Raw genomic sequence first — 110,452 nt, forward strand, 5'->3', positions numbered from 1 at the left:
CTGCTTGCCTGGCGCAAGGAACACCCCGGCAGGCGGCGGCGGAAGGTCGACACCAACCCGGAGCCCACCGAAGGCAGCCAGCCCAACACCTGACCCGCTCACCGGTCACCTGCCGCCAACTCGGCAGCCCACCCCGCCAGCACCCCGGCCCGCTCCGCCAACCTGCCCACACACGGCGGACACCACGACAACCCGGCCGGCGGACTCGCGGGCATCGGATCCAAAATCACCGGCTCCGAATTGCGGACACCCCACCCGGCGACACCGCACAGCGCGGACCTACCGGGAAATTTGCCGTCCTCCCGCATGATGTGCAGCCGGGTAACGCGCGGCGACGGATAGCTGCGGTAGAAGGCGCGTGCTTTCACCGGGCACCGCCGACACAGATCGGGGCCACCCTCACGGCAGCCCCAACCACTCGCGCTACGTCAGCCACGGCCACCGTCCCGAGGTCGGGGCACCCGAGCCCGACCAGCCGCATACACCCGCTGCGGCCCATCACACGGATGCCACCGGCCCTGCGGCACCCGGAACGCCGCCCGCACCGGACCCTGCACGGCCACATCACGACGCCAACGACGCTGCCGGCGCACACGCACCACCAGCAGCACCGTCAACCCGACCGCAACCGCCATCAACAGCGCGCCGACCAGGTAGCCCCTCACCGCAGAGCCCGCAAATCCATGGACACTGTCTTGTCGTGCGCCGCCTCATGCCGGTAGCCGGGGGCACACACCGTGCCCGTCGACCGCGCCAACACCTTCCGGTGAGGTGACAGGTCTACGGTCTTCTCCGGATCCGACCCGTCGCCGGGCATGGGGGTCTGCTCGTTGTCCTCATCCTCGAATCCGTCACGAGCCGGCTGACGCACCCACATGCCGAGCAGGACAGCCACCACCACCACCCCGACGTAGATGCCGAACGTCAACAGCAGGTGGCTTGGCGTCGGAAACACCACCAAGATCGGCTTGACGGACGGGGACGGGTCAGACGACAGCAGCATCAGGCGACTCCTCGCGGGCAGGCTGGGTAGGCAGGTGGGGGGACAGCAGGGCACGCAACTCGACGGCCTTGACCGGATCCAGGCAGCGCGCCCAATCGCGGGCTTCACGAGCCCGGTGCATCAGCACGTTGCCGCGCGCCTTCTCCCGCTCCACCTCAGAGCGCAGGCCGGCGGCAGCATCGACGGCGGCGTTGAGGCCGGTTTCGAGTTGCTGGTTTTCGCGCAGTAGTTCCAGTCGGCTTTCCCGCAGCGCGGTGACTTCGGCGTTCCAGAGGGCGCGGTCGGCTCGGTGTGCCGCTTTCAGACGGACGATTTCGGCTTCCAGCTCACGCACCCGCCCGGCGAGCCACGACCGGCTGCGCCACCAGATGACGGCCCGGTTCCACCACCTCATGCGGCACCCCGCCGCGAGGTGACAGGCGGCAGCAAGCCGGTGCGGTCCGGATCGTTGAGCCGTGCCCGCAGTTCCTCGTTCTTGCCGGTGATGTAGTCGGCGAACGACGGCGCCGGCGGGGGAGAGGGCGGGGTGTCGTTCCAGCCGATCACCGACACCCGCTGTGTCGGCTCGACCAGCGGCTCCCGCCGGTCAGCGAACCGGTCCCGGAACATCGCATCCACGGCAGTCATGTCGGCCGGATCCGGAACCGGCCCCACTGTCACCGGCCGTGTCTCACCCTCCGGCGGCACACGGCGGGCCACGGCATGCCGACCCGAACCTGTCGGCTTCGGCGGCAGGTAAGAGGGATGCACACCGGCTGCGCCAGCCTGCCAGCGGCGCGTCGCCTCCAACACACCCGACTCGTTCGCCGACTGCGGGCCGACCGGCACAGGACCGCGAGCGATCCGACCGACACGGAAGCAAAGGAAGGCGACAGCGCCCAGCACCGCGCATCCGATCAGGATGAACAGGCCCAAGAATTGGTTGGTTGTCATCGGAAACTCCTCACAGTTGGGGTTAGGCGGCGATGCGGTGGCGGGCGAAAGCAGCGGGCATGCGGTTCAGGTCGGCGGGCCGGCGGCGCGGCTGATAGCGGGCCGCATTGGTGGCGGCACCCGGCCGGGGCAGCCAAACCGTGTCGCCGTCGCACTCGCCGAGACGGACCAGATTGGCGGGCGGGACAGGGGCGACACCTACCGCAATGTCACGGACAGCAGGCGGCGTGTTACGGGTTGCGAAATGCAACATGCTTCGCAGACGAGAGCGCAGAGACACAGGGATGTCTCCCTTCGAGGGGTGGCTAGGCGGTGGAGAACGGACGCACAGGTGAGGTGGCGCCCGCAGAAGTGGGGGCGGGCTTGCAGTCCACGGCAGGCCAATCAGGGCGGTCATCCGGCAGAAACCGGTACGCATGCGCAGCCACCCACCGCGAATCCAGCTCGTCACGCAGCCTGTCGGCCTCAGCTACGGCAGCAGCCAGCGCAGCGTCGGCAGCCTCACGGGCACGGCGCCGCTCCCACCGCCCGGCCACGAAAGCAGGCACCATCTGCAACGCGACCGCCAGCAGCCACCAGCCGAACGCGGCCAGCGTGACCGACACCGCGAGCGCAAACCCGCCAACAGCCAAACCAACCCGGGCGCTCACGACACGATCCCGTCACGCACACGCTCGACGTCGATCAAATTGGACAGGTTGTCCACCTGCCACCGCCGGTCCTCCACCTGCGACGCCGGCCACACATGCCACACCGGCGGCTCAGGACGGTCGCCCGACGCGCAGGCGCCAGCCACCAGCAGCAGCACACCGAACACCACCAGCAGCACAGCCCGCCACCAGCCGACACACACCGCCAGCCCGGTCACCGCCGCACCCCCGCCCGGCGCAGGTTGGTGGCGAGGATGCGCTGATTGAGGCGGGCCGGTTCCTCACGCGGGGCAGCAGTGGCACCGGTCAGTTCACGGGTCAGCGCGTCACGGCATTCGGTGCGCCCGTCGGTGTGCAGCCACTCGGCAGGCTTGAGCGGGTTGGGGCGGGTGATCGGCTCCCAGCAGCCGCAGGTGGCAACCTTGACAACAGTCGTCACGCCGCATCACCTGCCACGGCCACGATCTCCACCGTCCGGCGGCCGGACTGCACCGACGGCAGACGGGACAGCCGGTCACGCAACCGCACCGCATCCGGCAGCTCACCCGGCCCGATCGACACCTCAACCACGCGGCGCCCCTCCACTGCCGGGGCCAGACGCAACACGCGGGCAGTCACCAGCCACCGCCGATCCACGGCAGGCGCCCGTGCGACATCAGCCACACACCGGCAGCCACCGTCAGCGCACCCAGCAGGCCGAAGCCGACCACCGGCCACCACGTGTGCCGGGACTCGATACGCGCCCACTCCGCCTCGGAGGCACGCCACTCCGACTCAGGGCCAGACGGGACACTCTTCGGACCGAACGCCGTCTTCACGCCGCCACCCCCGCCAGGTCGCGGGACAGCGACACCGGACGAAAAACGCCAGCAGCCACACCCAAAACAGCAGCCGCCAACCCAGGCGGGACAGCGTTGCCCACCTGCAAAAACTGGCTCGTCCGGTTGCCGAACCATGGATAGTCGGCTGGGAAGGATTGAAGGACCGCCGCCTCAGCGACAGTCACCCGCAGCGAGCCTTCTTCGGACTGCGATTCACCGGCGACCCACTTCGGGCTGTCGCGCCGGTTCACCAACTTTGTGCGCCCCGCCTTGCTGGTCACCGTCGCGGACGGCTGACCAGCAAGACGAACACCCCGATTCGCCGCATCGCCACCGGTGCCGTAGTTGCTGACCGCCGCGACATCCGCATCCCAGCCGAGCGCCTGCCCCATCGACACCCACGGCAGCCGGGCGCCGAACAGGGCGTTGTCCGGCGGGTTCTGCTCGTGGGTGGTCTCCGGCTGGTAGACGGGCCGGACGCGGGAGGCGATGAGGATGGCCCGCTTGCGGGTCTGCGGCACCCCGTAGTCGGCGGCGTTCAGCACACCAATCCAGACGGAGTAGCCCCAGCCGCGCAGCACGTCGCCGACGTGCTGCCACAGGTCGATGACGGGCGGCACCTGCTCCAGGGCCACCCATTCGGGGCGGAGGTCGCGGATCCAGCGGACGGGCTGGGCGGCGTGGTGTGACCGCTCGTCGGCCCATCCGTGTCCGGGCTGGGTCGCGCCAGCCGCGTACTCGTTGACGAGCTGGTGGACGCGGGCCTTGTCCTGTTCGCCAGCCCGCTTCCCGGCCATCGACCATGCCTGGCAGGGTGGGGAGGCGATGAGACCGGTAATGCGGGCGGCGAATGGTGCGGTGGGGTAGGTGGCGACGTCGCAGCGGATGCGGGGGTGTCCGGCGCGGACGGCGGTGACGCAGGCGTCGTGCCAAAGCTCCAAGCCGACGATGCCGCGTAGACCGATCTGGTAGGCCCCTTGCTCCCAGCCGCCCGCCCCGGCGTACAGGTCCACGATCATGCGGCCACCTCACGGCGGGCGTCGGCGTGACGGCGGGCGGCATCGATGTGCACGTCAAGCGCACCCAACGCGGCCAGGGCGTCCGCATCCGAGGTGCCGTACATGTCGGCCAGATCGGCAGGCGTCGGCTCCGGGTTGACGTGGTCACCGGACGGCACCCAGCCGCCATCCCACACCTCACCGGCGAGGATGGCCGGCACCGTGGCGGGGTCAGACCAGGCGGCCTCATCCGACCACGACGGCAGCGGGCGAGGGCTGGTGCGGAAGTCGTCCAGGGTGCGCAGCGTCATACCGGGCCGCGTGTCGGCCGTTCGGCTGGTGTGCTGTACTTGGATAGTCACGTGGCTTGCTCCAATCGGTTGGTCACGTGGGGCTTGTCGGACGCCTGCCGGATGCGACCCGGTGGGCGTCCAGCCCGTCAGGGGTCGATCTGCTGCCGAACCCGCAGCGCGTACTCACGCTCATCCAGCAGCCGAACCACCTGCGCCTCGCTGTCGGCGATTACCGGCATCCAGTCGCCAACCCGGTCGACCGTGAAGTGGCCCGGCATCGTGCGGAGCCGCTTCGCGACACCGCCGGGACGGGTGATCAGGTCAGGCTTCATGCGGCCCGCCGCTGCGGTGCGCGTCGGGTGCGGCGCTTCGGCTGCTCAGCCGCAACCGCCTTGGGTGCGAACACCAGCCGCAGGGTGTCGACCTGGGCGGTGGTGAGAGCGGGGGCGGCGGCGGTGAGCGCCTGCACCATCTGCTGTTCGGTGTCGGTCACGGGTCGCACCGCTCGAACACGCGGGTGATGGGCCAGCCGATTTCGTCGGCGAACGCGGCGGCCTGGTTGAGGCTGATGGGGTAGGTGCCGGCGAGCAGGCGGAAAAAGCTGCTGCGGCTGATGCCTAGGTGTGTGGCGAGGCTGTCGAGTCGGCGGAGGCCGAGTTTGCGGCGGGCGCGTTCGGCGGCTGCCCGGGTAAGCCTGTAGCGGGGAGTGTGGGTGTCGGTGGTGACACCGCTGTCAGCACTCAGGGTGTCTGGCATGACACCATCATGCGGGTGTCATCGCTGACATGCAAGTGTCACCGATGTGTTGATCTTTTCTAAGTGAGGTTGCTCGATGTAGCCTGACCGTGTTCCGTAACCGGCATCTCGCTCTATGTGGCGAGATGGGGAACATCAGGCTGGGGGGCCAACAGTGCGAGTGTCACCAATGACACCTGATCTCGGCGTCTACCTGCACTATCGTGACGCCATGCAGCCCGACGAAGCTGGGGTCAAGCGACTCGGCGCACTCATCCGCCGAACCCGCGAAGAACGCGGATGGACGCAAAAAGACCTAGCGGAAGAATCCGGCGTCAGCGTCGAAAGCATCAAACGCTACGAAAACGGCAAAATCCCGGAACCCAAGCGCGGCAACGTCCGCGCCGTCATCGCCGCACTCAAAATCCACCCCAGCAGAGTGCCCATCGCCCTCGGGCTCACCACCTCAGACGAACTCGACCTACCACCCCAGCCCACGCGAAGGCCCATCGTGCAACGCATCATCGACGCCGTCGAAGACCCCAACATCACCGACCGGGAACTAGACGCCATCGCCGCACTCCTCGAAGCACGACGCCAACCACCAGCCCGCCGCGCCCGACGCAAAACCGGCTAACCAAGCCCCTTCGCACGCCACACATCACCCCACGTGCGGTCATCACCATGCCAGCGGGACTCCGCCAACCGCCACCACGACCACGCCCCCGGCCCAGACTTGGTGGCAGGCGACAACACCACCTCCGCCAACGAGGAGATCACCAGCCGGCGCTCACCTACCGGATACTCCGACCACCGCCGCACCAAATCGGCACGGTCATAGCCGCGCAACACCGGAGGCGTCCGCAGACGACGAACCCGCGCCGACGCCTCATCAATCTGCGGCCGAAGCCTGCGCTCCGCCGCAGCCAAAAACGCCGCCGACGGGCCATCCGGCTTGCCCGCCGCCTCCACCAACTCCCGCAGTCGGCGCTCCAACCCCTCCAACTCGGCCTCAGCCTCCGACAGTTCGGCCGACTTCTCGGCCGGCGTGAACGCCGCATCCGCGCCCGGATCCAACAGCCGCGCCTTGACGATCGCGTCAACTGCCGCATCCACATCCGACCGGAACGCCGACGTGCCCAGGCAGCCGCGCCACGTGCACTGGTAGCGCGGCACGCCGCGAGAATTCTTCGCCCGAACCGTCCGGCGACACTTGCCGCACAGCATCGCCCCACTGAGTTGGTGAACCAGCGTCGGATCAGCATGGTTGCGGCGCCCAGGCTGTTCCAGCATCGCCCGCAACTGCCCGGCAGTCGCCGGGTCCAGGATCGCCGGCCACGCATTCTCAGTCACCACCAAGCCGCCGAGCACCCGATGACCCTGATAGCCGGCATTCAACAGCAGGTTCCGGATGGTCCCGCCCTTCCACAAACCCCGACCGGACGCAGTCGGCACCCCGGCGTCGTTGAGCAGGTTCGCTTGCCGTTGCAGCGGCACCCCGGCGAGCGTGTCTTTGGCTAGCTTGAGGATCACCTTCGCCTTTTCGGCGTCGATGACCTGCTGCACCTCCCGCCGCTTATGACCGGACGGGGTGACGCTGTCTTCCAGCGGCGCCCCGTAAACGCGCCGGTAGCCGAACAGCAACGGGCCGGGCGGGCGACCCAGGTGGGCGGTGTCCAAGATTCCGTTCCTCACTCGCGCCCGCAGCTTCTCCACCTCAGCTTCGGCGGCGATGCCTTCCTTGAGGAGCTGTTCGCGGTCACGCTGGCGGCGCGGATCGTAGGTGACCGGGTCGTCGTCGCCGAACACACGGATCAACACGCCCATGTCGCGGCACAGGTCCAGGAAGTAAACCCACGACCCCATCTGCCGGTCGGTGCGGGTCACTTCCCAAACGGAAACCATCTCGCTGTTGCGGCCCCGAATCCACTCCAGCAGCGCCTCGTAGTCGGGTCTGGCCTTTTTCGCATACCGGGATGCGGAGAAGTGTGGGTCTACGAACGTGCGCCCCGGCGTGACGCCCAGGGCGGCGCAGTCGGCACGCCAAAACCGCTCTTGCCGGTCCACGCTGCGCGCCTGGTCTTTGTTCGACTTGCGGGCGTACAGGTCGGAGCGCATGCCGCACACCATAGCCCGTACGCCTCAACTGCGCATCAACCAAGGCGGCCGTGCACATGATGACCCGGAACCTGGCCCACCAGCTGGCCGGTGAGCGGATCACGGTAAACGCGATCGCACCCGGTCCGTTCGAGAGCAAAATGATGGCCTTCGCGCTTGACGATCCGGGCACCCGGGCGGCCATCGAGTCCCAGATTCCGCTGGGCCGGATTGGCCGGCCGGAGGATATGGCAGGTACCGCGATCTACCTGGCCTCCCGGGCCGGCGCCTACCTCACCGGTGCGGTGATCCCGGTAGACGGCGGCCTGACCACCCACGGCTAACCCACCCTCCCCGCCCTCCCCGCCCGCCCTAACCCCCGCGATCTTGCACTTTGTGTCCCCGCAATTGGGGCGTAAGCCGCGTATCGCAGACCGAAAGTGCATGATCGGCGTCGAGTCTTGGTTGGGGCTGGGCCGCGCGGAGCGGAGAGCTTCGCGCGGCCTTGGTCCGTCGCGGTCAACGGCCGGCGAGCAGCCGGTTCACCGCCGTGTCGACGTCCAGGTGCTCGGCCTCCCGGCCGCGCGGGACGACGACGTAGGTCCGCCGCAGGAAGCGCACCAGCACGCTGCGTGGCACCTCGAACAGGGCGTTGCCGTCGGGCGACGACAGCGCCAGGGCGACGAAGTCCCCGCGCGGCGTTGCCCAGGGCCAGACCCGCACGTCTCCGATGCCGGCCGGTTCGTCAAGCCCGGTGACCAGCAACTCGCGGGCGAAGGACCAACTCACCGCCTCGCCACCGGCCGATTCGGCATGGAACAGGACATGGACCGCATACGGATCAGCAGGGTCGTATCGCAGACTGGCGCGCACCGGCAAGGCGGTTGCGTCAGGTGCGACGAGCCTTAGTGACGTCTCGACCTCTACGGTCGTCGGTCGGATGACACTCATGTACGTTCTCCCCCCGGCACCGCTGCGGAACGCGCCGTCCCGCTTTTCCCATACTCAGCCGCTAGTCCTGGCTACGCTCCGCCATACGCTGACTTCACCCAGTGGTGGGAAGGGGGTCGGAAAGGCCGTGTGAATGTGAAGATTCATGTAGGATTTCCGGTTCTGCCCAGTGCGTAGATCCCGCCCGGCATCGGGTGGCTCAGTCGTCGACTTACTCCGGTAACGTCCAGTCGGCCGTTGCAGTGACGGGCTCGCGTCACACTGGGGATGAAATGGCTCGGTAAGCGATCCTCAGTGGACCTCTCGGCGACGCGAAATTCGTCGAACGTCGCGGTCCGCGCAGCCGAACAGCGGGGGTACGGGGTGCCAGAGGAGCAGGGGGACCGGCATGGTCGGTCCGTGGCCGAACGCGGTCCGTCCGGCGGTGGCCGGCCGGGCCGGGCCGGACGTGGCGACGCCAGGGGGAATGGTCCCGCCGGACGGGGTAAAACCTCAGTACGGCGAACGGGTCCGGTCGAGGCGAACGACGGTGGGTCGGTCAAGGTGAATGACAGCGCGGAACGCGAGCGCGAGGGCAGTGGTGGCACCATGTCCGAGCGCCGCGCCCCGGCGCGCTGGCGGCAGCGGATGTCCACCACCCTGGCCCTGGTCCGGGCCAACCCCACCGGCCGGGTCGCCCTCAAGATCATGATCGGGGTGCTGGGTGCCCTCGTGGTCTGCGTCGGCATCGTGCTCATCCCGCTACCGGGCCCCGGCTGGCTGATCGTGATCGCCGGCCTCGGCATCTGGGCGGTGGAGTTCCACTGGGCCAAGCGGCTGCTCGGATTCACCCGCCGCCACGTCCACGGCTGGGCCAACTGGGTGAAGAAGCAATCACTCGCTGTGCGCTTCCTGATCGGCCTGCTCGGCATCGTCTTCGTCAGCGCGGTGGCCCTGTTTTCGATCAAGCAAAGCCTCGGCATCGACGTGATCGCCAGCGTCCTGCACTACCTCGCGACGCACTGACCCCGGGTTCGCGGTCCGGACGCTCGATCGGGTAGAGTCATCCGCGCTGAGGGCGATTAGCTCAGCGGGAGAGCGCTTCGTTCACACCGAAGAGGTCACTGGTTCGATCCCAGTATCGCCCACGCACGTCAAAGGCCACCTTCCATCGATGAAGGTGGCCTTTCTGCTGCCCGTACAGCAGCTAAATACAGCAGTTCGTCATTGCGTCAGGGATTCGCCGAGGCGCTTGAGCGCGTCTCTCGTTGCCTTCGAGGACACCTGCGTGTAGATCTCCATGGTCACGGAGAAGCGGGCGTGCCGGAGGATCTGCATGGCTACTCGCGGGTGGACGTCGAGGTCGGCCAGGAGGGTGGCGCAGGTCCGCCGCGCGTCGTGGACGGTGATCGGCTTGACCGCCGCCTTGTCGCAGCGGGTCTGCCAGGAGCGCTGGAAGTTGCGCGGCTCGATGGGCGTGCCGTAGCGGGTGGTGAAGACCAGGTCGTTGTCGTGCCACGCCTTACCGGCCGTCGCGCGGGCCTCGTCGCGTTGGTGTTTGCGCAGTCGCAGTGCGGCCAGGCAGATGTCGGGCAGCGGCAGGGTGGCGTCGGACGCCTGGGTCTTGGTGTCGCGGTGCAGGAGCTTTCCGCGTACGCGTTGCAGTTGCCGGCCGATGGTCAGCTCCCCGGCGTCGAGGTCGGCGTCGGCCCAGGTGAGGCCGAGGGCTTCGCCTTTGCGCAAGCCGGTGACGAGGACCAGGGCGTACGCGGCGTAGAGCGGATCGCTGGCGGCACGCGCGGATTCGAGGAACCTCCGTGCTTCGTCACTGGACCAGGACTTGCCGCGTCGACGGCGGACGGTGGCGAGGGTGACCGGCACGGCCGGGTTGCGGGTGATGAGGTCTTCGGCCTGGGCGTGGGTGAGGGCGGCCCGCAGTGCGGCCCGGATGTCGCTGACCGTGCGCGTCGACGGGACCGCCTGGCAGCACCGGCCGACCGCGCAGCAGCGCCGCTTCTCCTGACGGCGGGTGGCGTCCTTGCCCTGGGCGCAGCACTGGCAGGTGCGGGCCACCTGGTTCAGCCAGGTCTGCACGTCCCGCGCCTGGAGCCGATCGAGCCGCTTTCCCCCGAGGCCGGGGGAGAGGTAACGCCGGACGAACGTCTCGTAGGTGGCGTAGGTCAGCGGTGCCCGGTTCGGCTCGATGATCTCGGTCAGCCAGTAGGCGAGGAAGCTGCCCACAGTTGGCACACTGGTCGCCACCGGTCCGGCCTTGGCCTGCTGGTGCAGCTTGATCCACTTGTCGTGGACGGCGTCCCGGGTCTTGCCGTAGACGTACTTGCGGGTCCGCTTCCCGTCGGGCTTGGTGACCCAGACGTACGCGGCGAAGCCGTGGCGGTACGGGAAGATCGACCCTTCCCCGTTGGCGCGGGCACGGGCGGGCATCAGGCGGCCTCCTGCCGGTCGACCTGGTCGCGGATGTAGTCGTCGACCCATTCGGGGAGGATGCGGCGGTACTTGCCGTCCTTGATGGAGCGCAGCTCACCGGTGGCGATCTTCATCTTGACCTTGGAGATGCCGAAGCCGAGCAGCACGGCGACCTCGGCGGGCGAGTACCAGCGGGGGCGGAGTTCGTGGTTCATGCGGCGGCTCCGCTGAGCCAGGATTCGTGGGCGAGTTCTTCCCGGCCGACGCGTCTGCTTTCCCGTCGCTGTCGGGCGGCGGTGTTGGCGAGCAGCGCGTCACCGTCGGTGCGCCAGCCGGCCCCGAGGTAGGTGAGCGTCCCGACCGTCAGGGTGTCGGCGGGTTCGTCATCTTCGGCGCGGCGGTAGGTGGCGCGGGTGTCGCGGAGCAGGCCGAAGGTGACCGAGTAACGGCGGGCTTTGGTCAGGAAGTGGCCGCCGAAGCCGAGCATGTGTGCCCAGCGGCGCAGTCCGGCGTAGGGATTCGGTGTGGTGTCAACGCGGCCTTGACGGTCGCCGTCCTGTGCATCGCTGCGGGTAGTGCGGGTGGCCGTGGGGCGTCCGAGTCGCCAGCAGGCGTCGATGAGGCGGGCGACGTGGTCGCCGTCGGGGTTGGCGTAGGCGTCGATGGTCTCGGAGGTGAGGCGGGTCGAGGTGTGGCCGGTGACCTCGGTGGCTTTGGTGGCGTACTTGGCGAGGTAGGCGGCCACCTTGGCGTCGGTCACGTCATCGTCGCCGCTGCCGATGCGGCGTACGTCGGTCTGCTCTCCCCAGGCCACCGGCCAGCCGTCCGGACGGTCGGGGTGTGGCGGGGTGGTGACGGTGATCTGCCGGGCGGCGGCGTGCACGGCGGCGTCCAGGTCGTCGGCGGTGATGCCGGCCGGCGGCGGCACCAGAGCGCCGGAGTCGCCGGAGTCGACGCCGTCGAGGCGCAGCAGGACGTGGAAGTGGACAGCTCCCCGGCGTTGCATCTCGGCGACCTTGCCGTGAGACACCCGAACCGGCGGCACCCGACGTACCCGGCCCGAGTCGGCGACGACCTGGACGTGGCCGATGCCGCGTCGGCGGCATAGGGCGGCAAGCTGACGTTCGATCGCCTGCTTGGTGCGTCGCCACAGCTCACCGGCAAAGCCGTTCCACACAGCCTGGTGGTCATGGTCGTAGCAGTCCAGACAGAGTGGCCGCCCGAGCCGCGGATCGTCGGCGTCGTGACGGGCGAAGCAGGCCGCGGGCTGCCCGTGCGCGCAGGTGTCGGCGTCACGGCGGGCGCGGCACGGTGCGGGTCGGCAGTCGCACCGCTGGCGGGTGGCGCAGGTGTGGCGGGGGATGTGCCGGTGGTGGACCGCGCCGAAGGAGGGTGCGGTGAAGGTGGCGAACACGACCGGATGCCGCGCGACGGTGGCGGGGACGGTCTTGCCACCGGTCAGGCCGGTGCGGACGACCTGGAAGGCGTCACCCGCGTAGACCCAGGCGCAGTCCGGGCACTGCGACGCACGGCGGTTGCCGCACGCCTTATAGATCGCCCGGTCGGGCAGCTCATCGGTGTGCAGCTCCCGGACGATCCGGCCGGTGTCAGCGTCCACGGCGGTGAGGGTGCCGGTGAGGCGGATCGGGCGGGTACAGCCGCCAGCGGAGGCGGTGTGCTCCAGCCAGCCGAAGTAGTCCGGCGTGGCGACACGGTGCAGGGCTTGGGCGAACCGGCCGGCGGCGAGGCCGGGCCGGGACAGGGTGAGCGGGGCGGACATCGTTTTCTCCTCACGGGGGTGGCAGGGACGGAAGACGAATCACTACCAGCCGTGGACGCCTGTCCGCTGGTGGTGTTCGTCGTGTCTCCTGGCACCGCCGAAAGGGCGGCTCACGCCGGAGGGCGGAATCGTGGTGGTGCCACACTCCGCCGATCGATGATGTCCTCTCGTGCTCGTGGAGGTTATGGGGCCGGCACGGGTGAGGAGCCTGGGATACCGGCATCCGGCGGGGATTTCCGCAGGCTGCCCCACCCGTGAAAGGTGAGCGAATCCGAGCCATCGTGGACGGCGGAAGACCGTGCTGGGCCGCTCGGCGGATTCAGAGAGCCGGCGTTGTGGCCGGGGTGGTGGAGAGGCGGCGGGACGTGGCCCGCATCAGCGGCAGGAAGGCCGCTCGGGGTCTCAGTGGTCGAGTCCAGCGTTGCGGCGGGAAGGCCGCGCTGGCGTGCTCAACGAGGGCCAGAGTAGCACCGGGTACCGACACGTCAACCCGCCGTGACCCCGCTGGCCCGAGGCGGGGCGACCGGCTGCCGGCCGGTGTGGGAGGACTTTCTGTACGTCTATCAAGGCGGCCCTGAACGGGCCGCACGCGCCGCCGCCTGGGCGCGCGTCCGTCGCTCCGCTGGCGCTCCGACTCCGGCCACGCAACACGCCCGGCGGCTGGCGCGGAGGGCGGGTAGCCCGGTGGGCCGCCGCAGCACGACAGCCGCGTTGACCGAGTGGGTAGGCCGGCAGCCGGCCGGGCCGCGCGGCCACGAGCCCACGCGGCGTAGGGCAGGGGACGCCGGCTGCGTCGGCGAGCTGGCGGCGGTCGCGGGGTTGCGGCTACTGCGCCTCCGGCGGGGGCGCTCCGGCTCCAGGATGGCCGGGGCTCCGTCGGCGGGTCGCGGTTCGTGGGTGGTGGCGGTGGAAGCCATCCCGCCCACCGTCGACCCGGGCGAGCCGAGCAGACCACCGCCCGACCCGCCAGCGCCCGACCGTGCGTCAAGGTCCGCTTGACGTGGCGGGCCGGGCGGCGGCCCGCTCTCCAGGAGGACGGGTCGATGGCAGACGGGATGGTAGCCACAACGTGGCTTGCCTACGAGATCTGTGTAGGTGATGGTGTTTTGAGAGACAGAATCTCTCCAAGCAGAACATATGTTTCGAGGAATAAAAACCTCGCTTCTGAAAGCGTCACGTCATTGTGAATACCAGTGGAGACTCGGTCATATATTCCTCGCATCGCCTGTCGGAGGCGACCTTGGCGACTCTTGCTGCTGGTGCATTGCCGGACAAAGGCGTCAATCCGATTCAGTACGTTTGACTTGCGTACGTCGACCTTCTGCTCTCCATGCTGAATCGGCTCTTCCTGTGGAGGAAATACAGCATCAGCGAAGCTGTCAATGAGGCGTCGGCATGTGCTCATGGCTTGGCTGATGGCTTCAGGGTCGCCAGCATCCAGTCGCTCGATGATCGACTCGACCTTCGTGAGCGCTGTCCCGCTTAGCGGGGCGAGCATCGAGTCGACATGCTGCCGAGTCGACTCGAACAACTCTCCTTGTGACTCGCTGAAGAGCAGTTCATGATACGTGCGGGTCGCGACTTCGTAAAGGTTTGCGATTACGGCAGAGCGAATGGCGGACAGTTCGGCAATGCTGTTCGTAACCTGGCCCACGTTTCGGTAGTGGGCATTCAATGCGAGACTCAAATGTTCGCCACTAAGGCTGGGTGTGTGGAGAGTACTTAGCATTCCCTCTAGGGATTTGATGTTCGAAGCAATCGCCCCAAAGCTCCTTACTTTCGCCCGCTCTTCGCCCTTTTCGTTCTTGTATATTCGACCCGAACGCTTCAAGTGTGGGCGCGTTGATTGGTTGAAGGTGTAGCCATTTAGTTCTAGCTGCAACCATTGCAAGCTATCCTCGTCGCCGATCAATCGGGCGAGCCGAGAAGCTTTGAGTAGCAAATTTTCAGCGTCAACTCGGCTAAGCTCGATGTCCGCAAGAAGATCTTCAGCTAGTTTCAGCGCTTCAGTCTGCTTTTTCAGCACAATCTTGACCTTCCTTGCCAAGTGAAGGTGCTAGGGCGGGCAAGCCTGCTCACCCGGGACTCGTCCGACGTCCGGCTCATCGTCCGGCGGGGCGTGAGCACCCTGAGGCCGCACGAGGCTGTCAGCCCATGCCGTGCGCGACGAGGGCTGTCGGGCATAGTAGCTAGCCGGCGGCGGCCGAGGCTACTGAGATGCTGCATCGCGTGCGCCAGTGAGGCAAGCCGACGAGGAGCAGGGCCAGGCCGTCGACAGCGACGGGCACGGACAGGAACATAGCAAGATCAGCATTGCGGGCACAGAGGCCCAGCAGAGCGTGGCGAGGCCCGAGCGTGGGACCACAGCCTGACGGGCGCTGTCGACAGCCACGGTGACAGCAACAAGCCGCGACATGGACAGCCGGCAGCGGCCGGGCATGGACGGTTGCCCGAGGTCGCAGACGTGGATGGACCCCGCCGGACGACGCGCCCAGAACTTACAAGCGAGGGATCGGCCTGAGTCGTCTCTGGGGCGTCGCCGGCCGCCAAAGATGACTAAAGACGACTACAACACCCAAGGAACTTGCACGTCAGCCACCATTCGATAGCGGCTAACCTGATGGGCGACGGACGAGTCGACCTGCACGGCGACTTTGTCTCGGGGCCTACTGCCTTCCGCTTGTCGAGGTGTCGGCCGCTCGCTCCGCGTCCTTCACGAAGAATGCCCGTGACCTCCTGGCTCTGCGATGGCCGAGCCTCAAGGCGATCTCGGATGGTGGGTCTGCGATTCGATGGATCTCGTTAATCCTCATCGTTAGCTCGCGCACGCGGTCACGGGCATCCTGCGGAGACATGCCTTCCAAGTCCAGCCTGAGTAGCTGTCGAGCGTCGTTGCGTACCTCGGTTGCGGCGTTTGCGCAATTCTGTGCGGTAAGCTCCTTGCGTGCTGGGTTTAGCGCAGCTTGTACACCAGCAAGGGCAGAGGCCACAAGCGCTAAGACTCCTGCCAAGTTCCCTGACGAGGGATCGGACAACGAGATGCCTCCAGCTAGCGCCGCAAGCGCCGCCGCAGGAACCACAAGGCAATTGCTTATGAGTCGCCATAGACGAGCCTGGGCGAACTGGGTGCTCGCCCCGTAGTGGGCGTTGTTCTGGAGCAGGATCAGTTCTTGCGCAACTGCCGCCTGGCCGCCTGAGCGCTTGGCTTCGTTGTGGGGGAGCGGCTCCTCTGTGGCCATCCGGTGATGGTATGGCGAGCGCTCAGTCTGGTACAGGGCAGCTGAGTTCGACAGCAGCAGTGAGGCGAGTCGCCAGTCGTCGGCCGCGGATAGTCACCCGAGGTCATCCACGCGAACGGACCCCGCCGGACGACGCGCCCAGATTTTCCAAGCGAGGGGCCAAAATGCCCCTGGCTTCAGGCCGTCGCCAGGCCGTAGAACGTCAACCAGTAGTGACCAAAATGACACTCGATGCCGAGTGTTTGTGCAGCCCAGGCTAAGGGACGTCTCGTAACTCTGGCATCTGTCCCTTAAGGATGATCGGGCAGGATGCCCAGGTGCAGGTGATCACGGCAGCCCGCCCGGAGTGGATCTTTCCGTTCACCGGGTTGCAGCCCGCCCAGTTCCGCACGCTGGTCCGACTGGTCGCCGAGCGTGGCGGTGACGGCATCGCCGACGGCCGGCCGGGCCGGCAGTGGGCCCTGGGCCTCGCCGACCGGGTGCTGCTGGTCGCGGCGTACTGGCGGACGAATCTGACGATGCGGCAGATCGGCCCGCTGTTCGGGGTGTCGCACTCCGCCGCGCACCGGGTCATCGACACCCTCGCGCCGCTGCTGGCCCTGGCGCCGGTGCGCAAACGGCCGGTCGAGCAGATCGCGATCGTCGACGGGACGCTCATCCCCACCCGCGATCACCGCCTGGCCGCCCGGAGCAAGAACTACCGGTACTCGACGAACCTGCAGGTCGCCATCGACGCCAGCACCCGACTGGTCATCGCCGTCGGCGACCCGCAGCCCGGCAACCGCAATGACACCATCGTCTACCGCACCTCGGGCATCGACCAGAAACTCGCAGGCAGGCCGGTGATGGCCGACGGCGGCTACCGCGGCAACCCGGAGGTGATCATGCCGTACCGCAAGCCCACTGACGGCGGCTTGCTGCCGGAGTGGAAGGAGGCCTTGAACGTCGAGCACCGCACCGTTCGGGCTGGGGTCGAACATGCCCTGGCCAGGATGAAGTGCTTCAAGATCCTGCGCGACTACCGCCGCGCCGCCCACACATTGACCGATGCCGCTTCTGGCATCGCCAACCTCCACAACATCATCCTCGCCGGCTGACCACCGGTCCGGTGCCGGGCAACGCCTTCACCCAGTTACGAGACGTCCCTTAGTGATGGGCGACCTATGTCCGGTTCGCCTGGCACCCGGTTCCAGTTCAACGCCAAGTGACGTGCGGCGGTGCGAGTCGGGTGCCGGACAGACGATGGTAACCCTAGGCATGCGTTCCGATACGTTCGATCACCATGAAGGGTCTGGAACGGTACTGGGGCTATCTGGCGTTCATCATCCTCGTCACGGCTTGGTGGACTCGTTCCGTGGGGCCGGTGGCGCTGCTCGTGCTGTCGATACTGGTGACCGGATTCTTCCTGCTCCAAGCCCCGGTGTGGTGCTGCGCCGTCAATCGGGATGGCACCCTATGCCGGAACAACTCAGCTGGCCTCCTGCTCGGGTGCAGCAAGCGGCAGCACAAGTGGCAGAAGCTAAGGATGACCATCGTTCCGCATGCTTGGCGTCAAATGAACCGTGGGCTTTGGGCGTCACCTCGGGAAGGGCTGACGACCCTGGGCGCGATCGCGGGGCTCCTTTCGACGATTGCGGCGACGGCGATCACCGTTGCTGGGCAGTTTGCTGGCACAGCCTGACCACCTGCCGTGGGAGAAGGCGCAGGGGAGGCCCTTCCATCCGACACTGGTGCGGTCAGCGGCGTAGAGCTTGCTGCCGGGACGCATCGGCGCCGCAGCGCGCGGTGAGGCCGGCGCGGATACTGGCGGGGTGGTGGAGAAGCAGGCGACGGAGTTGACCCGGTGGACCATCCACGGCGAGCGGGTGGTTGATGACTCCCGGCGAGCGCGGCTCAGCATCGCCGAGGTGGAGTTGCCGGACGGGGTGCGCTTCGAGCAGTACGTGATCCGGGCTCCCCGGTCGGCCATGGTCGCCGTGCTCGATGATCGGGAGCGGCTGCTGTTGATGCGGCGGCACCGGTTCGTGTTCGACCGGTGGGTGTGGGAACTGCCTGGCGGCTACGTCGATGACGAGGAGCAGCCGGCGCAGTGCGCGGCGCGGGAGGTCGAGGAGGAGACCGGCTGGCGGCCCCACGCGGTGGAGCCGTTGCTCTCCTTCCAGCCGTGGGTCGGGACTGCCGACGCCGAGAATCTGCTGTTCCTGGCGCGGCAGGCCGAGCACATCGGCGCACCCGTGGACGTGAACGAGGCTGAGCAGGTCGCGTGGATTCCGCTCGACGAGGCGTACGGGTTGGTGTCTCGGGGTGAGATCGTCGGTGCCGGCACGGTGATTGCGGTGCTGGAGTTGGTGGCGCGTAAGGCCCGGGGAGAGCTGTAGAAGGTCAGCGTCGTGGGCCGAGGCTGGCGTCGATGCGGCCGGTGAAGTGCCGGACGGCGGGTAGTCGCCGGTGTGGGGCGAGTTGGGTTTGCAGGTCGCGGAGGTAGCGGACGGCCCTGGCGGAGCGGAGTTGGGTGGTCAGGGTGAGGGCTTCTGCGCCGATGGTGCAGGCGCGGTCGGGGTTGCCCTGTTGGGCGTGGATGCTGGCGAGTAGTGCGAGGTTGAAGGCTCTGCCGCGTACGTAGCGGTTGTCCATGTGTAGGGATCGGACGGCGAAGCGTTCGGCGTGGGTGTTGCGGCCGAGGGCGTGGAAGCAGTGGCCGAACTTGGCGGACAGGTATGCCTCGTCGAAGTAGCTGAGCCATTGCGGGTCGGTGCTGCGGTCGGCCCGGTCGAGGGCTTGTTCTGCCTGGTGCAGGGCGGCGGCGCAGGCCCGTTCGTCGTGGGCTTTGGCCAGGGCGTGGGCTTCCATGACGTGGGCTTCGGCGGACAGGACGGGGACCCCGGCGCGGCGGGCGGTCCGGCCGGCGGCGCGGGCGAGGTCGAGTCCGGTGGCGGTGTGGCCGAGGTAGGTGGCCTGGTGGCTCATGGCGGCGAGGATTTCCGCGCCGAGGCCGTCGTCTGCGGCGGCGTGGGCGAAGTCCAGGGCGAGGGTGAGGTGCCGCTGGGCGATGCCGTGCTCGGCGGTGTCGTACGCCTGCCATCCGGCGAGCTGGGCCAGTTCGGCGGCGGCGCTGAGCAGCCGTTGGCCGGTGGGGTGGTCGTAGCGGCCGTCGGTGAGCAGCGGGGTCACCTCCTGGTGGAGGTAGCGGGCGACGGTGTCGCGGGCGTGCCCGCCGCCGTACTGGTTGTCTAACTGGCGATAGGTCGCGGTCATCGCGCGGATGGTGTCAATCTGCGGTTGACCGACGGCGTCCCGGCCGGGTTGGGTCACCGGGGCTGGATCGGGGGCGGTGAACCAGCGCAACGCCGGCAGGGTGTAGCCGGCGGAACTGAAGGCCACCTGCCGGAGTACCTCTCGACGGTTCACGTCACCTCGCCAAAGCTCTGCGGCACTGCGTACGTCCTCTTGCCAGGTCCGGGTGGTTGGCGGCTCGCTGGGTCGACCGGGGGTGAGCCGGCCGGGTTCGGCCGGCGGCGCGGCCTGCTTGGGTGCCAGGCCCATCGCGATTCGCGCCTGGTCGGGCATCCGGCATCCGTCGGCGATCCGCTCCAGGACGTCGATTGAGGTGACCTTGCGTCCGGCCATGATTCGGCTGACGTAGCCCTGCTCCAGCCCGACGGCGGCCCCGATCCGGCTCTGACTCGCGCCGGTGAGGCTGGTGATCCAGCGGAACAGCCCGGCGATGTCGCGGGCGGCCAGGGCGGCGAGCACCTCGCCGTGCGACCACGCGTCGTCTGGTATTCGAAGCGGATCGAGCAGCACGGCGGCTCCTAGCGTCGCGTTTCGACTACTCATGGTGTTCAAGGCAAGAGCGTATGGCGACCGCTCGCGCCGGTCGAGCCGCTTCATGTCACGGTGACATGACCGCTGGTCATGGGCCCGTCTCTTAGCCTTTCGTAGCTTCTCCGTCACTTGATGTGGCGCGGGAGGCAAGAGATGCCGGGTAAGGGCGACGAGCCGGCGGTGAGCCGGGGTGAGCAGATTCAGGAGGCTGAGCGGGAGGCGGCCAGGCGGCGGCTTCTCGCCCAGGCGGAGGCGGACCGCATTTCGGTAGAGGAGACGACCCGAGCCGTACCGGATCGGCGGTGGCGTCGTGGGCAGCGTTGAGTTGTTGCCGGTTGGCCGGCGGGTGGCGTATTGGCGGGGTCGGCGGAAGTTGTCGCAGCAGGTGTTCGCTGATCGGCTCGGCAAGTCGAAGAGCTGGGTCGACAAGGTCGAACGTGGAGTCCGGCGGCTGGACAAGCTGTCGACGCTTCAGGAGATTGCCCGCGTACTCCGCATCGACGCCGCCGTTCTTGTGGGCCAGGATGCCGCGCCGGTCCGAGCAACGGGTCGCGGCGACGGCGTCGACCGGATCAGGGCGGCGCTGTCCCGCTACGAGATCCCGTTGGGCAAGCCGGCGGGTCGCCGTCCGGTGGTGTCGGTGGATCGGATGCTGCGGGATGTGGGGTACGCGTGGACGACGTTTCAGCACGCCCGCTACCCACAAATGGTCGATTTAGTGCCGGACCTACTTACCGATGCCCAGCGCACCGATGCCGCGGCTCCGGTAGCGGGCCGGGTGCCGCTGGTCGAGGCGTACCGGGTCACCGCCGCTCTGCTGGTCAAGCTCGGTGACGCTGAGCTTGCGTGGCTGGCCGTGGACCGGGCGATGCTCGCCGCCACCGGCGATCGGGAGCTGGTGGCTGCCGCAGCCGTCCAGCTCGGCCAGGTGTTGCGCGCGCTCGGGCGGGCGCGGGAGGCGAAGTCGGTGATGCTCGCCGCCGCGTACCGGATAGCCCCGCCGGTGATCGACCACGGCCTGCCAGCGGAATTGTCCCTGTGCGGGACCCTGCTTATCCAGGCCGGCCTGGCGGCGGCGCAGGACGGGAACGAGTCCGCCGCCGGGGATCTGATCGCTGAGGCCGCCGGTATGGCGGAGCGGGTCGGCGACAGGTACGACCATCACCGCACCGCTTTCGGGCCCACCGCCGTGGACCTGGCCCGCGCCGCCGCAGCCGTCGAAGTCGGCGACACCGAGGAGGCGATCGTTTGGCACGAGAAGGCCACCGCGCGGTCCGGCTGGCTGTGGCTACCCGCTGAACACCGCGCCGCGCACCTGCTCGACATCGCCCGCGCCCACCTGCATGCCGGGGACGTGGGCAACGCGGCTCGCATGCTGACCGAAACCGAGCGCATTGCACCGGCCGAGACCACGCACCGGCCTGTCGCCCGGGACATCCTTGCCGAGGTTGCCCGCGACCCGCGCGCCCCGACCACGATCGCCAAGCTCGCTGCCACGCTCGGGGTCGGCTGAGCAGCGCTACACGCGGATGAGAAGTACAGCAGTGAAGTACAGCAACCGCGCCAGCCGAACCTGGCCGAGAAGCGCCTCAGCAGGCCGTCTGACCTCGCGTCGAGCCCGATCCGACCCGCTTGCCGAGAGTTCACACCGAAGAGGTCACTGGTTCGATCCAGTATCGCCCACCATCGAAACAACGAAGGAGAGGCACCCTCAAGCGAGGGTGCCTCTTGCTGATTGCATCGCTAGTCGCCGTTGGAAGTCAGCGGATCATCAGCAAACGCGTCGCGGATGCGCCGATCCCGCCCGTCCGACCGGTGGGTGTAGAGGTTGAGCGTGGTCGACGGCTTCTCGTGGCCCATCACAGCCTGGACGTCGTTGACCGGAACGCCGCGCGACACCAGCTTGGCCGCGTACGAGTGCCGCAGGTCATGGAACCGCAGCCCGTCCGGAGCCATCTTCGCCACGTGCGCGACCGCTCCCCGCTCGGTGGTGAACTCCGCATTCCACGGGACGCCTTCCGCGTCGAACCAGCGACGGCCGCCAGACGCGAGCCCAGCCGTCAGCCGGCGACGAGGTCTCGCCGACGGTAGACCACCGTGGACCCGATGGTGAGGACCACGGCGAACACGGCCAGGGTGAGAGCGGCCGGCCGATCCCACGCAGCCCGGGGAACGGCCCCGACCCAGTGCAGGGGCGAGAGCTGGCGGGCCCATGACGGCAGTTCCAGGAGGTCGGCCCGCAGGCAGACCACGAGGGCCCAGCCGACGGGCAGCCACACGATGGAGACCCACCGGGGGCTGAGCGAATGGACGGCCAGGGCGAGCCCGATCAGCAGAACGACGGCCGGCAGGTAGGCGGCAGTGGCGGTCATCCCCCGGCCGATGTAATGGGCTTCACCGAAACCGGCCGCGAGGCCCAGGCCGGTGGAGAGGCCACCCGTGAGCAGGACGAGCACCGACCACGCCGTGACCAGCAGGGCAACCGATGCCCACCAGCGTGGACGGCTGACCGCGGCAGACAGGCTGTATCCCACCCGGCCGGAGGTCTCCTCGGTCGCCAGCCACTGCGTGATGTGGATCCCCGCTGCTGCGGCGAGCAACGCGGTGAGCTGGACGAAGATGGTCAAGCTGGCGTTGACCGGGTCGTCGTGGTCGGCTCGGGCGACGGCGTTGAGGGCGTTCATCTGGCGGGTCAGGTATCCGAACGCGAAGGCGAACAGTGCCGTGGCGGCGATCCACCCGACACCGACGCCGGCGGTGAGCCGGGCGAGGAGGGTCAGGGGTGAGCGTATCCAGGTCGGCGCGGCGGCCGGCCCGGGTCGGGGGGTGATGATGCCTGCCCCCAGGTCACGCCGGGCGGCCACGGCGGCGGCGGTGGCGAGCGACGCGACGGCCAGCGCGCCGAAGGCGGCCCACGGCCACGACGGCGGTTCCGCGCTGAACGGCCGGATTTCGGCCAGCCAGGACTGCGGGTTGATCCAGACGGCATCCCACTGACGCGCATCCACCACAGCCCGGGCCAGGTAGCCGACGAGCCAGCATCCGGTGGCGAGGATGTACGCGGTCCGGGCCGTCCGGCAGCATTGCGCGATCAAGGCGCCGAGAGCGGTGAATGCGAGCATGAGCATCGCCAGACCACCGGCGTAACGCCAGGATCCCGCGATGGGGTAACCCAGAGCCGTGAGTGCGACCCCGTTGAGTACGGCGGTCAGCGCCGCCGTGGCCGCGGCGGCGCTGGCTCCGGCGGCAGCCGGCGCCAGCCGGTGGACCGGGTAGGAGGTCAGGATGTCCAGGCGTCCGGTGTCTTCGAGGCCGCGGGTGAACCGGATCGCCAGATGCAACCCGATCAGGGGGATCATGATCAGCGTCAGGTAGCCCATCTCGTTGGCCAGGATGCCGCCGAGGGTGTCCAGGGCGTACCCGCGGCCCTGGAGCGCCGCACTGCCACTCATCACCTGGTACGCGTCGGCGTAGTGGTCGCGGGCGGCCTGCTCGGAGTACGTACCGTTGATGGTGGCCGCACTCGTGGCCACCAGCGCGGCGACCACGATCGGCCAGCCGATCACCTGCGGCAGGCCGGTACGCAAGCTCAACGACAGAAAGCGCCAGTAGCCGGTCATCGCGCCGCGCCCTCGGCCACGGCGTAGGGGACGTCACTGCGGTAGTTGGTGAGGAACAGTTCGTCGAGGCTGGGTGGCTGGACGTTGAGGCTGCTCGGACCGGCGGTGAGGACGCAACCGACTGCTGCGGCAAGGGTTGCCGGGCCGGCCCGGAAGGTGACGTGCGTGCCGTCCGGCCGCGTCACCACGGACAGGTCGACGAGGCCGTCGAGCCGATCCAGTCCGGACACCGCACACCTTGTCACCGCGTCCACCCGGGTGAGGGTGTGATCACGCAGGTCGGCCAACGTGCCGGTCCGGATCACCGTACCGCGCCTGATGATGCTCACCCGGTCACACAGAGCTTCCGCCTCGGACAGGATGTGGCTGCTCAACAACACCGTGCGGCCGTCGTTCCGCAGCTCTCGCACGCACTGTTGGAACACCTCCTCCATCAGCGGGTCCAGTCCCGAGGTCGGTTCGTCGAGCAGGAACAGGTCGGCGTTCGTGCCGAGCGCCGCGATCAGTGCCACCTTCTGCCGGTTGCCCTTCGAGTAGGTCCGCGTGCGTTTCGTCGGGTCCAGTTCGAACCGGTCGATCAACTCGCGCCGGCGACGCGGGTCGGTGCCGCCGTGGAGCCGGCCGAGGATGTCGATGCACGCTCCGCCGGTCAGTCCCGGCCACAGCGCCACGTCGCCCGGGACGTACGCCAGGCGCCGGTGGGCCTGCACCGACTGGGCCCAGCAGTCCAGGCCGAAGACCTTTGCCTCGCCGTCGTCCACCCGAAGCTGGCCGAGCAGGGCCCGGATGGTGGTGCTCTTGCCGGCGCCGTTGGGGCCGAGGAAGCCGTGCACCTCGCCCTTGGCGACCGTGAGGTCCAGGCCGTTGAGCGCCATCGTCCGGCCGAACGCCTTGCGCACTCCTCGCACGGTGATCGCATCCATCCTGGCATCCTGACACAGGAAGACAGTAGCTGTCATGTTGGCAGCCACTACCGATAGCGGCCGCCCGCCGGTCGATAGGATGACGGGCGTGCCACTTAACCTGCGTCAACGCAACCGGATGGCCGCAATCCGGGCCGTCCAGGACACGGCCATGAACCTTTTCGACGCCCAGGGTTACCACAACGTCACCATCGAGGACATCTGCCGGGAAGCGGGCGTTTCGCCGTCCACCTTCTACCGCTATTTCGTGACCAAAGAGGGACTGTTCACGGTCGATCCTTTTGCCGCCGTCGGTGCCGACGGTTTCCGCGAAGTCCTCGACCTCGACGACCTACCCGGCACGATGGAACGCCTCGCGGCCAGCGCCGGGCCCGGCGGCCCGTGGCGCGGAATGCGCTACGTACTGGAAGAGCCGACCGTGCGGGCCGCCGTCTACGCCACCATGGATGCCATGGCCGGCCGCCTCGCCGCGGCTCTCGCCGACCGTGGACACGACGCCATCCAAGCCCGGGTGCTGGCCCGCACCTACCTGTTCGGCGTCTACTTCGGCGCCCTCGAACAATGGCACAGTGACGGCCGGACCCGGCCCATCGGCGAATACGCCCGCGCGGCTCTGGACGCGATCGAGACCCGCGCGGGCGCCGCCGGACGGCAGCCGGGTGCGGCAGACTGACGCCACGCCGGCGCGCCCGCGCGGCGTTCCGCTCGGGCCGGCAAGTGGCAGGCACGGTTTTCGCGGGTGATTCGCACAGCTGGCGGATTTCGTCGCCCGACTGCGGCAAACCTTGACAGCACGGCGTCTGGATCTGCCGCCGACCGAACGGCCGGTTATCACCCGGTCGAGACGTCTCCGCCGATGCCGATCTCGCGCCGGTCTACCAGGCCAACCGATCCAGCAGTGAGGTGCGGACCGATCCGCCGCCCAGCGTAACGCTCGGCGACTGGTACGCGGTGTTGCCCGTGGTCTCCAGGTCGCCACCTGTCCGCGTGGCCGCTTCAAGCGCTGACAACCGGACAGAGGGATCAACTGCGTCAGGCTGTCATCGGTGCGGGGCGGTGTACCGTCCGAAGTGGCAGCCTGCCGGGGATGGTCGGCAGGGATCTCATGTGACCTGGGAGTGCCGCTGATGCCTCGTCGGCCTATACCTGCTGATCCGTCGATTGGTGATCGCATCCGGGCTCGTCGGGAGTTGCGTGGTTGGAGTGTGCGGTACGCGGCCAGTCGGGGATCTCTCATACGTCGTGGTCGCGGATTGAGCGTGGTCAGCAGCGCACGGACCGGTACATGGTGGTGGATCTGGCGGCGGCTCTTGAATGTTCGGTGGTTGACCTGACTGGGCAGGCGTACATGCCGGCTGATCGACAGCTTGATGCGGCTCGCATCGATGCGGAGCGGGTGTGGCGGATCATGATGGATACGCCGATGGCTAGACGTTCCAGTGCGGTGGCGACTGTTGAGCAGGTGCGTCGGGAGGCGGCGCTCGTGCGTGAACTGTACGGGCGGTGCGACTACGCGGGTGCGCTGCGGCGGCTCGTTGATCTGGTGCCGGCGATGCACAGTCTGGCTGATCGACGGGTGGCGTTGATGGTGATGGTGCCGGTGTACGGCGTGGTGATGGGGTCGTTGCTGAATGTGAGTTTTCCGGCGCACGCATGGCTGGCTGCGGAGCGGTGTGCCGAGGCGGCGGGGTTGCTCGATGACCCGGTGGCGGTCGGGGTCGCGGCGGCCAATCGAGCGCGGGTGTTGGCCTATTCGGGGGCGTACGGTCCGGCGCGGACGCTGTGTGATGCCGCCGCATCTGATCTTGCCGGTAGCGGGACGGAAGGGGCGTTGGACGTGCTGGGGTTCCTGCACCTGGCGCGGGCGCTTCACCTCGGCGGGCTGCATGACGAGGCCGGTGCGGAGGAGCATCTTGCCGAGGCCGGGCGGATCGCGGCGCACACCGGGGAAACCGAGAGCTGGGATCTCGCCTGGGGGCCACGGAACGTGACGCTGTGGTTGATGGCGTTCCTGCTCGACACGGGCCGTCCGGAGGCGGCGATGAAGACAGCGGCGGGTGTGGAGTTGGCGGGTCTGCCAGCGGTGCGACAGATTTACTTCTGGCTCGATATGGGCCGTGCCGCCGAGGCGGTCGGTCGGGACCGCGATGCCGTACGGATGCTCCTCGCGGCGGAGCGGATCGGGCCGCAGCATGCCCGCTCGTCGGTGGCGGCGCGGGAGACGGCCCGGTCGTTGCTGCGCAAGGGGTCGATGTCACCGGAGTTGCGAGGACTGTGCGAGCGGCTGAGCCTGGCCGCGTAGTTAGGGCGGCTCCGGTGCTCGCCGACTTGTGGCGAGGAATGACAAGCTTGATATGGCTGCTTCCGCAACAAGGGATCTCGGTTCAGATCCAGCCCTCAGTGAGGTGAGTTCCAGTGCCGGAACAGTTGCTGTACCTCCGCATGCCAGCGGACGGCCCCGTCGGTCCAGCCGGCACCTGGCTGTCCTGTTGTGGCATTGACAACCAGTGCGGGCAATGATGGTTCACCGGCTGCGATGCACTCATCGGCGACCTGGGCGAGCACGTGGCGCATCTGATTTCGGAGATCTATGCCGGCCATGCCGATGGCCCGCCCCAGTTCGCCGTAGGTGAGCAGTGACCTTCGCATTGCGGCGATGATCAGGGCTGCACGAGCCATCCGGACCCACTGTTCCCGTTGCTCACTTGCCATGCCTGCAAGCGTGACACCTGCTCATCTCTTGATCGACCCTTCGAACAGCCCACTCGCCACGGGCCGTACGGATGGCGTCGAAACTGCCCTGGCGTACTGGCCTGAAGTTGTTGGTTCAAGGTCGGGATGCTGCCAGGACCAGGGGTCGCCGGCGTGTGAGGGTTATGGGACGGTCTGTCGATCGGTAGCGTTGGGCGTGATCGCGGCCGATCAATCGGTTCCGCGTCCCGCGCTATGCGAGGAGGTTCCGGGTGGATTCCTTGCCGGAGTTGACGTTCGGGCAGCGGTTGAAGGTCTACCGGGAGCGGTCCGGGAAGACTCGGGCGGTGCTCGGTGGGTTGGTGGGGCGCAGCGCCGAGTGGGTCAAGGCGGTGGAGACCGATCGGATTCTGCCGCCGCGCATTCACATGCTGGATCGGATCGCGCGTGCCCTCAAGATCGACGTGTCGGTGTTGGCCGTGGAGCTTGGTGACCGCTCTGCTGTGGTCAACGGGCCGGAGCATCCGGCGCTGGGATCGGTCCGGGACGCCGTTAACCGCGTCGCGTTCTCCGGCGACGACCCGGCCGAATCGCTGTCCAGTCTGAGGGAGCGGCTTGCGGTGGCGTGGCGGGCACGTCATCAGGCGTCGGATCACCGTACGGTGCTGGGTGGGTTGTTGCCGGGGCTGCTGCGGGACGGGCAGCGTGCCGTGTTGGCGTACGAAGGTGACGAGCGTCGGCAGGCACAAGCGCTGTTGGCAGAGACGCTCGGGTTGGCGCAGATTTTCATTGCGTACCAGCCTGCCGCCGAGTTGCTCTGGCGGGTGGCGGACCGGGCGATGGTGGCGGCACAGGAGTCCGGCGACCCGGAGGCGATCGCGCGGGCGGGGTGGTTCCTGGGTCAGGTGCATCGGGACGCGGGGGACTGGGACACGGCGATGGCGGTGACCCTGGACGTGCTCTCGGCTCTGGAGCCGCAGGTGGTCGATGGGAGCACGAATCTGCTGGCGCTGTGGGGTGCACTGAACTTCGAGGCCGCGTACACAGCTGCTCGTGCAGGTGAGGAAGGACGGGCGTGGCGGTACTGGGATCGTGCGGACCAGGTGGCGCAGCGCCTGCCGCAGGGTTTCTACCAGCCGCAGACGTCGTTTTCCCGGGTCATCATGGGCGCTCACGCGGTGACGGTGGCGGTGGAGTTGCAGAAGTCGGGTGAGGCGGTGCGGCAGGCCCGTCGTCATGATGCGGCGGCGATTCCGTCGAGGCCGCGTCGGGCACGCCATCTCATCGAGGTCGCGCGGGCGCACTACGGCAAGGACGACAAGGAGTCGACTGTGGCGACGCTGCGGCGGGCGTACGAGTCGGCTCCTGAGACGATCCGCTTCAATGGGTACGCCCGTCAGATCACCTTGGATTTGCTCGACGGGCCACGCTCCACCCGCAACGATGCTCGTGATCTGGCGATAAAGGTTGGCCTCGCCTCTTGAATCGCGGGTAGGAACCTTACCCATTCCGCCTCGCGACTGACCGTAGTTTTTCGCTCACGGGATGCGGTGGGCGATGTTGGTCCTTCAGGAGCATGACGCCGCGCCCCTACCAGCGGAGGTGGGGATGAGCGAGAACTCTTCGTCCAAGAGTCGGGGCGAGCAGATCCAGGAGGCGGAGCGGGAGGCGGCGAGGCAGCGGATTCTTGCTCAGGCTGAGGCGGAACGGATACCGGTCGAGGAGACGACTCGGGCGGTGCCGGATCGGCCGTGGCGTCGTCGTGACCGGTGACCGGGTGCCGATCGGTCGGCGGGTGGCGTATCTGCGGGCGCGGCGGCGGTTGTCGCAGCAGACCCTTGCTGATCGGTTGGGCAAGTCGAAGAGTTGGGTGGACAAGGTCGAGCGTGGGGTCCGCCGCCTGGAGCGGGTGTCGACGATCCGGGAGGTCGCCTCGGTGTTGCGGGTCGACGCGGCGACGCTGCTCGGTCGGGACGCCCAGCCCGCCGGTATGGTCGAGCGGGACGAGGACGTGGCGCGGGTTCGGGCAGCCTTGTCGGCGTACGAGATAGGGCGTGACCGGCCGGCGCCGGTGCTGCCGGACGACCAGGTTGCCCGGCACGTCGGGTACGCCTGGACGGCATATCAGCATGCTCGATATCCGCAGGTGGTGGAGCTGATACCGAGTCTGCTCAGCGATGTGCGGCGCGCGTATGCCCGGGATCCGTCGGCTGGGCGTCTGGTGGTGGAGGCGTATCGGGTGACGGCTGCCCTGTTGGTGAAGCTGGGTCAGGCGGATCTGGCGTGGCTGGCGGCGGATCGGGCGATGGCTGCCGCTGCGGGTGATCCCGTGTTGGTGGGGTGTGCGGCGGTGCAGCTTGGGCAGGTGTTGCGGTCCTCGGGTCGGGCGCGGTCGGTGTTGCTGGCGGCGGCGTACCGGATTGCTCCTTCGGATTTTGATTCCGGTGGGGTGGGGGAGGTGTCGTTGTGTGGGGCGTTGGTGGTGCAGGCGGGGTTGGTGGCGGCTCGGTGTGGTGAGGAGCGGGTCAGCGGCGAGTTGTTGGACGAGGCTGCTGAGATGGCGGTGCGGGTGGGGGAGGGGTTCGACCTGCATCGGACGGGGTTCGGGCCGACGGCGGTGGAGCTGGCTCGGGTAACCGCTGCGGTGGAGTTGGGTGACGGGTCGGCGGCGGTCGCCCGGCACCGGCAGGCGATCCGCCGGGCTGGGTGGGGGGTGTTGCCGGTTGAGCATCGGGCCGCGTACCTGATTGATGCTGCCCGCGCGTATCTCCAGGTCGATGATCCGGCCAACGCGGCGCGGGTGCTGCTGAATGCAGAGCGGCTGGCGCCGTACGAGGTACGCCGCCGCCCGGTGGGCCGGGACGTGCTGGCGGAGATCGCCCGTGCTCCGAAGGCTCCGGCGATGGTCGGTGAGTTGGCGCTGAGCCTCGGGCTGGTGTGACCGGTGACCGCGCCGTTCCTGTCGCTCGCGCAGATCCGTAACCGGCTGACCCTCGCGGCCCGGCGCACCCTTCGCGACCGGAGGTGGCAGGGGAGCCGGTGCCCGGTGTGCGGCGCGGCGGATGCCCTCCGGGCGCTGGCGAAAATACAGCAGCGAAGTACAGCAACCGTGCCAACCGAACCCGACGAGCACGAGCGCCACCAGGCCGGACGACCTCGCACGGCACCCGATCCGGCCAGCCTGCCGTGAGTTCACACCGAAGAGGTCACTGGTTCGATCCCAGTATCGCCCACCGTAAATATTCGCAGGTTGGAAGCCCGTGACCGGAAGCGCCGGTAACGGGCTTCTGGCCGTTGACCCCTTGAATTGGGAGCAGGATGGGAGCAGGCCGCTCCCTGATCAACCACCCATCATGCTCGTACCTGACGTGAGGATGAAGGAGCATCCGCCCGGCTGTCCGACTCCTGCTCTGACCGACGATTGCTGTCTTCAAACGGATTCGTCGACTGTCCGGGTGGCCCCTACGTGAGGCGACGAAAGCCCGGGATCGCCGCTGGCCACCCACCGCCCCCGCATGGCAGCGGATCGCCGGGTCGCGGACCGGGCGCGGGCGGTGGAGATCCTGGACCGCGCGCACGACTCGGCCGAACTGGCCCGAGCGGAGCTTCGCAGTGTCGTACGCGGGATGCTGCCCCCGGTGCTCGACGACCGTGGGCTCGCCGCCGCGCTCGACGACCGTGGGCTCGCCGCCGCGCTCGACGGCCTGGCGACCGCGCCGACCGGCGGGTGACGGCGGTCCTGCGTCACCTCGAAGACGCCCAGCGGCGCGGCTAGTACAGCCTGCGCTACCCCGGTCGGCCAGTACGCTGGATCGTCCGATAGCCCGTCTGACCATAGCTTTTTCCATGTCATCGTCCTCTGACGACATGGAGAGGTTGGTCCAGATGTCCGTCCGCGTTGGACGCCCCGCCGACCCGGCGGTCCGCGTGATACAGCTCGCCCGTACGTATGGTTCCGGACCGCAGGCGGTCACCGCGCTCGCCGGCGTCGACGCGGAGTTCCACCGCGGCACGTTCACTGCGGTGATGGGGCCGTCCGGTTCCGGCAAGAGCACCCTGTTGCAGACCGCGGCCGGCCTGGACCGGCCCTCCTCCGGGCAGGTGTGGATCGGTGACCAGGAGCTGTCGCGACTGTCGGAGACGAGGCTGACCAAGCTGCGGCGCAGCCGGATCGGCTTCGTCTTCCAGGCATTCAACCTGATCGGCGCGCTGAACGTCGAGGAGAACATCCACCTGCCGCTGCGGCTGTCCGGGGCACGCCCCAACGCGACGTGGCTGCGCCAGGTGGTGGACCGGGTCGGGCTCGGCGACCGGCTGCACCACCGCCCCGCCGAGTTGTCCGGCGGGCAGCAGCAGCGGGTGGCGATCGCCCGGGCACTGGCGATGCGCCCCGAGGTGATCTTCTGTGACGAGCCGACCGGCGCGCTGGACACCCAGACCGCCGCTGACGTGCTGGCCCTGCTGCGGTCGGTGGTGGACGAGTCGCAGCAGACGGTGATCATGGTGACCCACGATCCGGTGGCGGCCTCGTACGCCGACCGGGTGATGGTCCTGGCCGACGGCCGGATCGTGCGGGACATGCCCCAGCCGGGTGCGGAGCAGATCGCCGAGCAGTTGGCGTGGCTCGGCCGCCGCCAGCTCACCACTGTGGAGAGCTGAGCGATGCTGATGCTCGCCCTCCGGATGCTGCGCCACCGCATCGGCAGCGCGGTCGCCACCCTCGTCGCGCTCACCTGCGGCGTCATGATCCTCATGTCGATGGGCGTGCTGGTCGAGTCCGGGATGCGGTTCACACCCGCACCGCAGCGGTACCCGGCCGCCGACATCCTGGTCGCGGATCGCGACATGACCATCGAGCACACCGAGTTCGGTCAGACCACCACGGTCACCGTGGACCTGCCCACCGGCGGAAGCGTGCCGGTCGACCTGGCCGACCGCATCGGGCGGCTGCCCGGCGTGGCGGTCGCCGCCGCCGACCGCTCGATCCAGGCGGTCGTACCGATCCAGGACACGGCACAGGAGGCGGTCGCGCACGGTTGGAGCAGCGCCGCGCTCACCCCGTACCGGATCGTCGACGGCAACCGGCCGGACACCACCGACGAGGTCGCCATCGACACCCGGCTCGCCACGGCGGCCGGTGCCCAGCTTCGGCCCGGTGATCAGATCCCGGTCCGCGCCGCCGGATCGGAGCGCCAGTACCGGGTCAGCGGCATCGTGGACCGTACCGCCACCGGTGACACCCCGGCCGCGATCTTCTTCACCGACGACCACGCCGCGGCGCTCAGTGGCAGCCCGGACCGGGCCGGACTGATCGGGATCGTCCTGGCCCAGGGCGCGGACTCCGCCGCCGTCACGAGCGAGGTCGGCCGGCTGGCCGCCGAATCCGGCGCGACCGTCCACACCGGCGACGATCGCGGAAAGCTCGAACAGTCCGAGGCACTCGCGGCGGCCACCATGCTGATCCAGCTCGGTGCCGTCTTCGGCGGCTACGTCGCCGGGCTCGTGATGTTCGTCGTCGCCGGAACGATCGGCCTGGCGGTCCGCCACCGCCGCCGCGACCTGGCCCTGTTGCGTGCCGTCGCGGCGACCCCGGGACAGGTACGCCTGATGATCGTCGCCGAGGTCGCGCAGTTGAGCATCGTCTCAGCCGTGCTCGGCGTCCCTGCCGGGCTGTGGGTGACCGACTGGGTGCACGGACAGCTCATGACCAGAGGCTTCATCCCCGACGGCTTCCCGATCGCCGGCGGGGTGCTCTCCGCGGTGGCGGTCAGCGCGGCGACGGTGCTGGTGGCGGTGACGGCAGGGCTGATCGCGGCCCGCCGTACGGTGAAGATCCGCCCGACCGAGGCGCTCGGCGAGGTCGCCGTGGAGCCGGCCCGCAGCAGCCGCGTCCGGCTCGTCGCCGGTCTGATCGCGCTCGGCGGCGGGGTCACGCTGACCATGTTCGGTACGGCCCTCCGTGGCGAAGCAGCGCTCGGCGCGGCGCTGGGCATGCTGTTCGTCTTCGTGCTCGCCGCCGCGCTGCTCGCGCCGTGGATCAACCGGTACGCCGCGCAGGTACTCGGCCCGGTGCTGCGTGCCGTGTGGGGCGACAGTGGATACCTGGCGGCGGCCAACCTGCGGGCGAACGCTCGGGGCATGGCGACCGTACTGACCGCGCTGGTGCTGTCGGTCGGCTTCGGTGGTTCGATCTGGTTCTTGCAGGACAACCTGGAGCGGGAAAGCATCGCCCAGACCCGCGACGGAATGCTGGCCCAGCACGCGCTGGTGTCGGCGGTCGGGCTGCCGGCTACCGCCGTGGCGGACGCCCGCCAGGTGCCCGGCGTCGTCGCCGCCACCGGAATCCGGCGTACCTCGGTGATCGTCCCGGTGATGGGGGGCGTCGAACCCGTCGCCGCCCAGGTGATCGACCCCGACGGGGCCGACCGGGCCCTGGACCTGTCGGTCACCGAGGGCAGCCTCGCTGACCTGCGTGGCGACGCCGTGGCAATGTCGACCTTGCAGGCGTCCACACAGGGGGCGGATCTCGGCGACCAGGTCGAGTTCTGGCTCGGTGACGGCACCCCGGTGTCGTTGCGGCTGGTCGCCGTCTACGAACGCGGGCTCGCCTTCGGGGACGTGACTCTCCACCGGGAGACGGGCGACGGCCACACCCCGACCAACCTCGACGACCAGGTCCTGATCAGCACCGTACCGGGCGACGCCGAGGCCGTCGCCGGGCTCGCCGGCCTGGTCGAGCGGTACCCGGGCAGCGGCCTGATCGACACCGGGGTCATCGGCGCCCAGCTCGCCACCGACCTGGCGCTCAGCGCCTGGCTGAACAAGCTGCTCATCGGCGTCATGGTCGGCTACGCCGCCCTCGCCGCCGCCAACACCATGATCATGGCGGCGCTGGCCCGGGGCCGCGAGCTGGCCCTGCTGCGCCTGGTCGGCGTCACGACCCGTCAGGTCAAGCGGATGGTGCACGCCGAACAGGCCGGCCTGCTCGGCACGTCGCTGCTCATCGGTGGCGTCATCGCCGCCGTCACGCTGGTCTCAGTGGTCCGGACGATGACCGGGCAACTGATCCCGTACGTCCCGCCGCTCGGCTGGATCTCGATCATCGGCGGTACCGCGCTGCTCGCGCTGGTCACCACCGTCGCCCCCATCAGCGTGCTCCTTCGTACGCCGCCGGTGCACAGCATCGGCGTCAAGGAGTGACCGCCAGTCAGTCCACCGCAGGCTCCGACGAATCGTCGTCGGCTCCGTGGATCGGCGCACAGGGTGCCCGGTCCGAACACTCACCAGGAGGTTCCATGTCAACGCTACACACCGAGAGGTATGGCAAGGCGAACACCAACGACGACGGCACCGCGACGCCGCGCAAGCGGTTCGGCGCCGGACGCCGCACCGCCGCCGCACTGGCGCTCGTCGCGCTGACCGGCACCGCCGGCATCGGACTTCAGCACGCCGACGCCGCGCAGGCCCACCGCCCGAAGAAGGACACCATCCAGAGCAGCCTGGACGCCCTGGTCAAGGCCGGCGTCGCGCCCGGGGCGCTGGCCTCGGTACGGGACAGCACGGGCCGCGTCACCAACTACACCGCCGGCGTCAACGACCCGCGTACCCGGGCGAAGGTGCCCACCGACGGGTACGTACGGATGGCGAGCAACACCAAGATGTACACCGCCGTCGCCGTCCTACAGCTCGTCGACGAGGGCAAGGTGCAGCTGGACGAGCCGATCGAGACGTACCTGCCGGGGCTGGTCCGTGGCAAGGGATTCGACGGACACACCATCACGGTCCGGCACCTGCTGGGTATGACCAGCGGCCTGCCCGAGTATGACCTGCCGGATGTCTCCGTGTGGAGCAAGAGGTACTACGAGCCGCGCGACATGCTCGACTCGGCGTTCGCCCACGAGGCGCACGCCCCGGCCCCCGGCGGGCAGGTGCAGTACCGCAACGCCAACTACATCGTGGCCGGTCTGCTGGTGCAGAAGGTCACCGGTCGCCCGCTGGCCGAAGTGATCACCAACAAGATCCTGAAGCCGGTCGGGCTGCACGAGACGTACTGGCCGAGTGTCGGTGACAAGACCATCCGCCGGCCGTACGCCAAGGGCTACCTGCCGGACCCGGAGACGATGAAGTGGGTCGACACCACCCAGGTGGATCCCTCCATCGCCTGGGCGGCCGGCCAGATGATCTCCACCCCGAGTGACCTCAACAAGTTCCTGGTGGCGCTGCAGAACGGGAAGCTGATCTCGCCTGCGACCCTGGCCGAGATGCGCGACAGCAAGGTCTTCCTCCCCGGTGGCGAGGCTTTCCCGGACCTGGTGTGGCACTACGGCCTCGGCACCACCGGGTACGACCTCTCCTGCGGCGGTCGCGCCTGGGGGCACGGCGGTGACATCGACGGCTACTCCAGCCGGACCGCCATCACCGCCGACGGTCGGGCCGTGACCATCGTGGTGACCGCCGAATCGAGCCCGGTCCCCGACGGCATCTTCCAGGTCCTGGACGCCTTCGACGCCGCCCTGTGCGCCGGCAGTTAGCTGTCGCGAGTCAACTTGCCCCGGTCCCTTCGCCCGAACAGCCACTGGCGGAGCGATCCGCCGCCGGTGCCGGAACGCCTGGCGTACCCGCACCGGCGGCGGCCCGGCCGCCATCCGTACCCAGTCAAGGAGCAGCCTGCCATGCCCACTCACCTCACTCGACTCCGCCGGCCCACCCGGTCGCGTCGCCGGGTCGTCGCGATGGCGACGACCGCGGTGATCGCGGCGGGTGGTCTCACGACCGCCGGCCCGGTCGGTGCCGCCTGGGCCGAGACCCGCCCCGACGCCATCGGGCAACGCATCGACGCCCTCGTCGGCGCCGACCGGCACCCGGGGGCGCTGGCCGCCGTCCGGGACCGCCGCGGCCGGACCCACTACTACACGGCCGGGGTCGGCGACCTGCGCACCGGCGCGAAGGTGCCGAAAAACGGCCAGGTACGCATCGGCAGCGCCAGCAAGATGTTCGCCGCCGTCGTCGTGCTGCAACTCGTCGACGAAGGCGCAGTCGACCTCGACGAGTCGGTCGAGACGTACCTGCCGGGTCTGGTGCGCAGCCCCGGGGTGGACGCCGACGCGATCACGGTCCGTCAACTGCTGCAACACACCAGCGGGTTGCCCGACTACACCGACACGATGTTCCCGGAAATGATCGACATTCCGCGGTACCAGCACATCTACTTCGAGCCCCGGGAGCTGCTGGACATGGCCAACGCCAGGGCAGGCAGGCCGGCCGGCGACTGGGCCTACAGCAACACCAACTACCTGCTGACCGGCCTGATCGCCCAACGGGTCACCGGCCGGCCGTTCAACGAGTTGGTCACCACCCGGGTCATCGAGCGGATAGGTCTGCGTGACACCTATGCGCCCGGGATCGGTGAGGAAGGTATCCGCGGCAGGCATCCCAAGGGTTACCAGCTCGACGAAGCCACCGGCGAACTGCTCGACTTCACCCGGATGGACCCGAGCTGGGGTTGGGCCGCCGGCCAACTGGTCTCCACTCCGGCCGATCTCAACACGTTCCTGCTGGCCCTTCTGGCTGGCAAACTGCTCAAACCTGCGCAGCTGGCCGAGATGCGCACCGCCGTCGCGCTGCATCCGCAATCAGGTGTGGGGTACGGGCTCGGCCTCTTCCGCACCCCGTTGAGTTGCGGCGGGGTGGCGTGGGGCCACGGCGGTGACATCCCCGGTTACTCGACCGTCAACGGCGCCACCGACGACGGTCGCGCGGCGACCGTGGTGGTCACCTCGCTCAACGGGTCGGTCACGGACGGCTCTGTCGCCGCCGAACGGGCCGACCTCGTCGACGCCGCGCTCTGCGCGAAGTGACCGGCATGGCAGGAGTTCCGCTCTCAGCATCGCGTCTGACCTGCGGAAAAGTGCGGGTCAAACACCTTCGTGTTTGTGTCCCTTGTGGTCGGCTGGGTGCTCGGTGGGCGCATCGCGGCGGGCTGTTGCCGGGGTTGCCGCGGGACGGGCAGCGGGCCGTGTTGGTGTACGAGGGTGGCGAGCGGCGGCAGGCACAGGTGCTGTTGGCGGAGGCGCTCGGGTTGGCGCAGATGTTCATTGCGTACCAGCCGGCTGCCGAGTTGTTGTGGCGGGTGGCGGATCGGGCGATGGTGGCGGCGCAGGAGTCCGGTGATCCGGAGGCGATCGCGTGTGCGGGGTGGTTTCTGCGTCAGGTGCATCGGGACGCCGGGGATTGGGATACCGCGATGGCGGTGACGCTTGACGTGTTGTCGGCTCTGGAGCGGCAGGTGGCCGATGGGGGCACGAATCTGCTGGCGTTGTGGGGTGCGTTGAACTTCGAGGCCGCGTATACGGCTGCTCGTGCGGGTGAGGAAGGGCGGGCCTGGCGGTACTGGGATCGTGCGGACCAGGTGGCGCAGCGCCTGCCGCAGGGTTTCTACCAGCCGCAGACGTCGTTTTCCCGGGTCATCATGGGCGCGCACGCGGTGACGGTGGCGGTGGAGTTGCAGAAGTCGGGTGAGGCGGTGCGGCAGGCTCGTCGTCATGATGCGGCGGCGATTCCGTCGAGGCCGCGTCGGGCACGCCATCTCCTTGGATTTGCTCGACGGGCCACGCTCCACCCGCACCGATGCTCGTGATCTGGCGATAAAGGTTGGCCTCGCTTCATAGGGCCAGCCTGTCGTCCTGGCTGCCGGCGAAGAGTGGATCAGCGATGGTCATCGTGCGACGAGGCTGAATCGCTGGTTGGTGCCGCCGTGGCAGTCGTAGAGCTGGACCCCAGCCGGGGATCGGGCCGCGTTCACCATTGCGACAATGACCGGTGGGGCGCCCGCGACGCGGCGCGCCCCACCGATCACAGCGGTGTCGTGTTGCGGTTGTCGGGGTTGGACCCTGCGGCTACCAGGTGAGCAGGGCGGATCGGATCTCGGCGCGGAACAGCTCGGCGTTGATCGTCGCCACGGCGTTGTCCAGCGACACCGTCGAGCAGGTGGTGCAGAGGTACTGATTGTCCACGAATGTGCCGTACACAAAGACCCGCTCGCTCACGACGCCGCCCGACTTGACCGGCAGGGCCATCCTGCCCGCGTTGGTGCGGACGTAGACCCAGCCGTTCGAGCAACCGACCTGGGCACACGGCACGTTGTAGCTGCCGCCCTTGAAGTGGTTGCGCATGAGGGCGATGAACTGGGCGGCCACGGCGCCCTTGCCCTGCGCGTTGGCCTCCGCCGTCACGATCGCCGCCAGCGGGCTACCGCCACCCACGCCGGTGTTCATCGGCTGGTAGAACTCGGTGCGGAACTGCCCGGTGCCGAGCAGGGTGCCGTCCTCCACTCCTTCGTAGAGCCGGCCCATGTCGACGAGGGTGGTGAAGTTGCGCTTCCCGCCGAGGTACGCGCAACCGGCCTGGTCCTGATCGATGGTGGTCGAGGTCATCCCGGCGGCGTTCGCCGCGTTCTGGACCGCGGCCAACCCGTATCGCAGGACGACGCCCCTGGTCGTGCGGTTGTCCGAGATGGACATCATGTTGTCCTTGCCGAAGTCGAGGGTGCTGGTGACCCGGTTGGCCACCACCTCGTCGGCCGGGATCGGGCAGGCGTCCTTCGTGTTCGCGTTGAACGGGCTGTTCGGGTAGTTGTAGTAGGTGAACGACGAGTTGAGCGATTCGCCGTTGCGCACGCTGCGCATGACGGTGAGGTTGTGCACCGCCTTGATGGAGCTGGCCGGCTCGTACTGCAAGGTGGTTCGCAGGCCGGTGCTCTGGCTGCCGCCCACCCGCTTGAGGTAGAAGCCGAAGTCGGCGGTGGGTAGCCCATCGGCGTCGGTGTACGCGGGTGCGATGAGGTCGGAAAGCCGTCGGGTCTCCGCGTTCACATTGTCGATCATGAGAGCGTCGTAGCGGCGTACGCCGCCGACCAGGTACGTGTCCACGTCGAACACTCGTGCCCCGTGCTGTGCCGCGACGTTGAGCGCCTGGCTCAGCGAGGTGAGGCCGAAATGCACCCAGGATGCCTTGGCGTCGCTGCCCGAGTTGTGCACCTGGATGAAGTTGTACGTGCCGTCGGCCTGACGTTCCAGGTTGGTGATCCGTCCGCCGAAGTCGTTCATCTTCTGCCGGACCGAGGCAGCGCTCTGGTTGAGCCACCACTGCCAGGACTTGGCATCGGTCCCGGTGTTGGCGACGTAGATGGCGGAGTACACCTTGGTGCCCCCGACGGTGTGTGTCTCCAGGTCGATCAGACGCTTCACCGGGTCGCCCGCGTTGGGCTTGTTCGCCGCCAGGAAATCACCGACCGCCGCCGAGGTGACGCCGCTCGACCACCACCAGGTGCGCGCGGCGGAGCCGGTGTTGGAGACCATCACCACGGCATACCGGACCTGGCCGTTGATCACGTACGGATCGATGTCGATCAGCCGGGCGGTGTGCTGGTTGATCTTCTGGCCCACCTCGGCGAAGGTGAGGCTCGGGTACCACCACCAGCCGGGCACCGCGTACGCGCCCGAGTCACGGACCATGACGACGGTGTAGGTGCCGGCAGCGGCGTCGTACACCTCGATGTCGGTCAACCTGGCGTCGTGCTCGTTGATTCGGTCCGTCACGAACTGCTCGGTGACGTTGGTGTAGGACCACCATCCGGTGACCACGGACACCGACTTGTCATCGGTGAGCGCGTCGGCATCGGCGTGTGCCGGTCGCTGGCCGCTCCAGACGGCGGCGACGGCGGCGACGACGAGCGCCAACAGCAGCGCGCCGAGCCGCTGATGGCTGATGAGAACCGACGAGTTGGTGCGGCTGACGCTCAGCAGCCGATCGGTTTCTGTCATGGGGCCTCCCCTTCGGTCGCGCGGTAACGTCGCCGGCCCTCGCGCTGTCACGTGCCGGAAGTTCATGTCGTGTTCCTTCCTCGATCTGCTGGGCGGGGACGATCCCGCCCATGGACGGTGGCACGCGTTTCCGCCGGGCGCGGGGCATCCTGGACGCCACTGGACGCCGCTGGACACGGGCAATTGGGACCGAAATCCCGGGTGGACCCTGGTGACGGCCGGCACCGTCGAACCGACCTGCCGGGTACCGGCCATGACCCTCGACCCGGGTTCCGAGCCCCGGCGACGATCGCCCACCACGATGGACGGACGAGGCGAAGGCAAGCGCCTTCCCGAAGTCTGGGTGCATTGACGGATATCGGTCGGTTTGCTGCCGGTGCCCAACCGGGATGATTACGCTCCCGGACATCAGCGCCCACCGCCGGGCGGCCAGCACGCGGAGGCCGCATGTCCGACCAACGGGTACGTCCCGACGCCCGACCGGCGATCGACCGAGTGTCTGAGGCATCCCGTTCCACGCTCGCGATCGTGCGCGAGTCCGCCGACGTGCGGACGGTGCACGATCTGGCCGGGCTGCTGCGCCAGCTCCGGCGCCGACACGCCCGGCAGCAGGGCGACACCCCATTGACGTACCGGCAGTTGGCGGCGAAGACCGGCTGGTCGCGCGGCATCATCGGGGAGTACTTCGCGGGAAACGTGCTGCCCTCGACCGAGCGCTTCGACATCCTGACCGGCCTGCTCGGCGCCACCGGAGTCGAGCAGGGGGCGCTGGCCACCGCGCGCGACCGGGTCGAGGAAGGTCGGCGGCAGCCGAACCCGGCCGACGGGCAGGAGGAAGCCGAAGTCCCGGTGGCCCAGGCGAGCGCCCCGGCAGCAGGTGCCGCCCGGAGATCGACCGTCGTGCCGCACCAGCTACCACCGGCCCTGGCCAGCTTCGTCGGCCGTACCGCGCAACTCGCCCAACTCGACGTCGCGTGCGGCGTCGACAACGGGTCTGCCGTCCCCGGGGCAGGTGGCCCCGGTGAACCCGCCGCGACGAGCGTGGTGTTGTCCGGCACCGCCGGGGTCGGCAAGACGACCCTGGCGGTGTACTGGGCGCACCGGGTCGCCGAGCGCTACCCGGACGGACAGCTCTACGTCAACCTCCGGGGATTCGACCCCGCCGGCCCGATGACGACGCCCGCCGAAGCGGTTCGGGGGTTCCTTGAGGCCCTCGACGTGCCGCCCGAACGCATCCCCGCTCACCTGCCTGCACAGGTGGGGCTGTACCGAAGCCTTCTCGCCGGCCGGCGGATGCTGGTGGTGCTGGACAACGCCCACGACGCCGACCAGGTTCGCCCCCTGCTGCCCGGCAGCCCAGGCTGCCTGGCGTTGGTGACCAGCCGCAACCGTCTCGCCGGCCTGGTCGCCGCCGAGGGAGCCCGACCGATCACCGTGGACCTGCTCACCGTCGAGGAGGCCCGGCAGATGCTGGCCCGACGCCTCGGTGCCGACCGGTTGACGGTCGAACCACGGGCCGTCGACGAGATGATCGAGCGGTGCGCGCGGTTGCCGCTCGCGCTGGCCGTGGTCGCCGCCCGAGGACTGGCGCACCCGGGGTTTCCCCTGGCCACCCTCGCCGCCGAACTGCGGCAGACGCGGCGCCTACGCGACGCGTTCGACGGTGGTGACGTCGGTACCGATGTGCAGGCGGTCTTCTCCTGGTCGTACCAGAGCCTCACTCCGCCCGCCGCGCGCCTGTTCCGGCTGCTCGGCTGCCACTGCGGGCCGGAGATCGGGATACCCGCCGCCGCCAGCCTGGCTGGACTGCCCCGCGATCAGGTGCACCGGCTGCTGGCAGAGCTGGCCAACGCCCACCTCGTCACCGAACACGCGCCGGGCAGGTTCGGCACCCACGACCTGTTACGCGGGTACGCGGCCGAACTGATCGAGAGCACCGAGACACCCGGGACCCACCGCGCGGCAATCCAACGCGGCCTCGACCACTACCTGCACTCGGCACACAGCGCCGCGCTGCGGTTGCAGCCCAGCTGGGATCCGATCCCGCTGGCCGCTGCCCCACCCGGGGTGGTGCCCGAGGCGATCAGCGACCACCGCCACGCGCTGGCCTGGTTCACCGCCGAGCATCGCGTCCTCCTCGCGGCGGTCGCCCACGCGGCGCGTATCGGGTTCGAGGGGCACGCGTGGCGGCTGGCACGCACCCTGGTGGACTTCCTGCAACGCCGGGGCCACTGGTTCGACCTGGTCGACGCGCAGCAGACCGCCCTGGCCGCGGCGCGGCGGGCGAACGACCCGTCCGGGCAGGCCAGCGCCCACCGCGACCTCGCCCGGGTGCTGGCCCGGACAGGCGAGCGGGAGAGGGCGGAGAGTCACTACCGCGCGGCGCTGAAGCTCTTCGGTGAGCTCGACGACTGCACCGGCCAGGCGCGTACCCATCGGGCGTTCGGCGCGATGCTGGATCGACTCGGTCGGCACACCGAGGTCCTGTACCACGCGCAACGGGCCGCGGATCTGTATCGGGCCGTCGGTCACCTGTCCGGGGAGGCCAGCGCGCAGAACGGGATCGGTTGGGCGTACGCGCAACTCGGCCAGTACGGGCCGGCGCTCGAACACTGCCGGCGGGCATTGGTACTGCTGCGTCGAACCGACGACCGGCACGGCGAGGCGAACACCTGGGACAGTCTCGGCTTCATCTACGACCGTCTCGGCCGCCATCGTCGAGCGGTCCGGTGTTACCACCGGGCGCTGCGCCTGTTCGTGCAGATCGGTGACCGGTACGACGAGGCGGAGAGCCTGATCCGGCTCGGTGCCAGCCGACGCTCGTCGGGCGACCGGGCGGGTGCCGCGCGCACCTGGCAGCGGGCCCTGCGCATCCTTGACGATCTCGGTCATCCCGACGCGGAGTGCGTCCGCGAGCAGCTCGTCCGCACCCGGGGCGGGCGACAGGAGCGCGCGACGAGCAGAAGACAAGCCCGATGGCTGTCGGTGCGGCGCCGAAAGATGGTGCCGAGAGATCGGCTTTCCCACCGACAGGGTTCTTGTTCGCGTACGCCCGACCGGCCTCACTGAGGTCCGGCGCCGCTGCCTAGGAAAGCGCGCCTCAGTTGAACCGGCGGACCTGATCGCGGCGGTGACCCCAGACGGTGAGCCCGGCGAAGATCGTGATCCATACTGCGAGCATCACCAGTGACAGCGGCCCGACGGGCTCCCCGGTGAGCGCGACCAGCACCAGGTCGGTCGCGCCCCGGGTGGGTACGAAGGGTGCGATCTGCTCGATGATTCGCGGCGTGTCCGCCTCGTCGAAGAACATCCCGCCGGCCACCGCCAGTGGCAGGAAGCCGATGCTGTTGGCGATGGCCGCCACCCGCATCGTCATCAGGTAGCCCATCGCCAGCCCCAGTAGGGTGAAGGTCACCACCGTGATCAGCAGCGCCCCCGCTGCCAGCAGCACCCGTGACGGCGGAGCCGAGGCGGCGGTGAACACTCCGGCCACCAGCAGGATCGGGATGATCGCTGCGGCGACGACCGCGAGCCCGACCAGCAGGTAGCCGAACATCTGCGGCGCGATCCCGCCGGGCAGGGTGCGCAGATAATGCCCCCAGACCGATTCCCGTTGCGCGGCGATCGCAACGCTGAAGTGGGCGACGCAGGCCATGAGCACCCCGAACACCACAAGGGTCGCGGTGGCCGAGGTGATCGCCGCCGCATCCTGCCCGATGAACGGTACGACGAAGAACACCATGACTCCGACCGGGACCAGTGCCACGGTCAGGAACATCGTGGGCGTACGGATGGTCTCGGCGAGGTTTCGCCGGGTGTAGGTCATGGTCAATGAGGACATGGAACGGCCTTTCGGGTCAGGTGGTCCGCCGGTCGCCGGTGATCGCCAGGAAGGCGTCCTCCAGCGATGCGGCTTCGATCTCGATGTCGGTAAAGGACGCGCCGGAGGCCACCAGTTCCCGGACCAGCGCGGTGGCGTCGTTGGTGAGCAGATGGGTGCGGTCGGCGTCTCGCTCGATCGAGGCGACCGCGCGTAGCGCGGGCAGCACCGGGTCGGTCAGGGTGACCCGTTTGAGCCGGACCTGGCTGCGGATCTCGGCGACACTGCCGTCGGCGATGATCCGGCCGTGGTTCATCACCACGACCCGGTCGGCCAGCGCCTCTACCTCCTCGATGTAGTGGCTGGTCAGCAGGACGGCTCCGCCGTCGGCGTGGAAGGAACGGATGCCGTCCCACAGCGCCCGCCGGGCGTCCACGTCGAGACCGGTGGTGGGCTCGTCCAGGAACACCAGTCGGGGCCGCCCGACGAAGGCCAGCGCGACCGCGACCCGCCGCTGCTGTCCGCCGGAAAGGCCGCCGGCCTGCCGGTCGGCCAGCGGGGTGAGGTCGAAGCGGTCAAGTAGTTCGGCCCGGTCCACCGGATCGGGGAAGTGCGCCGCGACGAAGTCCACAAGTTCGGCGACCCGCCAGGTTTCCGGGAGCCCGGTCTCCTGCGGCGTCACACCGATGACACGGCGGGTCGACTCGCTGCGCGGGTCGCCGCCGCACAGTTCGACACGGCCGGAACTGGGCCGCAGCAGGCCCGTCATGACGTTGATCAGTGTGGACTTTCCGGCACCGTTGGGGCCAAGCAATCCGAGTACCTGCCCGGCAGGGATATCCAGGGACACGCCGTCAAGCGCGGTCGTGTCGTTGTACCGGCGGGTGAGGTCGATTGCGCGGGCGAGGACGGTCATGAGGCGGCCTCCGGGACCTGTCGGTTCGGGGCGGACATGATCGACGGGATGTCGGGGAAGGCGAACGGGCCCGGCTCGCCGTGCGGCACGACCGGCCACGCCTGTCCGGTCCCGCCGCGTGTCAGCACCAGTTCGGCGACCTCGGCGACCCGTTCGGGCGACAGGACCGCCACGCCCAGGTCGCTGATGAACGGGATCGCCTCCCCCAGGATCGGGGTGTCGATGAAGGTGGGGCAGAGCGCGTTGACGGTGACGCCCCGGTCGGCCACGACCGGCGCGACGGAGCGGACCAGCCCGATCACGGCGTGTTTGGTGGCCGCGTAGAGCGGGTTCATCGGGCTCTCGCTCAAGCCGGCGAGGCTGGAGGTGGCCAGGATCGCGCCGGAACCCTGGGCGGTGAATACCTCCAGGGCGGCGTGCAGCCCGTAGACCACCCCGTCGAGATTGACCGAGACCAGGTCGCGGTAGTGCTCGGGCCGGAAATCCTCGATGAAGCTGCCCTGTTCACCGATTCCGGCGTTCAGCACGGCGATGTCGAGGCTGCCGAAGTGCGTGGTCGCGGTTCGGACGGCGGCGAAGTTGTCGCTCGGCCGGGTGACGTCGGTACGGACAAAGGCGCCGGCAACCTCCCGGGCGACCGTCTCGCCGGCCGGATCGACGTCGGCGATGACGACGCGGGCGCCGCCAGATGCGAAGCGGCGGGCGATGGCCGCGCCGATTCCGCTGGCTCCGCCGGTGACGAGTGCGACTCTGCCGTCGAGGGGGTTCATGTCTGCTCCGTGGTGGACGGGACCGGCCGGGTGGCGTGGTCGATAGCGGTGGTGATCTCCCGCAGGTAACGGTCGATGTCGAGGTCGGGATCCCGGGACAGCGCGGTGGGTACGGCGTCGATCACGCCGCGCACGATCCGGGCCATGACGGTGACGTCGAAGTCCCGGAATTCGCCGCATTCCTGCCCCGCCGCGAACAGTTGCTCCAGCGGCAGCAGCATTTGCCGGTCGAATGCGGCTGGGTCGGTGTCGGGCAGGTCAGCCAGGCCACCGCTGGTGAGAATCTCAACGAGCGCGATCATCCGGGCCGGATGGGCGCGCATGTATTCCAGGTTCGAGCTGAGGTAGGCGCGCAGCTGGCCGGCCGGCGTGGTCTCGGCGTCGATCATCGGGGCCATGAACGCTGCCGCATCGGTGTAGACGGTGGTGACGACCTGGGCGATCAGCTCGGACTTGCCCGCGAAGTGGTACGAGATCAGTCCGCGGCTGATCCCGGCACGGGTGCCGATCTTGCCCATCGACGCGCGGTGGTAACCGACCTCGGCGATGGTCTCAACGGCGGCGTTCACAATCTGGGCCCGCCGTGCCTCTTCGATGAAGGAGCGTGACTGGCCGTCGTGATCAGAATTTGGCACCATGGCCAAAAATTTAGCATCACCGCCAAGTGGGCCGCCATGCGCCCAGATCCGGACGCATGGTCATGCTGGCTAGATACTCATGTTGCTTGTGTATTCGACACCATGCGATCGACCTCGCGCCCCGCGCTGCGGGAACCGTCGTACTTCGTCCTTGCTGCCCTGCTCGGTGGCCCGCTCCACGGTTATGCCGTGATCAAGCGGGTGACCGAGTTGTCCGATGGGCGGGTGACGCTCGCTGCCGGCTCGCTGTACTCGGTGATCGACCGGCTGCTCGGCGAGGGGCTCATCACCGCCGACGGTGAAGAGATCGTCAACGGGCGTGCCCGTCGCTACTACCGGCTCACCGACGAGGGTTACCGCGTACTCGCCGAGGAAGCCGACCGGCTCGCCCGGGCCGCCCGGGTGGTCATGGACCGCCTGTCGCACCGGAGCTTCCCGCAGGGAAGCACGTCTCAACCTTCTATCGCGAGGATCAGACCAGCATGAGTTCTGACGTTCTGGAGAAGCGCTACCGCATGCTGCTGCGGGCCTATCCGGCCGGCTACCGCCGCGAACGTGCCGACGAACTGATCGACACGTTGATCGGCGACGAACCGACCACCCGCCGCTGGCCCAGCGTCCGGCAGGCGGCCTCGCTGATCCGGGGCGCCCTACGGGTGCACGGTGGCAGCACCGCGGCTCGACCCACCGCCGTGCTGCTCTGGCAGGGCATCCACCTGGGCGCCATGGCGGTGCTGGCGCTGGGTGTGCTCATCGGCCTGGACGACCTCGTCGAGGCGTTCCAGTTCGGCGGATTCTTGGACCCCCTGGCCGTCCTGCGGGATCAGGGCATCCAGCCGGTCATGGTGAGCGCGGCGCTGGTGGCGCTCGTCGCGGGCCGCGCCCGCGCCGCTGCCGTCCTGGTGGTGGCTGCGGCGGTGGTGCCGACCGTAATCTCTCCGTACCTGTTCCTCAACGGCCTGCCGCAGTGGTGGGCACCGGTCGTCGCCACGCCCTTGATCGTGGTGGGCCTGCGGCGTCCGGCGGACGTGCCGCCGGCACCCCGGGCCAACGCCGTTCTGGTCACCGCCGGCATACTCGCCCTGCATCTGATCCCTGCGGACGGCTTCCGCCACGCCGACATCAGCTCGCAGATCGTTGCCGCCACCATGGTGATCGCCGCGGCAGCCGCCTTCCTGTGGGTGGCCACGGCCGACCAGCGACTGCTGATCGCCGTCGCTCCCACCTTCCTGCTGGGCACGCTCTACCAACTGGGCAACGCCGGGCCGACGGGGGAACTGCTGTACCGGCCCGACGCCCTGCCGTCCCTGGTCGTCGCGATCCTCATGGCCGCCACCGCGGTCGTCTCGACCCGGCTGCGGCAGCGCACCCGCGCCTGACCAACCGGTGGGCGGTCCGGCCACGGCCGGACCGCCCCGGCAGGACTCGGTGCCAGCCTGTCGCCGGGTCTGCCGCGCACCCCGGGTCGCCGTCGTCGGGTCGTACGACGAGGGTCTTTCGTCTGGCTACGCCGCTAGGACGAGCAGCGTGCGCGCATGATGGGCACGCCGGGACCGGTCAGCTCGTCGTGGTAGACGTGGCGGCCCGCCATGGCCATGGTGAGCGCGAGCGTTGTGCCGCTTACCAGCGGGCCCGTGCCGGTCGCGAAGGGCCCGTCGGTGGCTTCCAGGCGTAGTCCCTTGGTGGCGCTGCGGCTGGCGACGGTGAAGTCCCGGCTGGCGTAGAAGCGGGCGACCTCGGTGACGGCTGGCACCGGCGGTGTGTGCGGCAGTCCGAGCGGCCGGCGGATGTCCTGTCCGTGCACGATGACCTCGCCCAGCCAGGCGGCGGTATGCCCGGTCGCTGCCGTGGTGCTGGTGATGACGCGACGGAATCGTTCGAGGGTTTCGGCGGGTGTCGCACCACGCTGCTCGGCCAGCCGGCGCTGGTTGTGCAGATCGGAGTCGAAGCGTGCGCCCAGGATGCTGGTCAGCCAGCGCACTGTTCCGGTGCTCGCCGCCGCGGTCAGGTGGGCGACGACCTCTTCAATTGTCCAGTTTCCACACAGTGAGGGCTGCGCCCAGTTGGCGTCGCGGAGTTCGGCGAGGTCGTCGGCGAGGGCGGCGCGCTCGGCGTGAGTGGCGGACCACAGGGCATCCCGTGCGGTGGTCTCGGCCAAGGGAACTCCAGTAGCTGGGTGGCTTTGTGGGGGAGGGCCTGACGCATGCGCCAGTGTCATCGGTGGAAGCGTACTCGTCTTCGGATCACGCCGAGAGCCTCGCCGCCGCTACGTCCCAACCCAGGGTTGACATTGTCGCATGCTATGACTCATTGTTTTGATACAAAGCTTGCGACATTTGGAGGTGGGGCATGCGACAGGCAGATCACCCGGAGGTCAGGCGGTGGCTGGCCCGGCACGGCCTGGCCGACATCGAGCCGACCTCGTTGCTCGCGACGCGGCTGGCGGTGCGGCGGCGCGCCAGGCTCGCCGACAGCCTCCTGCTGGCCGGGTTCCTGATCGGCGCGGCACTCACGCACGCGTTGCGACTCACCTACGCCAGGTCCTCCTGGCTGCCACTGCTGGCGCTGACCGGGCTGGTGGTCGGGTTGCTGGTGGCGCAGTGGCTGCTCGGCTGGTGGGTGCGGCGCGTCGACAAGCGGGCCGGCGCGCACCTGTCCCGACGGGTCGCCCATCCGGTCAAGCTCGGCTGGCCGGCGGTGCTGGGTCGGCCGTACGCGATCTTCACCGCCGCCGCCTTCACCAGCGCCGTGCTGCTCGCCGTGAGCGTGCTGCCGGTTTCGGATTCCGGCTTGCGGTACGGGGCGATCGTCGTGCTGATCGGCCTCGCCGGCACCGGTGCCGGCACCATCATGCAGCTGCGCCAGGTGCTGGCGAGCCCGGCCGTGGCGGAGGACGAAGCGTCGCTCACCGCCGATGTCATCATGCGGGTCGAGGACGCCCGCGCCCTCGTCACACCCAGCCTGGTGTGGTCGCTGCCGGCGATTTTCCTGTACGGGGAGTCGCTCGGCTGGTGGAACGCGGTCTCGCTGGTGCTCGTGGTGGCGGGCGCGCTCGCGCTCAGCCTGATCCAGATCCGGGGCGCCGGTGCCGGGACGGCCGCCCGGCGAGCGATGGCGACCCGATGATCGTCATCGACGGGGCCTCGCCAACGCCGCCGTACGAGCAGCTCCGGGCCCAGCTCGCGAGGCAGATCCAGGACCGCTCGCTCGCCGTAGGCACCAGACTGCCGACGATCCGCCGGCTCGCGGCCGACCTCGGCCTCGCCGTGAACACCGTCGGTCGGGCGTACCGGGAACTGGAGGAGGCCGGGCTGATCGAGACCCGCGGGCGGGCCGGCTCGTTCGTCTCGGCCGCCGGCGAGCAGGCCCTCGAACAGGCCCGCCGGGCCGCCCGCGACTACGCAGCCGTCATCACCAGCATCGGCATCGAACCGGCCGAGGCGATTCGGATCGTCGAGGCGGCACTGGCAAATGCTTCGACACCATGACCGGGTTCGGCGCCTGGCCCGACGGCCAACGTCTGGTCCGGTCGTCGCCGCCGGGATAGCCCCGAAGCTCCTCGTGTAGTTCGGACAGCCGCGGGTCGTTGGTTGTCGCGGCCTGTTGGCGCAGCCGGTGCAGCAGGTGGGCGCGCCACTCGGGCAGGTTGAGGATTCGCGGCGCCATGCCGTCGGGGTGCAGGCTGAGCCGCAGCACGTTGACCGGCGGGGTGAGCAGGCGGGGCGCGGCACCGGCGGTGAGCAGGGCGACGGCAGGGTTGGCCTCGACGAGACGCCAGTGCTTGTCGATCAGCACTGCGGGATACGGGCGGTGTCCGTCGAGGATCTGCCGTACGGCGGCACGTACCGGAGCCAGTTCCGGGTCGCTCAGCTCGTGGCTGGGGTAGGCGGGCGCGTAGCCGGCGGCGAGCAGCATCGTGTTGCGCTCCACCAGCGGAATGTCGAGCTGTTCCGCCAGTCGCAGGATCAGTTCCGGGCTCGGCCGAGATCGGCCGGTCTCCACGAAGCTCAGATGCCGGGCCGACACCCCCGCCTCGATCGACAGGTCGAGCTGACTGATTCCGCGAGTTCGGCGCCAGTCGCGCAGCAGCTCTCCGACCGGTCGCGCCGCCCTGGTCATAGTCGTCACGCCGCCGACCCTAATTGCCGCGTTGGCGTACCGATCATTACCTGCGAGGTAATCGACAGCCCGTCAAGGCGGCGGAGATCATCTCTGTCAGCTGCGGCGACAGCCCTCGCCCTGGCAATGACGAGATCCCCGGGTGGCTGACGAACGGAGAAACCCATGACTGCGTACGCGCTTGCGCACCTGCGCCGGGCACCCATCCACGCCGACGTGCTTGAGTACCTGGAGCGCATCGAGGGCACCCTTGCTCCGTTCGGTGGGCGGTTCATCGTCCACGGTGGCACCCTCGACGTACTTGAAGGCGACTGGCCGGGCGACTTGGTGATCATCGAGTTTCCGGACCTGGCCAAGGCCCGCTCCTGGTACGACTCCAGCACCTACCAGGAGATCAAGCCCCTGCGGACCAGGCACCTCGCCGGTGAGGTGATTCTTGTCGAAGGTGTTGCGCCCGACCACGACTCAGCGCAGATGGCTGCCGAACTCCGTCGGGCCAGTGATTCGGTGGCGTCGTGAAGTAGCACGTTGCCGGCGGGGGCCGCGCGGCACCGCCGCTTCTGGCAGGATCCGTCGGATGCGCAGATTGATGGCGTGCTTTCTCGTGCTGGCCGTTGCTGGCTGCGGTGGCGGTGCGGTGACCGAGACGGGGGCCACCGAACAGTTCACCCAGGGCGGCGTCAGCATGGAGCCGACGGTCAGGGCCGGCCAGGTTGTCACCGCACGGACAGTCAGCGGCAGCTATCAGCCCCGGCGCGGTGATGTCGTCCTGTTCCGTGCCCCGGGCGGTCTCTGGGGTGAGCGTAAGGTGCCGTTGCTCAGCCGCGTGGTCGCGGTCGGCGGCGAAACCATCGCCTGCTGCGATGCCTCGGGCAAGGTGACCGTCGACGGTGAGCCGCTGGCCGAACCGTACGTGGCTGAGGATGCCTCGCTTGACGAGCCGCCGAATCCGAACTACTGCGGGCCGCGCCGGTTCGCTGCGGTCACCGTGCCGGCCGACTCCGTCTTCGTCATGGGCGACAGCCGCGCTCGGTCGAACGACTCCCGGTGTGCCGGGCCGGTGCCGGTGTCGTCGGTCTTCGCCGTGATGGTCGACTGACCAGAGGCGCATGCGATGTGGTCGAGCCGGTGGGCCAGCGCGCTGGTCGGCACGGTTTTCCGGCGCTGCGGTTGCCGCTGCGAATCGGCGAGGATGGCGACGGCCGCCTCGACCGCGTCCAGGGTTTCCCGGTCGCGCTGCAACATGGGCATGGCTGTGGTCGATCGTGCGCAGTGCCGCGTCGATCTCTCCCCGGTTGATGGCTCGCATGATGTCGCCGCTTGCCGCGTAGCCGTGACCCGCGATCAGCGCGAGGTAGGCGCTCAGCGCCCTGGCGTGCCGCGGTGAACCGGCGGTAGCCGGTCCGGACTGAGCCCGGCGACCAGCGCCACAGCGGACGTACGCGCGTCCTGACCACCGTCGTCGGGACGCCCGTTCAGTGCGCTCGCACTTCGGCGAGCCGCTTGACCGCGTAGTCGTCGCCCCAGCAGACGGCGGCCTCCCACGCGGCCGACGCCTGCGCGGCGAGGTCGTACGCGCCGTCGTCGAGACCGGCGGCGTTGTCCGGCAGCACCAGGTCGAGGTCGGGGACGTCGACGTGCGACTCGTCCCAGTCGATAAGCGCGACCTGGTGCGCCGTCATGCGGATGTTGCCCGGATTCGGGTCGCCGTGCACGACACAGGTCTCGCGTCCGGCCAGTCGCGCCCACGCTGCCCGGCATCGCGCGACGCCCTCCGGGGGCATCGCGCCCAGGTCGATCTTCGTCCCGGTCTCGGCGTGCAGGAGGTCGGTCGACGATCGCCACCCCGGGCGCTGCGGCCAGCCCCGCGTCAACCGATGCAGCTCGCGGAGCGTGGCGGCCACCCGACGCCAGTCGGCGGGCGTCTCGGGCGGTCCGCCGTCCAGATAGGTCATCACCACCAGACCATCGGCGAAGAGCCGGCCGTCCACGGTAGGGATCGGCACCGGCACGGTCAGACCTGCACGGTCGAGGTAGCCCAGAAGATCGGTCTCCCAGGCGAGATCAGCGTCGCTCCGGACACCGAGACGACCGACGGCACGCTGCCCGTTGACCCGTACGCTCCACACGTCGTTTGCGACGCCGCCAGCGAGCCGTTCGACGCGAGCGGCGTCGTCTCCCCAATACCGAAGTGCCTCCCACCCCATTGACCAGATCTTACGGAGCTCCGGGGCACGATGCCGGCGATGCTCGCGGCAGTCTGGCCATCGAGATCAGTCGTACTGATCTCGGGCATGAGCAGCGCGGTTCTGCTCCCCGGTGACGGCATAGGATCAGCGACGTGCCCTCCTCCCTCGACACCCTGCCGAAGATCGGTGCGCCAGCGACGCGAGCGCTGCACAACGCCGGCTATTCGACGCTGCGCGACCTGGTGGGGGTACCCCGCGCCGAGTTGGCCAAGCTGCACGGCATGGGCCCGAAAGCGCTGGGCATCATTCAGAGTGCGCTGGAGCAGCACGATCTGAGCCTGGGATAGGGCTTCCGCCTGGAGCATCGGGCAGGTGGGCGGTCCGGGCGAAGCGGCGGGCCAGGTGGCCGAAGGCGTCGGTGAGCTCGGCGGGACCGACGACGTCGATCTCGGTGTCGAAGCGGGCGAAGGCGGCGGCGAGGCTGGGCCAGGACCAGGAGCCGAGCGTGAGCCGGCAGCGGTACGGGCCGAGGTCCTCGACGATCCCGTCGCGGGTGTAGCGGGCGACGGTGGCGGCCGGCAGGTCGAGGATCGCGGTGCCCTGGCAGGGCCAGCCGGTGGTGCCGTCGTCGGCACCACGGAACCTGCCGGTGACGAAGGTGGCCACCTCGCCGCCGGGTAGCTGCCTGGGCGTGAAGCGGGGTCCGTTGGGGACGCGCAGGTTGATTCGGTCGACGCGGAAGGTGCGCCAGTCCGCCCGGTCGAGGTCCCACGCGACGAGGTACCAGCGTCCGTCCCAGGTGATGACGTGGTGCGGCTCGACGCGGCGCGGAGGTTTGTCGACGGTCTCGGCACCGTAGTCGAAGCGTACGATCTCGTGGGCTTGCACGGCGGAGCCGAGCGCCAGGAGCGTGTCGTTGTCGATCGGGGCGGCCGGTCGGATGGCGGGCCGTTCGACGGCCGTGATCTGGAGGGCGTTGACGCGGTGCCGGAGTCGGGACGGCATGACCTGTCGGATGGTGGTCAACGCCCGGGCCGCCGCTTCGCCGGTGCTGTCGCCAAGTGTGGTGGTGGCGATCTGGAGCGCGATGGTGAGTGCGACGGCCTGCTCGTCGTCGAAGAGCAGGGGCGGTAGTTCGGTGCCGGCGCGGAGCCGGTAGCCGCCGTAGGGGCCCTTGCCGGCGGCGATGGGGTAGCCCAGCTCGCGGAGCCGGTCGACGTCGCGGCGCACGGTCCGCAGGCTGATGTCGAGCCGCTCGGCCAGCAGCGTGCCCGGCCAGTCGCGGCGCGTCTGGAGCAGCGACAACAGCGCCAGCAGTCGAGCAGAGGTCTTCGGCACGGGTTCGAACCTAAGCGTAGTAGGTGCCACAACCTGTCACCTACGTCGTCGAATCTTGGGGACGACGCCGGTCGGACGCTCCGACCGCGATTCTCACCAGGAGTCTCATGAGCATCACCACTACCGCCCACCTGAACTTCCGGGGCAACGCCCGGGAGGCGCTGGAGTTCTACCACTCGGTGTTCGGCGGCGAGGTCACGGTCATCACCTACGGCGATTTCGGCATGCCGAAGGAACTGCCCGACGCCAACAAGGTCGTGTGGGGCCAGGTCGCGGCCGACGACGGCTTCCGCGTCATGGCCTACGACGTGCCCAGCCAGGCCGGCGCCGGCAGCGCGCCGGTGCCCGCCACCCGGCGCGAGCACGGCATGACACTGACCGGCGAGCCGTTCTTCCTGTCCGTACGCGGCGAGAGCGTCGAAGAGGTCGGCGCGCTGTGGGAGAAGCTGGCCGTCGGTGCCACCGTCGTCGAGGCGTACGGCCCGGCGCAGTGGGCGCCGGCGTTCGGCATGCTTACCGACCGCTTCGGCATCACCTGGATCCTCGACGTCGCCACCCGGTACGCCGACGCCTGATCCGCAAAAAGGAGTCGCGGGGTGGTGAACCGTGGCCGGTGGCGGGCCGTGGTACCCGCAACCAGCCACGGATGCCGAGGAGCACGTTCATGACCCCACGTACTACGAGCCGCCGCCGGCTCGTGCGCGTCATCGCGACGCTGACCGGTAGCGCGATCATGGTCGGCCTGGCCGCGGCACCGGCGGCGGTGGCCGACGTCAGCACCCAGATCGTCGGCGTGGCCGGGAAGTGTGTCGACGTCCAGTGGTCCGGAACTGCGAACGGCACGACCGTCTGGCTGTGGGACTGCAACGGCACCAACGCGCAGAACTGGGCCGGGGTCGGGCAGCGGGGCACCCTGCGTGCCTTCGGCAAGTGCCTCGACGTGGCTGGCGGCTCGCACCAGGACGGTACCCGGGTGCAGCTGTGGGAGTGCAACGGCACCGACGCGCAGAGCTGGATCGCCGAGAACGGGCAGCTGATCAATACCGGGTCCGGCAAGTGCCTGGACGCGGCCGGTGGGGCGGCGACCGGGACGCCACTACGGATCCGCACCTGCTCCGGTGCCGCCACCCAGACCTGGGCACCGCGCGGCGGTTCGCCAGCTGCCGGCCAGGTGACGAAGAAGGGCGTGGCCACCTGGCAGTTCGCACCCACCGGCGACGGCATCCGTGACGTGGGTGCGACCTGGTACCACGACTGGTCCACCGCCAACAGCGACGTACCGGCGGCGGCCGAGTTCGTGCCGATGATCTGGGGTGCCGCGTTCGTCACCGACGCCGAGTTGGCCACCGCCAAACGGTCCGGGCGTACGCTGCTCGGCTTCAACGAGCCGGACCTGCCGTCGCAGGCGAACATGTCGGTCGACCACGCGCTGGACCTGTGGCCCCGACTCCAGGGCACCGGCATGCGGCTGGGTAGCCCGGCTGTCGCCTTCGGCGCCGACACTCCGGGCGGCTGGCTGGACCGGTTCATGGCCGGCGCCCGGGAGCGCGGGCTGCGGGTCGACTTCATCGCCCTGCACTGGTACGGCTCGGACTTCGGCGACGACGCCGCAGAGCACCTGATGCGGTACGTGCACGCGGTCCACGAGCGCTATCGCCTGCCGATCTGGATCACCGAGTTCGGTCTGATCGACTTCAGCCAGGGCGCCCCCCGCTACCCGTCGCCGCAGCAGCTCGTCACGTTCATCGCCAAGGCGAGCGCCGCTTTGCAGGCCACGCCGTACGTCGAGCGGTACGCCTGGTTCGGGCTGCCGGCCACCGGCGAGCACGCGGCGCACGGTCTGTACCGCGAAGACGGCACCCTCACCGAGGCGGGGGCGGCCTACCGGGCGGCGGGCCGTTCGTAGTCCGCGGTCGGCCACCAGCGGAAACACCACTTGTCGCGCCTAATCGCTACCGCGCCGGGGCGAATCACTCGCTGGACAATGATGGTCCGGAGATAGCCAGAACCGCGTGCCGGTGAGACACGTGTACGACGGTTCTGAGGCTTGGGGACCGACGTCGACGTCATAGGGTGGGCGCCATGAAACCGAAGGAGCCCAACCCCGGGCCTCGGGGATGAGTGCCGAGGGTCTGCACCTCACGGTCCTGGGTAGCGCGACGCCCTATCCGAGTGTGGACAATCCGTGCTCCGGCTATCTGGTGTCCAGCGGGAAGACCCGGATCTGGGTGGACGCGGGCAGTGGGACACTCGGCCCGCTGCAACGTCAGGTGCGGCTGGACGAGTTGGCCGCGATCTGGATCTCGCATCTGCACGCCGACCACAGTGCGGATCTGCTCACCGCGTACTACGGGCTGTTGTACGCGGACCTTGAGCCGGCCGCGCCGATCCCGCTCTACGGCCCGCCCGGAATCGCCGACCGGCTCGCCGGCTTCCTCACCAACTCGGCGACCCGCAGCCCGATCGAATCCGCCTTCGCGGTCACCGAGTTGCACGACGGGCATCAGGCGGTCGTCGGCTCGCTCCGACTGACCAGCCGGGCGGTGTCGCACGGCATGCCGGCCTTCGCCGTACGCATCGAGGCGGCGGGCCGGTCGCTTGTGTACTCCGGGGACACGGCGCCGTGCCCGAGCCTCACCGCGCTGGCGCAGGGGTGCGACGTGCTGTTGTGCGAGGCCGACAGCACAGCCGCGCTGGCCGACGGCGAGCCGGTGCACCACACGCCGGAGGAGAGCGGCGAGACCGCACGCGCGGCGCGGGCGGGCCGGCTGATCGTCACGCACGTCGGCCGTTCGCTCACCCCGCAGCAGGCGGTGGCGCGTGCCTCGGCGCGGTTCGGCGGTGTCGTCGACTACGCGGCGCCCGGCGCAACCTTCGCGATCGGGCCTGTCACGATTCCCGCCTGACCGGACATGGAGTAGGCGTGGGCTCCGGGACTGAGCACGAGGACCGCTTCCGACGTGTCTACGCGGTCAACTTCGAGGCGCTGTTGGCGTACGCGATGCGGCGCGTCGACCAGCCTGACGATGCGGCGGACGTGGTCGCCGAGACGTTCCTCATCGCCTGGCGGCGCAGCCGCGACATGCCGCCGGAGGCCGAGGTCCGGCTCTGGCTCTACGGGGTGGCCCGGCGGGTGCTGGCCAACCACCACCGCGCCGGCACGCGCCGGGAACGGCTGGGCGAGCGGCTACGGCAGCGACTGCGGAACGGCGTCGCCGTCGACCCGGGCAGCCAGGTGCCCGAACGGCTCACGGTCCGGGCCGCGCTGGCCCGGCTGGGGGAGTTGGACCGCGAGGTGTTGACGTTGACCTGCTGGGAGGGACTGGAGCCGCGCGAGGCCGCCGCGGTGCTTCAGGTGAGCCCGACGGTGGTCCGTACCCGGCTGTCCCGCGCCCGGGCCCGGATGCGCAATCTCGTCGGTGACGACCTGGGCCCGCCCGGACATGTACTCGACGTCATGACCGTACGCACCTCGGAGGAGGGCAGATGAGCGACGAGCAACTGGACCGGATGGTCCGAGACGCCGACCCGTACCGACCGGGAGCCATCCGGCACCTCGACGAGGCCGCGCAAGACCTCCTGGAGGAGATCATGTCCGTGCCGACTCCCAGCTCGGCCGAAGCACCGGTCAGACGCTTGCGTCCACGCCGCGCCGTGCTGAACGGGCTTGCCGGCGCAAGCGTCGCGGCCACCCTCCTCGCCGGTGTGCTTGTCGTCTCGACGATGCGTGGCCAGTCGGAGGAGCCGGCGGTCCCGCCGACCGCCGCCGAGACGATGGACCCGGAAGCCTATTCGGCGATGGTCCTGAAGGCGGCCGAGGAGAACCCCCGGCTGCTTATCGAACAGCCTGGCTGGACGGTGACCAGCGCGTACGGCTTCGCCGAGAAGGAGGGCAGCATGACCTTCAGCAACGGCGGACGGGAATTGGAGATCACCTGGTACCCGGCGAGCCAGCACGACAGCTACTACCGGGATCGGCTCGGGGTCAGCGCGCCGGAAGAGGTCAAGATCGACGGCTGGCCGGCCGACCTGTTCCGCTACAGCGACAGCGACTTCGCGGCCATGCTCCGCCCGCGCGAGGGCTCCTTCGTCGAATTCCGGACCGGTGGAGCCTGGACGCGCAGCGAGTTCGACCGGGTGCTCGCCGACGTGGTCCGCGTCGACACCCGTACCTGGCTCGCCGCGCTGCCGGCCGGGATCGTCACCCCGGAACGGGTGAACGAGCAGGCCGCCAAGATCCTCGCCGACGTGCCGCTCCCGCCCGGCTTCGACGCCACCACGCTGCTCGGTCTCGGTGTCAACGACGCCTACCAGTTCGGTGCCCGGGTGACCAGCCGGGTCGGCTGCGCCTGGATCGCCGAATGGCTGCGCGCTAAGGAGGCCGGCGACGATGCCGCCCGGCAGCGGGCCGCGGACGCGATGCGCAGCAGCCACAACTGGAAGGTGCTGCACGAGATGAACGAGGAGGGCGACTGGCCGGAGGTGTTCTGGGAGGTGGCCGACGAGGTGGCCGCCGGTAAGACCCCCGCCGGGTACACGGGCTCGCTGGGCTGCGAGTAGTCGCCGATCGACGGCCACCTTCCTGGTTCGGGGAGGTGGCCGTCGCGCTGCGCGATCCGGCGGGGCCTGGCGGCGAGAAGCCCGACGTCCTCGGAGCCGGGGTCACGAACGGAAGGTGCGGCGGTAGGTGTCCGGGGGAACGCCGATTGTGCGGTGGAAGTGGCGGCGCAGCGTCGTCGCGGTGCCCAGGCCGGCGGCCGAGGCGATCGCGTCGACGCTGTCGTCCGTGTTCTCCAGCAGTTCCTGGGCGCGACGGATCCGCTGGGTCAGCAGCCACCGCAGCGGGGTGGTGCCGGTTATCGAGCGGAAGTGGCGGGCCAGGTGACGCGAACTCAGGTTCGCCTGCCGGGCCAGGTCCTGCACAGTCAGCGGTTGATCCAAGCGTCGCATCACCCAGGGAAGCAACTCGGCCAGCGGGTGGCCGTCCCGGGTGGGCACCGGGGTGCTGACGAACTGGGCCTGGCCACCGGCCCGGTGGGGCGGCACCACCAGGCGTCGGGCGACCACGTTGGCGACCGCTGAGCCGCGGTCGCGGCGGATCAGGTGCAGGCAGAGGTCCATCGCCGCAGCCTTGCCGGCCGAGGTGAGCACGCTGCCGTTGTCGACGTAGAGCACGTCCGGGTCGACCTGAACCCGCCGATAGCGCGCGGCCAGTTGCGCGGTGTGCGCCCAATGGGTGGTCGCACGCAGCCCGTCGAGCAGGTCGGCGGCGGCGAGCACGAAGGCGCCCGTGCACAGCGACGCCACCCGCGCCCCCGCTTCGTGGGCCGCGCGGACCGCCTCGACCAGGTCGGCCGGCGGGTCCTGGTCGACGTCGGCCAGGGCGGGCACGATCACCGTGTCGGCGTACGCCAACCGGTCGAGTCCGCAGTCCGGCTCCAGCCGGAACCGGCCGACCCGGACCTCGTGCGTGCCGCACACCCGGATGTCGTACCAGGGGCCGGGCAGGGCCGCCGGCGCGGCACCGAAGACCTCGAAGGCCAGGGCCAACTCGAAGTGCAGCATCCCTTCGGTGGCGGCGACCGCGACGGTACGCGGGGCGGAAGTCATGTCCGAAACTGTACGCGTCGTGTCGTTTCAGACACTGGCTCAGCAGAGTGGAGAGGAACAGGATCTGCTCAGTGGATCACTTCGAGCGTGCGGAGCAGACATGGGACCGGGTCGGGACGTGGCGGTGTTCGGTGCCTACGGGCACACCGGACGATTCGTGGTCGCGGAGTTGCAGGCGCGCGGATACACCCCGCTGCTCCTCGGCCGTGACCACGACAGGTTGCTGGCGCTGGCGCGGACCGGACCGGGGCTCCAGGCGCGGCCGGCCTCGATCGACGACCCCGCCACACTCGACCGCGCGTTGCGCGGTGCGGCTGCGGTGATCAACTGCGCCGGTCCGTTCGCCACGACCGCCGCCCCGCTGGTCGAGGCGGCGTTGCGCGCCGGCCTCCCGTACGTCGACGTGGCGGCCGAGATCGAGGCGAACCTGGACACGTTCGCGCACTTCGCGCAGCGGGCCCGGGACCTCGGCGCGGTGGTGGTCCCGGCGATGGCCTTCTTCGGCGGCCTCGGTGACCTGCTGGTCACCACCGCGCTCGGGGACTGGACCGCGGCGGACGAGGCGCACATCGCCTACGGCCTGAGCGATTGGCACCCGACCGGCGGGACGCTCGCGTCGGGCACGGTCTCGGCACAGCGCCGAGGTGGCCGCCGGGTGCGCTACACAGGTGGTCGGCTCGAATACCACGAGGACGTGCTGCCGACCCTGGACTGGCCCTTCCCGGCCCCGCTGGGCCCGCAGCGTGTCATCGCGGAGTTCAGCATGGCCGACATCGTCACCGTGCCCAGCCACCTGGCCGTCCCGCAGGTGCGCACCTACCTGACCGCCAAGGCGGCGGCGGACCTGTCCGGCTCCGGCACCCCGGCACCGGTCGCGGTGGACGAGCGCGGACGTTCCGCGCAGACCTTCGTCGTCGACGTCCTGGTCCGCTCCGGCGGTGCCGAACGCCGCGCGGTCGTCAGCGGCCAGGACATCTACGCCAGCAGCGCGCCGCTTGCGGTGGAGGCCGTCGACCGCATCCTCACCGGCCGGACCAGGACCACAGGCGTCGCCTCCGCCGGCGCGATGTTCGACGCCCCGGACTTCCTACGTGCCCTCTCCCCGCACCTCTCGCTGCACGTCCCGCCCCGGGATGCGCGCTCAGCGCCGGGACTTACGCTGGGTGGGCCGCACCGGAGGGATGGTTGAGGATGCGTGTCGCGCTGTTCGTGACCTGCCTGGCTGACACGCTGTTTCCGCAGGCGGCGTCGGCGACGGTGCGGCTGCTGGAGCGCCTCGGGCATGAGGTGGTGTTTCCGCAGGAGCAGACGTGCTGCGGCCAGATGCACGTCAACACGGGCTATCCCGACCAGGCGCTGCGGCTGGTTCGCCGGCACGTGCGGGTGTTCGACAGGTACGACGTGGTGGTGGCGCCCTCCGGCTCGTGCGTCGGCTCGGTCCGGCACCAGCACGCCATGGTGGCCCGGCGGGTGGGTGACGAACGGTTGGCCGGCCGGGCCGAGGAGGTCGCCGCCCGCACGTACGAGCTGTCCGAGTTCCTGGTCGACGTGCTCGGGGTGACCGAGGTGGGCGCGTACTACCCGCACCGGGTGACGTACCACCCGACCTGCCACTCGCTGCGGCTGCTGCGGGTGGCGGACCGGCCGTTGCGCCTGCTGCGCGCGGTACGCGGGCTGGAGCTGGTGGAGTTGCCGCAGGCGGAACAGTGCTGCGGCTTCGGTGGCACCTTCGCGGTGAAGAACGCCGACACCTCGACGGCGATGCTCGCCGACAAGATGCGCAACGTACTTGCCACCCGGGCCGACGTCTGCACGGCGGGCGACGCCTCCTGTCTGATGCACATCGGCGGCGGGCTGTCCCGGCTGCGCACCGGGGTGCGTACCGTGCACCTGGCCGAGATCCTGGCCAGCACCGAAGCGACCCCGACCGGCGGTGCGGTCGCGGCGCCGAGCACCGGAGGTGCGAGATGACCCGGTCATTCCTCGGCATGCCGGCCACCGCCCCGCCCGGGGTCGGGCAGCTGCGCGGCACCGAGCCCTTCCCTGCTGCCGCACGGCGGGCACTCGCCGACGCCCAACTGCGACGCAACCTCGGCCACGCCACCGCCACCATCCGGGCGAAGTCGGCCGCCGTGGTGGCGGAGGTGCCGGACTGGGAGCAGTTGCGGGCCGCCGCGCGGGCGATCAAGGCCGACACGATGGCCCGCCTGCCGGAGTTGCTGGAGCAGTTGGCGGCCGAGGTCACCCGGGCCGGCGGCACGGTGCACTGGGCCGCCGACGCGGTGGCGGCGAACCGGATCGTCACCGACCTGGTCCGGGCGACCGGTGCCGACCGGGTGATGAAGGTCAAGTCGATGGTCACCCAGGAGATCGGCCTGAACGAGGCCCTCACCGCCGCCGGGATCGCGCCGGTCGAGACCGACCTTGCCGAGCTCATCGTGCAGCTCGGCGACGACCGGCCGAGCCACATCCTGGTGCCGGCCATCCACCGCAACCGGGCGGAGATCCGGGAGATCTTCCTGCGGGCGATGCCGGGTGTCGACCCGGCGCTTACCGACGAGCCGGCGGCCCTGGCCGCCGCCGCGCGCCGCCACCTGCGGGAGACGTTTCTGAGTACGCGGGTGGCCGTCTCCGGAGCCAACTTCGCCGTCGCCGAGACCGGCACCCTCGCTGTCGTCGAGTCCGAGGGCAACGGGCGGATGTGCCTCACCCTGCCGGAGACCCTGATCACCGTGATGGGCATCGAGAAGGTCGTCCCCAGCTGGCGCGACCTGGAGGTCTTCCTCCAACTGCTGCCCCGGGCCTCGACCGGCGAGCGGATGAACCCGTACACCTCGATGTGGACCGGGGTCACTGCGGGCGACGGCCCGCAGGAGTTCCACCTGGTGCTGCTCGACAATGGACGCAGCGCGGTGCTCGCCGACCCGGTGGGCCGGCAGGCGCTGCACTGCATCCGCTGCTCGGCCTGCCTGAACGTGTGTCCGGTGTACGAACGCACCGGCGGGCACGCGTACGGGTCGGTCTATCCGGGGCCGATCGGGGCGGTGCTCTCCCCGCAGCTGACCGGAGTGGCCGACAACGCCTCCCTGCCGTATGCGTCGTCGCTCTGTGGTGCCTGCTACGACGCCTGCCCGGTGATGATCGACATTCCGTCCATCCTGGTTCACCTCCGGGGTCAGGCACCTCATTCGCGCGCCGAGACGACGGCGATGGCCGCTGCCGCGTACACGATGGATCATCCGGCGCTGTACGCGGCTGCACAGCGCGCCACCCGGCTGAGCCGGCTCGCCGGCCGGCGCGGTCGCGGCCTGCCACCGCCGTTCTCCGGCTGGACGGCCAGCCGCGACCTGCCGGAGCCGCCGCCGCAGACCTTTCGCCAGTGGTGGGCCGAGCGGTGAGCGGGCGGGAACTCATCCTCGGCCGACTCCGCGCCGCCCTGGGCGAGGCGCGGCCGGCACCGGCGGAGGTGGCCCGGGACTACCGGCCCGCCGGCTCGGTCGCCGACCTCGACCTGCTCGTGGCGCGCCTCACCGACTACCGGGCCACCGTGCACCTGTGCGATTCCGCTGGCGTCGCCCGGGTCGTCGACGAGGTGCTCGGCGGCCGGCAGGTCGTGGTGCCACCCGGGTTGCCCCGGCGGTGGCTGCCCGACAGCGTCGGCGTGGTGCCGGACGACGACCTGCCCGTGGCCCGGATCGCCGCCGTGGACGGGGCGGTCACCGGGGCGGCGGTGGCCGTCGCGGCGACCGGCACCATCGTGCTCGACGGTGCTCCGGACCAGGGCCGCCGCCTGATCACTCTGCTGCCCGACGTGCACGTGTGCGTGCTGCGGTCCGATCAGGTCGTCGCCGCGGTGCCGGACGCCCTGGCCCGCCTCGACCCGCGCCGGCCGTTGACCTGGATCAGCGGTCCCTCCGCCACCAGCGACATCGAACTCAACCGGGTCGAGGGCGTGCACGGACCCCGGAACCTGCACGTGATCATCGTCGGCTGACCGGCGACTCGCCGCTGCTGCCGGTGGCTGCGGGTCGCTCAGCGGGGCTGCGGGAGCGGGAGATCCGCCGGGGCGTCCGGGAGAACATCCGTACCGGTGCCGACCAGATCAAGGTGATGGCCAGCGGCGGTGCCATGTCGCCCGCCGACGAGCTGGACACCATCCAGTACAGCCCGGAGGAGCTGCGGATGGCGGTGCAGACCGCCACGGCGGCCGGCAAGTACGTCCTCGCGCACGCGTACTCCTCCGCCGCGATCCGCAACTGCGTCGAGGCCGGCGTCCGGTCGATCGAGCACGGCAACCTGATGGACGAGGCGACCGCGGCGCTGCTCGCCGAGGCCGGCACCTACCTGGTGCCCACGCTCTCCACCTATGAGCTGCTGCACCGCCAGGGCGCCGAGCACGGGGTGGCCCCGGAGCCGCTGGAGAAGATCCGGATGGCGCACGAGCAGGGCCTGCGCTCGTTGGAGTACGCGTACCGCGCCGGGGTACGCATCGCCAGCGGCTCCGACCTGCTCGGCCCGATGTTCGAGCACAAGCACCGGGAACTGTCGCTGAAGGCGGAGATCATGCCGACGACCCGGCAGCGGTACGCCGGTTCGTCGGGTTCACCGCGGGCAGCGGCCGGATGGCCCCGGAGTTGCCGGTACACGAGCGCAACATCCTGGTGGAGGAGTACGCCGACGGCCCGGAGATCAGCGTCGACTCGGTGGTGTACCGGGGCGAGGTGATCCCGCTCTGCATTGCCCGTAAGGAGGTCGGCTTCGCGCCGTACTTCGAGGAGACCGGGCACGTGGTCGATCCGGCCGACCCGCTGTGGCAGGACGCGACGCTGGGCGAGGCCGTCGAACGCACCCACGCGGCCCTGGGGTTCTCCGACGGGGTGACGCACACCGAGGTGAAGCTGACCCGGCAGGGGCCGAAGGTGATCGAGGTCAACGCCCGGATCGGTGGCGGGCTGATCCCGTACCTCAACCTGCTGGGCGGTGGCGCGGACCTGGGCCTGGCCGCGGCGGCCGTGGCCTGCGGACACCGGCCGCCGGTGGAGGTCGAGCCCCGCCGGCAGGTGGCCGCCATCCGCTTCTACTATCCGCCGCACGACGACAGCCGGATCGCCGAGATCGCCTTCGACCGGGCGCCGCTGCCCGCCGCGATCGTCCGGCACGGGCCGCTGGCGCAGCCGGGTGAGGTGAAGTCGCCGCCGCCGCAGGGGCTGATGGACGGGCGGGTCGCCTACGCGATCGCGCTGGGCGCGACGGCCGACGAGTGCCGGGCCGCGCTGGACGCGGCCAGCCGGGCGCTGCGCGTCGACACATCCTGAACGGCCGGCCGGGCAGATTGTTAATAGGGGGCCCCGCTACTACACCAGGCGTTAATAAGGGGCCCTTCCTTACCCCGCAGTGGGTACGGGTGTTCGTTCCTCGGGCAGGATGTTGCGCAGGGAACGGACGTGGCGCAGCGGCGAGAGGATGAGGAACAGGCTGGTGCCAAGCAGCCCGACCGTGCCGATCAGCAGGGCGCTGCGGGGCCCGGCCAGCGTGCCGAGCCAGCCGCCGAGCAGCGAACCGATCGGCTTGACCCCGAGCGCCACGAAAAGGTATGCGGCGTTGGTGCGGCCGAGCAGCCGTTGCGGCGTGATGGCCTGCCGCACGCTCATCGTGTGCACGTTGCACGCGGTGATCCCGAAGCCCTGGATGAAGAACGCGATCGCGAACATCGGTGCCGCCCAGGTGCCCCGCTGGGTCACCGGCAGCAGCAGTGGCGCGAGGTCGCCGATGACCGCGGCGGCCAGCAGCGTACGCCCGAGACCCACCCGCCCCGCGACGCGTTCGGTGACCGTCGCGCCGAGCAGGGCGCCGACCGCCCCGATGGAGAGCATGAAGCCCAGCGTGCCGGGGCTCATGCCGAGTTCCCGGACGGCGAAGATCACCAGTACGGTCTGCACGATCTGCCAGCAGATGTTGTAGCTGGCCGCCTCGCCGAGGAAGGCCCGCAGGTACGGGTTGCGGAAGGTGAACCGGAAGCCCTCCGCGATCTGCGAGCGCAGCGGCGTCGGATCGACCTCGACCGGCTTCTCCCGGGTGCGTACGGCGGTGACACCGGCGGCCGATGCCAGATAGGTGACGGCGTTGACGAGCAGCGCGAACGGCGCGCCGACGATCTGCACGAGCACGCCGCCGAGCCCGGGGCCGCCGATCTCGGCCACCGACTCGCTGGCGGTCAGCCGGGAGTTGGCCCCGGTGAGGTGCTCGGGCGGCACGATCGTCGGCAGGTAGGAACGGTAGGCGATGTTGAAGAAGACCCGACCGACGCCGGCGAGGCAGGCCATCGTCAGCAGCCAGGAGAAGGTCAGCCGGTCCAACGCCGCGAGCAGCGGGATGGCACCGATCGCGACGCCCTGGGCGAGGCTGGACATGATCAGTACGCCGCGTCGCTGCCACCGGTCGACAAGCAGCCCGGCCGGTATCCCGAAGACCAGGTACGGGGCGAAGGTGACCGCCCCGAGCAGGCCGAGCTGCCCGGGGGTGGCGTCCAGGGTCAGCACCGCGGTCAGCGGCATCGCGAGCTGGAACACCTGGGTACCGAAGAAGGAGGCGCTCTCGCCTGCCCAGAAGAACCGGAAGTCCCGGCGCCAACCCTCCGCCACGTTGCTCCCTCGACTGCTCGGACCACCTCGACTGCCGTCATCGTGGCGGTGTCGGTACGGCAGGTGACCGCTCACTGCCCAGGATCGATGTCGTAGAAACCGAACCCGTCCAGGTAGCAGACCGTGGCGAAGTCGGAGAGCAGGACCGACCGGTCCGGGTGGATCAGACCCACCGTCACCGGCTCGCTCTCGTCGTCGACCGTCCGGACGAGCCGCTCGCCCGGCTTGAACCGCAGCGCCGGGCCGGGAGCCGGAGCTGGCCGCCTTCGTGGTCCTCGCCGCCGACGCGCCGCCGGTCGAGGAGAGTGCCATCATGGCCTTCTGTCCGCGGTCCATGCCGTCGTACATGGCACCGAGCCGGATGCGGGTGGCCGACGCGCTGCCGGTCAACCAGCACGGCAAGACCGATCAGCGCAGGCTGCTCGCCGCACTCGCGGGGGAGTGACGGGTTGCTCAGTCCTCCCGGATCACCTGTTTCGGCGGCGGCGAGCACGACCTCCAGGGCGGGATGACGGGCGCTGCTGCGTCGCCACACCGCCTGGGTGAACGTCTGCATCGGCCGGTCGCCAGGGCACCTTGTGGAGGACACCCGCCGCGATGTCCCGGGAGACCGCGACCTCGGGCAGCAGCCCGGCACCCACCCCGTTGGCGACGCTGCGCTTGACCGCCTCCAACGAGTTCAGCTTGAGCATCCGCCGGGGCGGGGCCGCGAAGGGGGGTGTCCTGAGGCGGAAAGGCCAGGCACTGCCGGGCATCGACGTCGGAACAGACAAGCATCGTGCTGAAGATCTCCTCGGTGCCGGCGGGTCGACCGCAACCGCTCTCCGGCGCGGCCACCAACGCCAGTGGTTCCGGCCGGAGGATGCTGAACTCCAGATCCTCGTACGACTGCTCCACCCCGATCAGGAAGGCGCAGTCCAGTTGCCCGTCGCGGAGACGGTCGACGGCGACGGTCCGGTGCCGCAACAGCTGCATCTGGACCTCAGCGTGACCTCCATCGAGGAGCTGAAGGCGCAGCACGAGCGGGTGCTGGCGCGGGGCGGTCGCCTGCTCTCCGACCAGAAGAACGGCCCCGACGAACCGTTCCGGGTCTACGCCGACCCGGCCGGGCATCCGTTCTGCATCTTCGTGGCCTGAGCCGCGATCGGGCCGCCCCTGGTTGCCGGGGCGGCCCGATCGTTCGTACTACCTGGTCGCGCAGATGGCGTACGCCTGCACCCGCCACGTGCTCGGGTAGGCGTCCTCCTCGTACGCTCCCGCGGTGACCGCGGTGGGCGCGGTGCCGGCGTTGCCGTTGGGCCGGAAGTCGTCCACCACGACCTCGCCGAGCGCGCCAACGACCTCGTACCCGGCGCCGGTCAGCACCTTCGCAGCCGGGCAGGCGGCGCTGACGAAGCGCGAGTCGGTCGAGTTGCTGGCGCTGGTCGCGGTGACCCGCACCAGCCCGGGTAGCGGGTTGGCGCAGATGGCGTACGCCCGCACGTTCCAGTTGCCGAGGAAGCTGTCCGCCTCGTACGCGCCCACCGTGACGGCGGTTGGCGCGCTGATGGTGCTGCCGTTGGGGCGCAGGTCGTCCACCACGCCCTCGCCGAGGATGCCGGTCATCTCGTAGCCGGTGCCGGTGAGTCGCTTGCCGGCCGGGCAGGTCGCGGTGGTGCTGTGGAAGTCGTTTGAGTTGGTGGGGCTGACCGTGGTGACCCGAACCAGTCCGGGTAGCGGGTTGGCGCAGATGGCGTACGCGGTGACGTTCCAGTTGCCGGCGAGAGGGTCGGCCTCGTACGCGCCCACCGTGACGGCGGTTGGCGCGCTGATGGTGCTGCCGTTGGGGCGCAGGTCGTCCACGACGACCTCGCCGAGCGCACCGTTGATCTCGTAGCCGGTGCCGGTGAGCACCTTGCCGGCCGGGCAGGTGGCGGTGACGCTCCGGAAGGAGGCGGAGTTGGTGGCGCTGACGGCGGCGATGCGTACCAGGCCGGGTACGGCGGCGGTGGCCGAGGTGGCCGGGACGACCAGGGTCGCGCCGGTGACACCCAGGACGAGGGCGAGCGTACGCGCGACGAGACGGCGGTGTCCGGTGTGAGCTGACATGGTGTTGCTCCTGTTCCGCTACCCGCAGCTGGCGTCTCTCCACGCCTGTCGCCTGCGGGGGTGCAGCAATGGCGTTTTCACGCTACGTGTTCGCCTGACCTGGTGTTATCCAAGATCTGACTACTGTGGGTATTCATGTTTCGGTGAGGTTGCCGGTGCACGGACCCGGCGATCTCGAACCACCACCGGGCGACTGCTACCGTCCCCGGGGTGGACAGCCCAACGGGTCGCCTCTACGCGATCAGTGACCTGCATGTCCGGTACGACGAGAACCGGGAGTTCGTTACCAGCCTGCGGCCCTCGTCCGAGCGGGACTGGCTGATCATCGCCGGGGACGTGGGCGAGACCGAAGAGCATCTCGCCTGGACGCTTGAGGTGCTCGCCAAGCGGTTCGCCACCGTGCTGTGGGCACCCGGCAACCATGAACTGTGGACGATTCCCGGCGACGACCCGCTGCGCGGGGTGGCGCGGTACGAACGCCTGGTCGAGGTCGCGCGGGGGCTGGGCGTGGTCACGCCGGAGGACCCGTACCCGGTGTGGCGCGGCGTCGGCGGCCCGGTCGTGCTGGCCCCGCTCTTCCTGCTCTACGACTACACGTTCCTGCCGCCCGGCTCGACGACGAAGGCCGAGGCGATGGCCCGGGCCGAGCAGAGCGGCGTGATCTGCACCGACGAGATGCTGCTGCATCCGGACCCGTACCCGAGCCGGGAGGCGTGGTGCGCCGCGCGCGTCGCGCAGACCGCCGCCCGCCTCGACGAGATCGAACCCGAGTTGCCCACCGTGCTGATCAACCACTGGCCGCTGGTGCAGGAACCGACCCGGGTGCTGCGCTATCCGGAGTTCGCCCAGTGGTGCGGCACGGTGCGCACGGCCGACTGGCACACCCGGTTCCGCGCCGCCGCCGTGGTCTACGGGCACCTGCACATCCCGCGTACGACCTGGTACGACGGCGTGCGGTTCGAGGAGGTGTCGTTGGGCTATCCCCGGGAGTGGCGCCCGCGACCGTGGGCACCGAAGCTGCGGCAGATCCTCCCCGTCGCCGAACCAGGCACACCGGGATCCGCCACGACCTAGTCGTCCTCCTGGTCGAACGGCTCGTCGTGCCACCGCCACCAGGCCGCGTCGCCGTCGATGTGGAGAATGAACTCGGGCACCTCGTCACCCTCCGGGTACCGCAGCGTGACGGCCTTCCGGATCGCCTCGTACGCGCTCTCCGAGGTCTCCACGTCGGTGTCGCCATCGAGCCGCCGCAGTTGTTCGGCGAAGAGCGGCCGAAGCTCGGCGAGCCCGTCGCGTGGCTGGACGCGGGCGTCCAGCCACGGGAAGTCGCCGCCGGTCACCACCAGCTCGGCGAGTACCTGGTCGTCGTCGCGCCGGTGCAGCGTCCACACCACGCTGTGATCGTCTTTCACGACTGACGACAATAGCCGTCGGCCGACATCGGTCGGCGGCTCGCCCGCTTCGTCGCCGCCATGGCCGACAACCGTGGCGGTGAGACGCCTGTGGCGGTGAGCATCTGCTCGGACCTGGTGGCCAGCGCGTCCGTCCGCAACCGTGGTGGTACGCGGCCGGGCGCTCGCGCAACCCGGGAGGTAGCGCCATCGACCACTTCGGCAGGACGACCTGCCAGCGGTGGCCTCCCTACGCTCCAGGCGTACTCGTTCGGTGTGCGAAGGAGATCTGTGATGGACGTTTACCACCTGCTTGCCGCCCCCGGTGTCACGAGCATGAGCGCCGGGCGGATCGGGGCCCTGCTCGCCGCCGTGCTGGGGTTGGCCGGCGTGATCATCGGCGGGCTGGCGCTGGCCCGTCCCGCCAGCCGGTTCGGGACCGGTTCCGGACCGCTCGGCGCCGCCGCAGCCCTGCTGGCCGGGGTGGTCGGCATGGCACTCGGCGCGGTGGTGGTGGCCACCTCCGACAGTGGCATCGGCACCGGCAACGGCCGTGGCGGGGCCTACGTCGCGCTGGCGGTGGGCCTGGTCGCCGCCGTCCTCGGCGGGCTGGCGCTGGCCCGGCGCCGTCGCACCGGCTGACCGGTCAGGACCGGTGGAGCCAGCCCGGCACGGTCAGGCCGGACTCGTACGCGAGGATCACCAGCTGCGCCCGGTCCCGCACCCGGGTCTTGGTCATGATCCGGCTGACGTGCGTCTTCGCGGTGGCCGGGCTGAGCACCAGCCGCGCCGCGATCTCGTCGTTGGACAGCCCGGCGGCGACCAGCACCAGCACCTCGCGCTCGCGTTCGGTGAGCAGGCGCAGCCGTGGTCCCGGGTCCGGATGCGGCACCCGGGCGGCGAACTCGGAGATCAGCCGGCGGGTGATCGAGGGCGCGATCAGCGCGTCGCCCCGCGCCACCACCCGGATCGCGTGGATCAGTTCGGCCGGTTCGGTGTCCTTGACCAGGAAGCCGCTCGCGCCGGCCCGTAGCGCGCCGTAGACGTAGTCGTCCAGGTCGAAGGTGGTCAGGATGATCACCCGGACCGGTGAGCTGGCGGTGATCTCCCCGGTGGCGGTGAGGCCGTCCAAGCCGGGCATCCGGATGTCCATCGCGACGACATCCGGGCGCAACTGCCGGCTGAGCCGCACCGCCTCGGCGCCGTCGGCGGCCTCACCGACGACCTCGATGCCGTCCGTACCGCCCAGGATGGCGCGGAAGCCGGCGCGGACCAGGTTCTGGTCATCGGCGAGCAGTACCCGGATCACACCGCCACCCCGCTCGGGAAGCGGGCGCGGACCCGGAAGCCGCCGGCCGGGCCGGGGCCGGTGGTCAGTTCGCCACCCAGCGCCTGCACCCGCTCACCCATGCCGACGATCCCGTTGCCGGGCGGGCCGGGCGCGCCAGCGCCGTCGTCCTCGATCTCCACCAGAACATCGCCGCCGTCGGGTCGGACCCGGATCGTCACGGCGGTCGCGTCGGCGTGCCGGGTCACGTTTGTCAGCGACTCCTGGACGATCCGGTACGCCGCCAACTCGACGTCCGGCGACAGCGGTCGGGTCTCGGTCAGCTCGGTGCGGATCTCCAACCCGGCCCGTCCGGCGGCGGTGACCAGCTCGTACAGGCGGTTCAGGCCGGGGCTGGGGACGGCCGGCGCCCGATCATCCTGGCGCAGGAGGCCGAGCGTGGCGCGCAACTCACGCAGGGTCTCCCCGCTGGTCTGCTTGATCGCGGTGAGCGCCTGGGTGGACCGGTCGGGATCCGGGCGGAACAGCGCGGCGCTGGCCTGCACGTTGATCAGCGAGAGGTGATGGCCGAGCGCGTCGTGCAGCTCGCGGGCGATGCGTAGCCGCTCCTCGGTGGCCCGGCGGCGGGCCTGCTCCTCGGTACGCTGCTCGGCGGCGAGCACCCGGGCCTCGGCCTCGGCGAGGTACGCCCGCCGGTTGCGGGTCACCCCGACGATCACCGCGACCAGCCAGCCGGCGTGCAGCAGGGTGGCCCCGTTCACGTTGTCGGCGGTCCGGTTACCGCTGTCGGCGACGGCAAAGGAGAGCACCGAGGCGAGACCCAGGCCGACGGCGACGGCGAGATGCCCCTCGTCGACCACGGTGTAGAGCGCCACGACGAAGACCAACATGATCGGACCGGGCCGGTGCAGCAGCGCGCCGTACGCCCCGACGGCGGCCAGCGCCGCCACGCCCACCGCCACCGGGTAGCGGCGACGCAGACTCAGCGCACCGGCGGAGGCCAGCACGATCAGCAGCGCCGCCCATTCGGCGACGGTGTCGACGCCCCGCGACTGCACCACCAGGCCGGCGAGGGCGACCAGGCCGACCACGAGCACCAGCGAGGTGTTCGCCGCCCACCCGGGCCACTGGCGCATCAGCACGGATCGAAGCCTAGGCGGTGCTCGGCGACGGGTGGGGGCGGGACGCGACGTTACGGTGGCATGATGAGCCGATGACCAGCAGTTCCGCCGAGGAGCAACGGTTGCGTGACCTCGCCCGCCTGCGCCGGGTCCGGGACCGGATGGACCGGGAGTACGCGCAGCCGCTCAACGTCGAGGCGCTCGCCCGGGACGCGAACATGTCGGCCGGGCATCTCAGCCGCCAGTTCCGGCTCGCCTACGGCGAATCGCCGTACGCGTACCTGATGACCCGGCGCATCGAGCGGGCGATGGCCCTGTTGCGGCGCGGCGACCACACCGTCACCGAGGCCTGTTTCGCGGTCGGCTGCGCATCGCTCGGCACCTTCAGCACCCGCTTCACCGAACTGGTCGGCATGTCGCCCAGCGCCTACCGCCGTCAGGTGACAAGCACCACGGCGGGTCTGCCGTCCTGCGTGACAAAGCAGGTGACCAGACCGATCAGGAATCGAGAAGCCCAGCTCAGGCGTCCGCTACTAGCCTGACCGACATGGACCTCACCATCGCGAACACCTTCCTGCCGCAGAACGATCCGGACGCCGCGCTGGCCTTCTACCGCGACGTCCTCGGCTTCGAAGTCCGCAACGACGTCGGCTACGACGGCATGCGCTGGATCACGGTCGGCCCACCCGGTCAGCCCGGCACGTCGATCGTCCTGCACCCACCGGCGGCCGACCCCGGCATCACCGACGACGAGCGTCGCGTGATCACGGAGATGATGGCCAAGGGCACCTACGCCATGGTCGTGCTCGCCACCAAGGATCTCGACGGCACCTTCGAGCGGCTCCAGGCCAGCGGGGTCGAGATCGTCCAGGAGCCGATCGAGCAGCCGTACGGGGTGCGGGACTGCGCCGTCCGGGACGCGGCGGGCAACATGGTCCGCATCCAGGAGCAGCGCTGAGCGGACGCAGTTCTCGCGTCGCCCGGCACCCGGCAGAGACAGGAAGAGCATGACGGAAACCCGGTCGGCCGCGTCACACGTCGCCGACAGCCATGACCTGATCCGGGTGCGGGGTGCCCGCGAGAACAACCTCAAGGACATCAGCGTCGAGATCCCGAAGCGCCGGCTGACGGTGTTCACGGGCGTCTCCGGCTCGGGCAAGAGTTCGCTGGTGTTCAGCACCATCGCCGCCGAGTCGCAGCGGATGATCAACGAGACCTACAGCGCGTTCCTTCAGGGCTTCATGCCGTCGCTGGCCCGCCCCGACGTCGACGTGCTCGATGGGCTGACCACCGCGATCATCGTCGACCAGGAGCGGATGGGCGCAAACGTCCGCTCCACGGTCGGCACCGTCACCGACGCCAACGCGATGCTGCGGATCCTGTTCAGCCGTCTCGGCCAGCCGCACATCGGCTCGCCCCAGGCATTCTCCTTCAACGTGGCCTCGATCAGCGGTGCCGGCGCCGTCACCATCGAGCGCGGCGGGCGTACCACGAAGGAACGGCGGAGCTTCAACATCACCGGCGGCATGTGCCCGCGCTGCGAGGGCATGGGCCGGGTGAGCGATTTCGACCTCTCCGCCCTGTACGACGACAGCAAGTCGCTGAACGAGGGCGCGATCACGATTCCCGGCTACAGCATGGAGGGTTGGTACGGCCGGATCTTCCGGGGCTGCGGGTACTTCGATCCGGACAAGCCGATCCGCAGGTTCAGCAAGCGGGAACTGGACGACCTGCTGTACAAGGAACCGACCAAGATCAAGGTCGAGGGGATCAACCTGACGTACTCGGGGCTGATCCCGACCATCCAGAAGTCGTTCCTGTCCAAGGACCGCGAGGCGATGCAGCCGCACATCCGCGCGTTCGTGGATCGGGCGGTCATCTTCACCACCTGCCCCGACTGTGCCGGCACCCGGCTCAGCGCGCCGGCCCGGTCCTCGAAGATCAAGGGGATCAACATCGCGGACTGCTGCGCGATGCAGATCAGCGACCTCGCCGACTGGGTACGGGCGCTTGACGAACCGTCCGTGACGCCGCTGCTGGCGGCGCTGGGGGAGACCCTCGACTCGTTCGTCGAGATCGGGCTCGGTTACCTCAGCCTCGACCGGCCGTCGGGCACGCTCTCCGGCGGCGAGGCGCAGCGCACCAAGATGATCCGCCACCTCGGGTCGTCGCTCACCGACGTCACATACGTCTTCGACGAGCCGACGATCGGGCTGCACCCGCACGACATCCAGCGCATGAACAACCTGCTGCTACGGCTCCGGGACAAGGGCAACACCGTGCTCGTGGTGGAGCACAAGCCGGAGGTGATCGCCATCGCCGACCACGTGGTCGACCTGGGTCCCGGCGCCGGCACGGCGGGCGGCACCGTCTGCTTCGAGGGCACCGTCGAGGGGCTACGGGCCAGCGGCACGCTCACCGGTCGCCACCTCGACGACCGGGCCACGCTCAAGGAGAAGGTGCGTACCCCGTCGGGCGTGCTCCAGGTGCGCGGCGCCAACACCCACAACCTGCGCGACGTCGACGTCGACATTCCGCTCGGCGTACTGGTCGTGGTCACCGGGGTGGCGGGCTCGGGCAAGAGTTCGCTGATCCACGGTTCGGTGTCGGGGCGCGACGGCGTGGTCGCGATCGACCAGGGCGCGATCCGCGGCTCGCGCCGGAGCAACCCGGCGACGTACACCGGGCTGCTCGATCCGATTCGTAAGGCGTTCGCCAAGGCCAACGGCGTGAAGCCGGCGTTGTTCAGCGCGAACTCCGAGGGGGCCTGCCCGACCTGCAATGGCGCCGGTGTGATCTACAGCGACCTGGCGATGATGGCGGGTGTCGCCACGGTCTGCGAGCAGTGCGAGGGCAAGCGGTTCCAGGCCGAGGTGCTGGAGTACCGGTTCGGTGGCCGCAACATCAGCGAGGTGCTCGCGATGCCGGTGACCGAGGCCGAGGAGTTCTTCGGCGGTGGCGAGTCGCGGCTGCCGGCCGCCCACGCCATCCTCACCCGGCTCGTCGATGTCGGCCTCGGCTATCTGACGCTGGGCCAGCCGCTCACCACGCTCTCCGGCGGCGAACGGCAGCGGTTGCGGCTGGCCACCCACCTGACCGACAAGGGCGGCAGCTACGTCCTCGACGAGCCGACCACCGGTCTGCATCTGGCCGACGTGGAGCAACTGCTCGGTCTGCTCGACCGGCTGGTCGACTCCGGCCGGTCGGTAATCGTCATCGAGCATCACCAGGCGGTCATGGCGCACGCCGACTGGATCATCGATCTCGGCCCCGGCGCGGGCCACGACGGCGGCCGGATCGTCTTCGAGGGCACCCCCGCCGAGCTGACCGCTGACCCCACCACCCTGACCGGCCGCCACCTGGCCGACTACATCAGGTCCTGAACACGGGTCTTGGTGCGAAAGTGCCCCTCGGCGGGGCGCTCTCGCACCAAGACCCACTCAGTGGTTACGGGCAGGCGGCCCAGGCCAGGTGGTACATGGTGGTGATGCTGCCGTCGGTGGAGTCCATCGTCAGGAAGCTGGTGCCGGTCGAGGTGCCCCGACTGAGCCGCAGCTCCGTGTTGATGTTGAGGTTGCGCACCTCACCGCAGGGGTGCCAGACCGCGGAGGCGATCGGTACCTCGTCGGTGATCAGCCAGTTGTCGTCCAACGGGGCGGCGATGCGGTGGTTTGTGGTCGTGGTCTGGGTCATGCCCTGGAAGTAGTAGTTGGCCAGCTGGTTGGCCACCGCGCCCCGGTTGAGCAGGCCGTACCCGCGGTAGTCCACCTTGACGATCGCGAACGTGTAGCCGTTCGGCACATGCACCAGGACGTTGAGCTGGCAGTTGCGGCGGCCTTCGGTGACCGAGATGCCGGGACCGGCCTGAACCAGGTAGTCGCTGTAGATCGTGGTGAAGGCCTTGTTGTCCGGGGAGACCGCGACGTCGGCGGTGCCGGGCCGACAGCCGGAGCCGGCCATCGCCACCAGGTCGATCACGACCTGGTCCGGCGGCGGGTTGTTCATGATTGGGCTGGCCGACGCGGGTGCGCCCGCGGTCAGTGACGGGGCAAGTAGCGCGAGCACTACGGCGCCACCTGCAAACAATTTTCGCATGGAACTCCCTTCAGTTCGATGCGTGGTTGATGGTGGGCCACCAATGTAATTAGACATATAGATCAACGTCAACGGCCTTTTGCGTTCATTGAACTCTCGTTCAAGGTGAGGTGAATTCGCATCCGGCACCCGGTCGGTTCGGGCCCGCAAAAACCGGCATCCCGCGCGAGTGCGATCGATTGCCGCGATACCGGCGGCCGTTTCGCGGCATTTGTGGGGAACTGGGCCTGGGTTGACCTTGCATTTGGCGGTGCTGAGCTGCTCGATTCCGTGTTATGGGAAGGTTACGAATCGATCACAATGAATGCTTGCCTGGCTCGCGGAGGCGCCGCTAGCATTCGTCGCAGGTCGTGGCCGAAGCAATCTAACTCGACGCTGGGGGCGGTTGCCCGAGGCTCGCAGAATGTGTGCATTCGATGGCTGGCGACGATTCATGCGCTATTGCGGTCGAGGGTGCCCCCGTACTGAGAGGAATGATATGAGAGAACGAGTTGCCGTCGCGAGAAAGGGCGTCGTCACCGTGCTCGGCGCGGTGCTCACGCTCGCACTGTCCGCGCCGGCCCAGGCCAGTACCGTCGCTACCCCGGAAACGGTGCCGGACGGCAACATCACCGCCGAGGTGGTGGCCGCCAACGGCTCGGGCTGCGCGCCCGGCACGGCCCGGGTCGTCGCCAACTCCGACAAGACCGGGTTCCGGATCCGCTACAGCGACTTCGTCGCGGAGGCGGGCAGCGGCGTCGACACGACCGCCCGCCGGAAGAACTGCCAGCTCGGCGTGGTGCTGACCGTGCCGGCCGGCTGGACCTTCGCGGTGGCCGCGGTGGACTACCGGGGCCGGGCCCGGCTCTCCGCCGGTGCGACCGGCCTGCAACGCACCAACTACTACTGGCAGGGCTCGTCGGACAGCGGCCGTACCGAGGTGACGTTCGCGGGCCCGTACAACGGCTTCTGGAGCACCCGGGACGTCGCCCATGCGCTGATCTACCTACCCTGTGAACAGCAGCGGGTCCTCAACATCAACACCGAGCTGCGGGTGGACGCCGGCACCTCCAGCGGGCGCAGCAGCATGTCGATGACGGCCACCGACGGCGACGTCGACACCCTGTTCAACCTGAACTGGACCAGGTGCTGATCCGCTGACCCGCCGCGGCCGACCCGGTGGTCGTGCCGAAGACCCGCGATGGGTACGCCCGGTGTCACGAAACAGTGGCGCCGGGCGTCTGGTGCGTGGACAGTCGACCGCGAGCGGACAGGAGGCACCCCATGGCGAGCGAGGACGGTCGTCCGGATCCGGCTACCGAGACCTTCGTCGCCCATCGCAACCTGCTCTTCACCGTCGCGTACGAGTTGCTCGGCTCGGCCGCCGACGCCGAGGACGTGCTCCAGGAGACCTGGCTGCGCTGGGCCGGCGTCGAGCTCGACACGGTCCGCGACCAGCGGGCCTACCTGGTCCGCATCACCACCCGGCAGGCGCTTACCCGGCTGCGTACGCTCGGCCGCCGCAAGGAGACCTACTTCGGCACGTGGCTGCCCGAGCCACTGCTGACCACCCCGGACGTGGCCGAGGACGTCGAGCTGGCCGAGAGCGTCTCGATGGCGATGCTGCTGGTGCTGGAGACGCTCACGCCGACCGAACGGGCCGTCTTCGTGCTGCGTGAGGTCTTCGACGTGGGCTACGACGAGATCGCCGAAGCCGTCGACAAGAGCCCGGTCGCGGTACGGCAGATCGCTCACCGGGCGCGGGCCCACGTCGCCGCGCGTCGGCCCCGGGAGACCGTCGACGTCCGCGAGACCCGGGCGGCGCTCGGTGCCTTCCAACGGGCGGTCGAAACCGGCGACCTGCAAGGTCTGCTCGACATCCTGGCGCCGGACGTCGTCCTGTTGGCCGACGGTGGTGGGGTCCGGCAGGCCCTGCCGAAGCCGGTCGTCGGGGCCGACAAGGCGGCGCGCCTGTTCACCACCGGCCTGAAGCGGGCCGACGGTGAACTCTCCGTCGAACCGGCGCTGATCAACGGGTCCCCGGCGCTTATCGTCCGGCTCAACGGGCAGCTCGACGGGGTGCTGGCGGTGCGGCTCGACAACCGCCTGGTCACCGGGCTCTACTACGTACGCAACCCGCAGAAGCTGTCCGGGGTGCAGCGGGAGATCAGGGTGAGCCGCTGAGCCCGCCCGGCCGACGTGCCTTCCCGCGAACCGTACGGCGTGCCGTAACATCGGTCTGTTTCCTTCCCAGGGCGGCGCGGAGGACCGCGTGGACGATGTGACCCTCCGGGCCCTGAACCTCCTTGAGGAGGCTCAGGCCGGCGGTGCCGCCCGAGTGCTTACCGTCGCCGAAGCGGCGCTGCGCGAACCCACCGGAGAGCTTCCCGACGGCCCGGCGGCGATGCACTTCGCGCGCGTCGTGGCGTTGACCCGGTTGGGCGACCTGCGCGCGGCCATCGCCGCCGCCGATCTGATGCTCGCCGCCGCGGATCGCGAGGGCAGCGCCGGCTGGCGCTCCTGCGCTCTGTCGCTGCGGGCCACCAGACGGCTGCGCCTCGGCGACCAGGACATCGCCGAGTACGACATCGAGGCGGTGCTACGCGATCTGGTGAGCGCGGAGACCGCCCTGCTCGCCGACGAACCCGACCCGGTCATCCGGGGCAACGCCCGCACCGGAATCGCCATCGGCTACGCCCAACTGCGCCTCTACGAGCTGGCCGGGCCGCAGTTCCAGGCCGCGTACGAGGCGGCCTGCCGGGCGTCGTACCCGGACAACGGCAACCGCGCGATGTGGCTGTGCAACCTGGCGGAGCTCAACCTGATGTGGGCGCTGGAGCTGTACCAGATAGGTCAGGTCGCCGAGGCGGAGAAACACACCACGGTCGCCGAGGAGTACGCGGTGCGGGCGGCGGCGGAGGCGTCCGGACCGCAGGCGGAGGTGTGGCGGCTGTCGGCGCTGCTGTACGCGGCCTGTTCCCGCGCCGACCGCCAGGACCCGGCGGGTGCGGCCGTCGACATCCCCCGGTACATCGGCCTGCTGGAGACCTTCGGCCTGCGGGAACAACACCAGGAGCTGCTGCTGTGCCGGCCCTTTCACGCCGTCGCGCTGCGTCGCTCGGGCCGGCCCGAGGAGGCGCTACGGGTCATCCAGGACGCCGTCGCCTCCCTCGCCCCCGATCCGGACTGGCTGATCTCGGCGGCCCTGCACCGCACGCACGCGGTGCTGCTGTCGGCCACCGGCTCGTCCGACGCCGTACCCGGGCTCACCTACGGTGACGCGCTTGCCGAACTGCTCTGGCGGCAGCGGCAGCGCTGGCTGCACACGGCGATGACGATGCAGTCGTACGACGTGCTGCGCTGGCAGCACGAGCAGGCCGAGCGGGCGGCGCGGACCGACCCGCTCACCGGGGTGGCCAACCGTCGCGGTCTGGACATCTTCCTGCGGAACCTGACCGCCCCCGGCACCGTCGCGGATCAACCGGTGGCGGTGTTGACCGTGGACATCGACCGGTTCAAGCAGATCAACGACTCGCTGGGGCACGCCACCGGCGACGATGTGCTGCGGGCCGTCGCGGAGCTGCTCACCAGCAAGGTACGCAAGGGTGACTTCGTGGCGCGGTTGGGCGGTGACGAGTTCGTGGCCATCCTGCCCGGCGCCGACACCGGGGCCGCCACCGAGGTGGCCAAGCGGACCGTGGCCGCCATCGCCGGCCTGACGGCCTGGCCGGTGAACGTCAGCGTCGGGGTCGCCAGTGGGCCGGCGTACCTGATCGACGAGACCCTCACCCGCGCCGACAGCGCCATGTACGCGGCCAAACGCGCGGGCGGCAACCGGGCCACGGCCAGCTCCTGACCTGCCAACGGCGAAGCGGCGGGGACCGGGTGCGCCGGGTGGGAGGGCCCCGCCCGCATGGCTGCCTGTGACGTCGGCCATCTTGACAGCCAGGCACCCGCAGCAATGTTTCAACGATTGCGGAAACCTGCCCCGATTTCGCCGACGACCAGTGACCTCAGCATTCGACAAGAACGGCAGGAATGTAGTGCAGGAAGTTCTGCCGGTTGTTCTGCCGGTCAATTCTCGGCGTTTCAACGCGGGCCATTTTGGCGACATAATCATGTAACCTCGCCCCTTCGTTCGATTCGCTAACGTCGGCACGGTCCGGCAATGGCCGGCAATTACCTGGGAGAGGGAGCATGCACCGAAAACTGATCCGACAATTGCTTGTCGGTGCGGCGGCGGGATTGACGTTGCTGCCGCTGGCTCCGCCGGTCGCCTCGGCGGCCCCGGTCGAGGCCGTGCAGTGGGCCCCCTGCGAGCAGGACGCGGAAGCCCTGTGCGGCACCCTTGAGGTGCCTGTCGACTGGGCCGATCCGGACGGCCCCTCGATCGCTCTGGCGCTGGCCAAGCGGCCGGCCACCGACCCGGCCGTGCGGCGCGGATCGCTTGTGGTCAACCCGGGTGGGCCGGGTGGCTCGGGGGTCGACGCGGCACTGTGGGGCGGATACAGCGACGACCTCCGTCGGCACTTCGACATTCTCGGGTTCGATCCGCGTGGCGTGGCCCGCAGCGCGCCGGTCCGGTGTTCGCTCGACAAGATCCTGGAGTTGCCGGCCGGACCGATCAAAACGGCCACCGACTTCGCCACCATGGTCACCGCGAGCCGGGCCCTGGCCGACGACTGCCGTACGCACACCGGTCCGGTTTTCGACCACGTGGACACGCTTCAGGTAATTCGTGACATCGACGCCATCCGGGCGGCGGTCGGTGACGACAAACTGACCTTCTTCGGAATGTCGTACGGCACGCTGATGGCCCAGCAATATGCGGAGCTGTATCCGGACCGGGTGCGGGCCCTCGTCGCGGACAGCACGATGGACCACAGCCAGGACGCCCGGGGCTTCGCCGTCACCCAGGCGGCCACCGGGCAGGACACGTTCAACGAGTTCGTCGCCGGCTGCGCCCGGCTCACCGAGTGTGCCCTGTACGGCCGCGACATCCGGCAGTTCTGGCGGCGACTGCTGGAGCGTGCCGACCGTGGCGAACTGCCGGACCCGGACGACCCGAGCTACAAGATCACCAAGCTGGACCTGGTCAACTTCGTGCTGGGCAACCTGAACTACCAGCCCTACTGGCTCGGAATCGCCAGTGAGCTGGAGCGGCTCGACGCCGGCCGCCCGTCGACCACGCCGGCTGCCCCGGCCCGCCGGTCGGCCGAGAACGAGCCGACGGTCGTCTCCTTCGCGTACCAGGCGGTTCTCTGTCAGGACTGGAACCTCAAGGCCAGCGACTACGCCGAGTGGCGCTCGATCCTCGCCGCCGCCCAGGCCGCCGCGCCGGATCTGCCGGACCCGCCCCGGGCGGCGGTGGGCGCGATCTGCCTGGGCTGGCCGACCCCGGCGAACAACCCGCAGCGTCGGATCACCCCGACCAACGAGGCGAAGCTGCTCTTCGCCAACTCGCTGCACGACCCCGCCACCGGCTACAACTGGGCGCTGGGCGCCGCCGACCAGTTCGGCGACCGCGCCGAGCTGCTCACCTATGAGGGCTGGGGACACATCGTCTACGGCCGGGTGGCCTGCGCCGACGAGGCGATCGACCGGTACCTGATCGACCTGGTCGTACCGGCGCCGGGCACCCGGTGCGCTGCCGCCCCGCCGCCGGGCACCACCGCGGACGACGCCCGTGGCCGTTCCGCGGGCCCGCCGGAGGGACCGGCCCCGGAGATGCTTCCGCTGCGCGCGGAGCCGGAGCTGCCGACCTGGCTGCGCTGAGCTGACACCCCGTGGTGGCCGGGACCCGATCGGGTCCCGGCCACCACCGTGCCACGCCTCGGTGGCCAGGCGTCATGATTGGCGCGTGAGAATCCTGTCCATCCAGTCGTCGGTCGCCTACGGCCACGTCGGCAACTCGGCGGCCGTCTTTCCCCTGCAACGGCTCGGTCACGAGGTCTGGCCGGTGCTGACGGTCCATTTTTCCAACCACACCGGGTACGGCGCGTGGCGCGGCCCGCTGCTGCCGCCCGCCGACGTGGCCGAGGTGATCGCGGGCATCGCGGACCGTGGGGTCCTGGGCGACGCCGACGCGGTCCTGTCGGGTTACCAGGGCGACCCGGCGATGGGCGCGGTGATCCTCGACGCGGTGACGCTTGTGAAGACCGCGAACCCGGACGCGGTCTACTGCTGCGACCCGGTGATGGGCGACGTCGGGCGGGGGATGTTCGTCCGGCCCGGCATCCCGGAGTACCTGCGCGACGTGGTGGTCCCGCGCGCCGACATCATCACCCCGAACCACTTCGAGCTGGACTTCCTCGCCGGCCGTAGCACCAACTCGCTGCCCGAGCTGTTGGCGGCGGTCGACGTGGTACGCGCGACCGGGCCACGGCACGTCCTGGTGACAAGCGTGCTGCACGGCGACCTGCCGGCCGGGACGCTGGAGGTGGTGGCCGTCTCGGACGAGGGCGCCTGGGCGGTGACCACGCCGCTGCTGCCGATCAATCCGAACGGCGGCGGCGACGTGACCGCCGCGCTGTACCTGGCGCACCTGACCACGACGGGTTCGCCCGCGACGGCCCTGGAACGCACAGTCGCCTCCGTCTTCACCGTCCTCGAGACGACCCTCGCGGCGGGCACCCGGGAGATCCAGCTGGTCGCCGCCCAGGACGCGATCGCCGAGCCGCCGACCCGGTTCACCGCCCGCCAGCTGCGCTGACGCCCCCACCGCAAGTTCCCCGGCCGCGTCCTGATGCGCGAGTCGACGCTCCCCGCCGGCTGACCGCACGAGGACCTACCGTCACCGGTGCGGCGCCTGTCGCCGCTGCCCGTCGACCCGACCAGAGCGGCTATTCGTCGCAGGCGTCCTGGAACTGGGCAAGGTACTCGTCAAGCGGCTGGAGGCCGACCCGGGCGCGCCGCTCGTGCACCCCGGCCTCGTCCGCGATCGGCTTCGGCACCGGGCGGCCCTGCTCGCATCCGCCGAACTGGGTGCCGTAGATCTGCGGTCGTCCGGAGTTCACCGCGACCCGATCCGCCAGATAGGCCAGCTCGGTCGCGTCGGCGGTCCCGGCGGCCACCGCCTCGCACATCAGTCCCAGCGCCCGACGCTGAAACGCGACGTCGTGATCGGCGTGCTGGGCCATCGTCGATGGCTCGGGTGCCAGGCGGGTCAACCGCTCTGCCCGGTGGGCCGGACCTGCTCGAAGTGGAACTCGCGAATGAAACAGTCACGTGGTTGACCGACGGCGAAGAGCACGCAGTCGACCACCGACCGCGCGGTGAGATCGTGGTCGGCCTGCCGGGGCCCCTCCTGCACGAAGTCCGGTGGAAACAGCGAGATCACCCGGATCCCGGCCGGCCGCAGCCGGTACGACAGGATCTCGGCCAGCCCGGCGTGGGCGTGTTTGGCGGCGTAGAACGCGGGATGCGCACCCGATCGGCGGTGCCCCACCTCGCCGCAGGCCGAGATCAGGTTGACGATGTCGGGCCGCGTCGAAGCCCGCAGCAGCGGCAGCAGGTGTTTGGTCACCAACATGGTGCCGGTCCCACCCGCCGCCATCACCCCTTCGATCTCGTCGTCGGAGGCGTCTGCCAGGTCGTCGCCGTCGGCATAGGGCGCACCGTTGTTGACCAGCACGTCGAGGTGATCCGTCCGGGCGACCAGGGCGGCGGCGAACGCCCGCACCGAATCCGGTACGGCGAGATCACAACGGAACGCCTCGGCCCGGCCCGGTCCCCGCCGGCTGATCGCCGCCGCGACCCGCTCGGCCGCCGTCAGGTCACGGGCCGACAGGAACACCTGGGCCCCGCGCTGCGCGAAGGCTTCGGCCAGCAGCCGCCCGGTGTCACGTGCGGCGCCGGTGATGGCAACGTTCAGGCCGTGGAGATTCATGACCAACAGCGAAGCACCTGCACCCTGGTTCAGGTCAACGGGACACCCACCCGCCCTGGTCCAGGTACCGGATCGAACGCCGCCGACCCGCACGATGAGGATTCGACGGATGTACTGTCCGTAGTAGGGGTTCGCTTCTGATTCGTCCAGCCTGCTATCCGGGAGCGTCGCCGTGTCACACGTCGATCCGCGCTTCGGTGCCCAACTGCGTGCGCTTCGGACCAAGCACGGGTTGTCGCTGCGTGCGCTCGGTCAGCTCGCGCATCGAGGCAAGAGCCACCTGCACGACCTGGAGAGCGGCGCGAAGGCTCCCACACCCGAGACGGCCCGGCACCTCGATGAGGTGCTGCGGGCGGACGGGACACTTGCCCGTCTCGTGGACCAGCCCGTCGACCACGACGCTGAGGCCAGCGAGTTGCTGGCCCGGGTGCGGGCCACCGATGTGAGTGCCGAAACGCTCGCGCGGATCGAGGCGAGCGTGGACGACCTGGCGAGCGCGTACGCGACCACCCGGCCGGTTGATCTGCTGCCGAGGGTGCGAAGGCAGTTGGCCTACGTAGGGCGGCTGTTTGACGGGCGTGGGACGCTGGCACAGCGTCGGCGCCTTGTCGTTGCGGGTGGTTGGTTGACGGTGCTGCGGGCTACGGTGCACATCGATCTCCTGCAACGCTCTGCGGCCGGCGCACATCTGGGCACCGCCATGGCGCTCGCAGAGCATGGTGAGCATCCCGAGATCCAGGCGTGGTGTCTGGAGACGCAGGCGTGGGACTGGCTCACCCGGGGGGATTATCAGCGGGCCATCGACCTTTCGCAGCAGGCCCAGCGGTTGGCGCCTCCGGGTAGTTCGGCGCATATCCAGGCGACCGCCCAGGAGGCGCGGGTGTGGGCGCGGCTGGGTGACGTGCGGCTGACGCGCGATGCGCTGGATCGGTTGGCGCGGTTGACGGCGAACCTGCCGGTGCCGGAGCGGGCCGAGCACCACTACCGGTACGACCCGACGAAGGCGTTGGCGTACACGGCGACGACGCTGTCGTGGGCCGGTGACCCGGCCGCCGAGCAGATCGCGCGGACTGCGTTGGCGGAGTTGGATCCGCGTGGCGATGGTGGGGATCGACCACGGCGATCCGCGTCCGCGCGTCTGGACCTCGCCATGGCGTTGCTGGCCGCCGATCAGCCGGACGAGGCCAGCGCGGTGGCCGCCGACGCGGTGCGGTCGGGTCGGGTGGTGTCGTCGAACTGGTGGCGGGCGCGCGAGGTACTCCGGCGGCTGGAGTTGACCGGCACGGCGGAGACGGCGGCATTCCGTGAGGTCTACGAGGCGCACCGGCCCGAGACTCGCTAGCGGACAACAGGCCTCCCCAGCGGACAGCCGATCGCTTTCCGTCACCGCCTGTTCACCCGATGCTAGGGCGAGGGCGGGATCAGCACAGCCAGGTCGGCGACGCGACCAGACACCCGCCCGTAGCCGGGTGCGGCGGCCCGAACAGGCACTGCGCCCCTGCCAGCGGAGGTGAGGATGAGCGGCCAGGACAACGCCGACCGGCCCAGCAGAGGCGAGCAGATCGACGCCGCCGAACGGGAAGCAGCCAAACGTCGGTTGCTCGCCCAAGCCGAGGCAGAGCGGATACCCGTGGAGGAGACGACGCGCGCGGTGCCCGATCGGCGGTGGCGTCGTGACCGGTGACCCGAGACCGATCGGGCGGCGCGTCGCCTACCTGCGGGTACGGCGGGGATTGTCGCAGCAGTCGTTGGCCGATCGCCTGGGGAAGTCAAAGAGTTGGGTGGACAAGGTCGAACGCGGAGTGCGCTCGTTGGAGCGGGTATCGACCATCCGAGAGATCGCCGTCGTGCTGCGGGTCGACGCCGCGACCCTGCTCGGCCGGGACGCCCAGCCCGTCGAGGTGGCTGAGCGCAGCGAAGGCGTCGCACGGATTCGAGCGGCGCTGTCGACGTACGAGATGGCCCTCGGCCGTCCGTCAGCCCGCCTGAAGGTGATGCCGCCGGATCGGTTGGCCCGGGAGGTAGGGCACGCGTGGGCCACCTACCAGCACGCGCGGTATCCGCACCTGGTCGAGCTGGTGCCGACGCTGCTGACCGAGGCGCACCGTACCCACGCCCGTTACCCGGCGGGCCGGGCGCTGGTGGTGGAGGCGTACCGGGTGACGGCGGCGTTGCTGGTGAAGCTGGACGAAGCCAATCTTGCCTGGCTCGCAGCCGACCGGGCGATGTCCGCCGCGACCGGTGACCGGACAGCGCTGGCGTGTGCGGCGGTCCAGCTCGGCCAGGTATTGCGGGCATCAGCGCGGGCAAGGTCGGTGATGCTGACTGCCGCCTATCAGATCGCTCCACCCGACCTCGACGCAGGCACACCACAGGAGCTGTCGCTGTGCGGATCACTGCTCGTGCAGGCCGCCCTGATAGCAGCCAGGTGCGGCAACGACCGCACCACCGCTGACCTGCTGGACGAAGCCGCCGAGATGGCCGCCCGAGTTGGGGATGGACACGACCATCACCGAACTGCGTTCGGGCCGACTGCTGTCGAGCTGGCCCGGGTCACCGCCGCCGTGGAACTTGGCGACGGACCGGAGGCGCTCGCCCGGCATGAGAAGGCGATCGGGCGCGACGGGTGGCAATGGCTGCCGGTCGAACACCGGGCGGCACACCTGGTCGACGCGGCCCGCGCGTACCTCCAGTCCGACGACGCCGCCAACGCGGCCCGGCTGCTGATGCAGACCGACAGCCTCGCGCCCGCCGAAGTCCGGCACCGGCCGGCGGTGCGGGAGGTGATCGCCCAGGTCGCCCGCGAACCGGACGCCCCAGCGATGATCACGCAGCTCGCCATCGCTCTCGGGCTGGTCTGAAGATGGCCGTTTCTGTCCCTGGCCGAGATCCCACTGATTTCTTGGGTCGGGTTGTCGAATCCGGCGGTGGCCGTTCGACGTTTTGATGACAGCACCACCGATGAAGGAGAACCACGATGCGTCAGCTGATCGTCACCGAGTTCATGTCTCTCGACGGCGTCATCGACTCGCCGGGCGGTGGCGACCACCCGCACGCCGGCTGGACGTTCAAGGACGTCCCGATGGACGAGGCGGCGTACGAGATCAAGGGCCGTGAGCAGGAGGAGGCCGGCGCGCTGTTGATCGGCCGGGTGAGCTACGACGAGTTTGCGCCGATCTGGCCCAAGATGGAGGAGTTCGCCGAGTACAACGCGATGCCGAAGTACGTCGTCTCGACCACCCTCACCGACCCGGAGTGGCACAACACCACGGTGCTGCGTTCGCTCGACGAGGTTGCCGAGCTCAAGCGGGGCGACGGTGGCTCGATTCTGGTGCACGGCAGCGCCACGCTCGCGCAGAACCTCGCCGCCGCCGGCCTCGTCGACCGGTACCACCTGCTGATCTTCCCGATCCTGCTCGGCAGTGGCAAGCGGCTCTTCGCGCCGGAGGATGCCGAGAAGCAGAAGCTGGCGCTGGTCGAGCACGCCACGTACGGCAACGGTGTGCAGTTGGCCGTGTACGACGTGCTGCGCTGAGCGGCGGGCCCCTGGTCTGCGGCGGCCCGGGCGGGCAGGATTGGGCAGGTGGACATCGAGCCGATCGACGCGGCGCCGGTCCGGCCGTTCCGGCGGACCGTGTTGCGGCAGCGTTGGGAGGATCTCGTCTTCCTGCACTGGCCGGTGCAGCCGGCCGCGGTGGCGCCCCTGCTGCCCGCCGGGACCCGCCCGGACACCCTCGACGGGGTGAGCTACGTCGGGCTGATCGGCTTCCGCATGGTCGGGGTGGGGCTCGGCCGTGGACCGGGCGTGCCGTACCTCGGCAGCTTCTGGGAGACGAACGTCCGGCTCTACTCGGTCGACGACCTGGGGCGGCGGGCAGTGGTGTTCCGCTCGCTCGACGCCTCCCGGCTGATTCCGGTGCTGGTGGCCCGGGCATCGCTGCGGTTGCCGTACATGTGGTCGGCGATGCGGCTGGAACGCGACGGTGACCGGCTGCGATACCACTGCCGCCGACGCTGGCCCGGGCCCGCCGGCACGACGAGCCGCATCGAGGTCCGGGTGGGGGAGCCCATCGCCGACCCGAGCCCGCTGGAACACTTCCTCACCGCCCGGTGGGGCCTGCACACCCGGCTGTTCGGGCGTACCCGGCACCTGCCGAACTGGCATCCCCGTTGGCCGCTGCACCGGGCCGAGTTGTTGTCTCTGAGTGATGAGCTGATCACTGTGGGCGGTCTCGCGCCGCCGGTCGGCCCGCCGGCCAGCGTGCTCTACTCGCCCAGCGTACCGGTCCGCTTCGGCCCGCTGAGCTGACCAGACGGCGACGGCGGTCGCTCGCGCGGCCCTTGGTGACAGGGCTCGTCGATGTCCGCAGCGAAGCGTTATTTAACTGATCCATGACGGGCGTCAGAATTTCTTGACATCTAGTTCATCGTGCCGAACCATGACCAACAACACAGCGGCGTGCCCTCACGCAGCGGTACCACACCTGCAGGTCCGAGGCATCCCGCCGGTTTTGACGCACCGACCCCCTCTGCCCAGGAAGGGCCTCGTCAATGAAGAAGGTCATGGCTCTCGGGCTGATCGCGGCCACCGCGATCGCCCTCACTGGATGTACTGACTCCGATGCGTCCCCGACCGAACAGGGCGACGGCGACCTGCGCCAGGTCCGGGTCGCGGCGCTACCCATCACCGAGACCGCCGCTCTCTGGGGCGGCATCAAGGCGGGGCTCTTCGAGAAGCACGGACTCCAGGTCGAGGTGCTGCCCGCCCAGGGCGGCGCGCAGGCCATCCCTGCTCTGATCAACGGCGACATCGACTTCGCCATCGGCCAGCCGTTCGGTCCGTTCCGGGCCGACCTCCAGGACCTCGGCGTGGTGGTGATCGGCAACTACGCGTCGTCCTACGCGGAAGGCGACGACATCAACGCCGTCGTGGCGTCGGCGAAGTCCGGCATCAAGCGCCCCGCCGACCTCGCGGGCAAGCGGGTGTCGGTAAACAGCCTCGGTGCGGCCGGCGACGTGACCATCATGGCCGCGGTGGAGAAGGACGGCGGCGACCCGTCCACGATCAAGTTCGTCGAGGTCGCCTTCCCCGACGTGCCGGCCCAGCTCGAAGCGGGCAACATCGACGCCGGCTGGGTGCCGGAGCCCTTCGTCACGCAGCTGAAGAGCCGCGGCGACACCTTCATCGTCGCGCCGTACCAGGCGGTCGTCCCGGGGCTGACCACCCTCACCACCTTCACCACCACGAAGAAGGCGGAGTCGGACGCCAAGCTTGTCGACGACTTCACCGCGGCCATGAAGGAGACGCTCGCCTGGGCACAGGACTCCGCCAACGAGGCGGCGGTCCGGCAGGCCATCAAGGACAACCTCCAGCTTCCGGAGCCGGTCGCGGACTCGGTGAAGCTGCCGGCCTTCGGCTGGGAGCTCGACCGGACGAGCATGCAGACGCTCGCCGAGCTGGCCCAGAAGTACAAGGTCCTCGACAACCAGCCCAACTTCGACCGCCTCATCCAGCAGCGGTAACCGGCACGCGCACCCCCTCCCCGGTACCCGGTACCCGGGAGGGGGTCGCCACCGACCGACCACGGGAGTGATATGCGCGTGCCATCCACCCGGCGCCTGCGCGCGGTGCGCAAGGCACTGCTGGGCACCGTCGGCCTTGCCGGATTCCTCGTCATCTGGCAGTTGATCCCGACGCTGGGCCTGATCAACTCGCAGTACCTGCCGTACGTGACGGACGTCGTCGCGCGGCTGTTGGAGGAGTCCCGCGACCTCGCCTTCTGGCGGCGGTTGGGTGCCACCATGACGTCCTGGGCGATCGGCCTGGCGGTGGCGACGCTCGCCGCGGTCGTCCTCGGCACGATCGTCGGCCTGGTGCCGGTCCTGCGGCGCGCGACCCACACCATGGTCGAGTTCCTCCGGCCGATCCCGTCGGTCGCCCTCATTCCGCTCGCGGTGCTGATGTTCGGCATCCAGCGGCAGGCGGCGCTCGTCATCATCATCTACGCGTCGTTCTGGCAGGTGTTCGTGCAGATGATCTACGGCGTCGCGGATGTGGACTCGGTCGCCCGCGACACCGCGCGAAGCTTCGGCCTCACCCGCCGCGAGCGGCTGTCGCACCTGGTGCTGCCGACCGCCCTGCCGTACCTGATGACCGGTCTCCGGCTCGCCGCGGCGGTCGCCCTCATCCTGGCCATCACCGCCGAGATGGTGATCGGCAATCCCGGCCTCGGCCGCATGATCGAGCTTTCCCGCTCGGCCGGCGACTCCGTCGGCCTGTACGCCTTCGTCGTGGTCACCGGCCTGCTCGGGTTGCTGGTGAACCTCGTCTTCCGGTTCATCGAGCGCCGGTCGCTCTCCTGGCACCAGTCCATACGAGGGGAGGATGTCCGGTGACCACGCGTACCGGTGACATCGCCACGGCGCGTCGCGGACGCGGCGTCGGGGCCCGCATCGCCGCGAGCCTGCTCTACGCGCTCGGGCTGCCGTTCCTGCTCCTGGTGATCTGGGCGCTGGCGGCGACGAGGTCGACGAACCGGTTCTTCCCCGATCCGGTCACGATCTTCGAAGCGTTCGTGGACACCTGGGTCGGCCCGGCCTTCGTGGAGGACGTGCTGCCGAGCCTGTACCGCCTCGGCCTCGGCATCGTCGCGTCGATCGTCATCGGGGTGGCCGCCGGCACCGTCATCGGGCTGGTCCACTGGCTGCGTGAACTCCTCGAACCGCTGCTGGAGTTCTTCCGGGCCATCCCACCGCCGGTGCTGATCCCCGTGGTGATGCTGCTGCTCGGCATCACCGACACGATGAAGGTCGTGGTCATCATCTCCGGTGCGGTCTGGCCCATTCTGCTGAACACCATCGAGGGCGTCCGGGCGACCGACAGCGTGATGACCGAGACCGCGCGCTCGTTCCAGGTGACCTGGTGGGAGCGGCTCCGGTACCTCGTGCTCCCGGCGGCCAGCCCGCGCATCATGGCCGGCGTCCGGCAGGGCCTCTCGGTCGCCCTCATCCTGATGGTGATCTCCGAGATGTTCGCCTCGTCCTCCGGGCTCGGCTACCGGATCGCGTACTTCCAACGGAACTACCTCGTCGCCGAGATGTGGAGCGGGATTCTCCTGCTCGGCCTCGTCGGTGTCTTCCTCGCCGTGGCATTCGGCCTCGTCGAGCGGCGCGTTCTGCGCTGGTACCACGGAATCAGGGAGGTTTCCCGTGCCTGACCGGAGCACCCTGCTGCGGGTGGAACACCTGCGGAAGGTCTACGAATCCGCAAACGGCGACGTCGAGGCGATCGGCGACATCAACTTCACCATGCACGCGGGCGAACTCGTCTGCATCGTCGGACCCTCGGGCTGTGGCAAGACCACGCTGCTGAAGTGCCTCGCCGGTCTGCTCCGGCCGACCAGTGGTGTGGTCGAGATGGACGGCGCGCCGGTGACCGGTCCGAGCGCGGCCATGGCGGTGGTCTTCCAGGAGTACGGGCGCAGCCTCTACCCGTGGTTGACCGTGCGGGGCAACGTCGAGTTGCCGCTGCGCCACAAGAAGCTCTCCCGCACCGAGCGGGCGAAGCTCGTCACCGACGCCCTGGAGGCGGTGGGCCTGGCACACGCGGCGGGCAGCCACCCGTGGCAGCTCTCCGGCGGGATGCAGCAGCGGGTGGCGATCGCCCGGGCCATCGCGTACCAGCCCGAAGTGATGATCATGGACGAGCCGTTCGCGGCCGTCGACGCGCAGACCCGCGCGGACCTGGAGGACCTGGTACGCGAGCTGCATGTGACCCGAAACATGTCGATCGTCTTCGTCACGCACGACATCGACGAATCGGTCTATTTGGGGGAGCGCGTCCTAGTATTGTCGGCGTCGCCGACCTGGGTGCAGGAAGATCTCGCGATCGATCTACCGCCGGAGCGTGATCAGATCACCACCCGGGCGTTGCCCCGTTTCACGGAACTGCGGACCCACGTCTATGACCAGATCCAGCGGGCCAAACGTGGGGATACCGTCGCCGCTCGATCGGCGCCGTGATCCTCATCGACGAGGAGGATCGCCGAGAGGGGGGACTGTGCGCAGCCGGCAGCCGAAGCAACTGTTGCTCGCGTTCTTCGGTGAGCACGTGGTCGATGCCGCCGTCGGCCCGATCCGGGCAAGCGCGCTGATCGGCGTGCTCGAAGGTGCCGGTGTCGCCGCCCCGGCGACCCGGGCCACCCTTGATCGACTGGTGCACAGCGGCGTCCTCGCGCGCAGCCGGAGCGGCCGGGAGATCCTCTTCTCGCTCACCGAGCACGGCACGGCGGTGCTGCGCGAGGCGACGCACCGGGTACGCGGACCCCGGCCCTTCGACCCGCAGGGCACGGGATGGACCCTTGTCACCTTCTCGATTCCCGAGCACCAGCGGATGCTCCGGCACCGGTTGCGGTCGACCCTCACCTGGGAGGGCTTCGCGCCGATCCGGGACGGTCTGTGGCTGGCGCCGGGCGAGGTCGACCTCGCCGGATCGCTGGGACCCCTGCGGCAGGACCTTCCCGTCAACGCGGTGGTCGCCTTCCACGCGCGCGAGCTCTCCGGGTTCCCGATCGGCGAGAGCGTCCGCGCCGCCTGGGACATCGAGGCGATCCGGCGCGAACACCTCGCCTTCATCGAGATCTGGGACGACCCGGCCGCTGCCTCGCTGGCGCCGAGTGCGTTGACCGTGCGGACGATGCTCGTGGCGGACTGGCTCGCGCTGCTGCGCGCCGATCCTCGGCTGCCCAGCGATTTCATGGACGCGCAATGGCCCGCCACCCGATCGGCGGAGGTCTACCGGCGGATGCACGAGCGCCTGGCCGGTGACTCCGCGGCCGAGTTCACCGCGCTTGTCACGCAGGGCACGGCCGGGCCGCGCTTTCTGCGTCGCCAGGGCGGTTCCCGTGGCGGACCGGCCACCGCGGACACCGGTGCCGGTTGACGTCGAGCGCAGTGCGCAGCGCTCCGGCCCAGGACGCTGTCGCCCTGGGCCGGAGTGGTGCTGCGCTGTCGGTCGGGCCGATCAGCTGAAGTTCACGTCACTGCACCACATGTAGGCCTGGTCGAGGTGGGATGCCTGCCAGATCACGAAGAGAATGTGGTGTCCGGTGTAACCGGAGGTCGAGACGTTGAACGAGATGTTCTGTGCCGGCGCGTACCGCCCGGTCTGCGTGATGAAGTCGAGGTTCCCCCAGCCGAGGGTCTGGGTGGCCGGGTTGAACCCCTGCTTGCTGATGTAGACGCGGAAGTAGTCGGCACCGTGGCTGGCCTGGTCGTACAGCTGGACGGTGAAGTTGCGGCTGACGTTGGTCTTCCGCCACGCGCCCGGCTGGTTCAGGCTGTTGTTGCGGGAGAGGCCGTTGCTGCACAGCTGGCCGTCCGGGGTGCGGGCCTGGAACTGGCCGCCCAGGCCGTCCCGGAGCGCGCTCATCCAGTTCCACATGGTGTCCGGGTTCGCCTGGAAGGCCCGGTAGCACATCGGGTCCTGCTGCTGCATGGCCGGGTTCATGTGCTGGCTGCCCCAGCTCTGCCAGCACTGGTAGGCGCGGGAGGCCGGGTTGACGATGGTGCCGTGGGCCTGGGCCGTTCCGGTCCAGGTCACCATGCCGACCATCAGGCTGAAGAGCAGCACGAGCGCCCGGACGGGTCGACGGCCGGACTGTCGGAGCTTCGGTGTACGCACGGTGTGTCCTCCGTTCAGCGCTCATAATCGGTGGTGGGTGGGAGCGCTTCCAGGAGTATGGCACCGGCAGGTCGAGGCATCAACCGATGTCGATCGGTAATGCGCAATGTCGAGGTTGGGGGAATTGACCCGGTGCAGGTCAGGGCTCACTTTACTGCGGATTGACCGAAAGTTTCGGTTACTGATCAATCGCCTCGAAGCGGGACCGAAGGTCCGCCTTGCGGACCTTTCCCGACGCGGTGCGCGGCAAGTCGTCCACGACCACGACGTGTTTCGGCAGCTTGTAGCGGGCGATCTTGCCGTCGAGGAACTCCCGTACACGCTCGGTGTCGACGGCCACGCCCTCCCGTACGGTGAGCACCGCCCAGGGCACCTCTCCCCAGCGTGCGTCCGGAACGCCGATGACCGCCGCCCCGGTCACCCCGTCCAACTCGTTGAGCAGGCGTTCGATCTCCGGCGGGTAGATGTTCTCGCCGCCCGAGATGATCATGTCCTTGAGTCGACCGGCGATGTAGAGGTAGCCGTCGTCGTCGAGGTAGCCGAGGTCCCCGGAACGGAACCAGCCGTCCTCGGTGAACGCGGCCGCTGTCTCCGCCGGCAGCCCGTGGTAGCCCGGGAAGACGTTCGGCCCGGCGATCTCGATCTCGCCGATGGTGCCGGCCGGCACCGGCGCGCCGTCGGAGTCGGCGATCCGTACGTCGGTGAAGAAGTGCGGCAGACCCACGCTGCCCTGCTTGGCACGGGTCATCGCGGGGGGTAGCGCGGTCGCCCCCGGCGAAGCCTCCGTCATGCCGTAACCCTGCGAGAACGACAACCCCCGCGCCTCGTACGCGTTGAGCACGCGAACCGGCACCGCCGAGCCGCCGCAGGTGAGCTTGGCCAGCGTGGACAGGTCGGTGCCGGCCCAGGCCGGATGGTCGGCCATCAGCTGGTAGGTGGTCGGCACGCCGCTGAGCATGGTGACCCCGTGCCGCTCGATCTGCGCCAACGCCCGCCCCGGCTCGAACCCCTTCTCCAGCACGATGGTGGCGCCCTTGAGAAGCACCGGCAGCGCGCCCATGCCGAGGGAGGCGACGTGGAACAGCGGCGAGATCATGAGCGCGACGTCGGTCGAGACCACGTCGTAGTCCACGATGCAGTTGAGCGCGACCCAGGTGAGGTTCCGGTGGGTCAGCACCGCGCCCTTGGCCCTGCCGGTCGTGCCCGAGGTGTAGACGATGGCCGCCGGGTCGTCGGGGTTGACCTGCCCGTCGATCGGCTCGGCGGTGGTGGCAGCCGCCAGCCGGGCCAGCCCGGGCCGGTCGGCGGTGCCGTCGCCGGTGACGATGACGTGCGCGGTCCCGGCCGTGTCGACGGCGCCGGCCACCCGTTCGGCGAACTCGGGATCGTGAATCAGCACCCGTGCGGCGCAGTCGGTCAGCACGTGCGCGATCTCGGGCGGCGCGAGCCGGGTGTTTACCGGCACGAAGACGGCACCCAGCTGCGCGGCACCGAACATCACCCGGAGGAACTCGGGGCTGTTCTCGCCCAGGTAGGCGACGGCGTCACCCTTACCGACGCCGTGGTGCCGCAGCAGCGCCGAGATGCGGTCCGCGCCGTCCGCCAACTGCCGGTACGTCACCGTCGACTCGTCGTGCACGAGGGCGATCTTGTCGGGTGACTTCAGCCGACGTTTCGCCATCCAGGCGCCGATTCCCTGCTGGTGCATCATCAGTCTCCCGGTGGTGGAGGCGGTGGTGCGCACGGCGAGCGTGCTCAGGCGTAGAAGCGGTACAGGCCGCGCGCGACGACGGCGGGCTTGGCGCCGCCCTCGATCTCGATGGTCTGGTCGACGGTGATCTGGTAGCCGCCCCGAATCTCGGCGACCTCGGCGACGACCGCCCGCATCCGCACCCGCGACCCGACCGTGACGGGAGCCGGGAAGCGCACCTTGTCGAGACCGTAGTTCACCTTCGTGGTCACGCCCTTGACCTCAAGCAACTCCGTCCAGAACGGTACGGCGAGCGAGAGGGTGAGGAAGCCGTGGGCGATCGGGGCGCCGAACGGGCCGTCCTTGGCCCGCTCGGGGTCGACGTGGATCCACTGGTGGTCGTCGGTCGCGTCGGCGAAGAGGTTCACCTGCTCCTGGGTGACCGTCCGGTACTCGGTCTGACCGAGGTCGGTGCCGGCGAGTTCGGGAAGCTGGTCGTACGCGATTGTCGTCGTCATGGGCTTCCTCCCGTGGTCGTCAAACGGATGTGGCCGGGTCCGCCAGGCGCAGCAGCCGGGCGGCGTTGTCCTTCAGGATGCCCGGGAGCACCTCGGGCTTGAGATCGATGGTGGCCACGTCGCGCAGCCAGCGGTCCGGAGTGAGCAGCGGGAAGTCCGTGCCGAAGAGCACCCGGTGCTTCAACATCGTGTTGGCGTGCCGTACCAGCGTGGCCGGAAAGTACTTCGGGCTCCAGCCGGACAGGTCGATCCAGGTGTTCAGCTTGTGCGTCGCCACCGACAGCGCCTCGTCCTGCCACGGCACGGAGGGGTGCGCCATGATGATCTGTAGCTGCGGGAACTCCGCCGCGATGGGATCGAGCAGTATCGGGTTCGACAGTCCCAGCCGGAAGCCGTAGCCGCCCGGCATCCCGGCGCCGATGCCGGTCTGCCCGGTGTGGAACAGCGCCGGTACGCCCGCCGACTCGAGCAGGCCCCACAGTGGCGCGTACTCCTCGTGGCTCGGATCGAAACCCTGCACGGTGGGGTGGAACTTGAAGCCGCGTACGCCCTCCTCCTCGATCAGCCGGGCGGCCAGGTCGAGGGCGGCCGTGCCGGTGCGCGGGTCGACCGACCCGAAGGGGATCAGGACGTCGGCGTGCTCGGCGGCGGCGCGGGCGAGGTCGACGCTGGACAGCGGCGGGTGCGCCAGTTGCGTGCGGGCGTCCACGGTGAAGACCACCGCCGCCATCCGGCGTTCCCGGTAGTACTGCGCGACCGCGTCGATCGCCGGGCGCGGCCCGTCCGTCCGGAAGTACTTCGACACCGCCGCCACCAGCGGGTCGGGCAGCGAGTTGTGGCCGTGGTCGTCGACCTCGATGTGCACGTGCATGTCGATCGCCGTGACGGCGGCGAGGTCGATGGCGGGCTGGTACATGACTCGGGAACCTCCGTGACTCAGGAGGCCTCGGCCTTGAACTCCTCGGGCAGCTCCGGGAAGCGTTCGCCGACGCTCTGGAGCGCACCGGCGAACTGCGCCGGCCACGCCTCGACCAGCGCGTCGTAGCTCCAGCCGCCCTCCTGGTAGGCGGTCAGTGCCGCCTCCGGGTGGGTCCAGATCTGAATGCGGTCGCCGCCGACCCCGATCACCTGCCCGGTCACCGCCGCGGCTGCGTCGGAGCCGAGGAACGCGATGAGGCCGGCCACGTCGTCGGCCGTGCCGAAGCCGAGCTCGTGCCGGAAGAACGCCGGCATCGGCTCGCCGTTGGCGTCGGCTTGCACGGCGGCGGCGAAGTAGGGGACCGTGGCGGTCATGGCGGTCGCGGCCACCGGTACGACGGTGTTTGCGGTGATGCCGGCGCGCTTGAGTTCGAGCGCCCAGGTGCGCACCATGCCGACGATGCCGGCCTTGGCCGCCGCGTAGTTGGTCTGGCCGAAGGTGCCACGCTGGCCGGTGGGGGAGCCGATGCAGATGATCCGTCCGCCCTCGCCGGCCGCCCGCATGTGCCGCACCGCCGCGCGTACCGTGGTGAAGGTGCCGCGCAGGTGCACGTTGATCACGGTGTCGAAGTCGTCGTCGGTCATCTTCCACAGCACGGTGTCGCGCAGCACGCCCGCGTTGGTGACCAGGATGTCGAGCCGCCCGAAGCTCTCGACCGCCGCGGCGACCAACTGCTCCGCCGTCTCGGTCGGGCCGACCGGGGCGACCACCGCGACGGCCTGCCCGCCGAGCGCCTGGATCGCGGCGACCGCGTCGGCCGCGGCCTGCGCATCGACGTCGTTCACCACGACGGACGCGCCCCGCCGGGCGAGTTCCTGCGCGTACGCGAGGCCGAGACCTCGTCCGGACCCGGTGACGATCGCGACTTTGCCGTCCAGCGACATGGAAGCTCCTTTGCGTCTGACCCAGATCTGAGCACGAATCGTTGAGAATGTCAATTATTTGTGAAGCTTGATACCATCGTCGCCATGTCCCCCACGGAGAAGACCCGGCCGACTGGACGCGACAGTCTGCGGGACAGTGTGCTCGGCGGGGACCTGATCTTTCTGCTCGCCCGCGCCAACGCGCTCACCCTCGCCGCGGCGAACGCCGCCCTCGCGCAGCACGGGCTCAAGGCGCGCTCCTATTCCGTGCTGGCGCTGGCCGCCGACGAGGCCCGCCCCACCCAGCGGGAACTGGCCGAGTTTCTCCGCCTGGACCCGAGCCAGGTCGTCGCCCTCGTCGACGGGTTGGAGCAGCGCCGGCTGATCGAGCGGCAGACCGACCCGGCCGACCGGCGGGCCAACGTCCTCGTCGCCACCGACGCGGGCCGGGACCTGTTCGCCCGCGCGCAGGAATCGGCGCGTGCCGTGGAGCTGGGCCTGCTCGCCACCGTGACACCCGAGGACCACGAGCGGCTCGCCGAACTGCTGCGGCTGCTGGCCTTCCCCGACTGACGAGCAACTCCGCCACAGCCGGACCGGGCAGCGCCGCACGCGCTGCCCGGTCCGGGCGGTACCTACTGTTCGGAAGCGGAGCCAGGTCGGGTCAGAAGCGAATCCAGGTCTGGCGCAGCGGCACCTGGCCGACGCCGGGCTTCGACCAGTCGCAGACGCCGCCGGGGAAGACCGCCCGCAGGCGCTGCCACTGGCTGTCGCTGAACGTCACCGCGTAGTGCGTCCGCTTCAGCGGCTTCAGCTGGCACTTGAGCACCGCCGACGTGGTCGGCCCGCCGGCCACTACCCGGGGGTTGCGATGGTAGGGGAAGAGCTGGTTGCACCGGGCGGACGAGTTGAGCGTCAGCTTCTCCACGATCCGCCTGCCGTCCGGTGCCACGCAGCTGTCGACCACCCCGCGTGGCCGGGAAAGCCGGGTGAGCGCGACCGGGTCCAGATGCGGGCGGTCCGCCGCCAGCCTGGTCCGGGCGGTCAGCCAGGCATCCATGTCGGCAAGCGCCTGCTCCTGGGCCGCCGTGGTGGCGGCACCCGGCGGGCTGGTGACGCTTGCGTGGTTGTCGGCGTGACCGTTCGCCTTCAGCAGGCGCTCCCGCATCGTCCAGGACCGGAACCGGTCGTGGAAGTCGCCGGTGGGATCGGTGTAGCCGCGCGTCTCGATGATCGGAGTCCAGCGCAGCCCACCGTCGAACTGGTTGATCCGGCCGGTCGCGTACGCCACCCTGATCGCGTCGACGTTCGCCGAGGTGCGGTGCGGCGTCCGGTTGCCCTCGACGTCCAGGCCGCCGATGCCCTCGTTGAGCCGGACGAACTGCTCCGGGCTGAGCACGCCGGCCTGGAGCGGCTGGAGGCCGTACTGCACACCGACGGTGTCCGGGATGATCGGCCGGCCCGCGCCGTTGCGGTCGACGCCGTACACGTTGGAGATGAAGTCCGCCATGGCGCAGCGGATGCCGTCCGGGTTGGTGACCGGGTGGTAGCGCAGCTGCGCGGGGACATGGTTCGGGCAGGCGGTGGGCCAGTCGACGCTGTCGAAGAACTGGTAGCCGGTGCAGGTGTCCGGGCTGCCGAAGCCGGACACGGCCTGCCGCTGGGCGGTGGAGAGCCCGGCCGCGGTCGCCGCCTGCGAGATGAACCGGCACTCGTGGCCACTGATCGTGGTGGAGCGCTCGTCCGGGTAGCCGATGTGCCCGATGACCCCGTCGAGGATGCCGGGGTAGGCGTTCGAGATCAGCAACTGCTGCATGGTGCCGGCCGAGGCACCCCAGCCCATGGTGAAGTCCGGTACGCCGTACGTCTCGCTGAAGTGTTCCTTGACCATCATGGCGGTCTCGGCGGAGGTGACGTCGTTGCAGTTGTGGGCGTAGACGTTGAAGGTGGCGCTGGCGACCGCGTAGCCGCGACCGAGCAGCGTGTGGTCGATGACCCCGCCGGTGCTGGTGGCCTGGGTGTAGCCGATGCCGCAGGCGCCACCGAAGGTGTAGACCAGCCGGTTGTTCCAGCCTCGGGTCGCCGTCCACGGGTCGGGCGTCGGCGTGCCCGGCTGGTGCAGCAGCGCGATCTCGTACACCGCGCGGTTGATGGTGCCGCGTTCGATCCGTACCACGTACGGCACGGTCCGGCCGGCCGTGGTGGTCGTGCTGGCCACGTCCTTGGGCAGCGGGCCGGCGGGCAGGTCGACGAAGCTGCCCGCGGTGTTGCGGTACCGGTAGGTCACCTGCGGCTCGGCCACGTGACAGTTCCGGTCCACCGGGCCGAGGTGCCAGGGGGCGTCCGCCGCCGTGCAGAAGAGCGGGATGTGCGGCCCGGAGAAGACCGGGCCGGCGGCCGGGTGGTTGACGAGCGTCAAGGTGGCGGTGGGTCGGCCCTTGCCCAACCCGTTGGCGCGGACCTCGAGCCGGTTGCGGCCCAGCGCGAGGGTGTCCACCAGGCCGAGCAGCGTCCGCTGGTCACCGGCGGGCCGGAACCGCTTGGTCACGTCGCGGCCGTCGACGCGCACCCGCACCTGATGCGGCGGTACGGTGCGCGGCACGCCGATGCGGATCAGGGCGTCGCCGCCGCTGATCGTGTCCGGGCGGCCGGAGACGACCGCCACGTCGAAATCACGGTCGATGCCCTTGCCGCCGCCGGCACCAGCCGGGGTGGCGGAGCCGCTGATCAGCGCCGTCGCGACGAACGCGGTAAGCAGCACCCGCGCGGATCGTTGCCTGGTCTTCGCCTTGAATTGATGGAAGTGCATGGGGGAACCCCTCTCAGCCGGGGACGGTGCGGCTGGACCTCCTGGTCAAATGCGTACCGGCAACGTAATGCGAAATAAGACCACGAGTCAATGACTTTGCAGTGTATCTACGTCTGGAAGTGCTCCGGCGCGATCTCCGGGTGCCGGCCCGGGGCCGGGGCAGGCGTCGGAGTCAGGCGTGGTCGGGGGTGTGGACCAGGGCCTCGAAGCGCTTCTGGGCGAGCGGGGCCAGCGCCTCCGAGGCGTTCAGGAACACCGTCCGCGCCTCGGCGCGCGGAAAGGACGGCGGCAGGAACCGGGCCGGCAGATCAGGGTCGGCCCCCACCAGTGCCCGCCAGTCGTTTACCAGTTCGGTGCGTTGGACCAGCGCCTCCGCCGGCGACACCTCGCCCGCCACCGCCCGGCGGGCCAGGTCGCGGTAGCGATCCAGGAAATCCTGGTAGCCGGCGGCAAGTTCGTCGATGTGCCAGGCGGCCTCGAGCCGGGCCAGCCCGCTGGGCAGCAGTTCCAGATCCCGCGAGCGCAGCACCACCGCGTCGGTGATGCCCAGTTCGCTGAGCTGCTCGCGTACCTCGTCGAACCGGTCGTGCGGGGTCACCCAGGTGGCGTCGTACAACGGCCAGAAGGTCAACCAGCGCAGCCGGGCCCGCAGCAGCCGGCGCTGGTTCGCATCGTCAAGCGGCAGGGTGAACGCGATAAGCGTCCAGCTGCCGTCCCAGGCGCTCTCGTCGGTGGTGGCGAAGATGCGGCGGGCACCCCGTTGCAGGATGTGCCACGCCGGCTCGGTGAGCCGGTAGCTGGTCCGCCGGCCCTCCTTGGTCCGGGTCAGCATCCCCCGCTGGGTCAACCGGGCGAGCGTCGCGCGGGCGTTGGCGGGCGCGATGTCGAACTCGGTGAGCACCGCGACCAGACCCCCCGACGGCAACGGCGAGCGGCCGGCGTGCCAGTGGTCACCGAGCAGGGTCACCAGGAGTCGTTGCGCCCGGGCCCGCCCCACCGCCGCCGCCCGGCTCGACGGTGCCGCCGCCGGCAGCCCGTGCAGGCCGTCGTCGTCCATCATCGTCCGCCGTCGCTGGGTGCGCGGGTGCCGGGCTGGTCGGAGGCTGTGCGGAGAACGAACACCCGGATACGTTACTGCCTCCGGTGACCAGGCGGTACGGACGCCGACGGCTCAACCCTGCGGCCCGTACGCCGTGCCCAGCGCCCGGGAGATCGCCCGGCCGGCGGCCTGGACCAGCGGCGCCAGCGCCACCGGGTCGGCCCGGTCGTGGGCGACCACAAGTGAGATCGCGGCGACGACGGTGCCGTCCGCCGCGCGGATCGGTGCCGCCACGGAGAGGGCGTCCAGGGTGACCTGCCGGTCGCTGACCGCGTAACCGAGGCGGCGCACCTCGGCGAGGCGGCGCCGCAGCCGCCTCGGGTCGGTGATGGTCAGCTCGGTGTACCGCTCCAGCGGCGCGGCGAGCACCTGCTCCTGCACCTCGGTCGGCGCGCATGCGAGCAGGACCAGCCCGACCCCGGTGGCGTGCAACGCGAAGCGACCGCCGACCCGGGTGAGCACCGGCACCGCGTGTCGCCCGGCGATCCGTTCGATGAAGACGAGTTCGAGGTCCTGCCGGACGGCGAGCTGGACGTTCTCGTGCGTCACCTCGTACAGGTCTTCCATGATCGGCAGAGCCAGCTCGCGCAGCCGCAGGCCACGGGGGGCGAGCGAACCGACCTCCCAGAGCCGCAGACCGATCCGGTACCGCCCGTCGTCACCGCGTTCCAGCGCTCCCCAGGCGACCAGCTCCGCCACCCGCCGGGACGCGGTGGGCAGCGGCAGGTCGGCTCGCCGGGCCAGCTCGGTGAGCGTCAGCGCCGGGGCGGCAGGGGAGAAGGCGTCGAGCAGGGCCAGCACCTTGCTGGTGACCGACCGTCCGGGTGGTGCCTGCACCCGCCAATCATCCCTGCTCAACCCGGCGAAGTCACAGCTCCAGCCTGAGCCGGGGGGTGCGGGCCCGGGACACGCAGATCATCATCGTGTCCCCGGCGGCCCGCTCCTCCTCGGTGAGCAGGCTGTCGCGGTGCTCCGGCTCACCGGCGAGCACGGTGGTCTCGCAGGTGCCGCAGGTGCCTTCCCGGCACGAGGAGAGCACCGGTACGCCGGCCTGCTCCACCGCCGCCAGGATCGACGTGCCCGGCGGTACGGTAAGGGTCCGGCCGGAGAGCGCGAGTTCGACCTCGACGGCGGTCTCGACGTCGTCCACGATGGACACCGGGTTGAAGCGCTCGACGTGTAGTGTGCCCGCCGGCCACGCCCGGCAGTGCTGCTCCACCGCGCTGATCAGCGCCTCGGGCCCGCAGCAGTAGACGAGTCCGTCGCCCGGCGGCTGCACCAGCGCCGCCAGGTCGAGCAGCCCGGTCTCGTCCTGCGGATGCAGGCTCACCCGGTCGCCGTACTTCTCCCGCAGGGCGGCGGCGAAGGCCATGGTGGCGCGGCTGCGTCCGCCGTACACCAGCCGCCAGTCGGCACCGGCGGCGTCGGCGGCGGCGACCATCGGCCGGATCGGGGTGATGCCGATGCCACCGGCGACGAAGAGGTACCGTCGCGCCGGGACCAGCTCGAAATTGTTCCGTGGCCCGCGCACCCGCACGGTCGCGCCGGGCGTCAGCCGCTCGTGGGCGAACCGGGAGCCGCCGCGCCCGTCCGGCTCACGCTGGATCGCGACCTGCCACCCGCTCCGGTCGGCCGGGTCACCGCAGAGGGAGTACTGCCGGACCAGGTCGGCGCCGAGCGCCAGGTCGAGGTGCGCGCCCGGGGTCCAACCCGGCAGGTCGCCGCCGTCCGGGCGGCACAGGGTCAGCACGACCACACCCGCCGCGACCTCGTCCCGGCCGGTAACCGTCAGCTCGATGCCGGTCGGGTCGCCGTCGTTCACGCCGGCACCGCCAGTCGGGGCGACGCCGGGACCGCGCCGGACGGCGACTGCGGCGGTGCCGGCACCGCCGCCGACGGCTGGTGGCCGTCCGGATGGGCCAGCAACCACTCCCACAGCTCCACCGGCTCCTCGGCGGTCCGTTCGGCACCGCAGTGGCAGATCCCGCGCAGCGTGTCGGTGCCCGGCAGCCAGTGGATCCGGTAGATCCGGTCACCGGTGAGCATGCTGGTCGGGGCGGTCACCGGGCCGCTCCCACCGATCCCGGCTCGATCAACCGGGCCAGCAACCGCCGGGCGGCCAGCCCGCCGGTGTCGATGTTGATGCTGAGTTCCTGGTACTTCTCCGGCTCGGAGGCGATCACCTGCTCCAGGATGTTCAGCGCCGTCACGTCCTGCATCACCACGGTGTGGTTGCTGTTGTGCAGGTACTCGCTTACCGACTCGTCGTCGATCGCGAAGTCGCGGGCCACCGCCCAGAAGTCGTAGGTGGTGTGCTCGGTCGACGGGGTGATCGCGTACACGATCTCGGCGTGGAAGGCGTCGCTGTCCGGACCCTCCGCCGGCGGATAGACGCCCTGCGGTGCGATCCGGCTGTGCAGCAGGTAGAGGCAGGGCGGGTGGTACTCGATGTCCTGCCAGCGGGTGATCCGGCCCTGGATGCCGGTCGAACGCGCGTAGAAGGGCGGGCACTCCGCGTCGTCCATGTGTCGGCTGACGTAGACGATGCCGCGCTCCTCGTCCACCTCGGTGGTGATCGGCGTGTTCGCCACCTCCGGCGTGCCGATGTAGCCACCGTGCAGATAGGTCTCGTGGGACAGGTCCATGAGGTTGTCCACGAGCAGTTCGTAGCGCGCGTTCAGCGGTGCCATCCCGCGTACCACCGCGTACGACGGGTCGGCCAGCCACGGTGCCCGGGGGATGGTGGTGGGGTCGGCCAGGTTCTTGTCGCCGATGAAGACCCAGATGAAGGAATCCTGTTCCACCACCGGGTACGCGGCCACCCGGGCGGTACGCGGGATGCGCTGCTGCCCGGGGACGAAGACGCAGCTGCCCGTCGGGTCGTAGGTGAAGCCGTGGTAACCGCAGACGATGGTGTCGCCGTCGAGCCGGCTCTCGGAGAGCGGATAGCGGCGATGTACGCACCGGTCCGCGAGCGCGACCGGCGCACCCGACTCGGTCCGGTAGAGCACCAGCGGCTCACCCAGCACCGTGCGGGCGAGCAACTCGCGCCCGACCTCGCTGCCGTAGGCCGCCACATACCACTGATCACGTGCGAAGGCCATCCGACCGAACCTCCAGAGGGTGGGCGAGGGTGTCGTCGCATCATCGCGTGCGGACGCCGGTGGCGGGAGTCACGTTTTCATTGAGTGAAAGTCGGGCCGCCGTGGCTGCTCCTCAGAGTTGGTCGGCGACCCACCCGGCGAGCCGTCGGGCGCAGTCGTCCACCGACTGCTGCCAGGTCCGGTCGGCACCGGCTCCAGCCTCGTCGCTGACCTGCTTGACCAGGCGGACCGGTACGCCGAACCGGCGCGCCGTCGAGGCCACCGCGTAGCCCTCCATGTCCACCAGTTGGGCTCGGGCGGCCAGCGCGGCGCGGGCCCGGTCGTCGGCGATGAACTGGTCGCCGGTGGCGAGCACCGGGCCGTCGCCGGCAAGCGCCAGCGGTGCCCCGACGGTCTGCCCGGTCAGCCGGTGGATGAACTCGGTGTCCAGGTCGTGTTGGATGACGCTGCCCACCTCGTGGGTGCCCGTCCAACCGGATTGCAGCGCGCCGGCCGTGCCGAGGTTGACCACCGCCGCCGGCAGCGCGCCCCGGGCCAGCACCGTCGCGACGGCGGCGGTGGCGTTTACCTTTCCCATGCCGGTGAGCAGGACCGGGAGCCGCGGATCGAGGTGGGCGGCCTCCTCCGCGAGCGCCAGGACGAGCAACGGACGGTCCGGGCTGATCGTGCCGCGTAGCTGCATCGGGCGATGGTAGCGACCGCCGTCGGCGGCCCGGCGCGCCTACCGGGTGCTGAGCCCGAGGCTGATCGTCCTGGTCAGGGTGGCGTTGTCGTCGTCGCCGTCGAGTGACCAGATCATCGCCCCGCCCAGGCCGGTACGCCGGATGTACAGCTGAGCTCTCCTGACCGGAGCCAGCCACATGGAGGATGGCGAGGGCGTTACCGGGTGGTAACGATGTCGTGTCATGGACTCCGCCGTGACCCTGATCGGACTACCCGTCGCCCTCGGCATCATCATGCTCGGTCTGGGCCTCGGTCTGACCATCGCCGATTTCCGTCGGGTGGCCCGCCACCCCAGGGCCGCGGTCATCGCGCTGGCGTGCCAGGTCTTGCTGCTGCCCGCGCTCTGCTTCGGCCTGGTGCTCGCCTTCGACCTACCGCCGGAACTGGCCGTCGGGATGATGCTGCTGGCCGCCTCACCCGGTGGCACCACGGCCAACCTCTACAGTCACCTGTTCGGTGGGCACGTGGCCCTGAACATCACCCTGACCGCTGTCAACTCGGTGCTCGCGGTCTTCACCCTGCCGATCGTGGTCAACCTGTCGGCGGCCCACTTCCTGGGTGACGCGAGAAGCATCGGTCTCCAGTTCGACAAGGTGCTCCAGGTCTTCGCCATCGTGCTCGTACCGGTCGCCATCGGCATGCTGATCCGGGCCCGGCTGCCCCGCGTCGCCGAGAGCCTGCACCGTCCGGTGCGGATTCTCTCCGTCGTGGTGCTCGTCGCGGTGATCGCGGGGGCCGTGCTCGGCGAACGCGAGAACATCGCCGACTACTTCGTCTCGGTCGGCCTGGCCGTGCTCGCGTTCAACCTGCTCAGTCTCGCCATCGGGTACGGGGTGCCACGGCTGGCCGGGGTCGAGCCGAGCGCGGCCAAGGCGGCCGGATTCGAGATCGGTATCCACAACAGCACGCTGGCGATCACGATCGCGCTCAGCCCGGCGCTGCTGGACAGCACGCAGATGGCCATCCCGGGCGCCGTCTACGGCATCGTCATGTTCTTCACCGCGGCGGCCTTCGGCTACCTGGTGAACCGCGTTGGTACCCGGTCCGCCGGCGCCGGGAACGGGGCGGCCACGACCTGAGGCATCCGTCGAAGCGGGACCGCAGATACCCGGTCGTGCGGCGACCGGTGGCGTAGCCCGCCTGTGCAACGATCGTTGAGCGTCATGCCGGCTGGCCGGTCCGCCGACCGGTCCGCCGGCCGGACCACGCTTCGAGCCTACGGCTGGCCGCCGTCGCCCCACCTCGTACCCATGGAGAGCACGATGTCCCTCGCGCCGGCCCGGGTCTTCGCCGAACTGAACGCGGTGCGCCCGCCCGCCCAGCAGTCCCCGGTGCTGGGCAAGGCCGTCGTGCTGGGCGGCAGCGTCGCGGGGTTGCTGGCTGCTCGGGTGCTGGCCGACCACGCGGAGTCCGTAGTGGTGATCGACCGGGACGACCTACGGGTGAACGGGCCCCGGCCGGGCGTGCCCCAGGGCACCCAACTGCACGCGCTGCTGCCCGGTGGGTTCCTCCAGTTGGAGCAGCTCTTTCCGGGCTTCCGGGAGCGGGCCGTGGCGCAGGGCGCGGTCGAGGCGCCCCCGGCGGCCCGCCGCCACTACCTGGACGGCCGGCTCAAGGTGACGGTGCCGGACGACGCCGACAGCCTGGCCGGCAGCCGCCCGCTGCTGGAGGGGCTGATCCGTGCGCAGGTGCTTCGACTGCCGAACGTCAAGACGGTCACCGCCCGCGCCACGGGCCTGGTGTTCGACGGTGCGCTGACCACCGGGGTCCGGTACGACGTCGGTGGGGCGTCCGGTGTGGAGCACGCGGATCTCGTGGTGGACGCGATGGGCCGATCGAGTCGGCTCTCCGACTGGCTGGAGCAGGCCGGCTGGGAGCGGCCCGCGATGCGGCGGATGACGGTGCACCTGAACTACGCGACGGCCCTGTTCCGGCGGTCGGTGGCGAACCCGGAGCACGCCCTGGTCCTGGCGTTGAACAGCCCGCGCCTCTCGCCGGACGTGGCCGGGGCCGCCTTCTTCGCGATCGAGGGCGGACGCTGGATGGCGATGATGGCCGGTTACGCCGAGCACCGTCCCGGGCAGACCGCCGAGGACTTCGTCCGACGGATGCGGGAGCAGTTCCCGCCGGAGTTCGGGGCGGTGGCCGGTTGCGAGATGCTCGGCGAGGTCCGGACCTACCACCATGCCGACAGCCGGCGGCGGGACTTCCACGCGCTGCGGAGGTTTCCCGCCGGACTGGTGCCCGTCGGCGACGCGGTCGCCTCGTTCAACCCGGTGTACGGGCAGGGGATCACCGCGGCGGCCCTGCACGCGGCCTGCCTCTCGACCTACCTGCGCTCCGGGCCCGATCTCCGGCAGCCGGCGCGGGAATTCCTCGCCCGGCAACAGGTGGTGGTCGACGCCGCCTGGTCCCTGTCGACCTCCGCCGACCTGGCGCTGCCGCACGTGGCCGGTCCCTACCCGCGCGGCCATCGGCTCTCCAGTTGGGTCAGCCGGCAGATCGTCGCGGCGACCGTGACGGACGTGACCACCGCCCGGCGCTTCAACGACGTGGTCTCCCTGCGTGCCCACCCGAGTTCGCTGGCCCGGCCCCGGGTGCTGCTGGACGCCCTGCGGGCCAACCGCCGGGCCCGCTGACGGTTGACCGTCGGGCGAGGCTGCCCTGCGCAGCCCGCACACGTTCGTCAACGCTGGAAAGGAGGCCCCGTGCCGTACGTCTTCCTGCTGCTCGCCATCGCGGCCGAGGTCACCGGCACGAGCATCGGCGGTGTCGTGCTGCTCAACCTCCGCGGCGCGCACTGAGCGCCGACCCGCCGTACCCGACCGGGTGATCGTCTGCGTCCTGTCGGCCAATATTGTTGCACTCATTGCAATGTCAGCATACGTTGAGCGAGGGGGCGTCAGCGGGGGAGGGGCGTGCAGTGGGTGCCGGACACGACCATGGGCAGCAGGTGTTGCGCGCGGGCGAGAAGCACCGTGGCCGGTTGTGGGCGGCTTTCGCCCTGCTCGCGGTGTTCATGGTGGTGGAGGCGGTCGGGGCGTGGTGGACCGGCTCCCTGGCGCTGCTCTCGGACGCCGGGCACATGTTCACCGACGTGCTCGGCATCGGGATGGCGCTCGCCGCGATCACCGCAGCGAGCAGGGCGTCCCGCGACGGTCAGCGCACCTTCGGGCTGTACCGGATGGAGGTCCTCGCGGCGCTGGCCAACGCGGTGCTGCTGTTCGGGGTGGCCGTCTACGTGCTGGTCGAGGCGCTGCGCCGGCTCGACGAGCCGCCGGAGGTGATGGCCGGCCCGATGCTGGCCATCGCGGTGGCGGGTCTGGTCGCCAACATCGTGGCCTTCCTGCTGCTGCGCAGCGGTGCGACGGAGAGCCTGAACGTTCGCGGCGCATACCTGGAGGTGCTCGGCGACCTGCTCGCCTCGGTCGGCGTGATCGTCGCCGCCGGGGTGATCGCGATCACCGACTGGTGGTACGCCGACCCGATCATCGCCGTGGCGGTGGGCCTGTTCATCCTGCCCCGGACCTACCAGTTGGGCCGGGCCGCCGTGCGGGTTCTCGTGCAGGCCGCGCCGCCACACGTGAACGTCGCGGCGGTCCGCGACGGGCTGCGCGCGGTCGACGGTGTGGCAGACGTCCACGATCTGCACGTCTGGACCCTGACCTCGGGCATGGAGGTGGCCTCGGCGCACCTCATCCTCGATCCCGGTGCGGAGCTCGGCGGGGTGCTGGCGGCAGCCCGGCGGGTCCTGCACGACCGGTTCGCCATCGAGCACGCCACCATCCAGGTCGAGCCCCAGGACGCCGAGGGCGTCTGCGACGGCGCCCAGTGGTGACGATTTCGCCCGCTCCCGGGTCTTCCGTGCGCTGATCCACCCGACCATCAGCTGGCTCTCAGGAACCTGACAGCCGGTCGGTACAGCATTGGCGGCACCCGCAGGGAAGGTTGGCACCCGAATGACGAGGAATCTGCGACTGACGCTGGCGATGATCCTGGTGGTGATCCTCGCCATGATCGGCTTGTTCGCCGTCAACCGCAACGGCGACCACACCGGGCGCGCCACGGGCGACGCCGGGCAGCCGGTCGACCCGGCCGTGCTGGTCCGCGCGGACAGCCACCGGCTCTCCACGGCCGCCGACGGCAAGGTCACCCTGGTGGAGTTCCTCGACTTCGAGTGCGAGGCGTGCGGCGCGGTCTACCCGGCGATCGAGGAGATCCGGGACAGCTACGGCGACCGGATCACCTTCGTCGTGCGGTACTTCCCGATCCCCAGCCACCCCAACGCGGAACTGGCCGCGCGGGCCGCGCAGGCCGCGGCCAACCAGGAGCGGTTCGCCGAGATGTACGCGACGCTCTTCGAGAACCAGGAGGCGTGGGGCCACCAGCGCACGCCGCAGACCGAGCGGTTCGTCGAGTACGCGCGCACCCTCGGCCTGGATGTCGACCGCTTCCAGCGGGACCTCGACGACCCCGCGACCGCCGCCCGGGTGGCCCGGGACCGGGCCGACGGCGAGACCGTGGGCGTGCGGGGCACCCCGACGTTCTTCCTCAACGGTCGGCAGCTGACCGAGGTCCGTACCCAGGCAGACATGATCGCCGCCATCGACGCCGCGCTCGCCGCATGAGCGCCGTCCTGGAGCGCAGCACCGGGGCCGCCGCACCGGCGGCGGGTTTCCTCGCCCGGGTCACCGCCTGGGTCCTCGCGGTGGGTGGTGGCGTCGGCCTGCTCGCCGCCGCCACCCTCACCGTCGAGAAGATCAACCTGCTGGCCGACCCGGATTACGTGCCGACGTGCAGCATCAACCCGATCCTCTCCTGCGGATCGGTGATGAACACCCCGCAGGCCGCCGCCTTCGGCATCCCCAACCCGCTGCTCGGCATCGCCGGTTTCGCGGTGGTCACCACCCTCGGCGTCGTCCTGCTGGCCGGCGTACGGCTGCCCGGCTGGTTCTGGCTCGGCCTCCAGGCCGGTGCCACGTTCGGCGTGGTCTTCGTGCACTGGCTGATCTACCAGAGCCTCTACGTCATCGGCGCGCTCTGCCCGTACTGCATGGTGGTCTGGGTCGTCACCATCGCGATCTTCCTCTACACCACGCTGCACAACCTCGAACGGTGGCGGCCGTCGTCGCGGCTGGCCGGGCTCGCCGGCTACCACAGCTTCCTCCTGGTCACCTGGTACGTGGTGATCGGGCTCGCGATCCTGGTCCGCTTCTGGGACTACTGGTCCACCCTGCTCTGACCCGGCCCTTTTCGAGATCTTGGTCCGCAAGCGCCCCCAGGAGGGCGTTCTCGGACCAAGATCCAC

The 110,452-nt window shown here is 69.9% G+C and carries 120 protein-coding genes, 1 tRNA gene and 3 pseudogenes (1 of these 124 running past the window's edge); 67 read left to right on the forward strand and 57 right to left on the reverse strand.

The annotated features are described in order from the left end of the window. A protein-coding gene (locus tag QQG74_RS09960) for a helix-turn-helix domain-containing protein (RefSeq protein ID WP_341720003.1) crosses the window boundary here: on the forward strand, positions 1-93 show its final stretch. It extends 135 nt beyond the left edge of the window; only the last 93 of its 228 coding nucleotides appear in the window; its start codon lies beyond the left edge, outside the window; it ends in the stop codon at positions 91-93. A gap of 335 nt (positions 94-428) precedes the next feature. On the opposite strand, the gene QQG74_RS09965 is transcribed toward QQG74_RS09960, so the two are convergent. The 14 genes from QQG74_RS09965 to QQG74_RS10030 all read right to left on the reverse strand — a co-directional run bounded on the left by QQG74_RS09965 (position 429) and on the right by QQG74_RS10030 (position 5,454). Then, the gene (locus QQG74_RS09965) at positions 429-665 is read right to left on the reverse strand and encodes a hypothetical protein (RefSeq protein ID WP_341720004.1); all 237 of its coding nucleotides are present in this window, start codon (positions 663-665) and stop codon (positions 429-431) included. Beyond that, entirely contained in the window at positions 662-1,003 is a 342-nt protein-coding gene (locus QQG74_RS09970; RefSeq protein WP_341720005.1) for a hypothetical protein, read from the reverse strand. Before QQG74_RS09970 ends, QQG74_RS09965 begins: the two co-directional genes overlap by 4 nt. Further along, positions 987-1,397, reverse strand: a complete 411-nt coding sequence (locus QQG74_RS09975) for a hypothetical protein (protein WP_341720006.1) — start codon at positions 1,395-1,397, stop codon at positions 987-989. The genes QQG74_RS09970 and QQG74_RS09975 overlap by 17 nt, the downstream gene beginning before the upstream one ends. Then, positions 1,394-1,630 (reverse strand): hypothetical protein, encoded by a 237-nt coding sequence (locus QQG74_RS09980; RefSeq protein ID WP_341720007.1) that lies wholly within the window; start codon positions 1,628-1,630, stop codon positions 1,394-1,396. Before QQG74_RS09980 ends, QQG74_RS09975 begins: the two co-directional genes overlap by 4 nt. 611 nt (positions 1,631-2,241) lie before the next feature. Then, positions 2,242-2,586: a hypothetical protein gene (locus QQG74_RS09985; protein ID WP_341720008.1), complete on the reverse strand. Its 345-nt coding sequence runs from the start codon at positions 2,584-2,586 to the stop codon at positions 2,242-2,244. Next, a complete protein-coding gene (locus QQG74_RS09990; protein WP_341720009.1) occupies positions 2,583-2,804 on the reverse strand; it encodes a hypothetical protein in 222 nt (73 codons plus the stop codon). The genes QQG74_RS09985 and QQG74_RS09990 overlap by 4 nt, the downstream gene beginning before the upstream one ends. Further along, positions 2,801-3,025 carry a hypothetical protein gene (locus tag QQG74_RS09995; RefSeq protein WP_341720010.1) on the reverse strand — a complete coding sequence of 75 codons (225 nt, stop codon included), beginning with the start codon at positions 3,023-3,025 and terminating at the stop codon, positions 2,801-2,803. The genes QQG74_RS09990 and QQG74_RS09995 overlap by 4 nt, the downstream gene beginning before the upstream one ends. Continuing rightward, positions 3,022-3,156 (reverse strand): hypothetical protein, encoded by a 135-nt coding sequence (locus tag QQG74_RS10000; RefSeq protein ID WP_341720011.1) that lies wholly within the window; start codon positions 3,154-3,156, stop codon positions 3,022-3,024. The genes QQG74_RS09995 and QQG74_RS10000 overlap by 4 nt, the downstream gene beginning before the upstream one ends. A gap of 44 nt (positions 3,157-3,200) precedes the next feature. Continuing rightward, entirely contained in the window at positions 3,201-3,404 is a 204-nt protein-coding gene (locus tag QQG74_RS10005; protein WP_341720012.1) for a hypothetical protein, read from the reverse strand. After that, positions 3,401-4,426 carry a DNA cytosine methyltransferase gene (locus tag QQG74_RS10010; protein WP_341720013.1) on the reverse strand — a complete coding sequence of 342 codons (1,026 nt, stop codon included), beginning with the start codon at positions 4,424-4,426 and terminating at the stop codon, positions 3,401-3,403. The genes QQG74_RS10005 and QQG74_RS10010 overlap by 4 nt, the downstream gene beginning before the upstream one ends. Next, complete coding sequence (locus QQG74_RS10015) at positions 4,423-4,716, reverse strand: hypothetical protein (RefSeq protein WP_341720014.1); 294 nt, start codon at positions 4,714-4,716, stop codon at positions 4,423-4,425. The genes QQG74_RS10010 and QQG74_RS10015 overlap by 4 nt, the downstream gene beginning before the upstream one ends. A 128-nt stretch (positions 4,717-4,844) precedes the next feature. Next, complete coding sequence (locus QQG74_RS10020) at positions 4,845-5,030, reverse strand: hypothetical protein (RefSeq protein ID WP_341720015.1); 186 nt, start codon at positions 5,028-5,030, stop codon at positions 4,845-4,847. Next, on the reverse strand, positions 5,027-5,191 hold the full coding sequence (locus QQG74_RS10025; RefSeq protein ID WP_341720016.1) for a hypothetical protein: 165 nt from the start codon (positions 5,189-5,191) through the stop codon (positions 5,027-5,029). The genes QQG74_RS10020 and QQG74_RS10025 overlap by 4 nt, the downstream gene beginning before the upstream one ends. Further along, the gene (locus QQG74_RS10030; RefSeq protein WP_341720017.1) at positions 5,188-5,454 is read right to left on the reverse strand and encodes a helix-turn-helix transcriptional regulator; all 267 of its coding nucleotides are present in this window, start codon (positions 5,452-5,454) and stop codon (positions 5,188-5,190) included. The genes QQG74_RS10025 and QQG74_RS10030 overlap by 4 nt, the downstream gene beginning before the upstream one ends. Positions 5,455-5,623: 169 nt before the next feature. Here QQG74_RS10030 and QQG74_RS10035 point away from each other — a divergent pair, with 169 nt between their 5' ends. Further along, positions 5,624-6,070, forward strand: coding sequence for a helix-turn-helix domain-containing protein (locus tag QQG74_RS10035; protein WP_341720018.1), 447 nt, complete (start codon positions 5,624-5,626; stop codon positions 6,068-6,070). On the opposite strand, the gene QQG74_RS10040 is transcribed toward QQG74_RS10035, so the two are convergent. Further along, positions 6,067-7,551 carry a recombinase family protein gene (locus QQG74_RS10040; RefSeq protein WP_341720019.1) on the reverse strand — a complete coding sequence of 495 codons (1,485 nt, stop codon included), beginning with the start codon at positions 7,549-7,551 and terminating at the stop codon, positions 6,067-6,069. The two genes, QQG74_RS10035 and QQG74_RS10040, sit on opposite strands and share 4 nt — an antisense overlap. A gap of 32 nt (positions 7,552-7,583) precedes the next feature. On the opposite strand from QQG74_RS10040, the pseudogene QQG74_RS10045 reads away from it, so the two are divergent. Continuing rightward, positions 7,584-7,874 (forward strand): annotated as a pseudogene (locus QQG74_RS10045) (SDR family oxidoreductase); the annotation flags it as partial. A gap of 175 nt (positions 7,875-8,049) precedes the next feature. On the opposite strand, the gene QQG74_RS10050 reads toward QQG74_RS10045, so the two are convergent. Further along, positions 8,050-8,481, reverse strand: coding sequence for an SsgA family sporulation/cell division regulator (locus QQG74_RS10050; protein WP_007457244.1), 432 nt, complete (start codon positions 8,479-8,481; stop codon positions 8,050-8,052). A 588-nt stretch (positions 8,482-9,069) separates the two neighbouring features. Between QQG74_RS10050 and QQG74_RS10055 the strand changes: the two genes are divergently transcribed. Further along, the gene (locus QQG74_RS10055) at positions 9,070-9,486 is read left to right on the forward strand and encodes a TIGR02611 family protein (RefSeq protein WP_341721188.1); all 417 of its coding nucleotides are present in this window, start codon (positions 9,070-9,072) and stop codon (positions 9,484-9,486) included. A 50-nt stretch (positions 9,487-9,536) separates the two neighbouring features. Then, positions 9,537-9,608 (forward strand) — tRNA-Val (locus tag QQG74_RS10060). 76 nt (positions 9,609-9,684) lie between these two features. Here QQG74_RS10060 and QQG74_RS10065 read toward each other — a convergent pair. The 5 genes from QQG74_RS10065 to QQG74_RS10085 all read right to left on the reverse strand — a co-directional run bounded on the left by QQG74_RS10065 (position 9,685) and on the right by QQG74_RS10085 (position 15,906). Further along, on the reverse strand, positions 9,685-10,905 hold the full coding sequence (locus QQG74_RS10065; RefSeq protein ID WP_341720020.1) for a tyrosine-type recombinase/integrase: 1,221 nt from the start codon (positions 10,903-10,905) through the stop codon (positions 9,685-9,687). Continuing rightward, the gene (locus QQG74_RS10070; RefSeq protein WP_341720021.1) at positions 10,905-11,102 is read right to left on the reverse strand and encodes an excisionase family DNA-binding protein; all 198 of its coding nucleotides are present in this window, start codon (positions 11,100-11,102) and stop codon (positions 10,905-10,907) included. The genes QQG74_RS10065 and QQG74_RS10070 overlap by 1 nt, the downstream gene beginning before the upstream one ends. Further along, entirely contained in the window at positions 11,099-12,667 is a 1,569-nt protein-coding gene (locus QQG74_RS10075; protein WP_341720022.1) for a replication initiator, read from the reverse strand. Before QQG74_RS10075 ends, QQG74_RS10070 begins: the two co-directional genes overlap by 4 nt. A 1,078-nt stretch (positions 12,668-13,745) precedes the next feature. Continuing rightward, a complete protein-coding gene (locus QQG74_RS10080) occupies positions 13,746-14,693 on the reverse strand; it encodes a hypothetical protein (RefSeq protein ID WP_341720023.1) in 948 nt (315 codons plus the stop codon). A gap of 640 nt (positions 14,694-15,333) precedes the next feature. Beyond that, positions 15,334-15,906, reverse strand: a complete 573-nt coding sequence (locus tag QQG74_RS10085; protein WP_341720024.1) for an SLATT domain-containing protein — start codon at positions 15,904-15,906, stop codon at positions 15,334-15,336. A gap of 317 nt (positions 15,907-16,223) precedes the next feature. Between QQG74_RS10085 and QQG74_RS10090 the strand changes: the two genes are divergently transcribed. The 3 genes from QQG74_RS10090 to QQG74_RS10100 all read left to right on the forward strand — a co-directional run bounded on the left by QQG74_RS10090 (position 16,224) and on the right by QQG74_RS10100 (position 18,284). Next, positions 16,224-17,003, forward strand: coding sequence for a transposase family protein (locus tag QQG74_RS10090; RefSeq protein WP_341720025.1), 780 nt, complete (start codon positions 16,224-16,226; stop codon positions 17,001-17,003). A gap of 185 nt (positions 17,004-17,188) precedes the next feature. After that, the gene (locus tag QQG74_RS10095; RefSeq protein WP_341720026.1) at positions 17,189-17,587 is read left to right on the forward strand and encodes a hypothetical protein; all 399 of its coding nucleotides are present in this window, start codon (positions 17,189-17,191) and stop codon (positions 17,585-17,587) included. A 130-nt stretch (positions 17,588-17,717) separates the two neighbouring features. Next, a complete protein-coding gene (locus QQG74_RS10100; protein ID WP_341720027.1) occupies positions 17,718-18,284 on the forward strand; it encodes an NUDIX hydrolase in 567 nt (188 codons plus the stop codon). Between the two features lie 4 nt (positions 18,285-18,288). Here QQG74_RS10100 and QQG74_RS10105 read toward each other — a convergent pair whose 3' ends face one another. Continuing rightward, entirely contained in the window at positions 18,289-19,710 is a 1,422-nt protein-coding gene (locus QQG74_RS10105) for a helix-turn-helix domain-containing protein (protein WP_341720028.1), read from the reverse strand. A 331-nt stretch (positions 19,711-20,041) separates the two neighbouring features. Between QQG74_RS10105 and QQG74_RS10110 the strand changes: the two genes are divergently transcribed. Further along, entirely contained in the window at positions 20,042-21,244 is a 1,203-nt protein-coding gene (locus tag QQG74_RS10110; protein WP_341720029.1) for a helix-turn-helix domain-containing protein, read from the forward strand. A 230-nt stretch (positions 21,245-21,474) separates the two neighbouring features. Here the strand turns inward: QQG74_RS10110 and QQG74_RS10115 are convergent, their stop codons facing one another. The 3 genes from QQG74_RS10115 to QQG74_RS10125 form a co-directional block, all read right to left on the reverse strand. Beyond that, positions 21,475-21,687 (reverse strand): tyrosine-type recombinase/integrase, encoded by a 213-nt coding sequence (locus QQG74_RS10115; RefSeq protein WP_341721189.1) that lies wholly within the window; start codon positions 21,685-21,687, stop codon positions 21,475-21,477. Between the two features lie 104 nt (positions 21,688-21,791). Further along, positions 21,792-23,351, reverse strand: a complete 1,560-nt coding sequence (locus tag QQG74_RS10120) for a hypothetical protein (RefSeq protein WP_341720030.1) — start codon at positions 23,349-23,351, stop codon at positions 21,792-21,794. Further along, on the reverse strand, positions 23,348-24,274 hold the full coding sequence (locus tag QQG74_RS10125; protein ID WP_341720031.1) for an ABC transporter ATP-binding protein: 927 nt from the start codon (positions 24,272-24,274) through the stop codon (positions 23,348-23,350). Before QQG74_RS10125 ends, QQG74_RS10120 begins: the two co-directional genes overlap by 4 nt. 34 nt (positions 24,275-24,308) lie before the next feature. Between QQG74_RS10125 and QQG74_RS10130 the strand changes: the two genes are divergently transcribed. Both QQG74_RS10130 and QQG74_RS10135 read left to right on the forward strand, forming a co-directional pair. After that, positions 24,309-24,947, forward strand: a complete 639-nt coding sequence (locus QQG74_RS10130; RefSeq protein ID WP_341720032.1) for a helix-turn-helix domain-containing protein — start codon at positions 24,309-24,311, stop codon at positions 24,945-24,947. Between the two features lie 612 nt (positions 24,948-25,559). Further along, a complete protein-coding gene (locus QQG74_RS10135) occupies positions 25,560-26,576 on the forward strand; it encodes an XRE family transcriptional regulator (protein WP_341720033.1) in 1,017 nt (338 codons plus the stop codon). 95 nt (positions 26,577-26,671) lie between these two features. On the opposite strand, the gene QQG74_RS10140 is transcribed toward QQG74_RS10135, so the two are convergent. Continuing rightward, positions 26,672-26,986, reverse strand: coding sequence for a hypothetical protein (locus QQG74_RS10140; RefSeq protein WP_341720034.1), 315 nt, complete (start codon positions 26,984-26,986; stop codon positions 26,672-26,674). A gap of 251 nt (positions 26,987-27,237) precedes the next feature. Between QQG74_RS10140 and QQG74_RS10145 the strand changes: the two genes are divergently transcribed. The 9 genes and pseudogenes from QQG74_RS10145 to QQG74_RS10185 all read left to right on the forward strand — a co-directional run. Next, positions 27,238-28,449 (forward strand): helix-turn-helix transcriptional regulator, encoded by a 1,212-nt coding sequence (locus QQG74_RS10145; protein WP_341720035.1) that lies wholly within the window; start codon positions 27,238-27,240, stop codon positions 28,447-28,449. Positions 28,450-28,573: 124 nt separating this feature from the next. Then, positions 28,574-28,738 (forward strand): hypothetical protein, encoded by a 165-nt coding sequence (locus QQG74_RS10150; RefSeq protein WP_341720036.1) that lies wholly within the window; start codon positions 28,574-28,576, stop codon positions 28,736-28,738. Further along, complete coding sequence (locus tag QQG74_RS10155; protein ID WP_341720037.1) at positions 28,728-29,906, forward strand: helix-turn-helix domain-containing protein; 1,179 nt, start codon at positions 28,728-28,730, stop codon at positions 29,904-29,906. Before QQG74_RS10150 ends, QQG74_RS10155 begins: the two co-directional genes overlap by 11 nt. 577 nt (positions 29,907-30,483) lie before the next feature. Further along, positions 30,484-30,657, forward strand: a pseudogene (locus QQG74_RS10160) (sensor histidine kinase); the annotation flags it as partial. Between the two features lie 193 nt (positions 30,658-30,850). Next, positions 30,851-31,624, forward strand: coding sequence for an ABC transporter ATP-binding protein (locus QQG74_RS10165; protein WP_341720038.1), 774 nt, complete (start codon positions 30,851-30,853; stop codon positions 31,622-31,624). 3 nt (positions 31,625-31,627) lie between these two features. Continuing rightward, on the forward strand, positions 31,628-34,165 hold the full coding sequence (locus QQG74_RS10170) for an ABC transporter permease (protein WP_341720039.1): 2,538 nt from the start codon (positions 31,628-31,630) through the stop codon (positions 34,163-34,165). A 95-nt stretch (positions 34,166-34,260) separates the two neighbouring features. Then, the gene (locus tag QQG74_RS10175) at positions 34,261-35,496 is read left to right on the forward strand and encodes a serine hydrolase domain-containing protein (protein WP_341720040.1); all 1,236 of its coding nucleotides are present in this window, start codon (positions 34,261-34,263) and stop codon (positions 35,494-35,496) included. A gap of 141 nt (positions 35,497-35,637) precedes the next feature. Next, positions 35,638-36,822, forward strand: coding sequence for a serine hydrolase domain-containing protein (locus tag QQG74_RS10180; RefSeq protein ID WP_341720041.1), 1,185 nt, complete (start codon positions 35,638-35,640; stop codon positions 36,820-36,822). Positions 36,823-36,938: 116 nt separating this feature from the next. Next, positions 36,939-37,632: pseudogene (locus QQG74_RS10185) on the forward strand (XRE family transcriptional regulator); the annotation flags it as partial. Between the two features lie 228 nt (positions 37,633-37,860). Here the strand turns inward: QQG74_RS10185 and QQG74_RS10190 are convergent. Further along, positions 37,861-39,786: a serine hydrolase gene (locus QQG74_RS10190; RefSeq protein ID WP_341720042.1), complete on the reverse strand. Its 1,926-nt coding sequence runs from the start codon at positions 39,784-39,786 to the stop codon at positions 37,861-37,863. Positions 39,787-40,233: 447 nt separating this feature from the next. Between QQG74_RS10190 and QQG74_RS10195 the strand changes: the two genes are divergently transcribed. Then, positions 40,234-42,855, forward strand: a complete 2,622-nt coding sequence (locus QQG74_RS10195; RefSeq protein ID WP_341720043.1) for a tetratricopeptide repeat protein — start codon at positions 40,234-40,236, stop codon at positions 42,853-42,855. 31 nt (positions 42,856-42,886) lie between these two features. Here the strand turns inward: QQG74_RS10195 and QQG74_RS10200 are convergent, their stop codons facing one another. Genes QQG74_RS10200 through QQG74_RS10215 form a run of 4 tightly spaced genes read right to left on the reverse strand, consistent with a single transcriptional unit; the run spans position 42,887 to position 45,930 of the window. Next, positions 42,887-43,627, reverse strand: a complete 741-nt coding sequence (locus tag QQG74_RS10200) for an ABC transporter permease (protein WP_341720044.1) — start codon at positions 43,625-43,627, stop codon at positions 42,887-42,889. A 16-nt stretch (positions 43,628-43,643) separates the two neighbouring features. Next, entirely contained in the window at positions 43,644-44,522 is an 879-nt protein-coding gene (locus QQG74_RS10205) for an ABC transporter ATP-binding protein (RefSeq protein WP_341720045.1), read from the reverse strand. Continuing rightward, the gene (locus QQG74_RS10210; protein WP_341720046.1) at positions 44,519-45,292 is read right to left on the reverse strand and encodes an SDR family oxidoreductase; all 774 of its coding nucleotides are present in this window, start codon (positions 45,290-45,292) and stop codon (positions 44,519-44,521) included. The genes QQG74_RS10205 and QQG74_RS10210 overlap by 4 nt, the downstream gene beginning before the upstream one ends. Next, positions 45,289-45,930 (reverse strand): TetR/AcrR family transcriptional regulator, encoded by a 642-nt coding sequence (locus tag QQG74_RS10215; protein WP_341720047.1) that lies wholly within the window; start codon positions 45,928-45,930, stop codon positions 45,289-45,291. The genes QQG74_RS10210 and QQG74_RS10215 overlap by 4 nt, the downstream gene beginning before the upstream one ends. Before the next feature lie 102 nt (positions 45,931-46,032). On the opposite strand from QQG74_RS10215, the gene QQG74_RS10220 reads away from it, so the two are divergent. After that, positions 46,033-46,416 (forward strand): helix-turn-helix transcriptional regulator, encoded by a 384-nt coding sequence (locus QQG74_RS10220; protein ID WP_341720048.1) that lies wholly within the window; start codon positions 46,033-46,035, stop codon positions 46,414-46,416. Continuing rightward, positions 46,413-47,309: a hypothetical protein gene (locus tag QQG74_RS10225; protein WP_341720049.1), complete on the forward strand. Its 897-nt coding sequence runs from the start codon at positions 46,413-46,415 to the stop codon at positions 47,307-47,309. The genes QQG74_RS10220 and QQG74_RS10225 overlap by 4 nt, the downstream gene beginning before the upstream one ends. 134 nt (positions 47,310-47,443) lie before the next feature. Here the strand turns inward: QQG74_RS10225 and QQG74_RS10230 are convergent, their stop codons facing one another. After that, the gene (locus tag QQG74_RS10230; protein WP_341720050.1) at positions 47,444-48,088 is read right to left on the reverse strand and encodes a maleylpyruvate isomerase family mycothiol-dependent enzyme; all 645 of its coding nucleotides are present in this window, start codon (positions 48,086-48,088) and stop codon (positions 47,444-47,446) included. Between the two features lie 191 nt (positions 48,089-48,279). On the opposite strand from QQG74_RS10230, the gene QQG74_RS10235 reads away from it, so the two are divergent. Continuing rightward, positions 48,280-49,056, forward strand: a complete 777-nt coding sequence (locus tag QQG74_RS10235) for a hypothetical protein (RefSeq protein ID WP_341720051.1) — start codon at positions 48,280-48,282, stop codon at positions 49,054-49,056. Further along, positions 49,053-49,418, forward strand: a complete 366-nt coding sequence (locus QQG74_RS10240; RefSeq protein ID WP_341720052.1) for a GntR family transcriptional regulator — start codon at positions 49,053-49,055, stop codon at positions 49,416-49,418. The genes QQG74_RS10235 and QQG74_RS10240 overlap by 4 nt, the downstream gene beginning before the upstream one ends. Here the strand turns inward: QQG74_RS10240 and QQG74_RS10245 are convergent. After that, positions 49,342-50,049: a helix-turn-helix transcriptional regulator gene (locus tag QQG74_RS10245; RefSeq protein ID WP_341721190.1), complete on the reverse strand. Its 708-nt coding sequence runs from the start codon at positions 50,047-50,049 to the stop codon at positions 49,342-49,344. The genes QQG74_RS10240 and QQG74_RS10245 overlap by 77 nt on opposite strands. Before the next feature lie 165 nt (positions 50,050-50,214). On the opposite strand from QQG74_RS10245, the gene QQG74_RS10250 reads away from it, so the two are divergent. Together QQG74_RS10250 and lepB are read left to right on the forward strand one after the other, a co-directional pair. Next, on the forward strand, positions 50,215-50,568 hold the full coding sequence (locus QQG74_RS10250) for a DUF1330 domain-containing protein (protein ID WP_341720053.1): 354 nt from the start codon (positions 50,215-50,217) through the stop codon (positions 50,566-50,568). A gap of 58 nt (positions 50,569-50,626) precedes the next feature. Continuing rightward, positions 50,627-51,148 carry a signal peptidase I gene (lepB, locus tag QQG74_RS10255; RefSeq protein ID WP_341720054.1) on the forward strand — a complete coding sequence of 174 codons (522 nt, stop codon included), beginning with the start codon at positions 50,627-50,629 and terminating at the stop codon, positions 51,146-51,148. 376 nt (positions 51,149-51,524) lie between these two features. Here lepB and QQG74_RS10260 read toward each other — a convergent pair whose 3' ends face one another. After that, a complete protein-coding gene (locus QQG74_RS10260) occupies positions 51,525-52,256 on the reverse strand; it encodes a phosphotransferase (protein ID WP_341720055.1) in 732 nt (243 codons plus the stop codon). A 134-nt stretch (positions 52,257-52,390) separates the two neighbouring features. On the opposite strand from QQG74_RS10260, the gene QQG74_RS10265 reads away from it, so the two are divergent. Next, positions 52,391-52,585, forward strand: a complete 195-nt coding sequence (locus QQG74_RS10265) for a helix-hairpin-helix domain-containing protein (RefSeq protein ID WP_341720056.1) — start codon at positions 52,391-52,393, stop codon at positions 52,583-52,585. Here QQG74_RS10265 and QQG74_RS10270 read toward each other — a convergent pair. Further along, on the reverse strand, positions 52,542-53,576 hold the full coding sequence (locus QQG74_RS10270; protein ID WP_341720057.1) for a WYL domain-containing protein: 1,035 nt from the start codon (positions 53,574-53,576) through the stop codon (positions 52,542-52,544). The two genes, QQG74_RS10265 and QQG74_RS10270, sit on opposite strands and share 44 nt — an antisense overlap. 107 nt (positions 53,577-53,683) lie before the next feature. Between QQG74_RS10270 and QQG74_RS10275 the strand changes: the two genes are divergently transcribed. The 5 genes from QQG74_RS10275 to QQG74_RS10295 all read left to right on the forward strand — a co-directional run bounded on the left by QQG74_RS10275 (position 53,684) and on the right by QQG74_RS10295 (position 58,136). Further along, positions 53,684-54,151 (forward strand): VOC family protein, encoded by a 468-nt coding sequence (locus QQG74_RS10275; protein WP_341720058.1) that lies wholly within the window; start codon positions 53,684-53,686, stop codon positions 54,149-54,151. 89 nt (positions 54,152-54,240) lie between these two features. Continuing rightward, positions 54,241-55,482, forward strand: coding sequence for a glycosyl hydrolase (locus tag QQG74_RS10280; RefSeq protein WP_341720059.1), 1,242 nt, complete (start codon positions 54,241-54,243; stop codon positions 55,480-55,482). A 211-nt stretch (positions 55,483-55,693) separates the two neighbouring features. Next, positions 55,694-56,482: an MBL fold metallo-hydrolase gene (locus tag QQG74_RS10285; RefSeq protein ID WP_341720060.1), complete on the forward strand. Its 789-nt coding sequence runs from the start codon at positions 55,694-55,696 to the stop codon at positions 56,480-56,482. Positions 56,483-56,499: 17 nt separating this feature from the next. Continuing rightward, positions 56,500-57,066, forward strand: a complete 567-nt coding sequence (locus tag QQG74_RS10290; protein WP_341720061.1) for an RNA polymerase sigma factor — start codon at positions 56,500-56,502, stop codon at positions 57,064-57,066. Next, positions 57,063-58,136: a hypothetical protein gene (locus QQG74_RS10295; RefSeq protein WP_341720062.1), complete on the forward strand. Its 1,074-nt coding sequence runs from the start codon at positions 57,063-57,065 to the stop codon at positions 58,134-58,136. Before QQG74_RS10290 ends, QQG74_RS10295 begins: the two co-directional genes overlap by 4 nt. A 102-nt stretch (positions 58,137-58,238) precedes the next feature. On the opposite strand, the gene QQG74_RS10300 is transcribed toward QQG74_RS10295, so the two are convergent. Continuing rightward, on the reverse strand, positions 58,239-59,186 hold the full coding sequence (locus QQG74_RS10300) for a helix-turn-helix domain-containing protein (RefSeq protein WP_341720063.1): 948 nt from the start codon (positions 59,184-59,186) through the stop codon (positions 58,239-58,241). 100 nt (positions 59,187-59,286) lie between these two features. Between QQG74_RS10300 and QQG74_RS10305 the strand changes: the two genes are divergently transcribed. From QQG74_RS10305 to QQG74_RS10330, 6 genes are read left to right on the forward strand one after another with little or no spacing between them, the layout of a single operon-like run. Continuing rightward, positions 59,287-60,375: a saccharopine dehydrogenase NADP-binding domain-containing protein gene (locus QQG74_RS10305; protein ID WP_341720064.1), complete on the forward strand. Its 1,089-nt coding sequence runs from the start codon at positions 59,287-59,289 to the stop codon at positions 60,373-60,375. Positions 60,376-60,377: 2 nt separating this feature from the next. Beyond that, a complete protein-coding gene (locus QQG74_RS10310) occupies positions 60,378-61,157 on the forward strand; it encodes a (Fe-S)-binding protein (RefSeq protein ID WP_341720065.1) in 780 nt (259 codons plus the stop codon). Then, complete coding sequence (locus QQG74_RS10315; RefSeq protein WP_341720066.1) at positions 61,154-62,584, forward strand: lactate utilization protein B; 1,431 nt, start codon at positions 61,154-61,156, stop codon at positions 62,582-62,584. Before QQG74_RS10310 ends, QQG74_RS10315 begins: the two co-directional genes overlap by 4 nt. Further along, a complete protein-coding gene (locus QQG74_RS10320) occupies positions 62,581-63,180 on the forward strand; it encodes an LUD domain-containing protein (protein WP_341720067.1) in 600 nt (199 codons plus the stop codon). The genes QQG74_RS10315 and QQG74_RS10320 overlap by 4 nt, the downstream gene beginning before the upstream one ends. A gap of 23 nt (positions 63,181-63,203) precedes the next feature. Then, a complete protein-coding gene (locus tag QQG74_RS10325) occupies positions 63,204-63,911 on the forward strand; it encodes an amidohydrolase family protein (protein ID WP_341720068.1) in 708 nt (235 codons plus the stop codon). Next, positions 63,848-64,501: an ATP-grasp domain-containing protein gene (locus QQG74_RS10330; RefSeq protein ID WP_341720069.1), complete on the forward strand. Its 654-nt coding sequence runs from the start codon at positions 63,848-63,850 to the stop codon at positions 64,499-64,501. The genes QQG74_RS10325 and QQG74_RS10330 overlap by 64 nt, the downstream gene beginning before the upstream one ends. Before the next feature lie 69 nt (positions 64,502-64,570). On the opposite strand, the gene QQG74_RS10335 is transcribed toward QQG74_RS10330, so the two are convergent. Next, positions 64,571-65,827, reverse strand: a complete 1,257-nt coding sequence (locus QQG74_RS10335) for an MFS transporter (RefSeq protein ID WP_341720070.1) — start codon at positions 65,825-65,827, stop codon at positions 64,571-64,573. Positions 65,828-66,095: 268 nt separating this feature from the next. Here QQG74_RS10335 and QQG74_RS10340 point away from each other — a divergent pair, with 268 nt between their 5' ends. Continuing rightward, on the forward strand, positions 66,096-66,272 hold the full coding sequence (locus QQG74_RS10340; protein WP_341720071.1) for a hypothetical protein: 177 nt from the start codon (positions 66,096-66,098) through the stop codon (positions 66,270-66,272). Positions 66,273-66,424: 152 nt separating this feature from the next. Further along, the gene (locus QQG74_RS10345; RefSeq protein ID WP_341720072.1) at positions 66,425-66,964 is read left to right on the forward strand and encodes a VOC family protein; all 540 of its coding nucleotides are present in this window, start codon (positions 66,425-66,427) and stop codon (positions 66,962-66,964) included. A gap of 48 nt (positions 66,965-67,012) precedes the next feature. Here QQG74_RS10345 and QQG74_RS10350 read toward each other — a convergent pair whose 3' ends face one another. Continuing rightward, positions 67,013-67,915, reverse strand: a complete 903-nt coding sequence (locus tag QQG74_RS10350) for a hypothetical protein (RefSeq protein ID WP_341720073.1) — start codon at positions 67,913-67,915, stop codon at positions 67,013-67,015. Positions 67,916-68,125: 210 nt separating this feature from the next. Between QQG74_RS10350 and QQG74_RS10355 the strand changes: the two genes are divergently transcribed. Continuing rightward, the gene (locus tag QQG74_RS10355; RefSeq protein ID WP_341720074.1) at positions 68,126-68,989 is read left to right on the forward strand and encodes a metallophosphoesterase; all 864 of its coding nucleotides are present in this window, start codon (positions 68,126-68,128) and stop codon (positions 68,987-68,989) included. Here the strand turns inward: QQG74_RS10355 and QQG74_RS10360 are convergent. After that, positions 68,986-69,327 (reverse strand): hypothetical protein, encoded by a 342-nt coding sequence (locus tag QQG74_RS10360; RefSeq protein ID WP_341720075.1) that lies wholly within the window; start codon positions 69,325-69,327, stop codon positions 68,986-68,988. The two genes, QQG74_RS10355 and QQG74_RS10360, sit on opposite strands and share 4 nt — an antisense overlap. A gap of 273 nt (positions 69,328-69,600) precedes the next feature. Between QQG74_RS10360 and QQG74_RS10365 the strand changes: the two genes are divergently transcribed. Then, the gene (locus QQG74_RS10365) at positions 69,601-69,948 is read left to right on the forward strand and encodes a DUF6223 family protein (protein ID WP_341720076.1); all 348 of its coding nucleotides are present in this window, start codon (positions 69,601-69,603) and stop codon (positions 69,946-69,948) included. 4 nt (positions 69,949-69,952) lie between these two features. Here QQG74_RS10365 and QQG74_RS10370 read toward each other — a convergent pair whose 3' ends face one another. Further along, positions 69,953-70,615, reverse strand: a complete 663-nt coding sequence (locus QQG74_RS10370) for a response regulator transcription factor (protein WP_341720077.1) — start codon at positions 70,613-70,615, stop codon at positions 69,953-69,955. Continuing rightward, positions 70,612-71,730 carry a sensor histidine kinase gene (locus QQG74_RS10375; RefSeq protein ID WP_341721191.1) on the reverse strand — a complete coding sequence of 373 codons (1,119 nt, stop codon included), beginning with the start codon at positions 71,728-71,730 and terminating at the stop codon, positions 70,612-70,614. The genes QQG74_RS10370 and QQG74_RS10375 overlap by 4 nt, the downstream gene beginning before the upstream one ends. Positions 71,731-71,807: 77 nt before the next feature. Between QQG74_RS10375 and QQG74_RS10380 the strand changes: the two genes are divergently transcribed. From QQG74_RS10380 to QQG74_RS10390, 3 genes are read left to right on the forward strand one after another with little or no spacing between them, the layout of a single operon-like run. Then, positions 71,808-72,257: a helix-turn-helix transcriptional regulator gene (locus QQG74_RS10380; protein ID WP_341720078.1), complete on the forward strand. Its 450-nt coding sequence runs from the start codon at positions 71,808-71,810 to the stop codon at positions 72,255-72,257. Positions 72,258-72,262: 5 nt separating this feature from the next. Continuing rightward, positions 72,263-72,673, forward strand: a complete 411-nt coding sequence (locus tag QQG74_RS10385; protein ID WP_341720079.1) for a VOC family protein — start codon at positions 72,263-72,265, stop codon at positions 72,671-72,673. A gap of 49 nt (positions 72,674-72,722) precedes the next feature. Then, positions 72,723-75,098 (forward strand): excinuclease ABC subunit UvrA, encoded by a 2,376-nt coding sequence (locus QQG74_RS10390; RefSeq protein WP_341720080.1) that lies wholly within the window; start codon positions 72,723-72,725, stop codon positions 75,096-75,098. Between the two features lie 64 nt (positions 75,099-75,162). On the opposite strand, the gene QQG74_RS10395 is transcribed toward QQG74_RS10390, so the two are convergent. Beyond that, complete coding sequence (locus QQG74_RS10395; RefSeq protein ID WP_341720081.1) at positions 75,163-75,810, reverse strand: DUF4360 domain-containing protein; 648 nt, start codon at positions 75,808-75,810, stop codon at positions 75,163-75,165. Between the two features lie 478 nt (positions 75,811-76,288). Between QQG74_RS10395 and QQG74_RS10400 the strand changes: the two genes are divergently transcribed. The 5 genes from QQG74_RS10400 to pdxY all read left to right on the forward strand — a co-directional run bounded on the left by QQG74_RS10400 (position 76,289) and on the right by pdxY (position 82,501). Next, positions 76,289-76,942, forward strand: a complete 654-nt coding sequence (locus tag QQG74_RS10400; protein ID WP_341720082.1) for a DUF4360 domain-containing protein — start codon at positions 76,289-76,291, stop codon at positions 76,940-76,942. 131 nt (positions 76,943-77,073) lie between these two features. Continuing rightward, positions 77,074-77,973 (forward strand): RNA polymerase sigma-70 factor, encoded by a 900-nt coding sequence (locus tag QQG74_RS10405; protein ID WP_341720083.1) that lies wholly within the window; start codon positions 77,074-77,076, stop codon positions 77,971-77,973. A gap of 88 nt (positions 77,974-78,061) precedes the next feature. After that, positions 78,062-79,645, forward strand: a complete 1,584-nt coding sequence (locus tag QQG74_RS10410; RefSeq protein ID WP_341720084.1) for a GGDEF domain-containing protein — start codon at positions 78,062-78,064, stop codon at positions 79,643-79,645. Positions 79,646-79,986: 341 nt separating this feature from the next. Then, positions 79,987-81,564, forward strand: coding sequence for an alpha/beta hydrolase (locus QQG74_RS10415; RefSeq protein WP_341720085.1), 1,578 nt, complete (start codon positions 79,987-79,989; stop codon positions 81,562-81,564). Positions 81,565-81,649: 85 nt separating this feature from the next. Continuing rightward, positions 81,650-82,501, forward strand: a complete 852-nt coding sequence (gene pdxY / locus QQG74_RS10420) for a pyridoxal kinase PdxY (protein ID WP_341720086.1) — start codon at positions 81,650-81,652, stop codon at positions 82,499-82,501. A 130-nt stretch (positions 82,502-82,631) separates the two neighbouring features. Here the strand turns inward: pdxY and QQG74_RS10425 are convergent, their stop codons facing one another. Both QQG74_RS10425 and QQG74_RS10430 read right to left on the reverse strand, forming a co-directional pair. Then, positions 82,632-82,928: a DUF6624 domain-containing protein gene (locus tag QQG74_RS10425; protein WP_341720087.1), complete on the reverse strand. Its 297-nt coding sequence runs from the start codon at positions 82,926-82,928 to the stop codon at positions 82,632-82,634. A 26-nt stretch (positions 82,929-82,954) separates the two neighbouring features. Further along, positions 82,955-83,677: an SDR family oxidoreductase gene (locus QQG74_RS10430; RefSeq protein WP_341720088.1), complete on the reverse strand. Its 723-nt coding sequence runs from the start codon at positions 83,675-83,677 to the stop codon at positions 82,955-82,957. A 172-nt stretch (positions 83,678-83,849) separates the two neighbouring features. Between QQG74_RS10430 and QQG74_RS10435 the strand changes: the two genes are divergently transcribed. From QQG74_RS10435 to QQG74_RS10480, 10 genes are all read left to right on the forward strand, one after another. Then, a complete protein-coding gene (locus tag QQG74_RS10435) occupies positions 83,850-85,019 on the forward strand; it encodes a helix-turn-helix domain-containing protein (protein WP_341720089.1) in 1,170 nt (389 codons plus the stop codon). 174 nt (positions 85,020-85,193) lie between these two features. Then, positions 85,194-85,361, forward strand: a complete 168-nt coding sequence (locus QQG74_RS10440) for a hypothetical protein (protein ID WP_341720090.1) — start codon at positions 85,194-85,196, stop codon at positions 85,359-85,361. After that, positions 85,351-86,538 (forward strand): helix-turn-helix domain-containing protein, encoded by a 1,188-nt coding sequence (locus QQG74_RS10445; protein WP_341720091.1) that lies wholly within the window; start codon positions 85,351-85,353, stop codon positions 86,536-86,538. Before QQG74_RS10440 ends, QQG74_RS10445 begins: the two co-directional genes overlap by 11 nt. Before the next feature lie 116 nt (positions 86,539-86,654). Beyond that, positions 86,655-87,212, forward strand: a complete 558-nt coding sequence (locus QQG74_RS10450) for a dihydrofolate reductase family protein (RefSeq protein ID WP_341720092.1) — start codon at positions 86,655-86,657, stop codon at positions 87,210-87,212. A gap of 48 nt (positions 87,213-87,260) precedes the next feature. Continuing rightward, positions 87,261-87,986, forward strand: a complete 726-nt coding sequence (locus QQG74_RS10455) for a DUF2071 domain-containing protein (RefSeq protein WP_341720093.1) — start codon at positions 87,261-87,263, stop codon at positions 87,984-87,986. 242 nt (positions 87,987-88,228) lie between these two features. Next, positions 88,229-89,200, forward strand: coding sequence for an ABC transporter substrate-binding protein (locus QQG74_RS10460; protein WP_341720094.1), 972 nt, complete (start codon positions 88,229-88,231; stop codon positions 89,198-89,200). Between the two features lie 78 nt (positions 89,201-89,278). Continuing rightward, positions 89,279-90,073 carry an ABC transporter permease gene (locus tag QQG74_RS10465; RefSeq protein WP_341720095.1) on the forward strand — a complete coding sequence of 265 codons (795 nt, stop codon included), beginning with the start codon at positions 89,279-89,281 and terminating at the stop codon, positions 90,071-90,073. Then, on the forward strand, positions 90,070-90,894 hold the full coding sequence (locus QQG74_RS10470; RefSeq protein ID WP_341720096.1) for an ABC transporter permease: 825 nt from the start codon (positions 90,070-90,072) through the stop codon (positions 90,892-90,894). Before QQG74_RS10465 ends, QQG74_RS10470 begins: the two co-directional genes overlap by 4 nt. Next, a complete protein-coding gene (locus tag QQG74_RS10475; protein ID WP_341720097.1) occupies positions 90,887-91,699 on the forward strand; it encodes an ABC transporter ATP-binding protein in 813 nt (270 codons plus the stop codon). Before QQG74_RS10470 ends, QQG74_RS10475 begins: the two co-directional genes overlap by 8 nt. Positions 91,700-91,736: 37 nt before the next feature. Next, entirely contained in the window at positions 91,737-92,618 is an 882-nt protein-coding gene (locus tag QQG74_RS10480; RefSeq protein WP_341720098.1) for a PaaX family transcriptional regulator C-terminal domain-containing protein, read from the forward strand. A gap of 81 nt (positions 92,619-92,699) precedes the next feature. Here QQG74_RS10480 and QQG74_RS10485 read toward each other — a convergent pair whose 3' ends face one another. From QQG74_RS10485 to QQG74_RS10505, 5 genes are all read right to left on the reverse strand, one after another. Further along, positions 92,700-93,359, reverse strand: coding sequence for a lytic polysaccharide monooxygenase (locus QQG74_RS10485; protein ID WP_341720099.1), 660 nt, complete (start codon positions 93,357-93,359; stop codon positions 92,700-92,702). Between the two features lie 178 nt (positions 93,360-93,537). Next, positions 93,538-95,070: a long-chain fatty acid--CoA ligase gene (locus tag QQG74_RS10490; protein ID WP_341720100.1), complete on the reverse strand. Its 1,533-nt coding sequence runs from the start codon at positions 95,068-95,070 to the stop codon at positions 93,538-93,540. A gap of 44 nt (positions 95,071-95,114) precedes the next feature. Then, positions 95,115-95,567, reverse strand: coding sequence for a MaoC family dehydratase (locus tag QQG74_RS10495; protein WP_341720101.1), 453 nt, complete (start codon positions 95,565-95,567; stop codon positions 95,115-95,117). Positions 95,568-95,586: 19 nt separating this feature from the next. Then, entirely contained in the window at positions 95,587-96,483 is an 897-nt protein-coding gene (locus QQG74_RS10500; protein ID WP_341720102.1) for an amidohydrolase family protein, read from the reverse strand. Positions 96,484-96,503: 20 nt separating this feature from the next. Beyond that, positions 96,504-97,430, reverse strand: a complete 927-nt coding sequence (locus QQG74_RS10505) for an SDR family NAD(P)-dependent oxidoreductase (RefSeq protein WP_341720103.1) — start codon at positions 97,428-97,430, stop codon at positions 96,504-96,506. An 84-nt stretch (positions 97,431-97,514) separates the two neighbouring features. Between QQG74_RS10505 and QQG74_RS10510 the strand changes: the two genes are divergently transcribed. Continuing rightward, positions 97,515-97,982, forward strand: a complete 468-nt coding sequence (locus QQG74_RS10510) for a MarR family transcriptional regulator (protein ID WP_341720104.1) — start codon at positions 97,515-97,517, stop codon at positions 97,980-97,982. A 91-nt stretch (positions 97,983-98,073) separates the two neighbouring features. On the opposite strand, the gene QQG74_RS10515 is transcribed toward QQG74_RS10510, so the two are convergent. The 8 genes from QQG74_RS10515 to QQG74_RS10550 all read right to left on the reverse strand — a co-directional run bounded on the left by QQG74_RS10515 (position 98,074) and on the right by QQG74_RS10550 (position 105,328). Continuing rightward, on the reverse strand, positions 98,074-100,218 hold the full coding sequence (locus QQG74_RS10515; RefSeq protein WP_341720105.1) for a DUF6351 family protein: 2,145 nt from the start codon (positions 100,216-100,218) through the stop codon (positions 98,074-98,076). 172 nt (positions 100,219-100,390) lie between these two features. Continuing rightward, a complete protein-coding gene (locus QQG74_RS10520; protein WP_341720106.1) occupies positions 100,391-101,278 on the reverse strand; it encodes a PaaX family transcriptional regulator C-terminal domain-containing protein in 888 nt (295 codons plus the stop codon). Between the two features lie 111 nt (positions 101,279-101,389). Next, a complete protein-coding gene (locus QQG74_RS10525; protein WP_341720107.1) occupies positions 101,390-102,154 on the reverse strand; it encodes an IclR family transcriptional regulator in 765 nt (254 codons plus the stop codon). A gap of 31 nt (positions 102,155-102,185) precedes the next feature. Continuing rightward, positions 102,186-103,139, reverse strand: coding sequence for a PDR/VanB family oxidoreductase (locus tag QQG74_RS10530; RefSeq protein WP_341720108.1), 954 nt, complete (start codon positions 103,137-103,139; stop codon positions 102,186-102,188). After that, on the reverse strand, positions 103,136-103,381 hold the full coding sequence (locus QQG74_RS10535) for a hypothetical protein (RefSeq protein ID WP_341720109.1): 246 nt from the start codon (positions 103,379-103,381) through the stop codon (positions 103,136-103,138). The genes QQG74_RS10530 and QQG74_RS10535 overlap by 4 nt, the downstream gene beginning before the upstream one ends. Next, entirely contained in the window at positions 103,378-104,421 is a 1,044-nt protein-coding gene (locus tag QQG74_RS10540) for an aromatic ring-hydroxylating dioxygenase subunit alpha (protein WP_341720110.1), read from the reverse strand. Before QQG74_RS10540 ends, QQG74_RS10535 begins: the two co-directional genes overlap by 4 nt. A 112-nt stretch (positions 104,422-104,533) precedes the next feature. Next, positions 104,534-105,103, reverse strand: a complete 570-nt coding sequence (locus QQG74_RS10545; protein ID WP_341720111.1) for a nucleosidase — start codon at positions 105,101-105,103, stop codon at positions 104,534-104,536. 39 nt (positions 105,104-105,142) lie between these two features. Further along, positions 105,143-105,328 (reverse strand): hypothetical protein, encoded by a 186-nt coding sequence (locus QQG74_RS10550; RefSeq protein ID WP_341720112.1) that lies wholly within the window; start codon positions 105,326-105,328, stop codon positions 105,143-105,145. On the opposite strand from QQG74_RS10550, the gene QQG74_RS10555 reads away from it, so the two are divergent. The 5 genes from QQG74_RS10555 to QQG74_RS10575 all read left to right on the forward strand — a co-directional run bounded on the left by QQG74_RS10555 (position 105,327) and on the right by QQG74_RS10575 (position 110,386). Then, the gene (locus QQG74_RS10555; RefSeq protein ID WP_341720113.1) at positions 105,327-106,223 is read left to right on the forward strand and encodes a bile acid:sodium symporter family protein; all 897 of its coding nucleotides are present in this window, start codon (positions 105,327-105,329) and stop codon (positions 106,221-106,223) included. The two genes, QQG74_RS10550 and QQG74_RS10555, sit on opposite strands and share 2 nt — an antisense overlap. 183 nt (positions 106,224-106,406) lie before the next feature. Next, positions 106,407-107,783, forward strand: a complete 1,377-nt coding sequence (locus QQG74_RS10560; RefSeq protein WP_341720114.1) for an FAD-dependent oxidoreductase — start codon at positions 106,407-106,409, stop codon at positions 107,781-107,783. Between the two features lie 284 nt (positions 107,784-108,067). Next, positions 108,068-108,982 (forward strand): cation diffusion facilitator family transporter, encoded by a 915-nt coding sequence (locus tag QQG74_RS10565; protein WP_341720115.1) that lies wholly within the window; start codon positions 108,068-108,070, stop codon positions 108,980-108,982. A 121-nt stretch (positions 108,983-109,103) separates the two neighbouring features. Beyond that, entirely contained in the window at positions 109,104-109,772 is a 669-nt protein-coding gene (locus QQG74_RS10570; RefSeq protein WP_341720116.1) for a thioredoxin domain-containing protein, read from the forward strand. Next, positions 109,769-110,386 (forward strand): vitamin K epoxide reductase family protein, encoded by a 618-nt coding sequence (locus QQG74_RS10575; RefSeq protein ID WP_341720117.1) that lies wholly within the window; start codon positions 109,769-109,771, stop codon positions 110,384-110,386. Before QQG74_RS10570 ends, QQG74_RS10575 begins: the two co-directional genes overlap by 4 nt. Positions 110,387-110,452 lie beyond the last annotated feature (66 nt).

The sequence above is a fragment of the Micromonospora sp. FIMYZ51 genome (assembly GCF_038246755.1).
Lineage (GTDB): Bacteria > Actinomycetota > Actinomycetes > Mycobacteriales > Micromonosporaceae > Micromonospora.

Excerpts from the sequence above, each read along its gene's own strand:
- QQG74_RS09970 (WP_341720005.1), bottom strand. The coding sequence starts at position 1,003 with ATGCTGCTGTCGTCTGACCCGTCCCCGTCCGTCAAGCCGATCTTGGTG.
- QQG74_RS09975 (WP_341720006.1), bottom strand. The coding sequence starts at position 1,397 with ATGAGGTGGTGGAACCGGGCCGTCATCTGGTGGCGCAGCCGGTCGTGG.
- QQG74_RS09980 (WP_341720007.1), bottom strand. The coding sequence starts at position 1,630 with ATGACTGCCGTGGATGCGATGTTCCGGGACCGGTTCGCTGACCGGCGG.
- QQG74_RS10010 (WP_341720013.1), bottom strand. The coding sequence starts at position 4,426 with ATGATCGTGGACCTGTACGCCGGGGCGGGCGGCTGGGAGCAAGGGGCC.
- QQG74_RS10015 (WP_341720014.1), bottom strand. The coding sequence starts at position 4,716 with ATGACGCTGCGCACCCTGGACGACTTCCGCACCAGCCCTCGCCCGCTG.
- QQG74_RS10020 (WP_341720015.1), bottom strand. The coding sequence starts at position 5,030 with ATGAAGCCTGACCTGATCACCCGTCCCGGCGGTGTCGCGAAGCGGCTC.
- QQG74_RS10030 (WP_341720017.1), bottom strand. The coding sequence starts at position 5,454 with ATGCCAGACACCCTGAGTGCTGACAGCGGTGTCACCACCGACACCCAC.
- QQG74_RS10035 (WP_341720018.1), top strand. The coding sequence starts at position 5,624 with ATGACACCTGATCTCGGCGTCTACCTGCACTATCGTGACGCCATGCAG.
- QQG74_RS10040 (WP_341720019.1), bottom strand. The coding sequence starts at position 7,551 with ATGCGCTCCGACCTGTACGCCCGCAAGTCGAACAAAGACCAGGCGCGC.
- QQG74_RS10050 (WP_007457244.1), bottom strand. The coding sequence starts at position 8,481 with ATGAGTGTCATCCGACCGACGACCGTAGAGGTCGAGACGTCACTAAGG.
- QQG74_RS10055 (WP_341721188.1), top strand. The coding sequence starts at position 9,070 with ATGTCCGAGCGCCGCGCCCCGGCGCGCTGGCGGCAGCGGATGTCCACC.
- QQG74_RS10065 (WP_341720020.1), bottom strand. The coding sequence starts at position 10,905 with ATGCCCGCCCGTGCCCGCGCCAACGGGGAAGGGTCGATCTTCCCGTAC.
- QQG74_RS10070 (WP_341720021.1), bottom strand. The coding sequence starts at position 11,102 with ATGAACCACGAACTCCGCCCCCGCTGGTACTCGCCCGCCGAGGTCGCC.
- QQG74_RS10075 (WP_341720022.1), bottom strand. The coding sequence starts at position 12,667 with ATGTCCGCCCCGCTCACCCTGTCCCGGCCCGGCCTCGCCGCCGGCCGG.
- QQG74_RS10085 (WP_341720024.1), bottom strand. The coding sequence starts at position 15,906 with ATGGCCACAGAGGAGCCGCTCCCCCACAACGAAGCCAAGCGCTCAGGC.
- QQG74_RS10095 (WP_341720026.1), top strand. The coding sequence starts at position 17,189 with ATGAAGGGTCTGGAACGGTACTGGGGCTATCTGGCGTTCATCATCCTC.
- QQG74_RS10115 (WP_341721189.1), bottom strand. The coding sequence starts at position 21,687 with ATGGCTCCGGACGGGCTGCGGTTCCATGACCTGCGGCACTCGTACGCG.
- QQG74_RS10120 (WP_341720030.1), bottom strand. The coding sequence starts at position 23,351 with ATGACCGGCTACTGGCGCTTTCTGTCGTTGAGCTTGCGTACCGGCCTG.
- QQG74_RS10125 (WP_341720031.1), bottom strand. The coding sequence starts at position 24,274 with ATGGATGCGATCACCGTGCGAGGAGTGCGCAAGGCGTTCGGCCGGACG.
- QQG74_RS10130 (WP_341720032.1), top strand. The coding sequence starts at position 24,309 with ATGTTGGCAGCCACTACCGATAGCGGCCGCCCGCCGGTCGATAGGATG.
- QQG74_RS10135 (WP_341720033.1), top strand. The coding sequence starts at position 25,560 with ATGGTGGTGGATCTGGCGGCGGCTCTTGAATGTTCGGTGGTTGACCTG.
- QQG74_RS10140 (WP_341720034.1), bottom strand. The coding sequence starts at position 26,986 with ATGGCAAGTGAGCAACGGGAACAGTGGGTCCGGATGGCTCGTGCAGCC.
- QQG74_RS10150 (WP_341720036.1), top strand. The coding sequence starts at position 28,574 with ATGAGCGAGAACTCTTCGTCCAAGAGTCGGGGCGAGCAGATCCAGGAG.
- QQG74_RS10165 (WP_341720038.1), top strand. The coding sequence starts at position 30,851 with ATGTCCGTCCGCGTTGGACGCCCCGCCGACCCGGCGGTCCGCGTGATA.
- QQG74_RS10170 (WP_341720039.1), top strand. The coding sequence starts at position 31,628 with ATGCTGATGCTCGCCCTCCGGATGCTGCGCCACCGCATCGGCAGCGCG.
- QQG74_RS10175 (WP_341720040.1), top strand. The coding sequence starts at position 34,261 with ATGTCAACGCTACACACCGAGAGGTATGGCAAGGCGAACACCAACGAC.
- QQG74_RS10180 (WP_341720041.1), top strand. The coding sequence starts at position 35,638 with ATGCCCACTCACCTCACTCGACTCCGCCGGCCCACCCGGTCGCGTCGC.
- QQG74_RS10190 (WP_341720042.1), bottom strand. The coding sequence starts at position 39,786 with ATGACAGAAACCGATCGGCTGCTGAGCGTCAGCCGCACCAACTCGTCG.
- QQG74_RS10195 (WP_341720043.1), top strand. The coding sequence starts at position 40,234 with ATGTCCGACCAACGGGTACGTCCCGACGCCCGACCGGCGATCGACCGA.
- QQG74_RS10200 (WP_341720044.1), bottom strand. The coding sequence starts at position 43,627 with ATGTCCTCATTGACCATGACCTACACCCGGCGAAACCTCGCCGAGACC.
- QQG74_RS10205 (WP_341720045.1), bottom strand. The coding sequence starts at position 44,522 with ATGACCGTCCTCGCCCGCGCAATCGACCTCACCCGCCGGTACAACGAC.
- QQG74_RS10210 (WP_341720046.1), bottom strand. The coding sequence starts at position 45,292 with ATGAACCCCCTCGACGGCAGAGTCGCACTCGTCACCGGCGGAGCCAGC.
- QQG74_RS10215 (WP_341720047.1), bottom strand. The coding sequence starts at position 45,930 with ATGGTGCCAAATTCTGATCACGACGGCCAGTCACGCTCCTTCATCGAA.
- QQG74_RS10220 (WP_341720048.1), top strand. The coding sequence starts at position 46,033 with ATGCGATCGACCTCGCGCCCCGCGCTGCGGGAACCGTCGTACTTCGTC.
- QQG74_RS10225 (WP_341720049.1), top strand. The coding sequence starts at position 46,413 with ATGAGTTCTGACGTTCTGGAGAAGCGCTACCGCATGCTGCTGCGGGCC.
- QQG74_RS10235 (WP_341720051.1), top strand. The coding sequence starts at position 48,280 with ATGCGACAGGCAGATCACCCGGAGGTCAGGCGGTGGCTGGCCCGGCAC.
- QQG74_RS10240 (WP_341720052.1), top strand. The coding sequence starts at position 49,053 with ATGATCGTCATCGACGGGGCCTCGCCAACGCCGCCGTACGAGCAGCTC.
- QQG74_RS10245 (WP_341721190.1), bottom strand. The coding sequence starts at position 50,049 with ATGACCAGGGCGGCGCGACCGGTCGGAGAGCTGCTGCGCGACTGGCGC.
- QQG74_RS10250 (WP_341720053.1), top strand. The coding sequence starts at position 50,215 with ATGACTGCGTACGCGCTTGCGCACCTGCGCCGGGCACCCATCCACGCC.
- lepB (WP_341720054.1), top strand. The coding sequence starts at position 50,627 with ATGCGCAGATTGATGGCGTGCTTTCTCGTGCTGGCCGTTGCTGGCTGC.
- QQG74_RS10260 (WP_341720055.1), bottom strand. The coding sequence starts at position 52,256 with ATGGGGTGGGAGGCACTTCGGTATTGGGGAGACGACGCCGCTCGCGTC.
- QQG74_RS10275 (WP_341720058.1), top strand. The coding sequence starts at position 53,684 with ATGAGCATCACCACTACCGCCCACCTGAACTTCCGGGGCAACGCCCGG.
- QQG74_RS10280 (WP_341720059.1), top strand. The coding sequence starts at position 54,241 with ATGACCCCACGTACTACGAGCCGCCGCCGGCTCGTGCGCGTCATCGCG.
- QQG74_RS10285 (WP_341720060.1), top strand. The coding sequence starts at position 55,694 with ATGAGTGCCGAGGGTCTGCACCTCACGGTCCTGGGTAGCGCGACGCCC.
- QQG74_RS10295 (WP_341720062.1), top strand. The coding sequence starts at position 57,063 with ATGAGCGACGAGCAACTGGACCGGATGGTCCGAGACGCCGACCCGTAC.
- QQG74_RS10300 (WP_341720063.1), bottom strand. The coding sequence starts at position 59,186 with ATGACTTCCGCCCCGCGTACCGTCGCGGTCGCCGCCACCGAAGGGATG.
- QQG74_RS10305 (WP_341720064.1), top strand. The coding sequence starts at position 59,287 with ATGGGACCGGGTCGGGACGTGGCGGTGTTCGGTGCCTACGGGCACACC.
- QQG74_RS10310 (WP_341720065.1), top strand. The coding sequence starts at position 60,378 with ATGCGTGTCGCGCTGTTCGTGACCTGCCTGGCTGACACGCTGTTTCCG.
- QQG74_RS10315 (WP_341720066.1), top strand. The coding sequence starts at position 61,154 with ATGACCCGGTCATTCCTCGGCATGCCGGCCACCGCCCCGCCCGGGGTC.
- QQG74_RS10345 (WP_341720072.1), top strand. The coding sequence starts at position 66,425 with ATGTCCCGGGAGACCGCGACCTCGGGCAGCAGCCCGGCACCCACCCCG.
- QQG74_RS10350 (WP_341720073.1), bottom strand. The coding sequence starts at position 67,915 with ATGTCAGCTCACACCGGACACCGCCGTCTCGTCGCGCGTACGCTCGCC.
- QQG74_RS10365 (WP_341720076.1), top strand. The coding sequence starts at position 69,601 with ATGGACGTTTACCACCTGCTTGCCGCCCCCGGTGTCACGAGCATGAGC.
- QQG74_RS10375 (WP_341721191.1), bottom strand. The coding sequence starts at position 71,730 with ATGCGCCAGTGGCCCGGGTGGGCGGCGAACACCTCGCTGGTGCTCGTG.
- QQG74_RS10380 (WP_341720078.1), top strand. The coding sequence starts at position 71,808 with ATGACCAGCAGTTCCGCCGAGGAGCAACGGTTGCGTGACCTCGCCCGC.
- QQG74_RS10385 (WP_341720079.1), top strand. The coding sequence starts at position 72,263 with ATGGACCTCACCATCGCGAACACCTTCCTGCCGCAGAACGATCCGGAC.
- QQG74_RS10390 (WP_341720080.1), top strand. The coding sequence starts at position 72,723 with ATGACGGAAACCCGGTCGGCCGCGTCACACGTCGCCGACAGCCATGAC.
- QQG74_RS10395 (WP_341720081.1), bottom strand. The coding sequence starts at position 75,810 with ATGCGAAAATTGTTTGCAGGTGGCGCCGTAGTGCTCGCGCTACTTGCC.
- QQG74_RS10400 (WP_341720082.1), top strand. The coding sequence starts at position 76,289 with ATGAGAGAACGAGTTGCCGTCGCGAGAAAGGGCGTCGTCACCGTGCTC.
- QQG74_RS10405 (WP_341720083.1), top strand. The coding sequence starts at position 77,074 with ATGGCGAGCGAGGACGGTCGTCCGGATCCGGCTACCGAGACCTTCGTC.
- QQG74_RS10415 (WP_341720085.1), top strand. The coding sequence starts at position 79,987 with ATGCACCGAAAACTGATCCGACAATTGCTTGTCGGTGCGGCGGCGGGA.
- QQG74_RS10425 (WP_341720087.1), bottom strand. The coding sequence starts at position 82,928 with ATGGCCCAGCACGCCGATCACGACGTCGCGTTTCAGCGTCGGGCGCTG.
- QQG74_RS10430 (WP_341720088.1), bottom strand. The coding sequence starts at position 83,677 with ATGAATCTCCACGGCCTGAACGTTGCCATCACCGGCGCCGCACGTGAC.
- QQG74_RS10440 (WP_341720090.1), top strand. The coding sequence starts at position 85,194 with ATGAGCGGCCAGGACAACGCCGACCGGCCCAGCAGAGGCGAGCAGATC.
- QQG74_RS10450 (WP_341720092.1), top strand. The coding sequence starts at position 86,655 with ATGCGTCAGCTGATCGTCACCGAGTTCATGTCTCTCGACGGCGTCATC.
- QQG74_RS10460 (WP_341720094.1), top strand. The coding sequence starts at position 88,229 with ATGAAGAAGGTCATGGCTCTCGGGCTGATCGCGGCCACCGCGATCGCC.
- QQG74_RS10490 (WP_341720100.1), bottom strand. The coding sequence starts at position 95,070 with ATGATGCACCAGCAGGGAATCGGCGCCTGGATGGCGAAACGTCGGCTG.
- QQG74_RS10495 (WP_341720101.1), bottom strand. The coding sequence starts at position 95,567 with ATGACGACGACAATCGCGTACGACCAGCTTCCCGAACTCGCCGGCACC.
- QQG74_RS10500 (WP_341720102.1), bottom strand. The coding sequence starts at position 96,483 with ATGTACCAGCCCGCCATCGACCTCGCCGCCGTCACGGCGATCGACATG.
- QQG74_RS10505 (WP_341720103.1), bottom strand. The coding sequence starts at position 97,430 with ATGTCGCTGGACGGCAAAGTCGCGATCGTCACCGGGTCCGGACGAGGT.
- QQG74_RS10510 (WP_341720104.1), top strand. The coding sequence starts at position 97,515 with ATGTCCCCCACGGAGAAGACCCGGCCGACTGGACGCGACAGTCTGCGG.
- QQG74_RS10515 (WP_341720105.1), bottom strand. The coding sequence starts at position 100,218 with ATGCACTTCCATCAATTCAAGGCGAAGACCAGGCAACGATCCGCGCGG.
- QQG74_RS10520 (WP_341720106.1), bottom strand. The coding sequence starts at position 101,278 with ATGATGGACGACGACGGCCTGCACGGGCTGCCGGCGGCGGCACCGTCG.
- QQG74_RS10540 (WP_341720110.1), bottom strand. The coding sequence starts at position 104,421 with ATGGCCTTCGCACGTGATCAGTGGTATGTGGCGGCCTACGGCAGCGAG.
- QQG74_RS10545 (WP_341720111.1), bottom strand. The coding sequence starts at position 105,103 with ATGCAGCTACGCGGCACGATCAGCCCGGACCGTCCGTTGCTCGTCCTG.
- QQG74_RS10555 (WP_341720113.1), top strand. The coding sequence starts at position 105,327 with ATGGACTCCGCCGTGACCCTGATCGGACTACCCGTCGCCCTCGGCATC.
- QQG74_RS10550 (WP_341720112.1), bottom strand. The coding sequence starts at position 105,328 with ATGACACGACATCGTTACCACCCGGTAACGCCCTCGCCATCCTCCATG.
- QQG74_RS10560 (WP_341720114.1), top strand. The coding sequence starts at position 106,407 with ATGTCCCTCGCGCCGGCCCGGGTCTTCGCCGAACTGAACGCGGTGCGC.
- QQG74_RS10570 (WP_341720116.1), top strand. The coding sequence starts at position 109,104 with ATGACGAGGAATCTGCGACTGACGCTGGCGATGATCCTGGTGGTGATC.
- QQG74_RS10575 (WP_341720117.1), top strand. The coding sequence starts at position 109,769 with ATGAGCGCCGTCCTGGAGCGCAGCACCGGGGCCGCCGCACCGGCGGCG.